107 protein-coding genes and 1 pseudogene (2 of these 108 cut by a window edge) are annotated in these 112,870 nt (G+C 68.0%); 55 read left to right on the forward strand and 53 right to left on the reverse strand.

Features of this window, described 5'->3' with window-relative positions; translation table 11 throughout:
- Positions 1-154, reverse strand: the beginning of a protein-coding gene (locus AB0J62_RS38280; protein WP_363882090.1) for a hypothetical protein. The gene continues 467 nt to the left of window position 1, outside the view; 154 of the gene's 621 nt are visible here — the first part of the coding sequence; it begins with the start codon at positions 152-154; its stop codon lies off the left edge, out of view.
- 27 nt (positions 155-181) lie between these two features.
- Entirely contained in the window at positions 182-1,075 is an 894-nt protein-coding gene (locus AB0J62_RS38285; protein WP_363882092.1) for a GIY-YIG nuclease family protein, read from the reverse strand.
- 224 nt (positions 1,076-1,299) lie between these two features.
- On the opposite strand from AB0J62_RS38285, the gene AB0J62_RS38290 reads away from it, so the two are divergent.
- Entirely contained in the window at positions 1,300-4,269 is a 2,970-nt protein-coding gene (locus AB0J62_RS38290) for a PQQ-dependent sugar dehydrogenase (protein WP_363882094.1), read from the forward strand.
- 42 nt (positions 4,270-4,311) lie between these two features.
- Positions 4,312-5,439 (forward strand): serine hydrolase domain-containing protein, encoded by a 1,128-nt coding sequence (locus AB0J62_RS38295; protein ID WP_363882096.1) that lies wholly within the window; start codon positions 4,312-4,314, stop codon positions 5,437-5,439.
- Here the strand turns inward: AB0J62_RS38295 and AB0J62_RS38300 are convergent.
- Positions 5,436-6,095, reverse strand: a complete 660-nt coding sequence (locus AB0J62_RS38300; protein WP_363882098.1) for an alpha/beta hydrolase family protein — start codon at positions 6,093-6,095, stop codon at positions 5,436-5,438. The genes AB0J62_RS38295 and AB0J62_RS38300 overlap by 4 nt on opposite strands.
- 119 nt (positions 6,096-6,214) lie before the next feature.
- Between AB0J62_RS38300 and AB0J62_RS38305 the strand changes: the two genes are divergently transcribed.
- The 3 genes from AB0J62_RS38305 to AB0J62_RS38315 all read left to right on the forward strand — a co-directional run bounded on the left by AB0J62_RS38305 (position 6,215) and on the right by AB0J62_RS38315 (position 8,983).
- The gene (locus tag AB0J62_RS38305; RefSeq protein ID WP_363882100.1) at positions 6,215-6,724 is read left to right on the forward strand and encodes a VOC family protein; all 510 of its coding nucleotides are present in this window, start codon (positions 6,215-6,217) and stop codon (positions 6,722-6,724) included.
- A 121-nt stretch (positions 6,725-6,845) separates the two neighbouring features.
- Positions 6,846-8,174, forward strand: coding sequence for an FAD-binding oxidoreductase (locus AB0J62_RS38310; RefSeq protein ID WP_363882102.1), 1,329 nt, complete (start codon positions 6,846-6,848; stop codon positions 8,172-8,174).
- Positions 8,171-8,983: an SDR family NAD(P)-dependent oxidoreductase gene (locus tag AB0J62_RS38315; RefSeq protein ID WP_363882104.1), complete on the forward strand. Its 813-nt coding sequence runs from the start codon at positions 8,171-8,173 to the stop codon at positions 8,981-8,983. The genes AB0J62_RS38310 and AB0J62_RS38315 overlap by 4 nt, the downstream gene beginning before the upstream one ends.
- On the opposite strand, the gene AB0J62_RS38320 is transcribed toward AB0J62_RS38315, so the two are convergent.
- From AB0J62_RS38320 to AB0J62_RS38330, 3 genes are all read right to left on the reverse strand, one after another.
- Positions 8,970-9,815, reverse strand: a complete 846-nt coding sequence (locus tag AB0J62_RS38320; protein WP_363882107.1) for an EamA family transporter — start codon at positions 9,813-9,815, stop codon at positions 8,970-8,972. The two genes, AB0J62_RS38315 and AB0J62_RS38320, sit on opposite strands and share 14 nt — an antisense overlap.
- Positions 9,816-10,052: 237 nt before the next feature.
- Positions 10,053-10,520 carry a GNAT family N-acetyltransferase gene (locus tag AB0J62_RS38325; protein WP_363882109.1) on the reverse strand — a complete coding sequence of 156 codons (468 nt, stop codon included), beginning with the start codon at positions 10,518-10,520 and terminating at the stop codon, positions 10,053-10,055.
- A complete protein-coding gene (locus tag AB0J62_RS38330; protein WP_363882111.1) occupies positions 10,510-11,889 on the reverse strand; it encodes an MFS transporter in 1,380 nt (459 codons plus the stop codon). The genes AB0J62_RS38325 and AB0J62_RS38330 overlap by 11 nt, the downstream gene beginning before the upstream one ends.
- A 113-nt stretch (positions 11,890-12,002) precedes the next feature.
- Between AB0J62_RS38330 and AB0J62_RS38335 the strand changes: the two genes are divergently transcribed.
- Positions 12,003-12,572 carry a TetR/AcrR family transcriptional regulator gene (locus tag AB0J62_RS38335; protein ID WP_363882113.1) on the forward strand — a complete coding sequence of 190 codons (570 nt, stop codon included), beginning with the start codon at positions 12,003-12,005 and terminating at the stop codon, positions 12,570-12,572.
- Here AB0J62_RS38335 and AB0J62_RS38340 read toward each other — a convergent pair whose 3' ends face one another.
- Positions 12,573-12,935 carry a cupin domain-containing protein gene (locus AB0J62_RS38340; protein WP_363882115.1) on the reverse strand — a complete coding sequence of 121 codons (363 nt, stop codon included), beginning with the start codon at positions 12,933-12,935 and terminating at the stop codon, positions 12,573-12,575.
- 68 nt (positions 12,936-13,003) lie between these two features.
- Complete coding sequence (locus AB0J62_RS38345) at positions 13,004-14,230, reverse strand: MFS transporter (protein WP_363882117.1); 1,227 nt, start codon at positions 14,228-14,230, stop codon at positions 13,004-13,006.
- A 12-nt stretch (positions 14,231-14,242) separates the two neighbouring features.
- On the opposite strand from AB0J62_RS38345, the gene AB0J62_RS38350 reads away from it, so the two are divergent.
- Together AB0J62_RS38350 and AB0J62_RS38355 are read left to right on the forward strand one after the other, a co-directional pair.
- Positions 14,243-14,767 (forward strand): gamma carbonic anhydrase family protein, encoded by a 525-nt coding sequence (locus tag AB0J62_RS38350; RefSeq protein WP_363882119.1) that lies wholly within the window; start codon positions 14,243-14,245, stop codon positions 14,765-14,767.
- The gene (locus tag AB0J62_RS38355) at positions 14,767-15,318 is read left to right on the forward strand and encodes a DinB family protein (RefSeq protein ID WP_363882121.1); all 552 of its coding nucleotides are present in this window, start codon (positions 14,767-14,769) and stop codon (positions 15,316-15,318) included. The genes AB0J62_RS38350 and AB0J62_RS38355 overlap by 1 nt, the downstream gene beginning before the upstream one ends.
- Here AB0J62_RS38355 and AB0J62_RS38360 read toward each other — a convergent pair.
- Positions 15,315-15,980 (reverse strand): response regulator, encoded by a 666-nt coding sequence (locus tag AB0J62_RS38360; protein WP_363882123.1) that lies wholly within the window; start codon positions 15,978-15,980, stop codon positions 15,315-15,317. The genes AB0J62_RS38355 and AB0J62_RS38360 overlap by 4 nt on opposite strands.
- Positions 15,977-17,629, reverse strand: a complete 1,653-nt coding sequence (locus AB0J62_RS38365) for an ATP-binding protein (protein ID WP_363882125.1) — start codon at positions 17,627-17,629, stop codon at positions 15,977-15,979. The genes AB0J62_RS38360 and AB0J62_RS38365 overlap by 4 nt, the downstream gene beginning before the upstream one ends.
- A gap of 180 nt (positions 17,630-17,809) precedes the next feature.
- Here AB0J62_RS38365 and AB0J62_RS38370 point away from each other — a divergent pair, with 180 nt between their 5' ends.
- From AB0J62_RS38370 to AB0J62_RS38385, 4 genes are read left to right on the forward strand one after another with little or no spacing between them, the layout of a single operon-like run.
- A complete protein-coding gene (locus AB0J62_RS38370; protein ID WP_363882127.1) occupies positions 17,810-18,808 on the forward strand; it encodes a tripartite tricarboxylate transporter substrate binding protein in 999 nt (332 codons plus the stop codon).
- Positions 18,805-19,308, forward strand: coding sequence for a tripartite tricarboxylate transporter TctB family protein (locus AB0J62_RS38375; protein ID WP_363882129.1), 504 nt, complete (start codon positions 18,805-18,807; stop codon positions 19,306-19,308). Before AB0J62_RS38370 ends, AB0J62_RS38375 begins: the two co-directional genes overlap by 4 nt.
- Positions 19,308-20,810 (forward strand): tripartite tricarboxylate transporter permease, encoded by a 1,503-nt coding sequence (locus tag AB0J62_RS38380; RefSeq protein ID WP_363882131.1) that lies wholly within the window; start codon positions 19,308-19,310, stop codon positions 20,808-20,810. The genes AB0J62_RS38375 and AB0J62_RS38380 overlap by 1 nt, the downstream gene beginning before the upstream one ends.
- A 4-nt stretch (positions 20,811-20,814) precedes the next feature.
- Positions 20,815-21,249: an EVE domain-containing protein gene (locus AB0J62_RS38385; RefSeq protein WP_363882133.1), complete on the forward strand. Its 435-nt coding sequence runs from the start codon at positions 20,815-20,817 to the stop codon at positions 21,247-21,249.
- On the opposite strand, the gene AB0J62_RS38390 is transcribed toward AB0J62_RS38385, so the two are convergent.
- Entirely contained in the window at positions 21,238-21,846 is a 609-nt protein-coding gene (locus tag AB0J62_RS38390; RefSeq protein ID WP_363882135.1) for a TetR/AcrR family transcriptional regulator, read from the reverse strand. The genes AB0J62_RS38385 and AB0J62_RS38390 overlap by 12 nt on opposite strands.
- Before the next feature lie 92 nt (positions 21,847-21,938).
- Between AB0J62_RS38390 and AB0J62_RS38395 the strand changes: the two genes are divergently transcribed.
- Positions 21,939-22,547: a VC0807 family protein gene (locus AB0J62_RS38395; protein ID WP_363882137.1), complete on the forward strand. Its 609-nt coding sequence runs from the start codon at positions 21,939-21,941 to the stop codon at positions 22,545-22,547.
- Here the strand turns inward: AB0J62_RS38395 and AB0J62_RS38400 are convergent.
- Positions 22,544-22,978, reverse strand: a complete 435-nt coding sequence (locus AB0J62_RS38400; RefSeq protein ID WP_363882139.1) for a hypothetical protein — start codon at positions 22,976-22,978, stop codon at positions 22,544-22,546. The genes AB0J62_RS38395 and AB0J62_RS38400 overlap by 4 nt on opposite strands.
- Positions 22,979-23,008: 30 nt before the next feature.
- On the opposite strand from AB0J62_RS38400, the gene AB0J62_RS38405 reads away from it, so the two are divergent.
- Complete coding sequence (locus AB0J62_RS38405) at positions 23,009-24,343, forward strand: crosslink repair DNA glycosylase YcaQ family protein (protein WP_363882141.1); 1,335 nt, start codon at positions 23,009-23,011, stop codon at positions 24,341-24,343.
- Here the strand turns inward: AB0J62_RS38405 and AB0J62_RS38410 are convergent.
- From AB0J62_RS38410 to AB0J62_RS38425, 4 genes are read right to left on the reverse strand one after another with little or no spacing between them, the layout of a single operon-like run.
- Complete coding sequence (locus AB0J62_RS38410) at positions 24,274-25,518, reverse strand: MFS transporter (RefSeq protein WP_363882143.1); 1,245 nt, start codon at positions 25,516-25,518, stop codon at positions 24,274-24,276. The two genes, AB0J62_RS38405 and AB0J62_RS38410, sit on opposite strands and share 70 nt — an antisense overlap.
- Complete coding sequence (locus AB0J62_RS38415; RefSeq protein WP_363882145.1) at positions 25,515-26,894, reverse strand: GH1 family beta-glucosidase; 1,380 nt, start codon at positions 26,892-26,894, stop codon at positions 25,515-25,517. Before AB0J62_RS38415 ends, AB0J62_RS38410 begins: the two co-directional genes overlap by 4 nt.
- Positions 26,884-27,495, reverse strand: a complete 612-nt coding sequence (locus AB0J62_RS38420) for a heavy metal-binding domain-containing protein (RefSeq protein WP_363882147.1) — start codon at positions 27,493-27,495, stop codon at positions 26,884-26,886. Before AB0J62_RS38420 ends, AB0J62_RS38415 begins: the two co-directional genes overlap by 11 nt.
- A gap of 27 nt (positions 27,496-27,522) precedes the next feature.
- Complete coding sequence (locus tag AB0J62_RS38425) at positions 27,523-30,675, reverse strand: penicillin acylase family protein (protein ID WP_363882149.1); 3,153 nt, start codon at positions 30,673-30,675, stop codon at positions 27,523-27,525.
- A 229-nt stretch (positions 30,676-30,904) separates the two neighbouring features.
- On the opposite strand from AB0J62_RS38425, the gene AB0J62_RS38430 reads away from it, so the two are divergent.
- A complete protein-coding gene (locus AB0J62_RS38430; RefSeq protein ID WP_363882413.1) occupies positions 30,905-31,963 on the forward strand; it encodes an aminotransferase class V-fold PLP-dependent enzyme in 1,059 nt (352 codons plus the stop codon).
- 69 nt (positions 31,964-32,032) lie between these two features.
- On the opposite strand, the gene AB0J62_RS38435 is transcribed toward AB0J62_RS38430, so the two are convergent.
- Positions 32,033-34,048 (reverse strand): DEAD/DEAH box helicase, encoded by a 2,016-nt coding sequence (locus AB0J62_RS38435; protein ID WP_363882151.1) that lies wholly within the window; start codon positions 34,046-34,048, stop codon positions 32,033-32,035.
- Between the two features lie 445 nt (positions 34,049-34,493).
- Between AB0J62_RS38435 and soxR the strand changes: the two genes are divergently transcribed.
- Positions 34,494-34,970 (forward strand): redox-sensitive transcriptional activator SoxR, encoded by a 477-nt coding sequence (soxR, locus tag AB0J62_RS38440; RefSeq protein ID WP_134105531.1) that lies wholly within the window; start codon positions 34,494-34,496, stop codon positions 34,968-34,970.
- A gap of 181 nt (positions 34,971-35,151) precedes the next feature.
- On the forward strand, positions 35,152-35,853 hold the full coding sequence (gene snpA, locus AB0J62_RS38445; protein ID WP_363882154.1) for a snapalysin: 702 nt from the start codon (positions 35,152-35,154) through the stop codon (positions 35,851-35,853).
- Between the two features lie 56 nt (positions 35,854-35,909).
- Here snpA and AB0J62_RS38450 read toward each other — a convergent pair whose 3' ends face one another.
- Complete coding sequence (locus AB0J62_RS38450) at positions 35,910-36,938, reverse strand: LacI family DNA-binding transcriptional regulator (RefSeq protein ID WP_363882156.1); 1,029 nt, start codon at positions 36,936-36,938, stop codon at positions 35,910-35,912.
- Positions 36,939-37,161: 223 nt separating this feature from the next.
- Between AB0J62_RS38450 and ugpC the strand changes: the two genes are divergently transcribed.
- On the forward strand, positions 37,162-38,241 hold the full coding sequence (gene ugpC / locus AB0J62_RS38455; RefSeq protein WP_363882158.1) for a sn-glycerol-3-phosphate ABC transporter ATP-binding protein UgpC: 1,080 nt from the start codon (positions 37,162-37,164) through the stop codon (positions 38,239-38,241).
- Positions 38,242-38,261: 20 nt separating this feature from the next.
- Here ugpC and AB0J62_RS38460 read toward each other — a convergent pair whose 3' ends face one another.
- The gene (locus AB0J62_RS38460; RefSeq protein ID WP_363882160.1) at positions 38,262-39,254 is read right to left on the reverse strand and encodes a glycosyltransferase family 2 protein; all 993 of its coding nucleotides are present in this window, start codon (positions 39,252-39,254) and stop codon (positions 38,262-38,264) included.
- A gap of 30 nt (positions 39,255-39,284) precedes the next feature.
- On the opposite strand from AB0J62_RS38460, the gene AB0J62_RS38465 reads away from it, so the two are divergent.
- Positions 39,285-41,795 (forward strand): YfhO family protein, encoded by a 2,511-nt coding sequence (locus tag AB0J62_RS38465; RefSeq protein ID WP_363882162.1) that lies wholly within the window; start codon positions 39,285-39,287, stop codon positions 41,793-41,795.
- On the opposite strand, the gene AB0J62_RS38470 is transcribed toward AB0J62_RS38465, so the two are convergent.
- The 3 genes from AB0J62_RS38470 to AB0J62_RS38480 form a co-directional block, all read right to left on the reverse strand.
- The gene (locus AB0J62_RS38470; RefSeq protein WP_363882164.1) at positions 41,788-42,777 is read right to left on the reverse strand and encodes an ABC transporter permease; all 990 of its coding nucleotides are present in this window, start codon (positions 42,775-42,777) and stop codon (positions 41,788-41,790) included. The genes AB0J62_RS38465 and AB0J62_RS38470 overlap by 8 nt on opposite strands.
- Positions 42,777-43,697 carry an ATP-binding cassette domain-containing protein gene (locus AB0J62_RS38475; RefSeq protein ID WP_363882166.1) on the reverse strand — a complete coding sequence of 307 codons (921 nt, stop codon included), beginning with the start codon at positions 43,695-43,697 and terminating at the stop codon, positions 42,777-42,779. The genes AB0J62_RS38470 and AB0J62_RS38475 overlap by 1 nt, the downstream gene beginning before the upstream one ends.
- A 968-nt stretch (positions 43,698-44,665) precedes the next feature.
- Positions 44,666-45,205 (reverse strand): ester cyclase, encoded by a 540-nt coding sequence (locus tag AB0J62_RS38480; RefSeq protein ID WP_363882168.1) that lies wholly within the window; start codon positions 45,203-45,205, stop codon positions 44,666-44,668.
- A 77-nt stretch (positions 45,206-45,282) separates the two neighbouring features.
- On the opposite strand from AB0J62_RS38480, the gene AB0J62_RS38485 reads away from it, so the two are divergent.
- On the forward strand, positions 45,283-45,933 hold the full coding sequence (locus AB0J62_RS38485) for a TetR family transcriptional regulator (RefSeq protein WP_363882170.1): 651 nt from the start codon (positions 45,283-45,285) through the stop codon (positions 45,931-45,933).
- A gap of 302 nt (positions 45,934-46,235) precedes the next feature.
- Positions 46,236-46,997, forward strand: a complete 762-nt coding sequence (locus tag AB0J62_RS38490) for a hypothetical protein (RefSeq protein ID WP_363882172.1) — start codon at positions 46,236-46,238, stop codon at positions 46,995-46,997.
- A 132-nt stretch (positions 46,998-47,129) separates the two neighbouring features.
- Here the strand turns inward: AB0J62_RS38490 and AB0J62_RS38495 are convergent, their stop codons facing one another.
- A complete protein-coding gene (locus AB0J62_RS38495; protein WP_137252566.1) occupies positions 47,130-47,600 on the reverse strand; it encodes a nuclear transport factor 2 family protein in 471 nt (156 codons plus the stop codon).
- A gap of 1,128 nt (positions 47,601-48,728) precedes the next feature.
- On the opposite strand from AB0J62_RS38495, the gene AB0J62_RS38500 reads away from it, so the two are divergent.
- The 4 genes from AB0J62_RS38500 to AB0J62_RS38515 all read left to right on the forward strand — a co-directional run bounded on the left by AB0J62_RS38500 (position 48,729) and on the right by AB0J62_RS38515 (position 52,701).
- On the forward strand, positions 48,729-49,025 hold the full coding sequence (locus AB0J62_RS38500) for a metal-sensitive transcriptional regulator (RefSeq protein ID WP_130446371.1): 297 nt from the start codon (positions 48,729-48,731) through the stop codon (positions 49,023-49,025).
- A 292-nt stretch (positions 49,026-49,317) separates the two neighbouring features.
- Positions 49,318-49,536: a heavy-metal-associated domain-containing protein gene (locus AB0J62_RS38505; RefSeq protein WP_363882175.1), complete on the forward strand. Its 219-nt coding sequence runs from the start codon at positions 49,318-49,320 to the stop codon at positions 49,534-49,536.
- A complete protein-coding gene (locus AB0J62_RS38510) occupies positions 49,533-50,504 on the forward strand; it encodes a hypothetical protein (protein ID WP_363882177.1) in 972 nt (323 codons plus the stop codon). The genes AB0J62_RS38505 and AB0J62_RS38510 overlap by 4 nt, the downstream gene beginning before the upstream one ends.
- Entirely contained in the window at positions 50,485-52,701 is a 2,217-nt protein-coding gene (locus AB0J62_RS38515) for a heavy metal translocating P-type ATPase (protein WP_363882179.1), read from the forward strand. The genes AB0J62_RS38510 and AB0J62_RS38515 overlap by 20 nt, the downstream gene beginning before the upstream one ends.
- Here AB0J62_RS38515 and AB0J62_RS38520 read toward each other — a convergent pair.
- From AB0J62_RS38520 to AB0J62_RS38540, 5 genes are all read right to left on the reverse strand, one after another.
- Positions 52,694-54,235: a glycoside hydrolase family 13 protein gene (locus AB0J62_RS38520; RefSeq protein WP_363882181.1), complete on the reverse strand. Its 1,542-nt coding sequence runs from the start codon at positions 54,233-54,235 to the stop codon at positions 52,694-52,696. The genes AB0J62_RS38515 and AB0J62_RS38520 overlap by 8 nt on opposite strands.
- Positions 54,236-54,741: 506 nt before the next feature.
- Positions 54,742-55,611, reverse strand: a complete 870-nt coding sequence (locus AB0J62_RS38525) for a carbohydrate ABC transporter permease (protein WP_134105551.1) — start codon at positions 55,609-55,611, stop codon at positions 54,742-54,744.
- The gene (locus AB0J62_RS38530; RefSeq protein ID WP_363882184.1) at positions 55,608-56,600 is read right to left on the reverse strand and encodes a sugar ABC transporter permease; all 993 of its coding nucleotides are present in this window, start codon (positions 56,598-56,600) and stop codon (positions 55,608-55,610) included. Before AB0J62_RS38530 ends, AB0J62_RS38525 begins: the two co-directional genes overlap by 4 nt.
- Complete coding sequence (locus AB0J62_RS38535; protein WP_363882186.1) at positions 56,600-57,970, reverse strand: extracellular solute-binding protein; 1,371 nt, start codon at positions 57,968-57,970, stop codon at positions 56,600-56,602. Before AB0J62_RS38535 ends, AB0J62_RS38530 begins: the two co-directional genes overlap by 1 nt.
- A gap of 174 nt (positions 57,971-58,144) precedes the next feature.
- Positions 58,145-59,137, reverse strand: coding sequence for a LacI family DNA-binding transcriptional regulator (locus tag AB0J62_RS38540; RefSeq protein WP_363882188.1), 993 nt, complete (start codon positions 59,135-59,137; stop codon positions 58,145-58,147).
- Positions 59,138-59,204: 67 nt separating this feature from the next.
- Here AB0J62_RS38540 and AB0J62_RS38545 point away from each other — a divergent pair, with 67 nt between their 5' ends.
- From AB0J62_RS38545 to dgoD, 5 genes and pseudogenes are all read left to right on the forward strand, one after another.
- Positions 59,205-60,452, forward strand: coding sequence for a DUF4032 domain-containing protein (locus tag AB0J62_RS38545; protein ID WP_350849865.1), 1,248 nt, complete (start codon positions 59,205-59,207; stop codon positions 60,450-60,452).
- A 51-nt stretch (positions 60,453-60,503) separates the two neighbouring features.
- Positions 60,504-60,662: pseudogene (locus AB0J62_RS38550) on the forward strand (SigE family RNA polymerase sigma factor); the annotation flags it as partial.
- A 74-nt stretch (positions 60,663-60,736) separates the two neighbouring features.
- Positions 60,737-60,997, forward strand: a complete 261-nt coding sequence (locus AB0J62_RS38555; RefSeq protein WP_363882416.1) for a sigma-70 family RNA polymerase sigma factor — start codon at positions 60,737-60,739, stop codon at positions 60,995-60,997.
- A complete protein-coding gene (locus tag AB0J62_RS38560; RefSeq protein WP_363882190.1) occupies positions 60,997-62,037 on the forward strand; it encodes a hypothetical protein in 1,041 nt (346 codons plus the stop codon). Before AB0J62_RS38555 ends, AB0J62_RS38560 begins: the two co-directional genes overlap by 1 nt.
- 53 nt (positions 62,038-62,090) lie before the next feature.
- Entirely contained in the window at positions 62,091-63,236 is a 1,146-nt protein-coding gene (gene dgoD, locus AB0J62_RS38565) for a galactonate dehydratase (protein ID WP_363882192.1), read from the forward strand.
- Positions 63,237-63,261: 25 nt separating this feature from the next.
- On the opposite strand, the gene AB0J62_RS38570 is transcribed toward dgoD, so the two are convergent.
- From AB0J62_RS38570 to AB0J62_RS38580, 3 genes are read right to left on the reverse strand one after another with little or no spacing between them, the layout of a single operon-like run.
- Complete coding sequence (locus tag AB0J62_RS38570; protein WP_363882194.1) at positions 63,262-63,723, reverse strand: NUDIX domain-containing protein; 462 nt, start codon at positions 63,721-63,723, stop codon at positions 63,262-63,264.
- Positions 63,720-64,487: an SDR family NAD(P)-dependent oxidoreductase gene (locus tag AB0J62_RS38575; RefSeq protein ID WP_363882196.1), complete on the reverse strand. Its 768-nt coding sequence runs from the start codon at positions 64,485-64,487 to the stop codon at positions 63,720-63,722. Before AB0J62_RS38575 ends, AB0J62_RS38570 begins: the two co-directional genes overlap by 4 nt.
- Complete coding sequence (locus tag AB0J62_RS38580; RefSeq protein ID WP_363882199.1) at positions 64,488-65,636, reverse strand: acyl-CoA dehydrogenase family protein; 1,149 nt, start codon at positions 65,634-65,636, stop codon at positions 64,488-64,490. It lies immediately after the preceding gene.
- Between the two features lie 86 nt (positions 65,637-65,722).
- On the opposite strand from AB0J62_RS38580, the gene AB0J62_RS38585 reads away from it, so the two are divergent.
- The 3 genes from AB0J62_RS38585 to AB0J62_RS38595 all read left to right on the forward strand — a co-directional run bounded on the left by AB0J62_RS38585 (position 65,723) and on the right by AB0J62_RS38595 (position 68,457).
- Positions 65,723-66,307 (forward strand): TetR/AcrR family transcriptional regulator, encoded by a 585-nt coding sequence (locus tag AB0J62_RS38585; RefSeq protein WP_363882201.1) that lies wholly within the window; start codon positions 65,723-65,725, stop codon positions 66,305-66,307.
- 250 nt (positions 66,308-66,557) lie between these two features.
- Positions 66,558-67,436: a S1 family peptidase gene (locus AB0J62_RS38590; protein ID WP_363882203.1), complete on the forward strand. Its 879-nt coding sequence runs from the start codon at positions 66,558-66,560 to the stop codon at positions 67,434-67,436.
- Positions 67,437-67,578: 142 nt separating this feature from the next.
- The gene (locus AB0J62_RS38595) at positions 67,579-68,457 is read left to right on the forward strand and encodes a S1 family peptidase (protein ID WP_363882418.1); all 879 of its coding nucleotides are present in this window, start codon (positions 67,579-67,581) and stop codon (positions 68,455-68,457) included.
- 47 nt (positions 68,458-68,504) lie between these two features.
- Here the strand turns inward: AB0J62_RS38595 and AB0J62_RS38600 are convergent, their stop codons facing one another.
- Genes AB0J62_RS38600 through cysS form a run of 4 tightly spaced genes read right to left on the reverse strand, consistent with a single transcriptional unit; the run spans position 68,505 to position 71,613 of the window.
- Entirely contained in the window at positions 68,505-68,909 is a 405-nt protein-coding gene (locus AB0J62_RS38600; protein WP_363882206.1) for a type II toxin-antitoxin system VapC family toxin, read from the reverse strand.
- A complete protein-coding gene (locus AB0J62_RS38605; RefSeq protein WP_363882208.1) occupies positions 68,906-69,187 on the reverse strand; it encodes a type II toxin-antitoxin system prevent-host-death family antitoxin in 282 nt (93 codons plus the stop codon). The genes AB0J62_RS38600 and AB0J62_RS38605 overlap by 4 nt, the downstream gene beginning before the upstream one ends.
- 31 nt (positions 69,188-69,218) lie before the next feature.
- Positions 69,219-70,184: a 23S rRNA (guanosine(2251)-2'-O)-methyltransferase RlmB gene (gene rlmB, locus AB0J62_RS38610; RefSeq protein ID WP_363882210.1), complete on the reverse strand. Its 966-nt coding sequence runs from the start codon at positions 70,182-70,184 to the stop codon at positions 69,219-69,221.
- A 1-nt stretch (position 70,185) separates the two neighbouring features.
- Positions 70,186-71,613, reverse strand: coding sequence for a cysteine--tRNA ligase (cysS, locus tag AB0J62_RS38615; RefSeq protein ID WP_363882212.1), 1,428 nt, complete (start codon positions 71,611-71,613; stop codon positions 70,186-70,188).
- A 133-nt stretch (positions 71,614-71,746) separates the two neighbouring features.
- Between cysS and AB0J62_RS38620 the strand changes: the two genes are divergently transcribed.
- From AB0J62_RS38620 to AB0J62_RS38630, 3 genes are all read left to right on the forward strand, one after another.
- Positions 71,747-72,604, forward strand: a complete 858-nt coding sequence (locus AB0J62_RS38620) for a lysozyme (protein ID WP_363882214.1) — start codon at positions 71,747-71,749, stop codon at positions 72,602-72,604.
- 31 nt (positions 72,605-72,635) lie between these two features.
- The gene (locus AB0J62_RS38625; RefSeq protein WP_363882216.1) at positions 72,636-73,193 is read left to right on the forward strand and encodes a GNAT family N-acetyltransferase; all 558 of its coding nucleotides are present in this window, start codon (positions 72,636-72,638) and stop codon (positions 73,191-73,193) included.
- A 61-nt stretch (positions 73,194-73,254) separates the two neighbouring features.
- Complete coding sequence (locus AB0J62_RS38630) at positions 73,255-74,547, forward strand: peptidase C39 family protein (protein WP_363882218.1); 1,293 nt, start codon at positions 73,255-73,257, stop codon at positions 74,545-74,547.
- Between the two features lie 80 nt (positions 74,548-74,627).
- Here AB0J62_RS38630 and AB0J62_RS38635 read toward each other — a convergent pair whose 3' ends face one another.
- Positions 74,628-76,322 carry a DUF2207 domain-containing protein gene (locus AB0J62_RS38635; protein ID WP_363882221.1) on the reverse strand — a complete coding sequence of 565 codons (1,695 nt, stop codon included), beginning with the start codon at positions 76,320-76,322 and terminating at the stop codon, positions 74,628-74,630.
- Positions 76,323-76,382: 60 nt separating this feature from the next.
- On the opposite strand from AB0J62_RS38635, the gene AB0J62_RS38640 reads away from it, so the two are divergent.
- From AB0J62_RS38640 to AB0J62_RS38650, 3 genes are all read left to right on the forward strand, one after another.
- Entirely contained in the window at positions 76,383-77,474 is a 1,092-nt protein-coding gene (locus tag AB0J62_RS38640; protein ID WP_363882223.1) for a neutral zinc metallopeptidase, read from the forward strand.
- A gap of 26 nt (positions 77,475-77,500) precedes the next feature.
- Positions 77,501-78,829 (forward strand): neutral zinc metallopeptidase, encoded by a 1,329-nt coding sequence (locus AB0J62_RS38645; RefSeq protein ID WP_363882225.1) that lies wholly within the window; start codon positions 77,501-77,503, stop codon positions 78,827-78,829.
- A 1,099-nt stretch (positions 78,830-79,928) separates the two neighbouring features.
- The gene (locus AB0J62_RS38650) at positions 79,929-81,245 is read left to right on the forward strand and encodes a neutral zinc metallopeptidase (RefSeq protein ID WP_363882227.1); all 1,317 of its coding nucleotides are present in this window, start codon (positions 79,929-79,931) and stop codon (positions 81,243-81,245) included.
- 25 nt (positions 81,246-81,270) lie between these two features.
- Here the strand turns inward: AB0J62_RS38650 and AB0J62_RS38655 are convergent, their stop codons facing one another.
- Complete coding sequence (locus tag AB0J62_RS38655) at positions 81,271-82,980, reverse strand: DUF2207 domain-containing protein (protein ID WP_363882229.1); 1,710 nt, start codon at positions 82,978-82,980, stop codon at positions 81,271-81,273.
- A gap of 66 nt (positions 82,981-83,046) precedes the next feature.
- Between AB0J62_RS38655 and AB0J62_RS38660 the strand changes: the two genes are divergently transcribed.
- A complete protein-coding gene (locus tag AB0J62_RS38660; RefSeq protein ID WP_363882231.1) occupies positions 83,047-84,162 on the forward strand; it encodes a neutral zinc metallopeptidase in 1,116 nt (371 codons plus the stop codon).
- Between the two features lie 6 nt (positions 84,163-84,168).
- Here the strand turns inward: AB0J62_RS38660 and AB0J62_RS38665 are convergent, their stop codons facing one another.
- Positions 84,169-85,098 carry an AraC family transcriptional regulator gene (locus tag AB0J62_RS38665; protein WP_363882234.1) on the reverse strand — a complete coding sequence of 310 codons (930 nt, stop codon included), beginning with the start codon at positions 85,096-85,098 and terminating at the stop codon, positions 84,169-84,171.
- A gap of 80 nt (positions 85,099-85,178) precedes the next feature.
- Here AB0J62_RS38665 and AB0J62_RS38670 point away from each other — a divergent pair, with 80 nt between their 5' ends.
- Genes AB0J62_RS38670 through AB0J62_RS38685 form a run of 4 tightly spaced genes read left to right on the forward strand, consistent with a single transcriptional unit; the run spans position 85,179 to position 91,940 of the window.
- Complete coding sequence (locus AB0J62_RS38670) at positions 85,179-85,988, forward strand: NAD(P)H-binding protein (protein ID WP_363882236.1); 810 nt, start codon at positions 85,179-85,181, stop codon at positions 85,986-85,988.
- 52 nt (positions 85,989-86,040) lie between these two features.
- Positions 86,041-89,973, forward strand: coding sequence for a Pls/PosA family non-ribosomal peptide synthetase (locus AB0J62_RS38675; RefSeq protein WP_363882238.1), 3,933 nt, complete (start codon positions 86,041-86,043; stop codon positions 89,971-89,973).
- Positions 89,973-91,271, forward strand: coding sequence for a M1 family metallopeptidase (locus AB0J62_RS38680; protein WP_363882240.1), 1,299 nt, complete (start codon positions 89,973-89,975; stop codon positions 91,269-91,271). The genes AB0J62_RS38675 and AB0J62_RS38680 overlap by 1 nt, the downstream gene beginning before the upstream one ends.
- A 3-nt stretch (positions 91,272-91,274) precedes the next feature.
- Entirely contained in the window at positions 91,275-91,940 is a 666-nt protein-coding gene (locus tag AB0J62_RS38685; RefSeq protein WP_363882242.1) for a hypothetical protein, read from the forward strand.
- A 25-nt stretch (positions 91,941-91,965) separates the two neighbouring features.
- Here the strand turns inward: AB0J62_RS38685 and AB0J62_RS38690 are convergent, their stop codons facing one another.
- On the reverse strand, positions 91,966-92,838 hold the full coding sequence (locus tag AB0J62_RS38690; RefSeq protein WP_363882244.1) for a LysR family transcriptional regulator: 873 nt from the start codon (positions 92,836-92,838) through the stop codon (positions 91,966-91,968).
- Positions 92,839-92,908: 70 nt separating this feature from the next.
- Here AB0J62_RS38690 and AB0J62_RS38695 point away from each other — a divergent pair, with 70 nt between their 5' ends.
- Positions 92,909-93,895 (forward strand): nitrilase family protein, encoded by a 987-nt coding sequence (locus AB0J62_RS38695; protein WP_363882246.1) that lies wholly within the window; start codon positions 92,909-92,911, stop codon positions 93,893-93,895.
- 24 nt (positions 93,896-93,919) lie between these two features.
- Here AB0J62_RS38695 and ispF read toward each other — a convergent pair whose 3' ends face one another.
- The 3 genes from ispF to AB0J62_RS38710 are packed head-to-tail and all read right to left on the reverse strand — an operon-like array spanning position 93,920 to position 95,603.
- Entirely contained in the window at positions 93,920-94,390 is a 471-nt protein-coding gene (gene ispF, locus AB0J62_RS38700; protein ID WP_363882248.1) for a 2-C-methyl-D-erythritol 2,4-cyclodiphosphate synthase, read from the reverse strand.
- On the reverse strand, positions 94,387-95,085 hold the full coding sequence (gene ispD, locus AB0J62_RS38705) for a 2-C-methyl-D-erythritol 4-phosphate cytidylyltransferase (RefSeq protein WP_363882250.1): 699 nt from the start codon (positions 95,083-95,085) through the stop codon (positions 94,387-94,389). The genes ispF and ispD overlap by 4 nt, the downstream gene beginning before the upstream one ends.
- Positions 95,086-95,117: 32 nt before the next feature.
- A complete protein-coding gene (locus AB0J62_RS38710; RefSeq protein WP_130446326.1) occupies positions 95,118-95,603 on the reverse strand; it encodes a CarD family transcriptional regulator in 486 nt (161 codons plus the stop codon).
- A gap of 275 nt (positions 95,604-95,878) precedes the next feature.
- On the opposite strand from AB0J62_RS38710, the gene AB0J62_RS38715 reads away from it, so the two are divergent.
- Positions 95,879-96,538: a hypothetical protein gene (locus tag AB0J62_RS38715; protein WP_363882252.1), complete on the forward strand. Its 660-nt coding sequence runs from the start codon at positions 95,879-95,881 to the stop codon at positions 96,536-96,538.
- 103 nt (positions 96,539-96,641) lie between these two features.
- Here the strand turns inward: AB0J62_RS38715 and AB0J62_RS38720 are convergent, their stop codons facing one another.
- The 3 genes from AB0J62_RS38720 to AB0J62_RS38730 all read right to left on the reverse strand — a co-directional run bounded on the left by AB0J62_RS38720 (position 96,642) and on the right by AB0J62_RS38730 (position 99,654).
- Positions 96,642-97,679 (reverse strand): iron-siderophore ABC transporter substrate-binding protein, encoded by a 1,038-nt coding sequence (locus AB0J62_RS38720; protein WP_363882254.1) that lies wholly within the window; start codon positions 97,677-97,679, stop codon positions 96,642-96,644.
- Between the two features lie 83 nt (positions 97,680-97,762).
- Positions 97,763-98,440, reverse strand: coding sequence for a response regulator transcription factor (locus AB0J62_RS38725; RefSeq protein WP_133787236.1), 678 nt, complete (start codon positions 98,438-98,440; stop codon positions 97,763-97,765).
- On the reverse strand, positions 98,437-99,654 hold the full coding sequence (locus tag AB0J62_RS38730) for an ATP-binding protein (RefSeq protein ID WP_363882256.1): 1,218 nt from the start codon (positions 99,652-99,654) through the stop codon (positions 98,437-98,439). Before AB0J62_RS38730 ends, AB0J62_RS38725 begins: the two co-directional genes overlap by 4 nt.
- A gap of 196 nt (positions 99,655-99,850) precedes the next feature.
- Between AB0J62_RS38730 and phoU the strand changes: the two genes are divergently transcribed.
- The 3 genes from phoU (at position 99,851) to AB0J62_RS38745 (ending at position 102,130) form a co-directional block, all read left to right on the forward strand.
- Positions 99,851-100,558: a phosphate signaling complex protein PhoU gene (gene phoU / locus AB0J62_RS38735; RefSeq protein WP_363882258.1), complete on the forward strand. Its 708-nt coding sequence runs from the start codon at positions 99,851-99,853 to the stop codon at positions 100,556-100,558.
- Between the two features lie 165 nt (positions 100,559-100,723).
- Positions 100,724-101,671 (forward strand): hypothetical protein, encoded by a 948-nt coding sequence (locus tag AB0J62_RS38740; protein ID WP_363882260.1) that lies wholly within the window; start codon positions 100,724-100,726, stop codon positions 101,669-101,671.
- Positions 101,672-101,902: 231 nt separating this feature from the next.
- The gene (locus AB0J62_RS38745; protein ID WP_363882262.1) at positions 101,903-102,130 is read left to right on the forward strand and encodes a hypothetical protein; all 228 of its coding nucleotides are present in this window, start codon (positions 101,903-101,905) and stop codon (positions 102,128-102,130) included.
- Positions 102,131-102,165: 35 nt separating this feature from the next.
- Here the strand turns inward: AB0J62_RS38745 and AB0J62_RS38750 are convergent, their stop codons facing one another.
- From AB0J62_RS38750 to AB0J62_RS38775, 6 genes are all read right to left on the reverse strand, one after another.
- Entirely contained in the window at positions 102,166-102,588 is a 423-nt protein-coding gene (locus AB0J62_RS38750; protein ID WP_363882264.1) for a hypothetical protein, read from the reverse strand.
- Entirely contained in the window at positions 102,585-103,220 is a 636-nt protein-coding gene (locus tag AB0J62_RS38755; RefSeq protein WP_363882266.1) for a nucleotidyltransferase domain-containing protein, read from the reverse strand. The genes AB0J62_RS38750 and AB0J62_RS38755 overlap by 4 nt, the downstream gene beginning before the upstream one ends.
- A 350-nt stretch (positions 103,221-103,570) precedes the next feature.
- Entirely contained in the window at positions 103,571-104,317 is a 747-nt protein-coding gene (locus AB0J62_RS38760; protein WP_134105588.1) for a phosphoglyceromutase, read from the reverse strand.
- A gap of 10 nt (positions 104,318-104,327) precedes the next feature.
- The gene (locus AB0J62_RS38765; RefSeq protein WP_363882269.1) at positions 104,328-104,813 is read right to left on the reverse strand and encodes a YbjN domain-containing protein; all 486 of its coding nucleotides are present in this window, start codon (positions 104,811-104,813) and stop codon (positions 104,328-104,330) included.
- Positions 104,810-106,060, reverse strand: a complete 1,251-nt coding sequence (gene mshA / locus AB0J62_RS38770; protein ID WP_363882421.1) for a D-inositol-3-phosphate glycosyltransferase — start codon at positions 106,058-106,060, stop codon at positions 104,810-104,812. Before mshA ends, AB0J62_RS38765 begins: the two co-directional genes overlap by 4 nt.
- Positions 106,061-106,115: 55 nt before the next feature.
- Positions 106,116-106,994, reverse strand: a complete 879-nt coding sequence (locus tag AB0J62_RS38775; RefSeq protein ID WP_363882271.1) for a helix-turn-helix transcriptional regulator — start codon at positions 106,992-106,994, stop codon at positions 106,116-106,118.
- A gap of 127 nt (positions 106,995-107,121) precedes the next feature.
- On the opposite strand from AB0J62_RS38775, the gene AB0J62_RS38780 reads away from it, so the two are divergent.
- Positions 107,122-107,865 carry an SDR family oxidoreductase gene (locus tag AB0J62_RS38780; protein ID WP_363882273.1) on the forward strand — a complete coding sequence of 248 codons (744 nt, stop codon included), beginning with the start codon at positions 107,122-107,124 and terminating at the stop codon, positions 107,863-107,865.
- Here the strand turns inward: AB0J62_RS38780 and AB0J62_RS38785 are convergent.
- Entirely contained in the window at positions 107,837-109,090 is a 1,254-nt protein-coding gene (locus tag AB0J62_RS38785) for an amidohydrolase family protein (RefSeq protein ID WP_363882276.1), read from the reverse strand. The genes AB0J62_RS38780 and AB0J62_RS38785 overlap by 29 nt on opposite strands.
- 93 nt (positions 109,091-109,183) lie before the next feature.
- Here AB0J62_RS38785 and AB0J62_RS38790 point away from each other — a divergent pair, with 93 nt between their 5' ends.
- The 5 genes from AB0J62_RS38790 (at position 109,184) to AB0J62_RS38810 (ending at position 112,593) form a co-directional block, all read left to right on the forward strand.
- The gene (locus AB0J62_RS38790) at positions 109,184-110,209 is read left to right on the forward strand and encodes a hypothetical protein (RefSeq protein ID WP_363882278.1); all 1,026 of its coding nucleotides are present in this window, start codon (positions 109,184-109,186) and stop codon (positions 110,207-110,209) included.
- A 91-nt stretch (positions 110,210-110,300) separates the two neighbouring features.
- A complete protein-coding gene (locus AB0J62_RS38795; protein WP_363882280.1) occupies positions 110,301-111,047 on the forward strand; it encodes an SDR family NAD(P)-dependent oxidoreductase in 747 nt (248 codons plus the stop codon).
- A gap of 81 nt (positions 111,048-111,128) precedes the next feature.
- On the forward strand, positions 111,129-111,569 hold the full coding sequence (locus tag AB0J62_RS38800; RefSeq protein ID WP_363882282.1) for a helix-turn-helix transcriptional regulator: 441 nt from the start codon (positions 111,129-111,131) through the stop codon (positions 111,567-111,569).
- Between the two features lie 34 nt (positions 111,570-111,603).
- Positions 111,604-112,125 (forward strand): hypothetical protein, encoded by a 522-nt coding sequence (locus tag AB0J62_RS38805; protein ID WP_363882285.1) that lies wholly within the window; start codon positions 111,604-111,606, stop codon positions 112,123-112,125.
- Positions 112,126-112,248: 123 nt separating this feature from the next.
- Complete coding sequence (locus tag AB0J62_RS38810) at positions 112,249-112,593, forward strand: DUF2516 family protein (protein ID WP_363882287.1); 345 nt, start codon at positions 112,249-112,251, stop codon at positions 112,591-112,593.
- A gap of 11 nt (positions 112,594-112,604) precedes the next feature.
- Here the strand turns inward: AB0J62_RS38810 and AB0J62_RS38815 are convergent, their stop codons facing one another.
- Positions 112,605-112,870, reverse strand: partial view of a L,D-transpeptidase family protein gene (locus AB0J62_RS38815; protein WP_363882289.1) — the 3' portion only. It continues 526 nt past the right edge of the window; the window shows 266 of its 792 coding nt (coding positions 527-792); its start codon lies off the right edge, out of view; its stop codon occupies positions 112,605-112,607.

Genomic DNA, 112,870 nt, shown 5'->3' on the forward strand with positions numbered 1-112,870 from the left:
CCCCGACCGCGATGATGACGCCGAGCAGCAGCACAAGACCGCTGACGAGCAAGACAAGTCCCCGGGACCGCTTCGGCGGCGGCTGCGAGGGGAAAAGCGGCGGCAGCCCCTGCGGGTACGGCGGTTCGTTCGGAGGGACCGGCGGCTGCGTCATGGGACACCATGCTACGTAGTCGGGAAGTCACGCTCTGAGCAGACGAGCCGCCAGCTCGGCGTTCCGCTGAGCAAACGTCCGCCACAGCTCAGGGGTCGAGGCAACCCGCTCGCGAGCCGTCGCTCGAGCCACCGCCCGCTGTGTCCACGTGCACATCCGGCCGGCCCGCAGTTCGAACCGCACGAGTACGCCGTCGGCCCAGCCGTACACGTCCGCGTCCCGCGGCTCGAGCCACGCGACCTTCTGCTCGGCGACGATCCAGTCGAGCGCCTCGATCTCCCCCTGCACCTTCGCCGCGAACTCGTACCGTTGTCCGGCCGAGGCGCGATCCCGGCGACGCACCAGCTCCTCCCGCAACGTCGCCACCGCGGCCGGATCCCTTTGCAGTACGGCGATCGCAGTACGCGCCAATGCCTCGCGATCCTCCGGCCCGATCCCGAACAACCGCCCGAACTCCTCGGCCGAACCGTCGCCGGAGACCGTGTACTGCAACGGCAGGACCCGGTGCAGCCCGGAGATCGCCTGCCGGATCCGCAACCCACCGAGGTACGGACCGAAATGCGGTAACGAACCGCTGACTGTGTGCGAGAAACTCAACCCTGGCCTGGTTCCGGTGGCGAGCCGGATGTAGCCCACGACCTCCGCGCCGCCCTCGACCCGGTTCCATCGCGGCTTCGCATGCTCGAGCAGATTCCGCTCCAGCCACGCCGCCTCGTGTTCGGAGTCGCACGAAACGCCTTCCACGCGGGCGATCCGCCGTACCATCCGAGCCAGGTGCGGACGGTCGCCGAGGTTCGCCCAGTACGACTGCACGCGCCGCCGCAGGTTGCGGGCGCGGCCGATGTACAGCACGCGACCGGCATCGTCGCGGAAACGGTACACGCCGGGCACTGTGGGCAACTCCCGCACGCTGCGGATCATCAGCCCAGTGTGCCCGATCGGATCGAACGAGTGATTGTCGGTTGAGTGTTTGAAACGAACGCCCTTCTGGGCTTGCGCGGCCGCGACCGGCAGGTCATTCTTGCGTGCGATCCGAGTGCTCGTCGGGGGCTGTGAGGACGAGCGCCGGACTTGGGAGGCTGGGGGGCTTCGTGAGGTTATCCGCCACATGGCTGCGTCATGCGCTGCCTGCGTTGTGTGTCCTGGTGTTGCTGCCGCTTGCCGTGATCGCGCCGGCACAGGCCGCGGTCGCGCCGACCGGATTCAGCGAACAGGTGGTGTTCACCGGGCTGACGAATCCGACGAACGTCGCGTTCTCACCGGACGGCCGGGTGTTCGTCGCCGAGAAGAGCGGCCTGATCAAGGTCTTCGACTCGCTCGACGATCCGACACCGAGCGTGTACGCCGATCTGCGCACCGAGGTCTACAACTACTGGGACCGCGGCCTGCTCGGCATGGCCTTGAACCCCAACTTTCCAACGGATCCACGGATCTATGTGCTGTACACCCACGACGGACTGATCGGCGGCCCGACGCCCAAGTGGGGTACGCCGGACACCAACGACGACCCTTGTCCTTCGCCGCCAGGCCCGACCGCCGACGGCTGCCAGGCCAGTGCCCGGCTCTCGGTCCTGAACGAGAACGGCGCCGAGCAGGTGCTGGTCGAGGACTGGTGCCAGGTGTTCCCGAGCCACTCGATCGGCTCGATCGAGTTCGGCCCGGACGGCATGCTGTACGCCGGCGGCGGTGACGGCGCGAGCTTCAACTACGTCGACTACGGGCAGGACAGCTACCCCTCGTCCGACGTCACCCCCGACAACCCTTGCGGTGATGGGCCTGCGGCCGTCGGCGCGACGCTGACCCCGCCGACCGCCGAAGGCGGAGCGCTCCGGGCGCAGGACGTACGGACGACCGGCGATCCGACCAGCCTCGACGGTTCGATCATCCGCATCGATCCCGACACCGGTCAGGCCGCGCCCGGCAACCCAGCGCTGAGCAGCGCGGATCTGAACACGCGCCGCATCGTCGCCAACGGTCTGCGCAACCCGATGCGGTTCACGTTCCGCCCAGGAACCAAGGAGATGTGGATCGGCGACGTCGGCTACTCGACCTGGGAGGAGATCGACCGGATCGTCGACCCGACCGCCCGGGTCACGAATTTCGGATGGCCTTGCTACGAAGGCGCGGGCCGCCAGCCGGGGTACGACGCGATCAACGTCAACCTCTGCGAGAACCTGTACGCCGCCGGCCCGTCCGCGGTCACAGCGCCGTACTACACGTACAAGCACAGCGACCACATCGTGACCGGCGAATCCTGCACCGTCGGCAGCTCGTCGATCTCCGGGATGCAGTTCTACGGCGGCGGGAACTACCCGGCGGAGTACGACGGCGCGCTGTTCTTCGCGGACTACAGCCGACGCTGCGTGTGGGCGATGATGCCCGGCTCGAACGGCTTGCCAGATCCCGCGAAGATCCAGACATTCGCCTCGGGGTACGGCGCGACGAAGCTGCAGACCGGTCCGGGCGGAGACATGTTCGCGGTCGACTACGACAACGGGCGGATCCTCCGGTACGTCTACGACGCGACGAACAATCCACCGACCGCGGTCATCCACGCGGACCCGTCGAGCGGGCCGACGCCGTTGACCGTGACGTTCGACGGGACGGCCTCCAACGACGCCGACGGCGATCCGCTCACGTACGCGTGGGACCTCGACGGCGACGGCGTGTACGACGACTCGACGGCGTCCGTTGTCCAGCACACGTATACGACGGCGGGAGAAGTCGTCGCGCGGTTGAAGGTGTCGGACGGTCATACGACCAGTACGACGTCCATGCAGATCAACGTGGCCAATACGGCGCCGACCGCGCTGATCACGTCACCTGGTCCGGCGACGACGTGGAAGGTCGGGGACACGATCAGCTTCTCGGGTTCGGCGACCGATCCGGAGCAGGGGACGTTGCCGGCGTCGGCGCTGACGTGGACGCTGATCATGCATCACTGTCCGAGCGACTGCCACACGCACACGATCACGTCGATGACGGGCGCGAGCGGTACGTTCACGGCGCCGGACCACGAGTATCCGTCGTACCTCGAACTCAAGCTGACCGCGACGGACGCGCAAGGACTGACCGACACGAAGAGCGTGCGGCTCGATCCCAAGACGGTCGGGCTGAGGCTCGCCTCTTCCCCTGCCGGGTTACCGGTCACCTCTCTGAACACGACAGCGAAGACCCCCTTCACCTCCACGGTGATCGTCGGGTCGAGCGTGTCGGTGTCCGCGGATCCGGTGCAGTCCTCGGCCAACCAGCTCTACCGGTTCGCGACCTGGTCGGACGGCGGTGCGCGCAACCACAACCTCTTCGCACCGGCGGCGGCCACGACGTACACGGCGTCGTACGGCGTGAAGCGGAACCTCGCCCGTGGCCGACCGGTGCTTGCCTCGAGCACCTATATCGCGGGGCGGGAGGCGTCGAAGGCCGTTGACGGGTCGATGACGACGGCCTGGTCGAGTGCGCGGACCGATCCGCAGTGGTTCCGGGTCGATCTGGGATCGGTGCAGCTGGTCAACCGGGTGCTGCTCAATTGGTTGTCGACGGCGTACGCGAAGTCGTACCAGATCCAGGTGTCCGGGAGCGGGCGGACGTGGAAGACCGTGTACTCGACGACGGCCGGCGACGGCGGCACTGACAACCTGCAGTTCAGTGCGAACTACGCCCGGTATGTGCGGATCAATGCGACGAAGCGCGCTGTTGCCGGCAGCTACTACTCGCTGTGGGAGTTCGGCGTCTTCCAGGACACCGGGCTCGCGACCGGGATCGGCGCCAAGTGCATCGACGTCTACCAGGCCGCGACCGCGGACGGTACGCCGACGACGCTCTACACCTGCAAGTCGTCGGCGAACCAGCTGTGGACGCCGTCGCTCGAGGACGGGACCGTCCGCACGATGGGCAAATGTCTGTCGGCTCGCACCACCACGCTCAACACGCCGGCGGTGTTGTGGAGCTGCGACGGTTCACCCGGCCAACGCTGGGTGCCACAGACCAACGGCACGTTGGTCAACGCGGCGTCGGGCCTGTGTCTCAATGCCGCTGGCGGTTTGAGCGCCAACGGCACCAAACTCATCCTCGCGGCCTGCACGACCGCGATCAGCCAGAAGTGGGTGCTGCCGTAATTCAGTCGATGTGACGATCGCGCCGGACCTATCGTCTGCCGTATGAGCAAGGGTTGGGTGGACGAGGGGTACGGCGCGGTCGCGGACACGTTCGCGGAGAACTTCTCGCTGTTCCCGGAACTGGGCGCGGCCGTCACGGTGTACGCCGGTGGGCGCAAGGTGGTCGAGCTCTGGGACGGCGATGCCGCGCCCGGGCGGCCGTGGTCGCAGAAGACCGTCGTACCGGTGTTCTCCTGCGCCAAGGGGCTGGTGAGCGTCGTCGTACACCTGCTCGCTCAGTCGGGGCAGTTGTCGCTGGACGAGCCGATCGGGTCCTACTGGCCTTCGTTTGTTGCTAATGGCAAGGAAGCCGTCACCTGCCGGATGGTGCTCGGGCACCGGGCCGGGATCCCGGTGCTGGATAGGACACTCTCGTTCGAGGAGATCGCGGCGTGGACGCCGGTGATCACCGCGATCGAGGAGCAGAAGCCGCTGTGGGAGCCGGGGACGACGTACGAGTATCACGGGCATGTGTTCGGGTTCGTGCTCGGCGAGGTGGTGCGACGGCTGACCAGACAGTTGCCGGGGGCATACTTCCGGACCGTCGTCGGTGAACCGCTCGGGTTGCGGGCCTGGATCGGCTTGCCTGCTTCGGAGTTGCCGAACCTGGCTCGGCTGGAGGAGGCGGAGGGTCGACCGCCGGCGTTGGATCCCGAACATCTGCTGATGCGCATCGTGTCGATGAACGGTGCTCTGGTGTTCCCCGGAATCGACGACCCGCACGGATGGAACGATCCCGCGTTGCTGGCGATGGAGCTGCCAGGCGCCGGTGCTGTGGCCTCCGCAACGGGCCTCGCCGCTGTGTACGCCGCGGCGATCACCGGGCTCGACGGCGCCGATCCGCTGTTGTCGCGCGCCACCGTCACCGATGCGGCGCGCGAGGTCTCCGCCGGCACCAGCTACCTGGGCTTCGACGCGGGTGCGCGCTGGGGATCCGGCTTCCTGCTGGACTCACCGTTCCGTCCCACGCTCGGTCCTCGCAGCCTCGCGAACGATGGCGCTGGTGGCCAGTTCGCATTCGGCGACGACGAGCACGGCATCGCGTTCGCCTATACCGCGAACAGGATGGTGGGCCACGGTGACGCCCGCTCCACCCGCCTGATCGACGCCGTTCGCGGCTGCTTGGTCTAGCTGAGCAGTAGGTCCGCGACGAACTGCGGGGCCTCGTTCATCACGTTGTGGCCGGTCGGGACGACGTGGACCTGCCAGTGGGGATCGGCGTCGAGCCGGGTGCGGAGCTCGGCGAATGGCGTCTGCTCCTCCCAGCCCGAGCAGTAGACGAAGTCCCGGCGCGCGATCCGGTCGACCTCGCCGGTGAGCCGGATCTCCTGCATGAACGAAGCAAGCGGATGAGGCCGCCGACGGGGATCGCCATTGCCCGGCGGGCGAACGGCGTACCCGCTGGTCGCGCTGCCCTCGATGATCAGCTTCCGGAAGTAGTCGTTCACCAAGGACCACCACAACTCGCCGTCGCGCGGTACGAAGGCGTCGAGATGGACCAGCCGCGAGACCCGACCTGCTGCGCGATCCGCGGCGGCGGTGATCACCATGCCGGCGTAGCTGTGGCCGACCAGGGTCACGTCGGTGAGGTCTGCGTGATCGAGCGCCCGCAGTACGTCGTCGACATGTACGTCGAGGTTGGCGGTCGCGACCGTCGCCGCGTCGTCGGACGGCCCCAGACCCGTCAATGTCAGCGCGTGGACAACATGCCCCACCAGCAACGGAACCACCGCCTCATAAGCCCACGAGCCTTTCCAGCCACCGGGAACCAGCATGAACGTCGTCATGAGGCAATCTCACCGGATCGGAGCATGGCTTGGTGTCGGCAGGAGGCCAAGCAATACCTGTTCGCCGCCAACCTCGGTAGAGGACGGAAGCTGTCCTCTACTGAGGCGAGGATGAAGGCATGACAAAGAACCCCGGTGGTAAGGCGACTGTGACTCCGTACGTGGCCGTTCGTGGTGCGGCGGCCTGGCTCGAGTTCGTACAGGAGGCGTTCGGCACCAAGCCGGCCTTCGCCGTCCACAACGAGGACGGCACGATCGGCCACGCCGAAATCACGATCGGCGACTCGGTCGTGATGGCCTTCGACGCCCGACCCGACTGGCCGGACACCCCCAGCTTCCTCAGCGTGTACGTCGACGACGCCGACGCCACCGTCACCCGCGCCGTCGCCGCCGGCGCGACCATCATCACCGAGCTCACGACGTCCCGCATCGTCGGCGACCGCGGCGCCCGCCTCAAGGACCCCGCCGGCAACATCTGGTGGATCCAAACCCACCTCTACGACGTAGACCCCGCCGACCTCCCCACCCTCTTCGCCGACCCCGAAGAAGCCGCAACCATGCACCGCCTCCAGGAATCCTTCGCCACCGAAATGCGCTCCCGCCTGACTCGGCCTTCTCGTCGGGATTGAAGCGGTTCGAGAGTGCAGACGAAATAGCGGGGGGAAGTGTGATGTGGGTTTGTTCACGTCACATGTGGTGGTTGCTCGGCGTCAGGTGATTGTTCGTTGGGGACAAGCGCAAAGGAACGTCATGAGTGTTGTGATCGAAGGATTTGGTGGGGAGATTGTCGGGCCGGACGACGCGGGGTATGACGCCGCGAGTCGGACCGTGCTGGTCGGGGGCAGCCCGGCGTACGTCCTCAGGCCGGCGAGTGTTGAGGATGTGCGGAAGGCCGTCATGTATGTGGCGGAGAGCGGGCTGCCGCTGGCGGTTCGTGGGGGCGGGCACGCGTTCGCGGGATTCGGGACGAACGACGGCGGGGTGGTGATCGAGCTCGGCAAGCTGGCCGGGATCGAGGTCGTCGACAAGGAGCGCCACGTCGTACGCGTCGGCGGCGGTGCCACCTGGGGGCAGGTCGCGGCCGCGCTGGCACCGCACGGGCTGGCGATCTCGTCGGGTGACACCAAGAGTGTGGGTGTCGGCGGGCTGACGTTGAGCGGCGGGATCGGGTGGAAGGTCCGCAAGTACGGTCTGGCGCTCGACAGTCTGGTCGCCGTCGAAATCGTGACCGCGGCCGGTGACGTCGTACGGGCGTCGGCGGACGAGAACCCCGAGCTGTTCTGGGCGGTCCGCGGTGGCGGCGGGAACTTCGGGATCGTAACCGCGTTCGAGTTCGCGGCGCACCCGACGACCGACATCTACTTCGGCAAGCTCGCCTTCCCGGCAAGCGAGATCGCCGAGGTGCTCCAGGGCTGGGCGGAGTATCAGCGCACCGCGCCGGCCGAGCTCACGTCGATCGCGTCGTTCGCCAACCCGTTCCTCGGCGGCCCGGACGCGCCGCTGGAGATCGAGGTCGCGTTCGACGGTGACGACGCGGAACTCGCCGCCCGGGCGATCGACCCGATCCGCAAGCTCGGCACGGTGCTCGCCGACGAGATCGGGCTCCGGCCGTACGCCGAGGTGCTGGTGGACGGGGTGGTCCCGCCTCCCGGCATCCAACTGGTCACCCGAAGTGCCTTTGTCGACAAGGATTCCGTCCCCGAGGTACTACGGATCCTCGCCGAGACCGGCGCCTCGCAGGGCTCCCCGATCATGTCGATCCGCACCGTCGGCGGGGCGGTGTCGCAGGTCGCCGCGGACGCCACGGCGTACGCGCATCGTGAGGCGGAGCTGATGTTCGCCACGACCACCATCGGCCCGCCGCCGGTCATCGAGGCGACGCGGCCGGCCCGCCAGGCGCTGTGGGACAAGCTCACACCGCAGGTCACCGGCGCCTACGCGAACTTCCTGTCCGATGCCGATGACGCCGACGTGGCTGCGGTCTACCCGGCGGCGACGTACGAGCGGCTCGCGGCGGTCAAGCGCGAGTACGACCCGGCCAACCTGTTCAGCGGCAACCACAACGTGAGGCCGGCATGAGCCCGGAAAGTAGCAAGGTGTGGTTCGTCACCGGCTCGTCCCGCGGCCTCGGCCGCCACTTCGTCGAGGCCGCTCTGTCCCGCGGGGACCGGGTGGCCGCGACGGCCCGGAAGAGCCTCACCGAGTTGGTCGACACGTACGGCGACGCAGTACTGCCGCTCGAGCTCGACGTCACCGACAAGGCCGCTGTCTTCGGGGCGGTCGAGCAGGCGAAGGAACACTTCGGCCGTCTCGACGTGATCGTGAACAACGCGGGCTACGGTCTCTCGGGCGCGGTCGAGGAATTCACCGAGCAGCAACTGCGGGACCAGTTCGAGACGAACTTCTTCGGCCCGGTCTGGGTCACCCAGGCGGTGCTGCCGTACCTGCGTGAGCAGGGCAGCGGTCACATCATCCAGATCTCGTCGGTCGCCGGGCTGACCGGATTCCTGCTCGGCAGCGGGTACTGCGCGTCGAAGTGGGCACTCGAGGGACTGAGCGAGGCGCTCGCCCAGGAGGTCGCGGGATTCGGGGTCAAGGTGACTGTGGTCGAGCCCGGCGGGTACGCGACCGAGGGTCTGACCGGAGGGGTGGCCGCGACCCCGAACCCGCTGTACGACGGGCAGCGTCAGGCGCTCATGGACTACGTGGCGTCGGTCGACTTCGACGACCCGGCCGCGGCCGGGCCCGCGATCCTCGAGCTCGCCGACTCCCCCAACCCGCCGCTGCACGTGTTCTTCGGGCAGGGCTACGAGCTGGTGAAGCAGGCCTACGAGGATCGGCTGAAGACCTGGGCGGACTGGCAGGAACTGTCGCTCAAGGCGATATAGCTTCGCGATGCAGCCCGACCGCGACGACGATGATCGCAACCGCTGCCAATTCGGCCGGCCGCGGGAACTGCCGCAGTACGACGGCACCGATCACCGTCGCCGTGGCGGGCAGCAACGCCAGCATCAACGCGAACGTGGACCGCTTCAACCGTGCCATCGCGAGCTGATCCGCGACGTACGGAATCACCGACGAGCACACGCCGACTCCTACCGCCGCAGCGAGAAGTGCGGGATCGGCGAACGCGGGGACGGCAGCGCGCAGCCCGACCGGTAGCGCGAGGACGGTTGCAACTCCCATCGCGAGGGCGAGACCGTCGATCCGGCGCAGTCCTTCGACTCGGGCCATGCGGTGGCCGAGGACGACGTACGCCGAGAAGAGGACCGCGTTGAGTGCGGTGAAGACCATCCCGATCCAGTCGTGGGACAGACGGATATCGGTCAGCACATAGACGCCGCCGACTGCGAGCACCAGCGCCAGCAGGTTGCGTAGCGAACGCACCGCGATCGCCGCCAGCACGATCACCGGGGCGAACTCGGCCGCGGCGACCGTGCCGAGAGGGATGCGATCGATCGCCAGATAGAAGCAACAGTTCATCACCGCGAGGACGGCACCCCACGCGATCACCAGCCGGCGCGTGCCCCAGGAGAGCAGACGCCAGGCGCGCCACGGCCGACGCCAGATCGAGAAGATCAGCCCGGCCGCAGCGATCCGCAACCAAGCCACGCCGAGCGGATCGATCCGCGCGAACAGCAGCACCGCGAACGCAGGGCCCAAGTAGTGGAAGACCGCGCTGACGATGAAGTATGCCTGTGGCGGTACCGTCCGTCGCATCACTTCACGGTAGGAACCAGAACCCGGTAGTGCCATGACGTTTCGGTAAGCTCCGGGGCCTGATCCTTTCCACATGTGATACTGCGGTGCCGCTCGCTGCCCTGGCCACTATGCGCGCAGCAACTGGGTCGATCAGCCGGCCTGGCTGGCCCACGCGCTTGAAGATGAACTACGTGTTCGCCGCCAACCAGGACTGGGATCCGCCGGAGCCGGGCAAGCCCCGTCGCCAGCGGCCAGCTATTCGTTGAGCTGACGCTCGTAGGACTCTACGGACCAGCTGGCCGCGGTTTTCGTGACCAGCTTGGCGCCCAGGCGTTCGTAGAAGCGATAGCCGGCTGTGTTCTCAAGGCGCAGACCCCAGCCGATCGGAAGGCGATCCGGGAGCGCATACCGGGCCAGGCCGAGCATCAACTGGCGACCGACGCCGGCGTCGCGGAACTGCTCGCGGACGTAGAGGTCGTCCAGCGCGAGCTGATCGCCACCGACCCACAGGTACGGGCGGCGCAGCGCGGACACGTAGCCCCCCGCAACCCCGTCTACCTCTGCCAGCAACACGATCACCTCGTCGCGTCCGAGGAACCCTTGCCAGTCCTGCAGGCTTGCGGTCATGTACTGCTGCTGATCCTGGTACGCCGCCAGCTCCCCCAGCATGGTCAATACCGTCTCTGCGTCCGCGACCACCGCGCGGCGAATCTCAGTGAACATGAACCCCTCCGGTTGAAGGCTTGAACGCCGGTACGACGAACAGCGCGAGGACGGCCGCGACCGCTGCGGTGATCGCGGCGAACGTGAACCCGCTGGAGAACCCGCTCGACACCGTGCCCGCGAGACTTGCTGCCGCGACACTCGACACGACCGCAACGCCGAGCGATGCGCCGAACTCGTGGAACGTGCTCAGGATGCCGGATGCGAGGCCCGCCTCCCGATGGTCGATCTGCGCGAACGTCGTCGTCGAGGCCGCCACGAACGCGGCGCCGAGTCCTACGGTCCCGACGGTCATCCCGATCACGATCTCGGTAGCACCCTCCCAGATCGCGGGGACAGCGACACCGATCGCGGTGATTGCGAATCCGATCACGGCGACCGGGCGTGCACCGACCCGTCCGACGAGTTGGCCGGCCAGGTGCGCGCCGACGATCGCGGCGATTGCCACCGGCAAGAACAGCAGGCCGGTGCGCAAAGCGCCGTACTGCTTGAAGTGTTGCAGGTAGAAGGATCCGAGGAAGAACATCGAGATCATCAAAGCGGTTGCGATCAGCAACACGAAGGTGCCTGCGGCAACAGGTCGGCGGGTGAGGATCCGGAGGTCCATCAGCGGCGAGCGGACGGAGCGCTGGACCCAGGCGAAGACGGCGTACAGGACGAGGGCGCCGGCGAGCGTGCCGAGGGTTGCGGCCGAGAGCCAGCCGCGGTCGCCCGCGTTGATGAGCGCGTAGATCGCCGTACCTGTTCCGGCTGTGACCAGAAGAGCGCCGGGGACGTCGAGGCGGCCCTGCTGCTCGCTCGGACGATCGGCGGGGAGCAGGCGGAGCAGGAGGACGAACACGATCAGGCCGATGGGCAGGTTGATGTAGAAGACCCACTGCCAGCCGGGACCGGCGGTGAGCAGGCCGCCCAGCAGTACGCCGATCGCGGAGCCGCCACCGCCCATCGCGGACCAGATGCCGAGCGCCTTGTTGCGCTCGTCGCCGTCGAACGTCTTGGTGACGACGGACAACGCGGCCGGCGAGAGCATCGCGGCGCCGATGCCTTGAGCGACGCGGCCGCCGAGGAGAAGCTCAGGTCCGTTGGCCAGGCCGGTGACGAGCGAGGCCAGGGTGAAGACGATCAGGCCGGTCAGTACGACGCGGCGCGAGCCGAACAGGTCGGCGGCGCGGCCGCCCAGCAGCATCAAGCCGCCGAACATCAGCGTGTATGCGCTGACCACCCAGGTGAGGGTCTCGCGGCTGAGCCCGAGATCGGTCTCGATGTTCGGGAGCGCGATCGCAACCACGGTCACGTCGAGGATCAGCATGAATTGCGCGACGGCGAGCAGCCCCAGCAGTCGCCACCGCCGGGGGTCGGGTTGATCCATGGGTCATCCTTAAGTCGAACAGGTGTGTACGGGTTAGGTCAGTACCGTAACTCGTACACTGGTGTTCGACAAGGGGAATTCGTACAGCGGTGTTCGAGATGAGGAGATGGTCGATGGCGGTGACCACCCGGCGGGCGGACGCGCAGCGCAACATCGCGGCGATCCTGACCGCGGCCGCGGAGTGCCTGGCGCGGGATCCGGCCGCGAGCACGTCGGAGATCGCGAAGGCGGCCGGGGTCGGACGGGTCACGCTGTACGGCCACTTCCCGTCGCGGGCCGAGCTGGTCGACGCGGTGTTCGTGCAGGCGATCGCGACCGGCGAGAAGACGCTCGGGCAGGTCGATCTCACCGGCGACCCGCGCGAAGCGCTGGCCCGGTTGACCGAGTCGAGCTGGCAGCTGGTCGACCAGTACCGCGCGCTGCTACTCGCGGCTCAGGACGCGCTGCCGCCGGGGCGGGTCCAAGAGCTGCACGCCGACCCGATGGCACGCGTGGAACGTCTACTGGAACGCGGCCGCGCCGAAGGCGTCTTCCGCACCGACCTACCAACCTCGTGGCTGGTCAGCGTCATGCACAACGTCATGCACGGCGCGGCAAGCGAACTTCAAGCCGGCCGCATCACGTCCGACCAAGCCGCGCCGTACATCACCGCGACCTTGCTGGGCGCGTTCGCTCCTGCCTGACTACTCCAGCCAGATGGTTTCGAACGTGGGGTTGGCGTGGATGTGGACTGCTTCGTAGCCGCCGGGACCGGTGCGGAACTTGTGCGGGGTGTCGGCGGGAACGACCAGGATCTGGCCCGCCCGGCCGACGATCTCCTCGATGCCGACCGTGAACGTCGCCGTACCGCGGCGGATGATGAACGTCTCGGCGTACGGATGCTTGTGCAGCCGCGGCCCGGCGCCCTCCTTCGTGGTCGACTCGAGAATCAACGAGACCCCAGCCCCACCTGGCAACTGGGTGTAGTTCTCGGTCCACTCCTCCCCGTCGTCCCGCCCGTCGGCCCGGTTGATCACCGCGGCCCCCGATTTCGCGATCTCCGTCATGCCACCCTCCTCGCTGGTCCTGTGTCGCTGACGGGACACCCATCACCGTAGCCTCGCCCAAGGTCCTTTCAAATCCCTTTTGCCGTACGTCGAAGGCCGGCTCCGGCGATGCGGCCGGCTACCGGAGCGAGGCCGGCGACGACGACCGCGAGTACGGCGACACCACCCAGCGCGGCCGGAAGCGACCAGTGCGAGGACACCGCGCCGACCGCCGCCGGGCCGATCAGGAATCCGAGATAGGCGATCGTGGTCACTACCGAGATCGCACCCGCGCGCCGCTCAGGACCGGCCCATGCGCCGGCCATCCCGATGATCGTCGGCGCACAGACCGACGTACCGAGACCCGCGACTCCGATACCGGCCAGGGCTGTCCAAGGATGGTTCGCGGTGGCCGCGGCCAGCGAGCCGACGGCGGCGACGAGGCCACCGACGACCAGGAGCTGGACCGGCCGGACCCGCTTCAGGACAGCATTGCCGGCGAATCGGCCCGTGGCGGCCGCCGCGGCAAAGACCGCGGGCGCGATGGACGCGAGGCCGGCCGGGGCGTTCAGCGAGGTATCCAGATGTACGGCGCTCCAACTCTGCCACGCGTTCTCGACGAGGTAGGCGATCGCACACAGCACACCGAACATGAGGAGCGCCGGCTCCAGCCCGCTCCTCGGAGTTTCGGCGGCAGCCGGCAGGTCCTGTGAGGTGCCCGAGGCGGCGGCCGGTGCGCTGCTCGAGGCGACGGCCGGTGCGCTCCTCGAGGTGCTGCCTGGAGCAAGAACGACGAGTGCTGTGATCACGATCAGCGCGCCCGCCCCGCCCAGCACGGGCAATGCGCCGAGCCCGGCGGCGCGGAGTCCCGCCGTACTGAGGCTTGCGACCACGACGGCGACCGAGAACATGCCGTGCGCGAGGTTCATCACCGGCCGCCCGGTCACCGCCTCCGCCTGGGATCCGGTCGCATTGATCGCCACGTCCATCGCACCAGAGGTTGCTCCCAGCAACAACAATGCCGCGCTCAGGGTGACGACCGAGCCCGCCAGCGCGGGCAGTACGCCGCAGATCGCGAACAATACGGTGACGACCGGCAGCACCACCCCGCCGTACCTATCGATCAGGTAGCCGGTGAACCGCATCGACACGAGCGCGCCGAGTCCGACCATCAGCAGCGCGACGCCGAGCTCACCGTCGTTCACCCCGGCGCCGGCCCGGACCGCGGGCAGGATCGCGCCCCACGCTCCCCAGAACAACCCGAACGCGGCGAACCCGGCGACTGTTTTCCGCACCCGCTCGAGGCTACGCGGCATAGGGTGCAGCGTATGCCGCTGTTTTCGTTCGAAGGTAAGCGTCCGAGTGTGCATCCGGACGCGTGGATCGCGCCGACCGCGACGCTGGTCGGGGATGTGGTCGTCGAGGCGGGGGTTTCGATCTGGTACGGCGTGGTGATCCGCGCCGATCTGGGGACGATCACGATCCGCGCGGGGGCGAACATCCAGGACAACACGGTGATCCACGTCGGCCACAACGGCTGCGAGATCGGGCCGAATGCGACGGTCGGACACCAATGCCTGGTCCACGACTGCACGATCGGTGAGCAGGCTCTGGTCGGCAACGGCGCGATCGTGCTCGACGGGGCGGTGGTCGGCGAGCGTTCGCTGGTGGCGGCCGGCTCCACGGTCACGCCGGGCGCCGTCATCCCGCCGGAATCGGTCGCGATGGGCAGCCCGGCGAAGAAGATCGTCCCGCTCGAAGGAACCGCGAAGCTCTTCGTCGACCACAACGCCGCCGTCTACCACGCCCTCGCCGAACGCCACGCCGCCACCGTCGAGTTGGTGGAGGAGTAATGATCGACGAGTTCGCCAAGGCCTACCTCCACGACGAGCTGCGATGGGTGCGGGAGTCGCTCCTGTCGACGCTCGACGGACTGCCGGAGTACGACGTACGCCGTCCGCTCACCCGGACCGGGACCAACCTCCTCGGCCTCGTCAAACACCTTGCACTGACCGAGGCCCGGTACTTCGGGGAGATCTTCGGCCGCCCGTATCCGGATCCGATCCCGACCTTCGACGATCCCGGCTACGCGAACCACGACCACATGTGGGTGCGCGAACACGAGTCGCGCGCCGATGTGATCGCGGCGTACCAGCGTGCTTGCGAGTACGCCGATACCACCATCGACGCCCTCCCGATCGACGCTCCCGGATTCGTCCCGTGGTGGCCGCGGCCCAACGTCAAACTCCTCAACATCCTGGTCCACGTCGTTGCCGAGACCAACCGCCACACGGGCCACGCCGACATTCTTCGCGAGCAGCTGGGCGCCCCCACCGGCGCATCAGAGGTCGACTGGGAAGCACACCGAGCCCGGATCGAGAGCGCCGCCCGCGCAGCGACCTAGCTTCGCCAGTGGTAGCGGCGTTCGGGGCGGCCGGTGGTGCCGTAGCGAAGGGTTACCTGGGCTTGGCCTTGGGTGCAGAGGAACTCCAGGTAGCGGCGGGCGCTGACGCGGGAGATGCCGACTTTCTCGGCGCACTCGGCAGCCGAAAGGTTGTCGGGGGTGGCGCGGAGGGCGGCGGTGACCAGGTCGGTGGTCTCCTGGCTGAGGCCCTTGGGGAGGCGGTTGACGGTTGGGCAGGCAGGCGCCAGGACGCGATCGACGTCCGCCTGGGACGTTACCTGGTCGGGGACGCTCGCCCGGCGACGCTCGTACTCCTGTAAGCGAGCCCGCAGATCCTCGAAACCGAAGGGTTTCAGCAGATAGTTGACGACCCCCTGGCGTACGGCGCCACGCACCGCGTCGGCCTCGCGGGCCGCGGTGATGACGAGGATGTCCACATCAGGCCGTACGGCGCGCAGCCGGGCGATCAGGTCGATGCCGAACACGTCAGGCAGGTAGAGGTCGAGCAGCACCAGATCAGGCCGTAGCTCGGACAACGCCGCGACGGCCTGATCGCCGGAGTTCGCCGTACCGACGACCTCGAAGCCGTCCACGCGGTCCACGAATCCGCGGTGGATGCGGGCGACCATGAAGTCGTCGTCGACGACGAGGACCGTGATCATCGGGCTCCCTCGGGCGTGCGCTGGGCGGACATGCGGGCGACGAAGGCCGCGCCGCCGTCGGAATTGTTCGTCACCGCGACCTCGCCGCCGCGCCGGCGGCAGATCAGCCGGGTCATCGCGAGACCGATCCCGCGCTCCCCCTCGGCCGCGGCCTTGGTGGTGAAGCCGTGCGCGAACACCTCCTGCGCCAGCTCGGGCGCCACCCCCGGACCGGAGTCGCGGACCACGATCTCAACACTCGTCGCGTCCTGCCGCAGTTCGACCTCGACCCACGCCGGTGACAGCGGCGTACCGGACTGGGCGGCCGCGTCGATCGCGTTGTCGACCAGGTTGCCGACCACGGTCGCCACGTCGGCCGACAGCGCGGGGTCGAGCCGGAGCAGCGTCGTACGTTCGGACACGCGGAGCTCGACGCGGCGTTCGGCCGCGAGCGAGGACTTCGCCATCAGCAGGGCGGCGACCGCGGTGTCGTGGACCCGCCGGGTCACGGTCAGGTCGAGCGACTCACGGTACCGGTTGAGCGCGCCGACGTACGTGACGACCTCGTCGTACTCGCCGATCTGGATCAGGCCGGAGATCGTGTGCAGCTGATTCGCGAACTCGTGCGTCTGCGCCCGCAGCAACTCGGCGGACGAACGGAACGACCCCAGCTCCCGCTCCAGCTGCGCCAACTCGGTCCGGTCACGCAGCGTGGTGACGGAGCCCAGCGACCGCCCGTCCTTCAGCACTTCCATCCGGTTCATCACGAGTACGCGCCCACGGCGTACGACGACCGCGTCGCGCGCCTCGTCCTCGCCGGCGAGTACTTCGCGGAGCCGGCCCTCGATCCCCAGATCGTCCAGGTTGCGGCCGACCGCGTTCGCCGGGAGGTCGAGCAGCCGGCGGCCGACGTCGTTCACCAGCGTGACCCGCAAATGGGGGTCCAAGGCAACGACTCCCTCGGCCAGCCCGTACAGCATCGCCTCCCGATGCTCGGCAAGTCCGGCGATCTCGCGCGGTTCGAGCCCGAGCGTCTGCCGCTTGATCCGGCGGGCCAGCAGCCACGAACCGAGCAGCCCGAGCACGCAGGCGATACCGAGATAGATCGCCAGGTACGACGATGCGCCGCGCAATCGTTGCCAGATCGACGGGGCCTGCTCGCCGACCATCACGGTGCCGATGTGATCGCCGAGCGTTCCGTCCGGCCGGCCGTTCGAATCCGTGCCCTGACTGAGCACCGGGACCTGCGAGACCAGCTCTTTCCCGTCCCCCAGGCGCAGCTCGCCGGACCAGCCGCGGCCTTGCGCCACCCAAGGATCACCGAGAGTCAGCGAGTTGCCGATCGTGGTGGGGTTCGTGGCCGCGATGATCCGGCCCTGCGCGTCGGCGACCGTGATCGAGGTGACGCCGGACTGCGTCAACGTTGTCTGGAGCAACGGTGCGAGAACCTCCGCCGGTGCGGGGTGGCGGATGCCGAAGCGCAGCGTCTGGCTCCCGGAGAGCTGCTCGGCCAGCGCGGTCACCCGGCGACCTTCGACCCGGTTGAACGTGGCGGCGGACTGGGCGAGCGAGACCGCGGCGACGGCGACGAGCACGACCACGACGATGGCCAGTTGCAGCACCAGCAGCTGCCCGGCCAACGTCGGACGTCTTCCGAGCCTGACGGCCATCTTCACCTCCCATAGGTCCTGCCGCATGATCACCGCTGCGGCGCTCGAGTGCCACACTTCACCCAGATTCCGCCTGTGACCACAATGAACTCAACCACCGCTGCGGCCACAACGCAGACGCCGTACCCGCTGGAGGTCCACGATCGTCGCCACCTGATCCCCATCGAAAAGGACACCGCCATGAGGCCGATGCTCTGGGTCACCACAGCAGTGCTCGCGCTGGTCGGCGCGAGCGCCTGCGGCGCGACCGCCGACAAATCCGACTCCAACGCCGACAGCGGCAAGCCCGCGACCGGGCTGCGGCTGATGGTGCCGAACGCGGCCGGCGGCGGCTACGACACCACCGCCCGGGTCGCGGCGAAGGTGATGGAGGACGCGAAGATCGCGACCGGCGTCCAGGTGTTCAACCTGCCGGGCGCCGGCGGCACGGTCGGCCTGCAGCGGACCGTGAACGAGAAGGGCAACGGCAAGCTCGCCATGCAGATGGGGCTCGGCGTGGTCGGCGCGACGTACACGTCGAAGTCGAAGGCGACGCTCACCCAGACCACCCCGATCGCCAAGCTGATCGAGGAGGCCGGCGCGATCGTCGTACCGAAGAACTCGCCGTACAAGACGATCGGCGACCTGGTCACCGCCTGGAAGGCGAACCCGAAGGGGATGGCCGTCGGCGGCGGTTCGTCGCCGGGCGGGCCTGACCACCTGCTCCCGATGCAGCTCGCGCAAGCCGTCGGCATCGAGCCGAAAGACGTCAACTTCGTCTCGTACGACGGCGGCGGCGAGCTGCTGCCCGCGCTGCTGGGGAGCAAGATCGCCTTCGGGGCCAGCGGATTCGGGGAGTTCCTCGACCAGGTCCAGAGCGGTCAGGTGCGGGTGCTCGCGGTGACGAGCGAGCAGCCGATCGAGGCGCTGAAGGACGTGCCGACGCTGAAGGGCTCCGGCATCGACCTGGTGTTCACGAACTGGCGAGGCATCGTCGCGCCGCCGGGTATCAGCGACGCGGACAAGAAGGTCTGGATCGACGCGCTGACGAAGATGCACGACTCCGCGGAGTGGAAGTCCGAGCTCGAGAAGCACGGCTGGACCGACGCGTTCGTGACCGGTGACGAGTTCGGCAAGTTCCTCACCGACCAGGACAAGGCCGTCGCCGACATCCTGACCAAGCTGGGACTGGCGGCGTGAACGAGGCCGCTGTCAGGCGGCCGGATCGTGCGCAGTACGGAGTGTGCGGGTTCCTGGCGGTGGTCGGCGTCCTGGTGATCGTCGACGCCGCCCGGCTCCAGCACATTGCCAACAGCAACGATCCGATCGGCCCGAAGCCGGTACCGATCGTCCTCGGCGTTCTGCTGCTCGTCGTCGCCGTCCTGTACGCCGTCGACGTGGCCCGCGGAGGGACCGGCGAAGCGGAGGAAGGCGAGGACGTCGACGTGACGTCCTCCGTCGACTGGCGCACGGTGCTCACGCTGATCGCCGCGTTCGTGGTCAACCTCGCGTTGATCGAGCCGCTGGGCTGGGTGATCAGCGGGATCCTGCTGTTCTGGGGATCGGCGTTCGCGCTCGGCAGCCGGCACCACATCCGCAACGTGTTCATCGCCGTCGCGCTGGCGCTGATCACGTTCTACGCGTTCGCGATCGGGCTGGGCGTCAACCTGCCGGCCGGCGTACTGCAAGGGATCTTGTGATGGACCTCCTTCAGGGATTTGCAGATGTCCTGACACCGATCAATCTGCTTCTTGCGTTGCTCGGCGTCACCGTCGGTACGGCGGTCGGCGTCCTGCCGGGGATCGGTCCGGCGATGACGGTCGCACTGCTGCTGCCGATCACCTACGGACTCGAGCCGGTGCAGGCGTTCATTATGTTCGCCGGGATCTTCTACGGCGGCATGTACGGCGGCTCGACGACGTCGATCCTGCTGAACACCCCAGGTGAGTCGTCATCGGTGGTGACGGCGATCGAGGGCAACAAGATGGCCAGGGCCGGACGGGCCGCGCAGGCGTTGGCGACCGCGGCGATCGGGTCGTTCGTGGCGGGGACGATCGGGACGCTGCTGCTCGTGCTGGTTGCGCCGCAGGTGGTGAAGTTCGCGATCAGCCTGGGGGCGCCGGACTACCTGGCGATCATGCTGCTCGCGTTCGCCGGTGCGACCTCGGTGCTCGGATCGTCCCGGATCCGCGGGTTCGCGGCCCTGCTGCTCGGATTGGTGATCGGGCTGGTCGGGATCGACAAGGTGACCGGCCAGCAGCGGCTCACGTTTGGCGTACCGCAGCTTGCCGACGGCATCGATGTCGTAGTGGTTGCTGTTGGCATCTTCGCGGTCGGCGAGGCGCTCTGGGTCGCGGCCCACCTGCGGCGGAACCCGGGCACGGTGATTCCGGTCGGCCGTCCGTGGATGGGCAAGTCGGACTGGCGTCGCTCGTGGAAGCCGTGGCTGCGCGGAACGGCGTACGGCTTCCCGATCGGTGCGCTGCCGGCCGGGGGTGCGGAGATCCCGACGTTCCTGTCGTATGCGACCGAGAAGAAGCTGTCCAAGCATCCGGAAGAGTTCGGGCACGGCGCGATCGAGGGCGTCGCCGGGCCGGAAGCCGCGAACAACGCGTCGGCAGCCGGAACGCTCGTGCCGATGCTCGCGCTCGGTCTGCCGACGAATGCGACCGCGGCGGTGATGCTGGCCGCGTTCACGTCGTACGGCATCCAGCCCGGGCCGCTGCTGTTCCAGCGCGAGCCGAGGCTGGTGTGGGCGCTGATCGCCAGCCTGTTCATCGGCAACCTGATGCTGCTGCTCCTCAACCTGCCGCTGGCGCCGGCATGGGCGAAGCTGCTGCAGATCCCGCGGCCGTATCTGTACGCCGGGATCATCTTCTTCGCCTCGATGGGTGCGTACGCCGTGAACGCGCAGCCGCTCGACCTGTTGCTGCTTCTGCTGCTCGGGCTGCTCGGTTTCGGGATGCGCCGGTTCGGGCTGCCGGTGCTGCCGCTGATCATCGGCGTGATCCTCGGCCCGATCGCCGAACGGCAGGCGCGGATGGCACTGCAACTGTCCAACGGTGACGTCTCCGGTCTGGTTGGTGGACCGGTCGCGTACGTCATCTACGTGGCGATCCTGCTGATGATCGCCTGGCCGCTGATCGCCAGCCTCCGCCGCAAAATCATGACGAAAGATGTCGTATATTCCGGCGGACAGTGAGGGCATGACGGATTTACAGCGCGCCTGGCTGGGTGTGGTCTCCGCGGACCACACCCAGCGCGCGGTCGAGGGCGGTTTCATCCAGCTCAACCACGGCAAGCGGTACGGCGTCGCGCGGCTGCGCGAGGGCGACGGCTTCGTGATCTACTCGCCGACCGAGCGGTACGGCGAGAAGCAGCCGCTCCGCGCGTTCACCGCGCTGGGCGTGGTCGTCGACGCAGCGCCGTACCAGGCCGAGGCGATGAACATGGGCTCCCACGGCATCGTCCAGCCATGGCGCCGGCGGATCGAGTTCCTGCCGGTGCAGCGCACCGGCGTACGCGAGGTGGACCTCGAACTCACCCGACAGCCGAACTGGGGCTACCAACTCCGCCGCGGCCTGGTCCCACTCGCCCCGGAAGACTTCCAGGCGTTGCGGTCCGCCATGTCAGTCTCGTGAGGTGTCGTCCGACGAGGCTGGTGGCCGCGTAGCGAGTGGGACGAAGACCTGGTCGACGATCTCGGTTAGTACTTCGGGTGAGACTGCGGTGGCGCCGTTGAGGGCGTACTCGTTGCGGAGCAGGTCGACGGCGACCGTGGCGACGCGGGGAGTGAGGGCTTGCTGGCCGACTTCGCCGCGGCTCGCGGCTCGGGCCAGGACGGTCAGCCAGTGCGAGACGCCGGCGCGGGCGACCTGGTCGCGGAGTTCGCGCATCCGCTCGGGGTCGGAATGGATGTCGGCGAGGAGCTGGCGCAGGATGCGACCGACCGGGGACGACATGCGGTCGTTGGCACGGGTGAGCAGCGCGAGCGCGTCACCGCGGAGCGAGCCGGTGTCGGGCGTCGAGTCCGGTCCACTCGGGAGCATGTGCCGGTACGCCGCGATGCACAGCGCTGCCCGGCTCGGCCAGCGGCGGTAGATCACGTTCTTCGCGGTGCCGGCGCGGGCGGCGACACCGTCCATCGTCAGCTCGCGGTACCCGACCTCGGTCAGCTCCTCAACCGCGGCCTGCAGGATCGCCTCCTCCAGCGCGGCACCCCGCCTACGCGTCGTCACGATACTCAGGGTATCCCATGACAATTGGCCTAATCCGGCTGGGCTGACCTCTCTTAAGCTACTAGCAGTATCTTAAGAGAAGGGTTCACCTCATGCGTAAGGTCCTCGCTGGTCTGCTCTGGGACATCGGTCTCCCGCTCGTCGTCTACTACGCCGCCCGCATCCTCGGGTACGACGTACTCTCCGCCCTCGCCGCCGGTACCGGCGCTGCACTGCTGCGGGTCGCCGCCATCGCCGTCGTCCAGCGGAAGTTGAACGGGCTCGCGGCCTTTGTGGGCGGGACGTTCGCCCTGCTGCTGGTCATCTCGCTGCTGACCGGGGATCCGCGGATCCTGCTCGCAAAGGAGTCGGTGCTGTCGGGCGCGGCCGGGCTGTTGCTGCTGGGGTCATGTCTGCTCAGCCGTCCGCTCGTCTACGCGATCGCCCGAAAAGCCAACGCCACCAAGCCGGAACTCCTCGCAGAGTGGGACGACCGCTGGAACACCCAGCCGACGTTCCGCAAACACTTCACCACCTTGACCGCGGTCTTCGGCGGCGTACTCCTCGCGGACGCGATCATCCGACTGGTCCTCGTCTATACCCTCCCCGTCAACACAATGGCCAACCTGTCCCCATTCATGCACGTCGCCGCCCTAGGAATCCTGATCGGCTGGTCTCTCTGGTACCGCAACCACCGCCAGCGCGCGATGCAGCCGAGCTAGTCGGTCAACCTGTGCGCATCACGAGCAATCGCCTCGAATTCCTCCGGTGAGAGAATCAGGGAGGTCTCGAGCGTCCAGAAACGCTGGCCGCCGTGATGGAGTTTGATGTGGACGATCAGGTGGTCCGGTCCTCGCGCCGGTCGAGGGCCACGGATGACCTCGAGCTGGAGTGGGTTGCCCCGTCCCCACGCCATCGACCAGTTGTCCATGTCGTGCCAGTGCGCGGCGACCTGGTCGAGGAACTGCACCAGGCCGCCGTACTCATCGAATAAGTCGAGCCTGACCTTGGCGGTCATGTCGCGGCCACGGAGTTCGGCGTCCAGATAGCGGCGTCTCTTCCTGGGCACGAAGTCCGGGGCGCTGTCCGGTGGCTGGCGTACGGCGGTCAGGCGGAGGTACTCAGGTGGCTTTCCGATCGTGATGAACTGCATGAGCCCAGTGTCACGCTATAGGTTCGATTCATGGCGGCCGTAGGTGATGAGATCTCGGTGGAGGTTGCTCGGCGGATTGCCCTGGGTGCGCAGGGGTTTGGGGACCGGCGGCCGAAGCGGGGTGATCTGCGGGCGGTGCGGAAGGCGATCGGGTGGGCCGGCGTACTGCAGCTGGATTCGGTGAATGTGCTGACCCGGTCGCATTACCTGCCGGTGTTCGCGCGGGTGGGGAACTATCCGCGGGCGACCCTCGACAAGCTGGCGTGGGGCAAGGACCGCGAGCTGTTCGAGTATTTCTGGGGCCACAAGGCGGCGCTCATCCCGCTCACGGCGTACCCGTTGATGCGGTGGCGGATGCGGGCGGCCGAGCGACAGGTGTGGAACGAAGAGCTGAGCCCGGACGTGACCGCGCCGTGGTCGGTCGTGGCGGGGATGCGGCGGCTGACCGCGGAGCGACCCGGGTACGTCGACCAGGTGCTGCGGATGATCACTGAGAAGGGCCCGTTGACCGCGGGCGAGGCAAGCCCGGACGGCGTACGTCGGAAGCGCTCAGACCCGGATCCGGACCCGGGCACCGGGCGGATGTGGAACTGGCAGGACGCGAAAATCGCGATCGAGTACCTGTTCTGCACGGGCCAGGTGACGATCGCAGGGCGCCGGCATTTCGAGCGTATCTACGACCTGACCGAACGCGTCCTACCCGCCGACGTACTCGCAGCCCCCGAGCCCACGGCCGACGAGGCCCGCCGCGAGCTCGTCCGGATCGCGGCCCGCGGCCTCGGGATCGCCACCGCCAAAGAGCTCTGCGGCAACTCCGGCCAGGCCCACTTCCCGTTGCCCACGGCAACCGCCCGCGAGGTGATCGGCGAACTGACCGACGCCGGCGAACTGATCCCGGTCCGCGTCGAAGGCGTCACCCGACAGAGCTACCGCTGGCACGAGGCCAACGACCGTCCCATCGACGCCCAAGCCCTCCTCTCCCCCTTCGACCCCCTGATCTGGAACCGCGACCGCACCCACCACCTGTTCGACTTCTTCTACCGCATCAGCATCTACACCCCAGCCCCCCAACGGATCCACGGGTACTACGTCCTGCCGTTCCTCCTGGGCGACCGACTGGTGGCCCGTGTCGACCTCAAGGCCGACCGCCAGACGTCCACCCTCGTCGTCCCCACCCTGACCGCCGAGCCCGACGCGCCCGACTTCATCGAACCCTTGGCGGACGAGCTCCACCTGATGGCCGACTGGCTGTCGCTCGACCACATCCACGTCCCGGCCGACGGACGGCTCGCTGCTCAGTTGACCGATCGGATCCGCGTGACGAGTACGCCGGCCAGGACTGTGACCGCGGACGCCAAAAGGTAAAGCACCGGGTAGCCGCCCAGGTGTTTCACGATCGGAGCGGCGATCGCGGGTGCTAGGACCTGTGGGAGCGAGTTCGCGATGTTGATGACGCCGAGGTCCTTCGCCCGGTCCTGTGCGCTCGGCAGCACCTGAGTGAGCAAGGCGAAGTCGACGGCAAGATAGACGCCGAACCCCATCCCGAGGATGATCGCGCCGAGGATCGCGCCCGCCCAGGTAGGCCAGAACGCGAGGACGATGCCCGCGACGGCCATCACCCAGCCGGAGGCGGTGACGAAGATCTTCCTGCGTTCGGAGCGGTCCGACCAGCGGCCGCAGGTGATGGCGGTCGTCAGCACGCACACGCTGTAGATGGCGGTCAGGATGAGTACGGCGGTGTCGGGATCGTCGACGCCGACCTCGTCCTGCAGGTAGTAGAAGAGATACAACGTGCCGAGCGCATTGCCCACGTTGAACAGGAATCGGGTCAGCCAGGCCCAGCCGAAGTCCGGGTACCGTCGGGGGCTGATCCAGAACCCACGAAGGAAATCGCGCAGTACGAACGTCGGCCGCTCGACCAGCTGCACGTCATGACTGCGCAACACATAGGGCACGACCGACAACAACAGGAACGCTGCACAGGCGGCATACCCGAGCGCGTAGCTGTCAAAAGCTGCGGCAAGCGCAGTACCTACCAGTGCACCCAAGACCTGCGAGATTGCCACCCAGCCGCCTACGCCGCCGCGCTGGAGGACCGGGACGCGATCCGGTACGACGGCCGTTGCCGCGGCGAGCAGCGCGTTGCCGAACAGTTGCATCAAGCACCAACCGAGCAGCATCAACACGATCAGGTGCGCGCCGGCCAGGATCCCCAGACCGACCGCACCGCCGACCGCGCCGGCCACCACCCACGGCACCCGCCGGCCGAAGCGTGAGGTGGTCCGGTCGGAGATCGCGCCGAACGCCGGGTTCGCGAACACCGACACCGCCGCGCCGACCCCGGTCACCAGCCCGAACACGAACTCCTTGTTGCCCGGAGCAACCGACTCCGACTGCTTCGCGAGCAGCACCTGGATCGGACCGAGCCAGGCCGCGAACACCCCGACGTTCGCGAGGACGACGGCCGCCGTCCACCCCGGCCGCACCCGGACGGTCGGCTCCGCCAGCGCGGACGGCACCACCCCAGGCTCGGGAATCATGACCGGCCGGGTGCCTGACGGCTCTGGGCGATCAGCTCCCGCAGCCAGTGGTACGACGCTTTCGGCGTACGCTCCTGTGTCTCGAAGTCCACATGCACCAGGCCGAACCGCTGCGAATACCCGGCGGCCCACTCGAAGTTGTCCATCAGCGACCACTGGAAGTACCCGCGGACGTCGATGCCGTCGTCCATCGCCGCACGGAGCGATCGCAGATACCCGTCCAGGTAGGAGATCCGCCGCTGATCGTCCACAATCCCGTCGACGGGCTCGTCGTTGATCGCGCAGCCGTTCTCGGTGATGTAGATCGGCGGCAGCCGGTCGCCGTACCGCTCCTTGAAGATCCGCAGGATCTCGCCGAACGCGTCCGGTACGACCGGCCAGCCGAAGTCCGTGGTCGGGTAACCGCTCAGTGTCCGCGGCTCGAACGGCAGACCCGGCGGCAACAGCACCCCATCCGTCGCCGCGGTGTCGGCCTGACCGGTGGCAGCGCCGACCGAGACCGGCGCGTAGTGGTTGATGCCGAAGAAGTCGAGCGGCGTCGAGATGATCGCCAAGTCGTCGGCGACCGGGCCGGGCATCGCGTCACCCATGCCGTTCGGGTACTCGCCGAGCAGGATCGGGTCGGCGAACAGCCAGTTGATCAGGTTGTCGTACAGCGCGGCCGCTTCCTTGTCCTCGGCACTGTCACTCGCAGGCCAGGTCGGCGCGTGGTTGCTGGCGATGCCGATCTGAGTAGCACCAGCGGCCCGAAGCGCCTGCACCGCGCGGCCGTGGGCGAGCAGCTGATGATGCGCGACCGGGAGAGCGTCGAACAACAGCTCCTTCCCGGGCGCATGCGCGCCGAGTGAGTACCCCATCAGCGTGAGGACCATCGGCTCGTTGATCGTGATCCACATCGGCACCCGATCCGCGAACCGTGCGCCCAGAATCCCGGCGTACTCCGCGAAGCGGTCGGTGATGTCGCGGGACAACCAGCCGCCGGCGTCCTCGAGCGCCTGCGGGGTGTCCCAGTGGTACAGCGTCGGCGCCGGCTGGATCCCGGCGCCGAGCAACGTGTCGATCAGCCGGTCGTAGAAATCCATTCCGGCCGCCATAGCGGGCCCGCGACCCGACGGCTGGATGCGCGGCCAGGAGAACGAGAACCGGTAGGTGTCCACCCCGAGCTCCCGCATCAGGGCGACGTCCTCGGCGTACCGGTGATAGTGGTCGCACGCGACCGCGCCGGTGTCACCGTTGAGGATCTTGCCGGGCTCGGCGCAGAACGTGTCCCAGGTGGAGGGACCGCGGCCGCCCTCGGCCACGGCACCCTCGATTTGGTACGCCGACGTCGACACCCCCCAGCTGAACCCTGGCGGAAACTTCAGATCAGCCGTCATTCGCATCATCCTCATCAGGGGTGGTGTCCTGCGGCCGCGGCGGCTCGACCTTGTGCACGATCACCGCCGTGCCGTACGCCGCGACCTCGCTCATCGTCTGGGCGATCTCGTTGCAGTCGAACCGCATCGCGAGGATCGCGTTCGCGCCCATCTGCTGCGCCATCTGGCACATCCGCATCACCGCGACGTGCCGCGACTCGGCCAGCATCTGGGTGTACTCCGGCACCTCGCCACCGCCCAGCGACCGGAAACTCGCGGTGAAGTTCGACCCGAAGTCGCGGCTGCGCACAGTCAGCCCGAACACCTCACCGAACACCTTGTCCGCGGTGTACCCGGGCAGGTCGTTCATCGTCGAGACCAGCACCGGGTACGGCGAACCCTGCGGCGCGACATGCGGCGCGCTCTGCTGGGCCGGCTGGTAGTTGCCCGGCGCCTGGCCGTACCCGGGCTGCTGGCCGTAGCCCTGCGGCGGCGGCCCCTGCTGGTAGCCCGGAGGCGGTCCCTGGTACCCGGGAGGCGGTCCCTGGTACCCCGGCGGCGGGCCCTGCTGGTAGCCCTGCTGCGGCGGGAACGGCTGGTTCGGAGGAAAGTTCTGGTTCATGCCCTCATCCTGACAGGCCTCGGGGCATCACCATCTGAACACTTGGAACTCGTACAGCGAATACCCGTAAGAGGTCGCGCGCTGCGTCCCGGTGACACGGACATACCTCGCCTGGGCCGGCGCAAAACGCACCACGTCCTCGCCGCCGTCACCGGTCGTCGTCGCATATACCTGCTGCCAGGTCGACCCGTCCCGCGACACCTCCACCTTGTAGGACTTGCCGTACGCCGCCTCCCAGTCGAGCACCACCCGGCGTACCGTCTGCTCGTTGCCGAGGTCAACCTTCAGCCATTGCGGATCCGACCAGTCGCTCGCCCACCGGGTGTCCGACTTGCCGTCGACGGCCTGCGCCGGCGGCAAGTTGTACCAACCGCTCTCGTAACTGCTCGCCGTCGCGGTCTTCCCGACCGCCAGGTTGGTGACGTCGTCACCGCGCCGGGCCGGGAACTCGACGACCTGCTGGTACGTCGGTCGGTTGACCCACGCGATCCGGTCCTGCGTGATGCCACCCATCGGCTGATGCACGATCTGATCCGCGCAGAACTGGTCACCCGCGGCACAGTCCGCTGTTGCCGGGTACGTCGTCGCGGCCGGCACCTTGGTTGCCGCGAGCAATGTTTCCGTGAGAGTCGCGCGGCAGGCGGCCAGCGATCCGCTGCCGCAGTACGTCACTGGTTGGGCTGCCTTGACCGGGTCGCCGAGGACCTTGCGGATGTCCCGCTGGACGAAGCCCCACCAGCCGCTCTGGAACGACGAACCCTGTGCGCTGGGCCGTTCATCGATCTTGAGATTCGCGACCAGCGCGCCATACAGCTCTGGTCCGAGATCCTTGAACTCGGCGGGGACGAGCAGCGGCCACCAGGCATCGAGGATGCGGATGGCGTCGGCGTTGTCGTAGGTCTTCGACGACGCATTGGGGGTCTTGCGGTGAGCGCCGGCCTGTTGCCAGGCGGTCAGTTTGGCGACGGCATCGGCGACCGCCGGGTCGGTGATCGGTGCGGACTTCAGGACTCTGAGCAGACAGGGCAGGACCTGGTCGCCGCGCAGGTCGACCGTGGCCGCGTCCTCCATCGCCTCGACCAGCTTGCCGCGGGTGAACTTCTGTCCGCTGTCGATGACCGCCTTGATCCGGTCGTCGAGCGGCTGGCTGCGGTAGACCGCGTTGTAACCCCATTGCCCGTCCGAAGCGGAGTACCCGGGCGCTTGTTTGTTGTTCCAGCTGGTCAGGTAATCCTGGTTCACCACCTGCGGATGCTGCGCCGCCGGCGTGTACGTCGCGCGATTCGTGTCCGGGTTCCAGCCCTGCCACTCGTACGAGCTCCAGGTCGGGAGGTTCGGGTCGGCGCCTGCCGCGCGAACCGGGTTGTCGCCGGAGTTGAAGTACGCGATCGAATCCTTGTCGGTGTAGAACCAGTTGAACGTGTACCCGATGTTCGCGGCGGCCTGCTGGAAGTCGGCGGCCGAACGGATCCGGTCCGGGTCGTTGAACTGCATGAACCCGAGCGCCGACCCGGCCTCATTGCCGTACGTCGACCTGTTCTTCGTGAACAGCACCGGCGTGCCGCCGACGGTGCCACGGTGCGTGACGATGCCGTACTTGGTGCGCAGGGCAACCAATGTGTACGACCCCGCGGGTTCGGACGACCCGAGGCTGGCGTACCACGCGTTGTGCCGCTCGAGCCGCTCGATCGGAACGCATTGCCCGCGGAGCTCGTAGTACTGCGAGTTCTTCGTCGGCGTCGCGCCGTTCGGCTCACACAGCGGTACGGCGAACGTGTCGGTGATGTCCTGCCCCGCGGACGTTGCGCTCCACGAGTAGTCGGGGCCGCGGCCGATGAGCGTGTAGAAGTTGAGGCCGGCGAACGCGATGCCACGCGAGCTGACGCCCGGGCCTTGCAGCTCTTGGCGCATCAGCAGTTGCGGCGCGAAGTACCCGGTCTGCGGCCCGTAGACAGCGATCGGGTTGCCGCTCTGCGTGTGTGCGCCGGAGACCATCAGCGCGTTCGACATCCCCTTCTTGCCGAAGCCCTCCGGGAACAGGCCGGCGTCGAAGATCCCCTTCAACGAGTCCGAGCCCTTCGGCGCAGGTTTCGCGGCCGCCGTCTTGTTGGCGGTCTGGTCGATGACCTCGGGCTCTGCGGTGACCGAGCCGCGGTCGGGCATCGCGCGGCCGGCCGGGTTCGGGCCGGTCGTGCCATACGGGAAGGAGGTGCCGTTGTGCACCGTCGTGCTGGCTTCAGGATCGTTCTGGGAGCGGAAGGACTCCCACACTTTGGTGCCCTGGGCAACGCCGTACTTCGCCTGTGCTTCAAGCAATGCGAGCGCGGAAGTGACCTCCGCGCCACCGCCCGTGCCGAAGATGCCCGCGACAACTGCGGCAGTGGCGACGACATCCGTCACCTTCCAGTGCGGGGTCGGCCACTGCAGACCGAGAGCGACGTACTCACCGGGGTACGCGATGCCGACGGTGTCGATGTAGTGGTTGACGCCATCGACCCAGGCCTGGATGTCCTGCTGCATCTTCACGCCGTCGGCGCCGTACAGGTCGTCGGCGTCGTCGAACTGCCGCTGGAGATCAGCCTCGGTGTACGGCGCGGTGCGCCAGAACTCCTGCTCGAACTCGCGGTTCGCCGCCGCACCGCCCGCGAACGGTGTCAGCTGACCGCGACCGAGGTGACGAAACACGTCCATCACGAACAGCCGGTCCTGCGCCCCGGCGTAGCCGGCGCCGAACATCGTGCCGAGCCGTGTGGTGCCGGTGATGTGCGGGATGCCGCGCGACTTGTCCCGCACGATCGTGACGTCGCTGCGCGGATGGATCGTGCTCGCGACGTCGTCGGGTTTCACGCCGAACGACGAGTCGTCGTAGTACGGCGCGAGGCCGTCGTCGGTGATGCCTTGCGAGTTCCAGACTAGGTCCTGGTAGGGCTTGACCGTGTCGCTGAAGTGCGCGGGCCTGACGCCCAATGCCTTGAAAGCAAGGAGATCCGTGAAGGTCGCGTTGCCGTTCTGACCCGGCGGAAGGATGTCGCGACATTGCTCGAGGCAATAATCTCCGGGGGTCGCGGCAACGGCTTGTGGCGTTGCCTGGGTCGGCGCCGGCAGGGCCGCGAGGACGGCGGTGACGGCAGCGGCGGCGATCGTGATGCGAAGGCGGGTTCGGAGTGCGGGGCGGGGCACAGTTCCCTCCTCAGGTGGGGTAAAAGTGAGAATGACTCACCAGTAGTATTCGGGTCAAGAACTCACGTCCAGACTCTCGCCAATTGCTGTCCGTGACCACTACTGTCAGCTAGACCATGACAATCTCTCCATCAACGAGCGGAGCGAGTTGATGCAAAGGGACAGGGCGCATAACGCTCAGGGCAGGCTGGAGCGAAGCGGAAGCCTGTTTGAGCGTTATCGCTTGAGTGTGGTGATCAACGCCAAGGGGACGTTCACCCCGCTCGGGGTGTCCCGGAGTTCCGACGGGGTGGCGGAGGCTGTCGCACAGGCACTGCCCGAATTCTTCGTGATGGACGAGCTCGGCGACCGCGCCAGCGAGGCCATCGCACAGGTGACCGGCGCTCAGGCCGGCGCGGTCGTGCACTGCACCGCGGCCGGCATCACCCTCGCGGTCGCGGCCACGATGACCGGCGGCGACCCCCGGCGTACGGCGGCGTTGCCGGATGCAACGGACATGCACAACCGCGTCGTACTGCCGGCCTGTCACGTGGTCGACTACGGACACACCAACCTCCAGGGGATCCGGCTGGCCGGGGCGCAGGTCGATCTGGCCGGCGACGACGACGGTTGCACGATCGCCGAGCTGGAGGACGAGCTCGACGGGCCGGACGTGGCGTGCCTGATGCTGGTGTCATCGAGGCTGACCCGCGGCGAACCGATCGACCTCGTCGCCGCCGTCCGTGCCGCGCACCGTCGCGGCGTACCGGCGATCGTCGATGCGGCCGCGCAGTTCCCGCGGATCGCGGACCTGCTGGCGACCGGCGCGGATCTGGTGCTGGTCAGCGGGCAGAAGTACCTCGGCTCGCCGACCGCGGGGCTCGTCGCGGGGAGTTGGCCGCTGGTGCAGGCGCTGCGGGCCCAGGAGAAGGGCATCGGGCGGGTGATGAAGCCGACGAAGGAAGCGATCATCGGCGTACTCGCGGCCCTCGAGGAGTGGCAGGCGTTCGACCGGGTGAAGTGGGAGGCCGACGAGCTCGCGAAGGTCGACGCGTTCGTCGCCGCGGCGTCCCGGATCCCCGATGTCACCGCCGAGGTGGTCAAGGACCCGACCGGGTTGCAGGTCTCCCGGGTCCTGCTCAAGGTCGCCGACGCGAAGCGCGTCGCGACCGAGCTCGAGGCCGGTACGCCGTCGATCTACGTGATGACCGACCGGATGTCCGAAGGCGAACTCATGCTGGAGCTGGTTCCCCTCACCGCCGAGGAGATCGACGCGATCCTCGCCCGGTTGTGGGCCGTGCTGACCTGAGGCTGACACAACGAACGGTGGGCCGGCACAGGTTGTTTCCTGTGCCGGCCCACCGTTCGTGTGTCAGCGTCAGTGCTGGTACGACTTGCGCGGGCCGCTGCGGCGGGGGCCGCCGTTGCCGCCCTGACCGCGACCCGGACGGCTGCTGCCGCCGAACCGCTTGCCGCCCTTGGCGAAGCGCTGCGGCTTCGGAGCCGGCAGCTTCACCGGGTAGCCGGACGGCTTGGTGCCGCCGGTCAGCTCGGTGACCAGCTCGTCACCCGGACGGGCCCGAACCGGCTCGGCCTTGACGCCGGCGGTCTCGGCCATCCGGATCATCCCGCGCCGCTGGTGCGGCAGGACGAGCGTGACGACGGCGCCCTTGCCGCCGGCCCGCGCCGTCCGACCGGCACGGTGCAGGTAGTCCTTGTGCTCGGCCGGCGGGTCAGCCTGGACCACCAGGCCGACGTCGTCGACGTGGATGCCACGGGCCGCGACATCCGTTGCCACGAGCACCGGCACCGAACCGTCCTTGAACTGGTCCAGCGTGCGGTTCCGGACACCCTGGGTCAGGCCGCCGTGCAGCGCCGCGGCCATCACGCCACGGTCACGGAGCTGGGTGGCGATCCGGTCGGCTCCCAGCTTGGTCCGGACGAACACGATGGTCCGGCCGTCACGGCTGGCGAGCTCAGCGGTCAGCGACTGCTTGTGACCCGGCTCGATCACGAGGAGGTGGTGCTCCATCGTGCTCACCGAGGCCTGACCGGACTCGGTCGAGTGCTGCACCGGGTCCTTCAGGTAGGTCTTCACGATCTTGTCGACGTCGTTGTCCAGCGTCGCCGAGAACAGCAGGCGCTGACCTTCCGGCGGCGTCATGTCGAGCAGCGTGGTGACCGCCGGCATGAAGCCCATGTCGCACATGTGGTCGGCCTCGTCGAGGACCGCGACCTCCACAGCGCCCAGGTCGGCCGCACCCTGCTCGCACAGGTCGATCAGGCGGCCCGGCGTGGCGATCAGCAGGTCGACGCCACGACGGAGCGCGTCGATCTGCTTCGGGTACGGAAGACCGCCGGCGATCAGCTTGAGCGACACGTTCATCACGTGCGCGAGCGGCTCGAGGGCGTCGTGCACCTGCATCGCGAGCTCACGGGTCGGGACCAGGATCATCCCGCGCGGGCGGCGCGACTCGGTGTGGCCGCCGGCCAGGCGCATCAGCGTCGGGAGCCCGAAGCCGAGGGTCTTGCCGGAACCGGTCTGACCGCGGCCGAGCACGTCCTTGCCGGCCAGCGCGTCCGGAATGGTCGCGGCCTGGATCGGGAACGGCGCGGTGATGCCGTCGCGGGCCAGCCGCTGCACGAGCCGCGGCGCGAGACCGAGCGCGGCGAACTGGTTGTCATCGGCAACAGTGCCGAGGTCGACGACCGGCTCCTCGCGGGGGGCCTGCTCCTCGCGGCGCGCCTCCTGCGACGCACGCCGGACGAACGGCTTGTCGTCGCGGCGGTAGGACGAACGGTCGTCACGCTGGTACGACGGACGCTCGCTGCGCTCGAACCGGGGACGCTCGTCGCGGTCGAACCGCGGCTTGTCGTCACGCCGGTACTGCGGCCGGTCGCCACGGTCGTCGCGGCGGTCGGTGCGCTCGGGCCGGTTGTACTGCGGCTTGTCGCCACGGCTGTACTGCGGCCGGTCGTCCCGGTTGTAGCGCGGACGCTCGTCCCGGTTGTCCCGGTTGTCCCGGCTGTACTGCGGGCGGTCGTCACGACGCGGCGCCGGACGGTCGTTCCGGTTGTCGCGGTTGTACTGCGGACGGTCGTCGCGGTTGTACTGCGGACGGTCGTCGCGGTTGCGGTTCTCGTAGCGCGGGCGCTCGTCGCGGCTGCGGTCGTCGCGGCCACGCTCGTCGGCGCGGTCATAGCTGCGCTGGCCGCGGTCCGGGCGGGGCTCCTCGGAGCGGTAGCCCTTCACCGGCTTGCGGTCCTCGCGCGGTGCGTCGTACGAGGCGTTCGCGGCGAGGCGCTCGCCGTACGACTGGTTCTGGTACTTCTTGTGTCGGGGCTTCTTGGCCCGCCCGTCGGCGGACTCGTCCTGCTGGTGGTGCTGGGTCACGCAAACTCTCTCTCAGTTTCACGGACGAATGGCGCCGGATCGCAGCCGCAACGAAGGTCCGGTCACGAAAACGGGACCGGACAACGTGCTCAGCAGGAGACGGGCATCGACCTGCGGGTGCTATCGCGTTGCACCCATGTCGCCGGACTCTCAGCGGATGCTGAAACCGACGGGTCGGAGCGCCTGGGAACATCTCTGGTGACGCGACGCGCGCACCGACACCAGAAAAGTATAACCGATCGTGACCGTTGCCCTGACCAGCCACTCGACCGGAAGACCACCGACACGACTGGTCTTGCGGACCTCCGGCACTGACCAAGCCGGCCGCCGGTCACGTGCCCCCGCTCAGCCGCCGCCGGATCCGGCAGTTGATCAGTGCTGGAGATCCGCCCGGCCACACTTCAAGGGCGCTTGAGTTCTTGGAACGCCGTCCTAGGGTGTCGATATGGCGGAGGAGAACGTCCCCAGCAAGGAGCACTGGCTCTCGATCGGGGAGATCGCACATCGGTCCGGGGTGGCGGCGTCGGCGTTACGGTTCTACGAGGACCAAGGCCTGATCGCGTCCCGGCGTACGGCCGGCAACCAGCGTCAGTACCAGCGGAGCACGCTGCGGCGGATCGCGTTCGTGCAGGCGGCCCAGCGGGTCGGACTCGCGCTCGCGGAGATCAAGAACGCACTGGACTCGCTCCCGGAGGACCGGACGCCGACCCGCGCCGACTGGAGCAAGCTGTCGAAGACGTGGCGCAACCGTCTCGACGAACGTATCGCCGAGCTCGAGCGGCTCCGCGACGACCTCGACAGCTGTATCGGCTGCGGCTGCCTCAGCCTCCAGCGCTGCAACCTCTACAACAAGGAGGACCGCCTGGCCACCCGAGGCCCCGGCGCCCGCCTCCTCAACGTCGGCATCCCCGGCGAGGCCTGACCACCGCTGAACCCATAACCCGGCCGTTATGGGCGGCATAGAACGGCGGGCGTGGTGCGCGGGTTATCCCGTGGGTTTTCTGCGATGTGATGCGGAATTCCTGGGCGCTTGGGAGCATCCGATGGTGGCGATCGGTAATCCGCCCGTCGCTATCCGCCACCGATTCGGAGTGAGGCCCTCCATGTCGCATCGCCGTATCCTGACCAGTCTCGCGGGGCTTGCCGCCGCCGCGCTGGCCGTGCCCGCGTTGGCAGCGTCCCCCTCGACTGCCGCGCCGGCCCCTGACAGCTCGCACGTCTCGACTGCCGCCACCCGCGCGGCGTACGTCGGCTCGCCGCAGGACGAAGCCGCCACCAAGGCGTTCTACGACGCCGTGATGAAGTCCGCCCGCGCCAAGATGGCCAAGCAGGCACAGCGTGGTCCAGGTTCGGCCGGCCAGAAGGTCACCGCGGTCACGGTCACGTACGCCGTCGACGCGCCGACCTTCGCGTCCCAGATCGCGTCCAGCTCGTCGATCTGGAACTCGAGCGTCAGCAACGTGAAGCTCGTCGAGGGCAGCAACTACGACTTCTACTACACCGAGGGCAACGACCCGCGCGGTTCGTACGCCTCCACGGACGGCCACGGCAGCGGCTACGTCTTCATCGACTATGCCCAGTCCCAGCAGTACGACAGGACCCGCATCGTCGCCCACGAGACCGGCCACGTCCTCGGTCTGCCCGACCACTACTCGGGCCCGTGCTCCGAACTGATGTCCGGCGGCGGCCCCGGCCCGTCCTGCACCAACCCGTACCCGAACGCCACCGAGCGCTCCAAGGTCAACGCCCTCTGGGCCAACGGCTTCGCCAACGCAGGCAAGGCCGCCTTCCACACCTCCAAGTAACCCCAAACCTCCGGCCCGGAACCGCCCGGCAGGGGACGGTTTCCGGGCCGGAGCCCTCAGGTGTCCCTTCTGACCGGGCCTGTTGAGCCGCGGACGACGAGTTCGGGGCGGAACAGGAACTCGGTGTGGGGGGTGGCGTGACCGCGGACCTCTTCGAGCAAGGACTGCACCGCGGCAAGCCCCATCGCCTGCACCGGTTGGCGGATCGTGGTCATCGGGGGGTCGGTGAATTCCATCATCGGGGCGTCGTCGTAGCCGACCACCGAGATGTCGCCTGGTACGGCGAGGCCGCGCTGGCGGGCGGCACGAATCACGCCCAGAGCCATCATGTCGGAGCCGCAGACGACCGCTGTGACCTGCGCGTCGAGCAACTGCCGGCCCGCGGCCTCGCCGCCCTCGACGCCGAACATGCTCAGCGCGACCATCGGATCGATGTCCTCGTCCGACACTCCCAGTTGCGCCTTCATCGAGGTCCGGTACCCGGTGAGTTTGCGTTGGACGACGATGAACCGCTCCGGCCCGGAGGCGAACCCGATCCGGCGGTGGCCGAGGGCAACGAGATGCGCGACCGCCAGTTCCATCGCGGCGTACTCGTCCGACGACACGAACGGCGCCTCGACCGACGGCAGCCAGCCGTTCACGAACACCACCGGCAGTCGCCGGTCCACCAGCGCCTGGTACCGGGCGTGGTCCGCGCCGGTGTCGGCGTGCAGGCCGGAGACGAAGATGATTCCGGAGACACCGCGCTCGAGCAGCATCTCGACGTACTCCTCCTCCGTCGCTCCGGAGGGTGACTGCGTACAGAGCACCGGGGTGAAGCCGCGCTGGGACAGCGCGGACTCGATCACCTGGGCGAACGCCGGGAAGATCGGGTTGATCAGCTCCGGCATCACCAGCCCGATCAGGCCCGCCGACCGCCGCCGCAACCGGGTCGGCCGTTCGAACCCGAGTACGTCGAGCGCGGTCAGGACGGACTGTTTGGTCTCGTCCGCCACCCCCGGCTTGCCGTTCAGTACCCGCGAGACCGTCGCCTCGCTGACCCCCGCCTTGGCCGCGATATCCGCCAGCCGTGCTCTGCTGCTCACGCCCGGCACTGTACCCAGCTCACACCTGACATTTCAGCAAGATCCTGCAAGAACTTGCAGACTGCGCGTGGATGTCCACAACGTGAACAGAATGGACACGTCACACGCCGCATACCTTGTCAGGACGAGCGGGCCAGGCGAGGATAGGCGGACTCCCCCGCCTCGGGGGTGCCTTTACTCGGATCGTCCGGCACGTTCCTGCCGGTGAAGGGAAGAAATCGTCATGGCTACTGTTTCGTTCAAGGCGGCGACCCGGATCTACCCCGGTTCTGACACGCCCGCCGTCGACAAGCTCAACCTCGAGATCGAGGACGGCGAGTTCATGGTGCTCGTCGGCCCGTCGGGTTGTGGTAAGTCCACCTCGCTCCGGATGCTCGCCGGCCTCGAAGAGGTCAACGAGGGTTCGATCTACATCGGCGACCGCGACGTCACGCACCGTCCGCCGAAGGAGCGGGACATCGCGATGGTGTTCCAGAACTACGCGCTGTACCCGCACATGTCGGTCGCCGACAACATGGGCTTCGCGCTGAAGATGCAGGGCGTGTCCAAGGAGGACCGCGCCAAGCGCGTGATGGAGGCCGCCAAGCTGCTCGGCCTGGAGGAGTACCTGGAGCGCAAGCCGAAGGCCCTCTCCGGTGGTCAGCGTCAGCGTGTCGCCATGGGTCGCGCGATCGTGCGTAACCCGCAGGTCTTCCTGATGGACGAGCCGCTGTCGAACCTCGACGCCAAGCTGCGGGTGCAGACCCGTACGCAGATCGCCGAGCTGCAGCAGCGTCTCGGTGTCACGACCGTGTACGTCACGCACGACCAGGTCGAGGCCATGACGATGGGCGACCGGGTGGCCGTCCTCAAGGACGGTCTGCTCCAGCAGGTCGACACCCCGCTGAACCTGTACGACAACCCGAAGAACAAGTTCGTCGCGGGCTTCATCGGTTCGCCGGCGATGAACCTGCTGACCGCCGACATCACCGACGGCGGCGCGAAGCTCGGCGACTACACCATCCCGATCGACCGCTCGGTGCTGGCCAAGGCCGGTAGCGACAAGACCCTGACCGTTGGCGTTCGCCCGGAGGCGTTCAAGGTCGCCGACGAGGGTCTGCCGGTGAAGGTCGCCGTGGTCGAGGAGCTCGGCGCCGACGCGTACCTGTACGGCACCGCGGAGCACTCCGGCGAGCACCAGCAGATCGTTGCTCGCATCGACGCCCGGATGCCGGTCGAGAAGGGTTCGACCATTCGCCTGGCGGCGGTACCGGAGAAGCTGCACCTGTTCTCCACCTCCACCGAGGAGCGGCTCAGCGCCTGATCTGCTCGCGGTTGCGGGTTCTACCGGCCCCTGGTGGTTTCTCCACCGGGGGCCGGCCGCTTTTCGAGTCGGTCGACCGGGTTCATGTTGGTCTGCTTGAGCAGGTAGTGCGGGCGTTTCTTCGCCTCGTAGTAGATCCGGCCGATGTACTCGCCGATCACGCCGAGCATCACCATCTGCAGGCCGCCGAGCCCGGTGATCGCCGCGATCAGCGTCACGTACCCCGGCATGTCGACCCCGTGCAGGAGCGCGGCCACGAGCACCCAGATCGCGTATCCGGCGGCGACCGCGGTCAGCAGCAGGCCGACGTAGATCGCCATCCGCAGCGGCTTGTTGTTGAACGACAGCAGCCCGTCGAGCCCGTACTCGAGCAGTCGCCGGAACGTCCAGCGGCTCTTCCGGTCCGGCGCCGCCTTCACGTTGTCGTACTCGAACAGGATCGACTCGAAGCCGATCCAGGCGAACAGCCCTTTCGAGAAACGGTTGTACTCGTTCAGCTCGAGCAGCCCGTCGACCGCGCGCCGCGACAGCAGCCGAAAGTCGCCGACCCCGTCGGTCAGCTCCACATCGGCCCATTTGTTGATCAACCAGTAGTAGGCCCGAGCCAAGAACGTCCGGGTGGCGGGGTCGCCGGTGCGGTTCCGCCGGGCGATGACCTGGTCGAAACCGCGTTCGTACTCCTCCAGCATCCGGCCGATCAGTTCCGGCGGGTGCTGCAGGTCGGCGTCCATGATCACGACCGCGTCGCCGGTGGCGTACCGCAGGCCGGCCAGCATCGCGGACTCCTTGCCGAAGTTGCGGCTGAAGGACAGATAACGGACCGACTCGTCGGCGGCTGCCAACCCGACGAGGGCCTCGAGCGTCCCATCACTGCTGCCGTCGTCGACGTACACGATCTCGTACGGCCGGCCGGAGGCAGACAGTTCGCGGCTGAGCGCCTCGTGGAACCGGTTGACCACCTCGACCTCGTTGTAACACGGCACCACTAGGCTCAGGCGCGTTGTCGGGCTCATGCGCAACTTCCAGAAAGGGCAGGGGGATCGGTGGCCTCAGCGGACGGCGAATCACCAAAGGCAGTGCGGCGACGTTCGGCGTTGCTGCCCGCCGTCGTCGCCTTCGTCGTCGTGGCGGCGGTGTTCGCCACCTCCGGCATCATCCGCGGTACCTATCCCTTCGGTTCGCTGTCGCGCAGTACCAACGATCTTGGCACGCAGTACGTCCCCTTCTTCGCCCACCTGTGGGACATCCTGCACGGCCGGGCCCAGGGTGACCTGCTGTTCAACTGGCAGAGCGCGTTCGGGGTCGGCTTCCTGGCCGACCTCGGGGTCGATCTCGGCAGCCCATTGTCCCTGCTCGTGGGGCTGTTCCCCCGCCACCAGATCGACCTGGCCGTCTACGTCATCACCACCCTGAAGCTGAGCCTGGCCGCGGCCGCGATGGCGGCCCTGCTGATGAAGCTGCGTCCAGGTCCCCGCTGGGTTGCCGCGATGCTGGGCGTTTCGTACGGCGTCTGCGGCTGGGCGCTCGACGACGGATCGTACGTGCCGATGTGGCTGGACGGCCTGATCGCGCTGCCGATGTTCTTCATGGTCGCGGAGTGGTCACTGCGCCGGACCAACCGGCTGCTCAGTGTGCTGGTGGTCGGCCTGTTCTGGCTGTCCAACTTCTACACCGCCTACATGGCAACGATCGCGGGTGGGATCTACCTGCTCGCCCGGCTGCTCACCAGCGATATCGGCTGGTCGCTGCGGCTGCGGGCGATCCTGCGGCACGGCATCTCGTTCGTGCTCGGCATGGCCTTGGTCGCGCCCATCCTGCTACCGATCATCATGACGAACCGCGCCGCAACGCCGTCACCGTCCGGGATCTTCCACCCGTCCGCGCTGGACATCTTCCTGTCCCGCCTGTTGCCGTTGTCCGAGGGCGTCGGCCGGACGGCGAGCCTGTACGTCGGAACCGTCGCGCTGCTGCTCGCGCTGACGATGCCGTTCAACAAGTTCGTGCCGTGGCTGACCAAGCTCGTCTGGGTGATCACGACCGTCCTGATCGCGTTGTCGTTCAGGTGGCCGCCCACACAGGAGTTCTGGCACGCGTTCGACACCCCGAACGGCAGCCAGTACCGCGAGGCGTTCGTGCTCTGCGGCGTGATCGTGGTGCTCGCGTGGATCTCTGTCTCGCACAAGTTGCCAGGCCCGATCGCGCTGCTCGGCGGCGGTGCGTTGCTCGCGCTGATCGCCGTACTGTCCGACGACAGCCCGTTGCTGACCAGGCATTGGTTGCTCGTGCTGATCGGGTCCGGAGTCGCGACTTTGGTTGTCTTCGGCACCATTTGGACGCTGCGCCGGTTCACGAGCACCCGGCGGGTCAAATGGCCGGTGGCGGCGGCATTCGGCGTACTGCTGGTGGTTGTGGCGGTGGAGACCACGTGGACCGCGGTGGTCACCGACGAGCGGCGCGCGCGGGTGCTCGGCGCGTCGGCCGCGGCGTGGGACGACAAGCAGACAGCGCGGTACGACGCGCTCCGGGCGTTGGGCGCGTGGCCGAAGTACCGGACCGAGCCGGGTACGTCGATCACACCGAACGACCCGATCCTGCTCGGCGGGCAGGGCGCCGGCCTGTACAGCAGCCTGTTGCCGGAGTCGGTGAACGAGACGCTGACCAGTCTCGGTTTCGGCTGGTCCGGGTACGGCCGCGCGTCGCGCACTCTCGACAACCCGGTCACCGACGCGATCTTCTCGGTCGGCGCCCGGATGCGGCTCGTCGGCACCGGGCAACCGAGCATCACCCGGTCCGATGCACCGCCGCTCGTGACGGTACGGCGACGGCTCGGCGCGACGGCCGACGTCGACACCAATGCGCCGAACGCGTATGCGATCCAGGAGCGGCTGCTCGGGAGCACGGTGTACGAAGTCCCGAAGTACAAGGGGACGCGGTTCGAGACCGGTGACGTCAAGCTGGTCGGGGCGTGCACTCCCGGTACGTCGGTGTACCTGTTCATGCCGCGGGTCGGCGGGCGGGCTCGACTGGCTGACGGGAAGTGGCACGAGCTGAGCGCGACACGGCGGCCGGGGATCAACACGAGCAGCGCGATGGTCGAGCTCGGCTCCGTGCCGAAGACCGGGGTGGTGCTGATCGAGCTCAACTTCGGCGACGACCCGCAGGGTATCCCGCCGTCCAGCGCGATCGGATGCCTCAACGAGCAGGAGCTCGCGAAGGCGATCCGGCGGCTGCGGGCGAGCGGAGCGACCGATGTGGAGGCCGGCGGTCATTCCCTGCACGCGACACTGCGGCCCGGCAGCACGGGGTACGCCGTGGTCGCCGTACCGAAGATCGACGGGTGGAAGTGTTCGGTCGGCGGCGGAAAGGCTCAGGTGCCGCGGGATTACGGCGGGCTGATTGCTGTTCCGTTGACGGGTAGCGCGGACCGCGTCGACTGCACTTTTGTACCGCCCGGGCTACGTCGTGGACTGGCGATCGGCGGGGCCGCCGCCGTACTCACGCTCGGGATCGTGCTCCTCGGAGCGCTACGACGGCGGCGGCGCGTCGCTAGTTGACGTCGCGGCGGTGGAAAACCCATCCGCCGAGCACGATGGCGAGGACGGCGAGGATAGCCAGGTACCAGGCGCCGTGCTCGAACGACAGCGTCTTCGGGACGTAGTCGCAGACGTAGCTGCCGTCGCTGCCGGTCTTGCATTCGGTGACGTAGTACTGCGCGTCGTGGCGGACGAAGGCGTCGAAGTTGACCTTCACGAGCCATGGCTGCGCCTTCTGCAGGAAGGCGGCGAACACGCCCTCGGCAAGGACCAGGTACGCCATCACCAGGCCGATCGCGGCCGCCGTGTGCCGGAGTAGCAGGCCGACGATGGAACCGAGAGCGGCCGCCAGCGCGGTCGTCAGAACGGCCCGACCGCCGATCGCGCTGAGATCTCCCCAGGTCTTTCGTGTTGTCCCGGCAGTGTCACCGAGGTGGTCGACGATCAGGAACGTGCCGAGCAGCACGATCGCGAGCACCACCGCGGCGATCGGCACGAAGCCGGTCGCGGCCGCGAGCAGCTTGCTGCCGTAGACCCGGAGCCGGCGCGGTTCGAACGTCAACCAGTTGCCGATGGCACCGGAACTGAACTCGGCGCCGACGAAGCTGGCCCCGATCAGGAACGCAGCGAAGGCCAGGAAGTACGACGATCCTTGCAGCAGACCGGGCATGACCTGGGCGAACACCGTCGGCGGTTTGCCGAAGTCCTCGAGCTTGGGCTCCGGGTAAGAGCACATGTCGTCGACCGTCGGCTTCGGGTCGGGCTGGGTCTTCCAGTCCTCCTCGCATTGCGCGCGGTTCTCGGCCGCGTTGTCGACCCAGTCCTGGTGAGCCAGCTGGAAGTGGCGCTCGGCCTGCTGCTGTTCGGCCGCGGAGAGCGGCCGCGCGTCGAACCAGGTCGCTACCAGCAGTAGCGCGGTAATCAGGAGAAGTCCGGCGATACCGATCAGTGTGAGCCGGCGGGCGGTCAGGCGGCGGAGTTCGACCTTGGTCAGTCGGATCATCACAAACCCTCGCCTTCGGTCAGCTCGAGGAAGACGGACTCCAGATCGGCACGGACCGGGACGAGCTCCGACACGTACAACTCCTGGTGCGCGAGACGGCGGGTCACGTCGGCCGGGTCGGCCGCACCTTCGACGAGCAGGTAGTTGCCATCGGCCCGCACGGTCATGCCGGCCGCGGTCAGGATGCGGGTCGCGGCCTCGTGGTTGCCTATAGCAACCTTCACTGTCGGCGCCGTACTGCCGCCGATGACCTCGGCAACGGTTCCTGAGGCGAGAAGCCGGCCGTGGCCGATGATCGACACGGTGTCAGCGACCTGCTCGACCTCGGCCAGGATGTGGCTGCTGACGAGGACCGTCTTGCCCTGGTCGCCGAGGCCGCGCATGGTCTCGCGGATCTCCCTGATGCCGGCCGGGTCGAGGCCGTTGGTCGGCTCGTCGAAGATCAGCAGGTCGGGCTGTTTCAGCAACGTGGCAGCGATCGCGAGGCGCTGCTTCATACCAAGCGAGTACGAGCGGAAACGGTCGTTGCCGCGTTCCCCCAATGAGGTCTGCTCGAGCACTTCGCCGACGCGCGTCCTCGGAGCACCGATCGCCTCGGCAAGCAGCTCAAGATTCTTCCGGCCAGTGAATGCCGGGAAGAACTTCGGCGACTCCACGATCGCGCCAACCCGGCCGACCACCTCGGGCAGCTGCGCCGGCACCGTCTTGCCGAACACCGTCATCGTGCCCGCATCCGAACGGACGAGCCCCAGGAGCATCCGGATCGAGGTCGTCTTCCCCGAACCATTCGGCCCCAGAAACCCGTGCACACCACCGATCGGTACGTCGAGATCCAGCCCCTGCACCGCGACCACCTTGCGCCCCCGCCGGGTCCGATACGTCTTACGCAACCCACGCGTACTGATGGCCACGTCGGACATCCACACCCCTTTCGTCAGACAGCAGACGCACAGCCTGACACCTTTGTTCGTGATCAGGTGAGTTCCCCACGCGCGCTACGCAGGCGCTCTCCTCGTCGCGACGCTCCTCGGCGCGCCCGCTCCGCGCGCTCCCGCCCACCCTCCGGCTACCGCCGGCGTTCCTTCCGGCTCATCGCCGGGGTGGCTCGCTGCCGCTCGCACTGACTGCTAAGCGGACCTGGTCCGTCGCGGTTGGGGCGTGCTGAGTGGTGGAGCTGGCGTGCCCCACGCGTGCTATGCAGGCGCTTGCCTCGTCGCGATGCTCCTCACCGCACCCGCTTCGCCCGCTCCCACCCGCCCGTCGGCTGCCGCCGACATTTGCCGGCTTACCGCCGGAGTGGCGAGCTACCGCTCGCACTGACTGCTAAGCGGACCTGGTCCGGCGCGGTTGGGGCGTGCTGGGTGGTGGAGCTGGTCCACCCCACGCGCGCTACGCAGCCGCTTGCCTCGTCGCGATGCTCCTCGGCGCACCCGCTTCGCCCGCTCCCACCCGCCCGTCGGCTGCCGCCGACATTTGCCGGCTTACCGCCGGAGTGGCGAGCTACCGCTCGCGGTGACTGCTTAGTGGACCTGCTTCGTCGGCGTCGGACGTGGCCGCCGATCGAGGTGTCCGGCCCGGCGTGCTACGCGTCGCGCCTCCTTGCAGCGCTGCTCACCGTGTCCGCGGTACGCGTCTCAGCTCTGAACCTGTGGCATGCAGCATTGGCTCACCCACTCAACGCCGAAGACGCGAACTTGATCCATAGGCGGTCAACTCCGCAGTACATCGCGTCGCTTGATGTCCTCCGTCGACAGGTGGGCGACACACGTCCGCAAGGTAATCTGCGACAGCCGAAAACGCGGATCGCGGCAGATAAGGACGTTCGTCGTGCCGGCCTGCCGATGGTGTCTGGCAGGCCGGTTCGCCGGACGTCATGGATCGGCTGGTGTCAGGTTGGGCGCTTCTGGGCACGCCTCTTGGCGAGTGCCGCGCGCAGCAGGAAGGTCGGTGAGGGCGGCACCCACCCGGCTTGTCTGGCCATGGCGAGGTCGTCGCGGTTTGCCCAGTGCTCGGTGATCAGCCCGTCCCGGGTACGGAACCAGTGGGTCTGGGTGATGGCGAAGGGCTTGCCGGTGGGCGGCATGACGGAGTCAACGACGGTGGAGCCCGGCTGGTAGTTGACGAAGTCACCGATGTGGTGGCCCGACATCGTCACGTGCAGGACCACGAGGTCATCCTGCTCGGCTGTTTCGTGGATCTCGAAGTGCAGGCCACCGAAGGCTCCGCGTAGCCACTCGGCGGTGGCGTAGAACCCGGCTGGACCAGGCTCTCGGGTGGGTGGCGGCTCGACGGTCGCCTCGCGATTGACCGCTTCCGGATGGTAGATGCGCTCGAAATCGTCGCGGCTACCAGTGGCCATGGCGTCCAAGCTGTGAGCACACAGCGCGGTCGCTCCACTGTCGATACTGCGGTCGACGCTGCCGGTCATGACGGTTCCCCCCTCGGCTCGCCCATCTGATAGGGTCGAACCCTACTCAACTCTGATAGGCCCTGACCCTAATGAATATGAGCGACCCCGTCAACCCCCAGAAGCGCCCCTACCACGCACCGCAACGGGCGGCCGCTGCCGCGCGCACCCGCGAGGCGATCGCCGCCGCCGCGATGGACGTCTTCGAGCGCCTCGGCTGGTCAGGCGCCACGATGCGCGGTATCGCGGAGCAGGCCGGCGTGTCTCTCAAGACCGTCGAGGCACTCCACCGCACCAAGGCCGAGCTGCTCAAGGAAGTGGTCGACTACGCCATCGCCGGAGACCTGCGGCCAGTCCCGATCTTGGGTCGCGATTCCGTAGCAGCCATGCAGGCCGCACCTGACGCGCCCACGATGCTCGACCTCCATGCTCGCCACGCCCATGCCATCAGCGAGCGCGCCGCATCGATCTTCTGGGTCGCCGAGCAGGCCGCACCCGCCCACGAGGATGTCGCCACGCTCTGGGGGCATATGTGCGACAACCGCCGCGCCGGCGTCCACTGGGCCGCTGCCACGCTGCTGGCCAAACCAGGCATGCCGGCCCACGTCGGCCAGCGCTACGCCGAAGAGGTCTTCTGGATCGCCACAGACCCCGCCACCTACCGGAGCCTCACCCTCGGGCGGGGCCTTGACCCGGCCGGCTTCGAAGCCTGGATCAGGAACTTCTACGACAAGATGCTCCTGCACTAGACCAAGCACGTAGCACGTGCTTTGCGGCGCGAACCCCAGGCCAACATGAACGCTCGACCATCGGCAGCTCCGCACGCTCCGACACGCGGACCGACTTCTAGCCTGTCGCACATCAGGTGGCGGACATGTGTCGCACATCTGTGTCGGATCACAATCGGTCGCTTGATGTCCTCCGTCGACTGGGGTGCGACACTCGTCCGCCAGGTGATCTGCAACGGTGCGACGGCAGGGATCGCGGCTAGATCGGCGCGTTGTATTACGCCGCGGGCACCTGTGAGCTCGAATTCCGCCAGGATGGCGGCATGGATGTGCGGAATTCCGAGCCTGAGAGTTGGCTGGAGCGATACAGGGCCGGCGATCGCGCGATTGTCTGGCACGAGATTCGCCAACTGGGTGCGCGGCTCGACGAAGCGCAACGTGAAGGCGCCCAGCTTGTCTGCGATGAGATGGCCCGGCGGGCTCGTCGAAACGTCGAGGTTCTCGTCGAGCAGCTGACCGCTGAGGGCTACCGCTTCCACTCCAACGACGACCGAGAGGAGCCAGAAGTCCCGTTCTTTCCAGCGAGCGGGAACGCTGAGGGACAGGCGCGGTGGCTGGTCGAGCACTTCGGTTCGGTGCCGATGACTCTGCTCTCTTGGTTGAGGATCGTCGCCGACGTGTGGCTCGTGGGAACGCACCCCGAATGGCCCGAGGCAACAGGGGCCGATCCGCTGGTCATCGACCTTGAAGGCATGCGGTACCCGACCGACCCCCTTCGCGAATACTTCGCAAGCGACTACGACTTCTGGCTCGAGGCACAAGCACAATCAGACGACGACCGCGACTTGTTCTGTCTGCCGATGTCGCCAGACAGACTCACGAAGGACAACACCAGCGGCGGCCCGCCGTACGGAGTGGTGGTTCCGGACGGTTGCGTCGACGGCCTGTGGGTGGGCGAGACGACGATGCCGTTCGTCGCCTATCTCAACAATGCCTTCGCACATGGCGGATTCCCCGGACAGGTCGATTCATATGACGCATGGCAGCACAGGAGCCGCCTTGCGGCGCCACTTCTGCCGCTATAGAGCCGCGACATACGCCGTACGAAACTGCACTCTTCTCGGCCGATCCGTACGTTGGCCGGCGCGCCGGGTGATTTCTGCCAGTTGCGCATCAGTTGGCGGACATCTGTCGGCGGATCACATAGGCGACGTTGATTAGAGGCCCAGTTCGGTGAGGCCCGGGTGGTCGTCCGGGCGTGGGCCTGGCGCGTCCCAGTGGAACAGCCGGTCGGACTCGGCGATCACCTGGTCGTTGATGCTGGCGCGCCGGACGCGCATCAAGCCGTTCTCGTCGAACTCCCAGTTCTCGTTGCCGTGCGAGCGGTACCACTGGCCGGCTGCGTCGTGCGACTCGTAGACGAAGCGGACCGCGATCCGGTCGTCGGTGAACGCCCAGAGCTCCTTGATCAGGCGATAGTCCAGCTCACGAGCCCACTTCTGCGTCAAGAACTCGACGACCTCGGCCCGTCCGTTCACGAAGACATCCCGGTTCCGCCAGTAGGTGTCCGGCGTATAAGCAAGCGACACCGCCTCCGGATCCTGCTTGTTCCACGCATTCTCCGCGGCGCGAACCTTCTGGATGGCGGTCTCCCGGGTGAAAGGCGGGAGTGGCGGACGCGCGTTCACAAGCAGCTCCTTCAGTTGGCCAGCAAGTCCGTTCAATCTTGGATCAAATTGCCCGCCCGCGCTACGCATTCGCTGCAAGCGGCGGACGTGTCGGGTGAAGCTGCAGGCGGTGAACGGATGCCGTTGCGAGGGCGGACGTGTAGTCCGAGGCCATCCCTCCCGAGGCACCCCGGGCAAGCACTCAGCCCGCGCCGGTCCTCGCGGCGAGGAGACGCGCTTGCGTAGCGCGCGGCAAACCAGCTCCGCCACAAACGAGCTCTGCCGCGACGAACCAGGTTCACCTAGCGGTCGACGCGAGCGGCAGCTGGCCACCCCGGCGATAAACCGGAAGAACCGCCGGCGGCAGCCAGAGGGCGGGCGGGAGCGCGCGAAGCGGGCGCGCCGAGGAGCGCAGCGCCGAGGAAAGCACCTGCGCAGCACGCGTGGGATCAACCACGTCGACCGCCAACCAGCCCGCCGCAACGAACCAGCTCGACTCAGCAGTCGACGCGAGCGGCAGCTCGCCACCCCGGCGATAAGCCCGAAGACACGCCGGCGGCAGCCGGAGGGTGGGCGGGAGCGCGCGAAGCGGGCGCGCCGAGGAGCGTAGCGAGGAGAGGCGACCGCGCAGCACGCGTGGGAGAAACCACCTCCACCGCCCAGCAGCCCGCCGCGACGAACCAGCTCGACTAAGCAGTCGCCGCGAGCGGCAGCTCGCCACTCCGGCGATAAGCCCGAAGAAATGCCGGCGGCAGCCGGAGGGCGGGCGGGAGCGCGCGAAGCGGGCGCGCCGAGGAGCGCAGCGCCGAGGAAAGCGTACGCGGAGCACGCGTGGGATCAACCACCTCCACCGCCAACCAGCCCGCCGCAACCAACCAGCTCGACTAAGCAGTCGCCGCGAGCGGCAGCTCGCCACCCCGGCGATAAGCCGGAATACACACCGGCGGCAGCCGGAGGGCGGGTGGGAGCGCGTGGAGCGGGTGCGGTGAGGAGCGTCGCGACGAGGCAAGCGCCCGCGTAGCGCGCGTGGGGCAGACCACCTCCCCATAAATACCCCCTACAGGTATTGATCAGGACTTGCATTCGATACCCATAGGGGGTACTTTTTGGTGATCGACATACCCCCGAGGGGTAGCTGAGGAGTTTGAGATGAGCGACGAGCACGTACACGGTTACACCGCTGAGAAGACCAGTCACCTGAAGCGGCTGCGGCGGATCGAGGGGCAGATTCGCGGTCTGCAGCGGATGGTCGAGGAGGACAAGTACTGCATCGACATCCTGACTCAGGTGTCGGCGGCCACGAAGGCGTTGCAGTCGTTCTCGCTCGAACTGCTCGACGAGCACCTCTCGCACTGCGTGGTCGAGGCCGCGCAGAAGGGTGGTCCGGAGGCCGAGGAGAAGGTCCGCGAGGCCTCCGACGCGATCGCCCGCCTGGTTCGTAGCTAGTCCCTCGACGCGATAGCCCGCCTGATTCCTACCTAATCACTCGGAGCCATCGCCTGATTCGTAGCAATCACTCGAAGCGATGGGCCCCTGGTCCGTAGCTGAGCACTCGGAGCCATCGCCCACCTGCCTCGTACCAATCACTCGACGCGATAGGCCCCGGGTCCGTAGCTAAGCACTCGGAGCCCACCTGACTCGTAGCAATCACTCGACGCGATCGTCCGACTGGTCGTGGCTAGTCGCTCGACGTGATCGCCCGCTTGGTTCGTAGCTAATTACTCAAGGAGCAGCTGATATGACCACCACCACTTACTCCGTGTCCGGTATGACCTGCGCGCACTGCACGTCCGCGGTCACCGAGGAGCTGAGCAAACTCGTGGGTGTGCAGGACGTGACGATTGATCTCGTCGCGGGTGGCACCTCCGCGGTGCATGTGACGAGTGAGTCCGCGCTCGACGAGGCCGCCGTACGCGAGGCCGTCGACGAGGCGGGTTACGAACTGGCGGCGTCGTGAGCCGGGCCGCTGCGCTCCGGCTCGGCGCGTTCGCCGGTGCCCTGGCGCTCGCCTTTGGGGCGGCGTACGGCATCGGCACCGCGGTCGATCCGATCGCGGCGGCCGACGCACCTTCGCAATCGCAGGAGATGGGGATGAGCGACATGGGCGGACACGACGCCGGCGGGCAACTGCCGGGGCTCGCGGTGTCCGACGCCGGGTACACGCTCGCCCCGGCGTCGACGTTCTTCACCGCCGGGACGAAGACCGCACTGCGTTTCACCATCAAAGGGCCGGACGGCAAGCCGGTCACGCAGTACACGAAGACGCATGAGAAGGACCTGCACCTGATCGTCGTACGGCGCGATCTGTCCGGTTTCCACCACGTGCACCCGACCTTGGCGGCGGACGGGACGTGGAGCATCCCGTTCACGTTCACCGCCGGCGGGACGTGGCGGCTGTACGCCGACTTCCAGCCGGCCGGCCTCGACAAGAACATCACGCTCGGCACGGACGTCAACGTCACCGGGCTATATGTCCCGGTCCCCCTGAACGAGCCGGCCGCCGTCACCAGCATCCACGGGTACGACGTCACGCTCGCCGGCACGCCGGTTGCGGGCAAGGAATCGCAACTGACGTTCAAGATCAGCAAGAACGGCAAGCCGATCACCGACCTGCAACCGTACTTGGGCGCTTTCGGGCACCTGGTCTCGCTGCGCAGCGGCGACCTGGCCTACCTGCACAACCACCCGGCGCAGCACGCCGAGCCGGGGATGAAGGGCGGCCCGTCGATCGACTTCATGACGACGTTCCCGACCGCGGGCACGTACAGCCTGTTCCTGGACTTCCAGCATGCCGGCGCCGTACACACCGCGGAGTTCACGGTGCACGTCGACTCGACCGGCACCACGATCACCCCGCCGACCGCCGTACCGGCATCCACCGCGCATGAAGAGGAGGCACACGAACATGAGCAACCAGTCCGTTGAGCTCATCATCGGCGGGATGACGTGCGCCTCCTGCGCCGCCCGCGTCGAGAAGAAGCTGAACCGGATGGACGGCGTCACAGCGACCGTCAACTACGCCACCGAGAAGGCGAAGGTGACGTACCCCGACGGCGTCTCGACCGACGATCTGGTCGCCACCGTCGAGAAGACCGGCTACACCGCGGCCTTGCCGACGCCGGCCGTCTCGACCGAGGCCGAGGAGCCGGATGAGCTGAAACCCCTGCGGGAGCGGCTGATCGCGAGCATTGTGCTCACGGTGCCGGTGGTCGCGTTCGGGATGATCCCGGCGCTGCAGTTCGACTCGTGGCAGTGGGCGTCGCTGACGCTGGCGTTCCCGGTGGTCACGTGGGCGGCCTGGCCGTTCCACAAGGCCGCCTGGACGAACCTGCGGCACGCCGCGACGACGATGGACACGCTGATCTCGCTGGGCGTCGTGAGCTCGTTCCTCTGGTCGCTGTACGCGTTGTTCCTCGGCTCGGCGGGCGAACCCGGCATGAAGATGCCCTTCACGCTGATCCCGTCGCGCGGCAGCGGTGCCGAGGAGATCTACCTCGAGGTGGCGACCGCGGTCACCGTGTTCATTCTGTCCGGGCGGTACTTCGAGGCGCGGGCCAAGCGTCGCTCCGGTGCCGCGTTGCGCGCCCTGCTGGAGCTCGGGGCGAAGGACGTCGCCGTACTGCGCAACGGTACGGAGACCCGAATCCCCGCCGACCAACTGGTCGTGGGTGACGAGTTCGTGGTCCGGCCAGGCGAGAAGATCGCGACCGACGGCGTGATCGTGACCGGCAGCAGTGCGGTCGACGCATCGATGCTGACCGGCGAATCCGTGCCGGTCGAGGTCGGCGCGGGTGACGCGGTCGTTGGTGCGACCGTCAATGCCGGCGGTCGGCTCGTCGTACGGGCTGTGCGAGTCGGCGCGGATACTCAGCTGGCGCAGATGGCGCGGTTGGTGGAGGACGCGCAGAACGGGAAGGCCGCCGTACAACGCCTTGCCGACAAGGTGTCCGGGATCTTCGTGCCGATCGTGATCGGGCTTGCGCTGGCGACGCTCGGCTTCTGGCTGGGCAACGGTTCGCCGGTCGAGGTCGCGTTCACGGCGGCAGTCGCCGTACTGATCATCGCCTGCCCGTGTGCGTTGGGGCTGGCCACGCCGACCGCCTTGATGGTCGGTACCGGTCGGGGCGCGCAGTTGGGCATCCTGATCAAGGGCCCGGAGGTGCTGGAGTCCACGCGGCGCGTCGACACCGTCGTACTGGACAAGACGGGCACGGTGACCACGGGCCGGATGGAGCTGGTCGACGTACTACTGGCTCCCGGTCAGGACCGGGCCGAGGTACTGCGGTTGGCCGGCGCGCTGGAGCACTCGTCGGAGCACCCGATCGCGCAGGCCGTCGCCCGGGCTGCATCAGCCGCCGGAAAGCTGCCGGAGGTCGAGGACTTCGGGAACGTCGAAGGTCTCGGGGTGCAAGGGATCGTCGACGGGCATGCCGTGCTCGTCGGGCGGACGCGGTTGTTGGAGGAGTGGAGCCAGCACCTGCCTGACGACCTCGCGCACGCGAAAGAGCACGCGGAAGCGGAAGGCAGTACGGCGGTTGCGGTCGGGTGGGACGGGGTTGCGCGGGCCGTGCTGGTTGTTGCGGACACTGTGAAACCCACATCGGTGCAGGCGATCTCTCAGTTGCGCGAGCTCGGCCTGCGGCCGGTGCTGCTGACTGGCGACAACGAAGCAGTTGCGTTGAAGGTTGCCGGTGAGGTCGGGATCGACGACGTGATCGCCGAAGTACTGCCGGCCGGCAAGGTCGACGCGGTGAAGAAGCTGCAGGACGAGGGTCGCGTGGTCGCGATGATCGGTGACGGCGTCAACGACGCGGCCGCCCTCGCCCAGGCCGACCTCGGCCTGAGCATGGGCACCGGCACCGACGTGGCGATCGAAGCAAGCGATCTGACACTGGTGCGCGGCGATTTGCGGGCGGCTGTGGATGCCATTCGGCTGTCCCGCAGTACGTTGCGCACGATCAAGGGCAACTTGTTCTGGGCCTTCGCCTACAACGTGCTGGCGCTGCCGCTCGCCGCCGCCGGCCTGTTGAACCCCATGCTGGCCGGGGCCGCGATGGCCTTCAGCTCGGTGTTCGTCGTGTCCAACAGCCTGCGGTTGCGTCGGTTCCGTTCGCTCACCTGACCCAGGCGGTCGCGTCGGCCGGAAGCTTGCCGTCGTCGAGGGGGATGCTGCTCAGCAGCACCTCCTCGTGCGGCGGCAGGTCGATCGGGTCGGCGCTGAGGTTGGTCACGCAGGTCAGGTTCTCCCGCCGGAACGCCAGTACGTCGGCGGCAGATTCGACCCAGGACAAGGTGCCGTCGCCCAGCAGTTCGCGTCGGATCCGTAGTCCGGTGCGGTACAGGGCCAGCATCGAGTTCTGGTCATCGTGCTGGGACTCGACCGTCAGGTTCTTCCAGTCCGCCGGCTGCGGAAGCCACGGCGTACCGGCTCCGAAGCCGAACGGCGGTTCCTTCCCGGACCAAGGTAGGGGCACTCGGCAACCATCCCGGCCGCGGTCGGCGCCTCCCGAGCGCGCGAAGATCGGATCCTGCAGGAGCTCGTCCGGCAGATCCTCCACCTCGGCTAACCCCAGCTCTTCGCCCTGATAGACGTAGAGGCTCCCGGGAAGCGCCATGGCGAGGAGGGCGGCCGCGCGGGCACGGCGCTCGCCCAGCACCAGATCGGTCGGCATTCCATGCTTGCGATCCTGGTGCGAGAACGAGGTGTCCGGTCGTCCGTACTTCGTCACCGGGCGCGTCACGTCGTGGTTCGACAGCACCCAGGTCGGGGGTGCCCCGATCGGTACGTGCGTCGACAGCGTCAGGTCGATGGAGGCGCGTAGCTCGTCGGCCTCCCACGGGCGCGACAGAAAGTCGAAGTTGAACGCGGTCTGCATCTCGTCCGGCCGCAGGTACAGCGCGAACCGTTCCTGGTCGGGCATCCACATCTCCCCGACGAGGAAGCGCCCGTCGTACTGATCGGTGAGGTGCCGCCAGCCGCGATAGATCTCATGTACTTCGTCGTGGTCGGTGTACGACTCCTCGACGCTGTCCAGGTCCTTGAACAGTACGGCGGCGCTGTCGATCCGGATCCCGTCGACGCCACGATCCAGCCAGAACCGGAGGATGTCGTGAAATTCCTCGACAACCTCCGGGTTCCGCCAGTTGAAGTCGGGCTGCTCGGGCGCAAACAGGTGCAAGTACCACTCACCGTCCTCGACCTGTGTCCACGCCGGCCCGTTGAAGATCGACTGCCAGTCGTTGGGCGGACCATCGTTGCGGCCGGGGCGGAACAGAAACCTCTCACGCTCCGGCGACCCCGGGCCGGCACGGAGGGCCTCGACGAACCAGTCCTGCTGGTCGGAGCCGTGGTTCGGCACGATGTCGATGATCGTCCGGATGTTCAGCGCGTGAGCCTCCGCGATATACGCCTCGGCCTCCTCCAGCGTGCCGAACGCCGGGTCGATCGCCCGGTAGTCGGCAACGTCGTACCCACCGTCGGCCATCGGCGACGGGTACCACGGGTTCAACCAGATCGCATCCACACCAAGCTCAGCCAGATACGCCAACTTCGCCCGCAGCCCAGCCAGATCCCCAACCCCGTCCCCGTTACCATCCGCAAAACTCCGCAAATAGACCTGATAAATCGCAGCCCCACGCCACCACTCGTCACCCACAAGATCTCCTCTCAACCGCCCCTCGCTCCGCTCGGGCCGGTGATGTCTATTCATGCCCAACCCGACCCACATTGCCGGCTCCTCTCCCACCACCCCGAGCTGAGCCGAGTCCAACCCGACCCCAGGGGCCAACCCCTCGCCCCCGCCCGACCCGGCGGGGGATCCAACCCGACCCCGCAGGGTCGGCTTCTCTCCCACCAGCCCGACCTGCGCCGGGTCCAACCTGACCCCGCAGTGCCGGTTCCTCTCCCACCCCCCCGACCTGAGCCGGGTCCAACCGACCCCCAGGGGCCAGCTCCGCTCCCACCACCCCGACCCCGGGGCCCGGTCCAACCCGACCCCAGGGGCCAACCCCTCGCCCCCGCCCGACCCGGCGGGGGATCCACCCCGACGCCGCAGGGCCGGCTCCTCTCCCTCCAGTCCGACCTGGGTCGGGTCCAACCCGACCCGTGCCGGGGCCGGCTCCTCTCTTTCCCCGCCCCGAGCGGAGCGAGGGCGGGGTTCTTTCATCCTTTGAGGCTTCCGGCTGTTAGGCCTGCCATGATGCTTCGCTGGAAGATGAAGAACACGATGATCGTGGGCAGGCTGGCGATGACCAGTGAGGCTATGAGGACGTTCTGGGGCATCTGGGCCGAGAGGGACGCGATGCCTACGCTGATGGACATCTTGTCGGTTTCCGGGAGGACCAGGAGCGGCCAGACGAAGTCCTTCCAGACCGTGACCACGGACAGGATCGACACGACTCCGATGATCGGGCGGGAGACCGGCAGCACGATCGACCACAGGATCCTCGCGGGTGAAGCACCGTCGATCTCGGCGGCCTCCAGCAGCTCCCGCGGGATCGAGTCGAAGAACCGCTTCAGCAGGAACACGAAGAACCCGTTCGCTGCCGCCGGCAACCAAATCGCCCACGGGGTGTTCAGCAGGTCGGCGTGGAAGATCGGCAGGTCCTTCGCCACCAGGTACGTCGGAAGCAGCAGAACCATCGGCGGGATCATCAGCGTCGCCAGCATCGCGCCGAGCACCAGCTTCCCGAAGATCGGTCGCAGCTTCGACAACGCGTACGCCGCGCTGACGTCGACCGCGAGCGTGAACAGCCATGCGCCGCCGGCGTACAGCACGGTGTTCTTCAGGAAGACACCGAGCTGGAGCTGCTCCCACGCGTCGACGTACACGTGCAGGTCGAAGTGTTTCGGGAAGAAGCTGGGCGGGATCTGCGCGAGCTCGTCAGGTGACTTGAGCGCGCCCGTCACCATCCAGTAGAGCGGGAACACGAACGCGCCGGTGAACCCGACAACCGTCACCGTGAGGATCGTCCAGTAGATCACCCGGCCGCGCGGCGTGCGGAGTGCGAGCGGTGAGACCAAGGTCCTCATCGGGCGTCCTCCTCGCGCGACACACGCAGGTAGATCGTGGAGAAGATCAGCAGCACGATCATCAGCATCAGGCCGAGCGCGGAGCCGCCGCCGAAGTCGCCGAAGTTGAACGCGTACTGGTACATCAGGTAGGCGACCGTCACAGTCGCGTTCTCCGGGCCGCCGCCGGTCAGCAGGTACGGCTCGATGAAGACCTGCATCGTCGCGACGATCTGCAGGAGCAGCATCACCAGCAGGATCAGCTTGGTCTGCGGGATCGTCACATGCCAGACCCGCCGGAACAGCCCGGCGCCGTCGAGCTCGGCGGACTCGTAGAGCTCGCCGGGGATGCTCTGCAGCGCAGCAAGGTAGATGAGCGTTCCGGTGCCGAGGTTCATCCAGGTCGACACGATCACCAGGCTGATGAGCGCCGTACTCGTCGAGTCCAGCCAGCTCAGCGGCGGGATGTGGACGACGCCGAGCGCCTGGTTGAAGAGGCCGGCGCCCGGGTCGTAGAACCACTTGAACAGCAGTACGGCGACCGCCGGCGGGAGCATCACCGGCAGGTACACAACGAACCGCAGGTACGCCTTGGCGTGCTTCAGCTCATTGAGCACCACGGCGAGCACGAACGGGACGGCGTATCCGATCACCAACGCCAATCCGCTGAAAGCCGCCGTGTTCAACCACGCAGACCGGAACGCCGGGTCCGCAATCACCGTACGAAAGTTGTCGAACCCGACCCAGACCCCCGGATCCACGAAGTTGTTCTGCTGAAAACTCAGCACAACTTCCCGAATCATCGGATACCAGGAGAAGAGCGCAAAACAGATCAGCGCACCACACAGGAATCCGTACGCCGTGAGGTTCCGCCCGAACGCTCGCCGCAGGGCGCCTGCCGTGTCGCGCTCCGCGCCGTTCGCCCCGCCTCCGGAGCCGCTCGCTCCCCCACCGCGCGCCGTCCCCGCGAATCGGGGACGGCGCGCGGGAGTTCGGGTGGCAGTCGCCATCACGTGTTCTTCGCGAGGATCTTGTTGGCTTTGCTCTCCGCGTCACTCAGGAGCTTGTTGATGTCGGCGTCCTTGCGCGTGAGGACGGCGGACATCGCGACGTCGAGGACGGCATAGAGCTCCTGCGCCTTGGGCGGCTCGAGCTTGTTGGTGATGTTGCCCTGGGCAGCGACGTACGGCGCGAAGTTGTCGACCGGGACCGTTGCGTACTGCTTGCGCAACGCGGTGATCTCGTTGCCGGGGGCACTGGTTCCGTAGAGGTCCGGGATCGGCAGACCGACCGGGCGACCCTGCTGCTTCGACCGCGCGTAGTCGAACTGGCCCTTGCCCGGCGTCAACTCGTGGAACTCGAGCCACTGCAGACCGGCCTTGATCTTCTCCGGCGACGCCTTCGGGTTGAACATGTACCCGTCGCCACCGCTCAGCGACGACTTCCCGTCCGACTCCGGTACGGCGGTGACGCCGTAGTCCTCGAACTTGCCCTTGAAGTCGTTGTTGACCGACTGCACGACATCCGGCGCGCCGACCATCATGCCGAGCTTGCCGCCGCCCATCATCCGCATCAGGTCCTCCCACTGGAGCAGCTGCTTCGTGCCCATGGAGTTGTCGTCCCAACGCATCTTCTTCAGGTTCTCGAGAACCGCCTTACCCTCGTCGCTGTTGAACGCGGCGGTCTTCCCGTCGTCGCTCACCATCGACCCGCCGCGCGCGTACAGCTCGGCCGCGAAGTGCCACCCGCCCGTGTTGCCGGCGGAGTACTCGCCGTACCCGACGTAGCCCGGGCCGAGCGCCGCGATCTTCTTCGCCGCGTCGCGGACCTCCTCCCACGTCTTCGGGGGGTTGGCCGGGTCCAGACCGGCCTGGGTGAACAGCTTCCGGTTGTAGACCAGGCCCATGTTGTAGTTGTTGCGCGGCAGCCCGTACGTCTTGTCGCCGTCCTTGAACACGCCCATCACGTCCGGACGCAGATCCTTGACCGCGCCGACGCTGCCGACGTACTGGCTGATGTCGGCGGCCTGCTTCTTCTCGATGATCTTCCGGACGTCGGTGTAGTAGACGTAGAAGAGATCCTCCTGCGTGCCGCCGGCCAGCTTCGCCTGGAACGTGTCGGGGTTGATGCAGGGGAACGCGTCCTTGCCCTGGACGGTGATGTTCGGGTGCGCTTTCTGGAACGTGGCGACGTCCGCCTCCCAGGCCTCGCGCTCCTTCGGATTGCTCTTCGGCGGCTCGCAGCCGACCGTGATCGTCACCGGTCCGTCCGACGCTCCCCCAGCGGCCGGCTTGTTTCCGTCGTCCGACCCGCAGGACGCGGCCACCAGCCCGAGTCCCGCAACCAGCAGCAGGCTGAGCCCGCGGCGCGTTGTCGTCATTTCCACCCTCTCCCTCGGATCGTGTGGACACCGTAGGGAACTGGACGCATGATCGCAATACTTCGATCTGAGATTGCAAAAACGTGACTTCTCGTGGGAGATTACCCAGCAGAGGGCAAACGACAGCAGCCGCCGACCAGAGCGGTCAGCGGCTGCCGGGGTACTGCGTGACGTCTAGATCCGGGCCCGTGCGGTGGATGCGCGGACGACGAGCTCGGGCTCGAAGAGCAGTTCGTCGGCGGGTACGACGGCGCGCTCGATCAGGGCGACCAGCATGTCGACCGCGGCGCGGCCCATCGCGTCGATCGGCTGGCGGACGGTGGTGAGCGGCGGGTCGGTGCAGTTCATCATCGCGGAGTCGTCGTACCCGATCACCGAAACCTCGCCCGGGACACTCAGGCCGGCTCGCCGGACGGCGCGGATCGCGCCGAGCGCGAGGATGTCGCTGGCGCAGACGATGCCGGTGACGCCGGCGTTCACCAGCCGGGTCGCGGCCGCGTGCCCGCCCTCGAGCGAGAACATCGTGTGCTCGACGAGCTTCGGATCGGCCTCGTCCGCGGCGAGGTACGCCTCGAGCTTCCGCCGTGAGGGGATGTGGTCGCGCGGGCCGAGAACCATCCCGATCCGCAGGTGGCCGAGCGCCCGCAGGTGCCCGATCGCCATCTCCGCGGCGACGTAGTCGTCCGACGAGACCTGCGGGAACCCAAGGTGGTCGACGGCAGCGTTGACCAGCACGGTCGGCAGCTTGCGCTCCTGGATCAGCTCGTAGTGCTGGTGCGGCGCGTCCGCCTGCGCGTAGAAACCGCCGGCGAACACCACCCCGGACACCTGCTGCTGGAGGAGCAGATCCACGTAGTCGGCCTCGGACACGCCACCGACCGTCCGGGTGCAGAGCAAGGAGGTGAAACCTTGCTGCGCGAGCGCGCCGCCGACGACCTCGGCGAACGCGGGGAAGATCGGGTTCTGCAACTCCGGCAGGACCAGACCGACCAGCCGGGCACGATCACCGCGAAGCTGTGTGGGACGCTCGTACCCCAGGACATCGAGTGCGGTGAGCACCGCTTCACGGGTCGCCTCGGACACGCCCGGCTTCCCGTTCAGGACGCGGCTCACGGTGGCTTCGCTGACGCCGACCTTCTTGGCCACCTCTGCAAGTCGTCGTGTCATGGCGCAAACTCTACGCCTAATCACGCAAGAATTTGCAAGCACTTGCGTACCTCGCTGAACCCTCAGGATTCCTGACAGACTGGGAGCTGTGCCCCGATTCGTCGCCACCCGCCCGGATACCGGCCTGCTGTCGCTCCCCTGGGACGTCCCGCTCGAGGACTGGCCGGAGGACCAGCTCGTCGCGCTGCCGCGCGGTATCTCGCGGCACGTCGTCCGCTTCGTCCGGGTCAACGGCACGGTGTACGCGATCAAGGAGGTCCTCGAGCATCTGGCGATGCACGAGTACCGGCTGCTCCGCGACCTCGAACGCCTCGAGGCACCGTCGGTAGAGCCCGTCGGCGTGATCACCGACCGGGTCGACCGCGACGGCGAGCCGATCGACTCGATCCTGATCACCCGGCACCTTCAGTTCTCGCTGCCGTACCGCGCACTGTTCTCCAGCACGCTCCGGCCGGACACGGTCAACCGGCTGATCGACGCGCTGGTCGCGTTGATCGTCCGGCTGCACCTGCTCGGGTTCTTCTGGGGTGACTGCTCGCTGTCCAACACCCTGTTCCGACGTGACGCCGGCGCCTTTGCGGCGTACCTGGTGGATGCCGAGACCGGTGAGCTGCACCAGGACATCTCCGACGGGCAGCGGGCACACGATCTGTACACCGCGGAGATCAACCTGTTCGGTGAGCTGCTCGACCTGCAGGAGGGCGGTCTGCTCGACGAGTCGATCGACCCGCAGGAAACGGTCGAGTCGATCCAGAAGCGGTACGAGGCGCTCTGGGCCGAGCTGACCGCCCCGGAGGAGTTCGCCACCGACGAGATGCACCGGCTGGACTCGCGGATCCGGCGGCTGAACGAGCTCGGCTTCGACGTCGCCGAGATCGACATCATCACCGACTGGGACGGCAGCCAGGTCCGGATCCAGCCGAAGGTCGTCGACGCCGGCCACCACTCCCGCCGCCTGCTCCGCCTCACCGGACTGGACGTCGAGGAGAACCAGGCGCGCCGGCTGCTCAACGACCTGGACGCGTTCGCCGCCGCGACCGACCAGCAGAACGAGGACGAGGAGATCGTCGCCCACCAGTGGCTGACCGATGTCTTCGAGCCCGTCGTCCGCTCGGTCCCCCGCAACCTGAACCGCAAGCTCGAACCCGCCGAGGTCTTCCACGAGGTCCTCGAACATCGCTGGTTCCTGTCCGAACAGGCCGGCCACGAGGTCGACACGATGGAAGCGGCCCGCTCGTACGTGAACGACGTACTGGCCGCCAAGCCGGACGAGAAGCTCGCGCTGCCGACACCGTCTCTCCCCGAGCCCGACTGAGGTTTGCAACGTTCCGGGCCTCCGTGACGTGATCAGGGTGGGAGGTGCCGGATGGAGACACCCGACTTCGACGACTGGGTCACTCAGCGCGGCGGTGCGCTGCTGCGGTTCGCGTACCTGGTCACGCGCGACCACAACCGCGCGGAGGAAGCGGTCCAGGACGCCCTGATCGCGGCGTACTCACGCTGGTCGAAGATCTGCCGCGCCCAAGATCCGGAAGCCTACGTACGCCGCTGCATCGTCAACGCCGACATCTCCCGCTGGCGCCGCTTCTTCCGCCGCGAATCCCCGACCGAGAACCCGGTACGTCGGCCGCAGCGCCGGATCACGCCGTCAACCAGGCCGAACACGACGCGGTCTGGGCGTTGTGCGCGACGCTGCCCGCGAAACAACGAGCAGCCGTCGTACTGCGCTACTACGAGGATCTCCCGGACGCGGAGATAGCTGTGATCCTGGACTGTTCCCCCAGCACCGTCCGCTCGCAGATCCATCGTGCGCTGGCAAGCCTCCGCACCACCATCGAAACCGAGGAGGTCCAGCGCTGATGGACCGCTCCGAGCAACTCATCGCCGACAGCCTGTCGAAGCACGCCGCGGACGCTCCCACCGACGACAACCTCCTGGCCGGCGTACACGCCCGCCTGCGCCGTCGCCGCACCAGCCGCGCGGTCGGCGCTGTCGTTGTAGCGGCCGCTGCGGTCGCTACTGCGATCGTCGCGACACACACCCTGACCTCGGGGCTGCGGACCGACCCGCAGGTCAGCCGGCCGGGCCCGCCCGCTGCCGGATGGCGCTGGGAGTCGTACAAGACGGTGCAGGTGCAGGTGCCGACGAGGTGGACGCAGTACATCTCCGGGCCGGCACCCTGTACGACGTTCGCAAACTCGGCCGTCCCCTCGATCGGACGGTTGAGCGGCTGGCTCAGCAAGAGCTGGTACACCTGCGAGTACGCCGTACTGCCACTGAACAAACGGCAGCCGTATCTCTGGTTCGACGACGTGCAGGCGCCCGGAATCAAGCACTACGACGGGGGGTGGACCGAAGAGACCCGGCTCGTCGGCGGGACGAAGATCAGCGTGCTGACGAACGACGACACGCTCCGCCGCCGCATCGTCGACTCCGCCCGCCCGATCACTGGCACCGACTACTACGGCTGCACGCCGACCCTCCCCGACCCGCACGGCACCGGGCTGAAGGCGAACGAGCGGTTCACCTCGGCCGGCGTGTGCGAGTACTGGCGAGGCACGCTGATCGCGGGAACCGACCTCGCCGCCGGACCGGCCTCAGCCTTCGCACGACGAGTGAACGATTCGCCCGAAGGGCCGCCGCCGGCTCGCGCCAAGGGGTGCGGCAACATCAACCAACGCACCTTCGTCGTCACCTTGCACACCGGCGCCACGTCGTACCCGGTCTGGATCACCTCCGACTACTGCTCGGTCGACGGAACCTTCGCGACCGACGACGGAAGAACCCAGCGGCGTGCCGACGCGATCACGCTCGACCTCGTCCAGCAAGGCGTCCACAAACCGCACCAACCAAGCGACATGTTCGACCCGCCGCGCGCCATCACCCCACCGGCCCGCTGAAGTCTCAGCCGGTCCGGCGGTTTTCCACAGCAGATGTTGACTAGGGTTGAAACGTGAAAATTGTGGGCTACGAGACGTTCCTGGTCGCGCCGCGGTGGCAGTTCCTGCGGATCGATACCGATGAGGGGATCAGCGGTTGGGGTGAACCGATCGTCGAGGGGCGGGCCGAGGCGGTGCAGGGAGCCGTTGCGGCCTGTATGGAGTACCTGGTCGGCACGGATCCGTTGCGGATCGAGGAGCACTGGCAGGTGCTGGCCAAGGGCGGGTTCTATCGCGGCGGTGCAGTGCTGTCGAGTGCACTGGCGGGCATCGACCAAGCCTTGTGGGACATCAAGGGGCGGCATCACGGCGTACCGGTGCATGAACTGCTTGGCGGGCCGGTGCGTGACCGGGTCCGGATGTACACGTGGGCGCACGGGGTCGACAACGCTGCTCTTGTCGACGATGCGCAGGCCAAGGTCGCGAGCGGGTTCGCCGCGGTGAAGATCAACGTGTCCGAGGCGCTGCCGCCGATTCCGGGTGCCGCCGAGGTGCGGCGGATGGCCGCGCGGGTCGAGGCGCTGCGGACTGCGCTCGGCGATGGCGTCGACATCGCGCTCGACTTCCACGGGCGGCTGAGTACGGCGGCCACTCGGCAGCTGCTGCCGTTGCTCGAGCCCTTGCTTCCGTTGTTCGTCGAGGAGCCGGTGACGCCGGAGTACTCGCGCGATCTGCGCCGGATCACGGAGTCGACCAGTATTCCGATCGCCACTGGCGAGCGGTTGTTCTCCCGCTGGGACTTCCGGGATGTATTGACGACCGGGATCGCGGTCGCGCAGCCGGACATCTCGCATGCCGGCGGCGTCTCCGAAGTACGGCGGATCGCCGCGATGGCCGAGGCGTACGACGTGAATGTCGCGCCGCACTGCCCGCTCGGGCCGATCACGCTGGCGGCGAGCCTGCAGATCGACTTCGCGACACCGAACTTCCTGATCCAGGAACAGAGCCTGGGCATCGAGTACGGCGGCGGGAACGAGCTGCTCGACTACCTGGTGGATCCTGGCGTGTTCACCTTCACGGACGGGCATGTGGAGCGCCCGACTGGACCCGGGCTGGGGATCGAGGTCAATGAAGAGGTAGTCCGCGAGGCCGCCGCGAATCCGCACCGCTGGCGCTCACCGATCCTCCGCCACGAAGACGGTTCATTCGCCGAGTGGTGACCCGGCACGGTGTGAGGCGGCAACTTCAGCTCGCGCGAGCCAGCGCTCTCAGCAGCCACTGGGAGAGCGGCGCGTCACCGAGCTCGTCGAGATCCGTCAGCCAGCGGGCCTCGGCGAGCTCTGGTGAGAGGGCGAAGGCTTCAGACGTCGCGGACGCCGTGAGGATCGTGAGGGTGTCGTGTTTGCCTTCCAACGTGGTGACGGTGGTGTCCAGGACCGTGAAGGATTCCGGGGCGAGCACAAGGCCCAGCTCCTCGTGGAGCTCGCGCGCAGCCGCCTCCGCGGGCGTTTCGCGCGCGGGCTTGTAGCCGCCGCCGGGTAACGCCCAGCGGCGGGTGTCGCCGTAGGAGTGGCGGACGACGAGGAAGCGGCCGTCCGCCTGCCGTACAAGGGCTTTCACGCCGAACGTGGTCGGTCGCCGGATCCGCCACCACAGTTGGACGAACGGCGATCCCGCACGCAGCAGGATCGCGGGAACGCGGATCAACGCGGCGGCATCCGCAGTGCGCCGTCGAGGCGGATGACCTCGCCGTTCAGCAGCTGGTTGTCGAGGATATGCCGCACCAGCGCGGCGTACTCCGACGGCTTGCCGAGCCGCGACGGGTGCGGGACTTGCTGCTCGAGCACCGCCCGCGTCTCCTCCGGAAGTCCGGCGAGCATCGGCGTCTCCATCGTGCCGGGCGCGATCGTCACGACCCGGATCCCCTTGTCCGCAAGGTCTCTCGCCGCCGTCAACGTGAGCGCGACGATGCCGCCCTTGCTCGACGCGTACGCCGCCTGCCCGATCTGGCCGTCGTACGCCGCGATCGACGCGGTCATCACGACGACGCCACGGTCACCGTCCTCACCGGGCTCCAACGCGATCATCCGCTCGGCCGCCAGCCGGAGTACGTTGAACGTGCCGATCAGGTTCACCTCGATCACCTGCCGGAACATTGCCAGCGGCAACGGACCCTTGCGGCCGACGACGCGACCGGGCGTCGCGATGCCGGCACAGTTCACGACCACCCGCAGGTCACCCAGGCCGGCCGCCGCGTCGAGCGCTGCCGTCACCCCGGCCTCGTCGGTGACGTCGGTCGGCGCGAACACCACCCGGTCGCCGAGCTCGTCCGCCACCGCCTTGCCCGCGGACGACGGCAGGTCGACGATCACCACGCCCAGTCCGTCGGCGGCAAGCCGTCGTACCGTCGCCTCTCCGAGCCCCGAACCACCACCGGTCACCAGGGCGACGTCGGACGGACCGAACTTCATCTACACACTCCTGAGGATTTCGCGGCTGATGACCAGTCGCTGGATCTGGTTGGTGCCTTCGAAGATCTGGGTCACCTTGGCCTCACGCATGTACCGCTCGGCCGGGAACTCCCGGGTGTAACCGTACCCACCGAGCACCTGCACCGCGTCGGTGGTGACCTTCATCGCCGCGTCCGTGCAGACCAGCTTGGCGATCGCCGCTTCGCGGGTGAACGTCCGGCCGAGATCCCGCCGGCGCGCGGCGTGCAGGTACGTCGCCCGCGCGGACTCGACCGCGGCCGCCATGTCGGCGAGCAGGAACTGCATCCCCTGGAAATCCGCGATCGCGTGCCCGAACTGCCGGCGCTCCTTCGCGTACGACGCGGCGACGTCCAGCGCCGCCTGCGCCAACCCGACCGCACACGCCGCGATCCCGAGTCGCCCGGAGTCCAGCGCGGACAACGCGATCCGCATGCCGTCACCCTCCGCACCGATCAGATTCGCGGCCGGGATCCGGACGTTGTCGTAGTTGACCAGCGTCGTGGTCGAGCCGGTCAGGCCCATCTTCCGCTCGGGCGCACCGAAGCTCAGCCCCTCGGCCGAACCGGGCACGTGGAACGCCGAGATGCCGCGCTTCGGGTCCTCCGAGGTCCGGGCGAACGTCGTGTAGAAGTCCGCGTGAGAGCCGTGGCTGATCCACGACTTCGTACCGTTCAGGACGTACGAGTCGCCGTCCCGGACGGCCCGGGTCGTGAGCGAGCTGATGTCGGAACCGGCCTGCGGCTCGGACAGCGCATAGGCCCCCAGCAGCTCGCCGCCGACCATGTCCGGCAGCAGCCGGTCCTTCTGTTCCTGGGTCCCGAACGTCGCGAGGGCGTAGCTCGTCATCGTGTGCACCGAGACGCCGACACCGACGGACATCCAGGCGGACGCGATCTCCTCGAGCATCTGCAGGTACACCTCGTACGGCTGCTCCGCGCCGCCGAACTGCTCCGGGTACGGCAGGCCGAGCAGGCCGGCCTTGCCGAGGGTGCGGAACGCGTCCCTCGGGAAAGTCTCGTTCTCCTCCGCACGAGCGGCGTGCGGGGCGAGCTCGTGCTCGCACAGGTCCCGGACCAGGGCGAGTAGGTCAACGGATTCGTCAGAAGGCAGGAGTCGGTCGACAGCCATCAGGAACCCCCTCTCCACAGCTGACGAAATGATACTACCGACGATACTGGCGAACATAGTTCCGTATCGTTCTATGCTGTCTCGATATGACAACAGTCGTTCCGGGGCGGCGGACCCGCCGTCAGTCCGAGCTCCTCGACCGGCTCCTGTCCCTGTTCCTCGAGCAGGGGTTCAGCCGCTTCACCCTGGACGACCTGGCCGCCGAGCTGCGTTGCAGCAAGACGACCCTTTACGCGCTGGCGCCGAGCAAGGAACAGCTCGCCGTCGAGGTGGTCAAGCACTACTTCAAGAACGCGACCGCGCAGGTGGAGTCCGCGGTCGTCCGCCAGACCCGCCACGACCGCCGGATCGCGGCGTACCTGAACGCCGTCGCGGACGCGCTGCGGCCGGCCAGCCGGACCTTCCTGGACGACGTGGCGACGTTCGCGCCGGCCCGGTCCGTGTACGAGCGGAACACCCGGATCGCCGCGGAGCGGGTCCGGCAGCTGATCGAGGACGGGATCAACCACAAGACGTTCCGGCAGGTCGACATCGCGTTCGCGGCCGAGATGATCGCGCACACCATGCAGGCGATCCAGCGCGGCGACATCGCCCGGCGTACCGGCCTGAACGACGCCGAGGCGTACCGCGAACTCGCCTCGTTCGTCCTGCACTCCCTGCGCCTGGACTGAACCACTGGGTGCGCCTCCCGACCCCACGCCGTAGCGAGCAGGTGCTCGGCGGAGTGCCTCGGCGTGCTGGAGCGGAGGGGTCGATGCGGTGTTCATCGTTCCCTTCGCTCCAGCACGCCGAGGTGCCCGCCGAGTGCCGCGCAGTAGGCGTGGGGTCGGGAGGCGCACCCTTGCACCTCTAAGGTTGGGGACTCGTCCTCTTGCTGCCATCTTGCGCATCAGAGCCGTACGCCCCGGAAGGCTGATGATTATGAAAACCCTGCGACGAACCGCGGCCGTGGTGGCGGCCGCCGCGCTCGCCCTGGCCGCCGCCGTACCGGCCAAGGCGGACCCGGTGAAGCCGCCGCGACTGTCCGCCAAGGCAATCACCGCGACGCTGAACGACCAGATCAACACCCCCGGTACGGCGTGGATGACCAAGCCGGACGGGACCGTCGTGGTGTCGTACGACTCCACGGTCACCGGCACGAAGCTGACCAAGCTGACCGGCCTGACCAAGCAGCTCGCCTCCAACATCACGATGGAGAAGCTGCCCGGCAAGCTGCAGAAGTACATCAGCGGCGGCATGGCGACGTTCGGGGGCCAGTACAAGTGCTCCGTCGGCTTCAACGTGCAGCGACGCGGTAAGTACTACTTCCTCACTGCCGGTCACTGCGGCGTCGCTGCGGCCCGCTGGTACCAGGACCAGAACCACGCTGTGTACACCGGCGCCGTGGTCAGCGCCAGCTACCCGTGGAACGACTACTCGCTCGTCGTCTACCGCACCGACATCAAGATGAAGCCGCCGGGCGGCAGCGTCTACCTGTACAACGGGCACTCGCAGGACATCACCACCGCGATGAACCCGGGCCTCAACCAGCTGGTGTACCGCGCCGGTGCCACCAGCGGCCTGCACAGCGGCCGGGTGACCGGGCTGAACGCGACCGTGAACTACGGCGACGGACGCGTGGCAGGCCTCATTCGCACCAGTGTGTGTGCCGAGCCGGGTGACTCGGGCGGTCCGCTGTTCTACCGCCAGTGGGCGTTCGGTCTGACCTCCGGTGGCTCGGGCGACTGCAAGACCGGTGGAGTGACCTACTTCCAGCCGGTGGTCGAGGCCCTCAACGTGTACGGCGTCTCGATCTACTGAGACAGGTCGGGGTGCAGGTTTCCCCTACTCTCCGGAACCTCTTGAATACTCAGGGACATCCGGGGTAGGACTGGAGACGGTTGAAGTCAAGGACGCCCCGCCCCGAAGGCGTCCTCATCGTGAGGAGGCTGAAACCGTGAACATGTCCCCATTCCGCCGTACCACCGCTCTCCTGGCCGCGGCCGGGCTTGCTGCCGCCGGACTTCTGGCGTCGCAGGCCTCGGCCGCGCCGGTCAATCCCGCCGCCCTGTCCGCATCCGCGATCACGTCGACGTTGAGCAAGGACGCGACGATCCCGGGTACGGCGTGGCAGACCGACCCGAACGGCCGGATCATCGTGTCGTACGACGACACGGTCACCGGTGCGAAGCTGTCGAAGCTGACCAGTGTGACCAAGCAGTTCGGCGACCGGGTCACGCTGGAGAAGATGTCCGGCAAGCTGACGAAGTACATCGCCGGCGGCGACGCCATCTACGGCGGGCAGTACCGCTGCTCGCTCGGCTTCAACGTGCGCAGCGGCAGCACGTACTACTTCCTGACCGCGGGTCACTGCGGCAACATCGCGTCGAGCTGGTACTCGAACTCCAGCAAGACCACCCTGCTCGGCACGACGTACGGATCGAGCTTCCCGGGTAACGACTACGCGATCGTCAAGTACAGCACGTCGTACACGAACCACCCCGGCACGGTGGACCTGTACAACGGCACCTCGCAGGACATCACGTCCGCCGGCAACGCAACTGTCGGCCAGGCGGTCAAGCGCAGCGGTAGCACCACCGGTGTGCACAGCGGCACGGTCCAGGCAGTGAACGCCACGGTGAACTACGCCGAGGGCACCGTCACCGGCCTGATCCGCACCAACGTCTGCGCAGAGGGCGGCGACTCCGGCGGCGCGCTGTTCGCCGGCACGGTAGCCCTCGGCCTCACCTCCGGTGGCTCCGGCAACTGCTCCTCCGGCGGCACCACCTACTTCCAGCCCGTCACCGAAGCCCTCTCCCGCTACGGCGTGAGCGTCTACTGATCCAAACATGACTGTGGGCCCGGAGCGACTCCGGGCCCACAGTGCTGTCAGGCTGGCGAGAGGACCGGGAAACCCAACTCCTCGGCCGCGCTGGTCAGCTCCTTGTCGTAGGTGACGAACTCAGTCAGCTCCGACCGGAAGGGCTCGGCGCTCGCCAGATGGATCGCATCAAGCGAACCCAGCTTGGCCGTCCGGTACGCCATCGCCCGACCGAGGACGGTCGACGTCAGATCGACCAGATAGACCCCACGAACCGCCTGCCCGGCGAAGTACGGCACCTGCTGGTGATCAACTCCGGCCCGGAGCAGTGTGCGAGTGATCTCGAGGCTCGCCAGCTCGCTGGTGACCAACTCCGTGTCCGCAGACAGCCCCTCACGCCAAGCGCGCAGCGCGGGGGACTCCGCCTCCGGCTTGATGAACTTGAGCAGAGCGCAGGAATCCAGGTAGATCACCTGCGCCGCTCCTCGTCCCGATCGGCGATGAGCAGATCGGAGAGGCTGTCGACCCCGGGCGCAAGCTCGAGCATCAGGTCCGGCATTCCGAGTTCGGCCGGCGGTGTCACCTCGCCCGAGTCGATCATGTGCTGCAGGACCCCGGGCTGCTCGACCTCCGGCACGAGACGAAGGACCGGACGACCTCGATCGGTCACCACAATCGTCTCGCCGGCCCGGACCCGAGCCACCGCCTTCGACGGGTTCTGGTTCAGCTCCCGCAATCCGATCGTTCTCATAGCACCAATGTAACTACATCATGTAGTTACATCAAGAGGCGCGGCGGCGGGAGATTTCGTAGAGGGTTACGCCGGCGGCTATGCCGGCGTTCAGGGACTCGGCGGCGCTGGTCATCGGGATCGAGACGATGAGGTCGCAGTTCTCGCGGACCAGGCGGGCCAGGCCCTTGCCTTCGGAGCCGATGACCAGGACCACGGGCTCGGTGGCGGCCTCGAACTCCGGGAGCTCGACGGCGCCGTCCATGTCCAGGCCGATGATCAGCAGGCCGGCGTCCTTGTAGGACTTGAGGGCCCGGTTGAGGTTGCCGGCCCGGGCGACGGGGATGCGGGCCGCGGCGCCGGCGGAGGTCTTCCAGGCCGACGCGGACATCGACGCCGTACGACGCTCCGGTACGACGACACCGTGGGCGCCGAACGCGGCCGCCGAACGGGTGATCGCGCCGAGGTTGCGCGGATCCGTCACGCCGTCGAGCGCGACGATCAGCGGCACCTCGCCCAAGTCGTGCGCCCGAGCGACCAGGTCGTCCGGGTGCGCATACTCGTACGGCGGGATCTGCAGCGCGACGCCTTGGTGCGAGCCGCCCGCGGTGACCCGGTCGAGCTCGGTCCGCGGCACCTCGAGCACCGAGACACCGGTCTCGACCGCGACCAGCAGCGCCTCGCGCAGCCGTGCGTCCCGCTCCGTGCCCTCGGCGACATGCAGAGCCGACGCCGGCACGCCGGCCCGCAACGCCTCGACGACCGGGTTGCGTCCGTACACCCACTCGACGGTTGCGTCGCCGTCCTTGCGCGCCTGCCGCCGGGGCGCGCGCTCCCGCTCCTTGGCGCGCTCGGCCGCCTTCGCCCGCTTGTGCGCGGGGTGCTTGACCCGGTCCACCGCCTTCGGCGTCGGGCCCTTGCCCTCGAGACCGCGGCGAACCCGCCCGCCGGACCCAGCCGTCGGGTTGCCCCGCGGCTTCTTCCGGATGGCTCCCTTGCGCTGACTACTGCCTGGCACTTCAGCTTCCTTCGTCTGTTGATGCGAGGGACCAGCGTGGTCCCTGCGGGGTGTCCTCGACGACGACGCCGAGCGCCTTCAGCCGGTCGCGGACGGCGTCCGCGGCGGCAAAGTCCTTGCGTTCCCGAGCGGCCTGTCGCTGCTCCAGCAGCGCCTTCACCAGCCCGTCGACGACCTCGGTGAGCTCGTCGCTGCCACCGGTGCGCGACACCCACGGCTCGGCCAGCGGGTCCAGCCCGAGCACTCCAAGCATCCCGCGCACCGATGCGAGGGTCTCCCGCAGCAGCACCGAGTCCCCGTCGGCGACCAGCTTGTTGCCGTCCCGGACAGTGTTGTGCAGCACGGCGACGGCGGCCGGCGTGCCGAGGTCGTCGTCCATCGCGGTCTCGAACTCCGCGGGCAGCTCGGCCGCCGGCTCGACCCCACCGGTCACCTCGACGGCCCGGGTGATGAAACCGTCGATCCGCTGGAAGCTCTTCGCGGCCTCCTCGAGCGCCTCGAACGAGAACTCGACCACCGACCGGTAGTGCGACTGCACGAGGTAGTAGCGCAGCTCGATCGGGCGGACCCGCTCGACCACGTTCCGCACAATGGCGCTGTTGCCCATCGACTTCGACATCTTCTCGCCGGCCGTGGTGACGAGCGCGTTGTGCATCCAGAACCGGGCGAACTTCTGCCCGGCCGCGGTCGACTGGGCCAGCTCGTTCTCGTGGTGCGGGAAGCGCAGGTCGAGCCCGCCGCCGTGGATGTCGAACTCCTCGCCGAGGTACTTGCCTGCCATCGCCGAGCACTCGATGTGCCAGCCCGGGCGGCCGCGTCCCCACGGCGCCGGCCAGGAGGCGGTCCGCGGCGTGGCCTCGGTCCAGCCCTTCCACAGCGCGAAGTCGCGCGGGTCCCGCTTGCCGCGCGGATCGGCGTCCTCGGCGGCTTCCATGTCGTCGATCTTCTGGTGCGACAGGGCGCCGTACGCCGGCCAGGCCTTCACGTCGAAGTAGACGTCACCGGATCCGTCCGGAGCGACGTACGCATACCCGTCCGCGATCAGCTGCTCGATCAGCTCGATCATCTCCGGGATGTGCCCGGTGGCGCGCGGCTCGTACGTCGGCGGGCGGCAGCCGAGGACGTCGTACGCCCAGTGCAGTTCGCGCTCGAACTCGTAGGCGTGCGCCCACCACGGGACGCCGCGGTCGGCCGACTTGGCGAGGATCTTGTCCTCGATGTCGGTCACGTTCGCGATCACGGTGACCTCGTAGCCGGAGCGCTCGAGCCAGCGGCGCAGTACGTCGAAGACGACTTCCTTGTAGATGTGCCCGACGTGCGGGGCACCCTGCACCGTCAGCCCACAGTGGTAGATGCCGACCTTGCCCGGGTGGACCGGCTCGAAATCTCGCACTGCTGCCGTCGCGGTGTCGTACAAACGAAGTGTCACCGGTCAAGGGTAACGGGAGGTTACGTAGGTAAATAATCACCTGCACCACAGCTTCAAAGGTTGATTCTTTCCGAAGCCGGGGAAGAATGAGTCCCGAGCGCTCTGTCCGCCCCTCATCGCTCTGGAGGAAACCGTGAAGTCCGCCCTTTTCACGGGTGCCGCCGTGACTCTTGGCCTGTTGCTGGCCTCGATCGGCTCCGCCCAAGCAAGCACCATCGCCACCGATGGCAGCACCTCGTCCCACCAGCCCACCGCCCAAGCCCGTCAGCACGGCATCGAGAAGGCCGGCGACGCCTACATGGGCTGGGTGCAGAACACCACCACGACCGCCGCCGCGGCGGCCACCGCGGCTCCCGCGGTGATGGCGCCCGACGCCACGGTCGAAGGCATCGACGTGTCCAGCCACCAGGGCAATGTCGACTGGACCGCGCAGTGGAACGCCGGCAAGCGGTTCGCCTACACGAAGGCGACCGAAGGCAACTACTACACGAACCCGTACTTCGCCCAGCAGTACAACGGTTCCTACAACGTCGGGATGATCCGCGGCGCGTACCACTTCGCCACACCGAACGACTCCAGCGGCGCCAACCAGGCCACGTACTTCCTGGCCCACGGCGGCGGCTGGTCCAGGGACGGCAAGACGCTGCCGGGTGCACTCGACATCGAGTACAACCCGTACGGCGCCACCTGCTACGGGCTGAGCGCGGCCTCCATGGTCGCGTGGATCCGGGATTTCGCGAACACCTACAAGGCTCGCACCGGCCGGGACGTGCCGATCTACACGAACCTGGACTGGTGGACGCGCTGCACCGGCAACAGCACCGCGTTCAACACCACCAACCCGCTGTGGGTCGCGAAGTACGCCTCCTCGCCGGGGACGCTGCCCGGTGGCTGGCCCTTCCACACCATCTGGCAGTACAGCTCGACGCCGATCGACCAGGACCGCTTCAACGGCGACATGTCCCGGTTGCAGGCACTCGCCAACGGCTAAACAGGTTGCGGTGGTCGCATAGTCTCGATCGGTGAGCTACCCGCTGCCGATCGAGACCGACCGCCTGACACTGCGTCGCTATGTCGAGACCGATTACGACGACCTGCTGAAACTGCAGTCGAACCCGGACGTCACCCGTTACCTGCTGTACGACGTACGGACGCCCGAGCAGGTCAAGGAGGCTCTCGCCGGCCGGATGGCCGACGTTGCGATGGACCGCGACGGTCAAGCGCTCACCGCCGCGGTCATCCTCCGGGACACCGGCCGGCACCTCGGTGAGGTCGTGCTGTTCCTGAACAGCGTCGAGCAGCGCACCGGGGAGATCGGGTACGTCTTCCACCCGGAGTCGGCCGGTCACGGGTACGCCAGCGAAGCCGCTGTCGAGCTGCTCCGCATCGGGTTCGACGAGCTCGGTATGCACCGGATCATCGCCCGGCTGGACGCCCGCAACGACGGTTCGGTCAATCTGCTCAAGCGCCTCGGCCTGCGCCAGGAGGCGCATTTCGTGCAGAACGAGTACCTCAAGGGCGAATGGACCGACGAACTGGTCTTCGCGATGCTGAAATCGGAATGGAACAAGCGTTCGTAAGTTTTTGGCTTCGGCGCGCTGTCACATGGCAGTCAGTGCCATCCAGGTCTACCGTCAAACTATGACTTCCGCCCGTTCCGTCACCGCCCTCATCATCGGGGCGGTTGTGCTCAGCGCCGGCACTCTGCCGAGCGAAGCCGTCAAGGTTGCCCCGGCCCGGGAGATCGCCTATCGCACCTGGACGTCGACCACCGACTTCCTGGCCGGCGACCAGTTCGGCACCACCGTCACCGACGGCGCCCTCACCTTCGGTACGTCGACCGGCACCACGTCGTACGTCGATCCGTTCGGCGACGGCACCGCCAAGAACTACGACCAGACCAGCTGGATCTCACCCCACGTCAGCACCGGCTTCGGGCTGACCGAGCTGGTCGCCTCATGGAACGCCACCACTCCGCCCGGCACGTGGATCGAAGTCTCGATGGCCGGCGTCACGGACACCGGCGCCACGACCAAGTGGTACGTGATGGGTCGCTGGAACAGCGGCGACGACACTGCGGCCGGTGACATCCACCGGACGTCGGTACCGAGCCAGGGTGATGCGAACGGATCTGTTGCCGTCGACACCTTCCAGGCAGCCACCGGTCACTGGCTGGATCGCTGGCAGCTGAAGGTCACGCTTTACCGGCTCAGTGGTACGACGCAGTCGCCGGTCGTTCGGTCCGTCGGCGCGATGGCCTCCCGGCTGCCGTCCGACAAGAAGGTTGCCGTGAGCCCCCTCGGCGGCGCGGAAGGCATGGTGCTCGACGTGCCGACGTACTCGCAGGAGACGCACATCGGCCACTACCCGCAGTGGGACGGCGGTGGCGAGGCCTGGTGCTCGGCGACGTCGACAGCGATGGTCCTGGACTACTGGGGCGCCGGTCCGACCGCGGCCGAGACCGCCTGGGTCGATCCGTCCGATCCGGATCCGCAGGTGGACCACTCGGCCCGGTCCGTCTTCGACTACTCCTACGACGGTGCGGGCAACTGGCCGTTCAACACGGCGTACGCCGGGAGTCGCGGCATGGACGCCTTCATCACCCGGCTGCGGTCGCTGACCGAGGCGGAACAGTTCATCAAGGCGGGGATCCCGCTGGTGGCCTCGCTGTCGTTCAAGAAGGGCGATCTGCCCGGCGCCGGGTACGGCACCAACGGGCACCTGATGGTGATCGTCGGGTTCGATGCCGCCGGCAACGTGGTGGTGAATGATCCTGCGTCGCATCTGATCGCGAGCGACGACCAGGTGCGGACGACGTACGACCGGACGGCCTTCGAGAACGCCTGGGTTCCGCACTCGGGCGGACTCGTCTACGTGATCCACCCGGAGGGCGTGCCGCTTCCGGCCATCTCTGGTCCGCAGCACAACTGGTAGACCCAGAAACGACAGAGCCCGCCACGCCGGGGCGGCGTGGCGGGCTCTGTTCCTTATGGATCTTTATGGATCCTTACGGACTAGCGGGCGAACAGTGCGCCCGTCAGGTTCGTGGTGAGGTTGCGGAGCGAGTCCGGCAGGTACTGCAGGTGCCAGCCGCGCGGACCGCGGTACCAGGTGAAGCCTTCGTCCTCTTCGTCCGGCGTGGTGTCGGTGGCAACCAGTGCGTCGATCCAGCGCTCCGATCCGCCCAGTACGACGGCGTACGGCAGAGCGCGTGAGCAGAGCTCGGCGTGCTGGTCGGTCGGCAGTTCGCTGACGTCCATCTCCAGCAACTCGCCGCGGATCGCGGCGACCTGACCGAGGACGCGGCCTGCCGCCGGAGCCTTGGCCGGCATGTAGCGACCGACCACGAGCAGTCCGATGCCGACCAGTGTGATCGCGATGCCGAGCAGACCCCAGGTCGACAGCAGTGCCAGCAGAACGGTCGCGACGACGCCGATCACAGTGGTGGCGATGCCGATCGTTGCCCACAGCGACCGGGTCCGGTCCGGGCGCTCGGTGAACCAGCCGCGCTTGACCACGCCGTCATACAGCGCGTCCTGCACCTGCTCGAGGTTCGCGCGGACCTGGCGGCCGAGCTCGGAGACCAGCACCGAGTCGGCGTCGCCGAAGATCGCGCGGATCAGCACGTTCTCGTAGCGCTGCAACTCTTCCGACGGCGCGTTCGAGACCCGGCGCAGCTCCCAGTCCGGACGCGAGAACTCCGTGTTGTGCTCCTGCTCGATGATCGTGATGTGCCCGCGGACGGCCAGGTCGATGATCGTCGCGGTCACATCGACCGGATCGATCCGCTCGTCGATCAGCGTGCCGACCTCACCGGGCCGCAGGTCCGACGGCGGCGAGAAGTTGATCCGCGCATCGGTCCCGAGGCTGAACAGCGATGCCGGTACGACGCGGCGCGGGTCGACCTGGTCACGGCCACGCAGCCGGTACAGGACGAACAGCGCGATCGCACCGAGCAGCAGCACGGCCAGCGCTGTGATCAACTGCGCCGCGTCGGTGGAGAAAGCGCGCTTGAAGGTGTGGCGGTACTCGACGATCGAGTTGGCCGCGATCTGGCCCTTTGGGAAGCCGACCGCCATCCGGACCGTGTTGCCCGGCGGCAGGTTGGCCTGCTGGAAGGTCGGACCGGACGTCTCGCCGATCTGCGCCAGCGTGCACGGGATGTTGCTGTCGATCGGCCCCGCGAAACACGAGACGTGCGAAACCTCAGGGACGCTGTAGACCACGTTCGCCTGCTGGATCGGGATGCTGATACCGGTCAGCGGCGCGAACCGCACCTCGGTGCCGTCCAGGACCGTCGCCACCGCGCCCTTGACCGTGTACGAGAAGTCGAGCTCCGTCGTACCGCTGTCGATGCCGGGGACGGCGATCGACGTGACGTCACCGTCGGTCTTGACGTCCGCCTTCTTCTCCTGGCCGCCGGCCTTGACCTGCAGGTCGTCGATCTCCTGGACGTGGTCGATGTCGTTGGGCAGGTGGTCCCGCGTGACGATGAACCGGGTGAAGGTCCCGTTCACGTTGCTGAGCTTCCAGGTCTCCGCAACCCGGAGCAGGCCGTCACGTTCGACCCGGACCTGGCTGTCGTAGTTGGTCACCACCGGGTCGGCGGCAGCGCCGGTCCCGGAGGTTCCGGTCGCGCCTGCCGGGACAGTGGACAGGCCGAGCAGGCCGAGGGCACACAGGGAGAGCCCGAGGAGACGTAGACGCATCGCCCAATCACACCGTAGAAAGAGGGTCAGGTTGATACCGGGCACGATAGCGTCTGCGGAGTGTCAGGCAACCAATGGGGACCGGCTCCCGGGCAATTCGTCCCGCCACCGCAGGGTTACCCGGCTCCTCCCCGGCCGCCGCAGTACTACGCCACGCCGCCACCGCCTGGGCCGCAGTTCGGATGGGGGCCGTTGCCGCCGCAACCGCCGCGGAAGAAGTCAGCCGGCGCGGCGCTACTGATTGTTGCCCTGGTCGCCGTAGTTGCCGCCGGTGGCGTGTTCCTGTTCGTCAAACGCGCGCAGAGCAGCGGTGACGAGCCGACTGTCGCCGCACCACCCACTGTCACTACGTCGGTGCGCCCAACGGCAGCGGTGTCGACACGGCCGACTACCGCGCCCACTAAGCAGACGACCACCGCCGCACCGCCGAAGCCGGTGCAGGTCAACCCGGCGACGTACAACGCGACCCATCGGCTCTACAAGACCGGTGCGATGCGGACAGTGAACTGCAAGCAGGCGAAGACCGGTCCGGGTAATGGTGCGCAGGCATTGGCGTACTTCAAGACGATCAAGGCCTGTCTGGACCGCGCGTGGCCGCGACAGGTCGCTGCGGCCGGTGGGCGGTTCCGTTCGCCCGGTCTGGTCGTTTGGGGTGGCACGGTGAACACACCGTGCGGCAGCGGGCCGGGGCGGTCGTTCTACTGCCCGACGACCCACACCATCTATATGGAGTCGCCGTCGGTCGTCTCGTTCTACAAGCAGAACCCGACATTCGGCCGGATGGTCGGCAGCTTCACGGTGGCGCACGAGTACGCGCACTCGGTCCAGTGGATGACAGGGCTCGGCGAGGCCTACGAGAAGCTTCGCTACGACGCAACCGCCGACGGGCAGCTGCTGCTGAGCAGACGGCTGGAGCTACAGGCCTCCTGTCTTGGCAACGTGTTCCTCGGCTCCAATCGGGCCAGCTACGGCATCACCGGGTACGCGTACCAGATGTGGCTGTACGACGTGAACAACAGCGGCGACCGGCCGCCGTACCCGAGGGACCACGGGAGCACCACCAGCCATGGCGCCTGGAGCCGCGCGGCCTTTGCGAGCCGTAACCCGTCGAGTTGCAACACCTGGTCGGCCTCGCCCGCCCGGGTAAGTTGAGCCTGGGCTCCGGTAGCGTCACCGCTGTGTCAGGCAACCAATGGGGTCCACCGCCCGGGCAGCAGTACCCGCCACAGCAGCCACCGCCGTGGCAGCCGGGACCGGGTCAGCAAGCGCCCGGGTACGGCGGACAGCCTGGCCGTCCGCCGCAAGGACCGCAAGGACCACAAGGACCGCCGCCGGGACCGCCGTACCAAGGTCCGCCTGGTCCGCCGTATCAGGGGCAACCGTTCCCAGGGCAGCCGTATCAAGGCCGGCCGTTCCAGGGGCAGCCGTTCCACGGTCAGCCGCAGTTCGGCTGGGGTGCGGGTGCGCCGCCCGGTGGACCGCGTCCGCCGAAGAAGGGCCGTGGCGGAGTGATCGCGCTGTTCGTGGTCCTGGGCGTGGTGGTTGTCGGAGTGATCGGGCTGAAGATCGCCTCGTCGATCCTGAAACCCCACGGCGACCCGTCGTACGCCGAGCCGACCACCACGTCGTCGTACAGCCCCACGACCGAACCGTCGACCGAGCCGTCCGGCCAGCCGACCACCAGGCCCACGGTGAGGCCGACCACCCGGCCGACCACGCAGGCGCCGCTGCCGACCACGTCCCGCTCGACGGCGAGCAGCACGCCGACGACCAACCCCGGGCCGAGCGACACCGACCTGGTGGTGCGGAACAAGCTGTACAAGGTCGGCGCGATGAGGTCCGTGAACTGCAAGGAGTCCAAGTCCCGGCAGAGCACCGCGGCTGGCGCCCGGGCCAACTACAAGAACCTGCTGGCCTGCCTGAACAAGGCGTGGGCGCCGATGATCACCAAGGCCGGCGGGCGCTTCCGGTCCCCGAACGTGATCACGTTCAGCGGCACCGTGCAGTCGCCGTGCGGAGCCCACAGCGACACCGGGCCGCCGTTCTTCTGCGGCACCAACGACACGATCTACATGAACCTGACCGAGGACGTCGGGAACTACAACAGGTACACCCAGTCGTACAGCAAGGTCTGGGCGCGGATGTGGATGCTGCACCAGTTCGCCCACGAGTACGGGCACCACGTGCAGAACCAGACGGGGATCCTGCAGGCGTACGCGCGGATCCGGTACGAGCGGGCGACGTACACACAGGAGTTGCAGGACAGCCGGCGGCTGGAGTTGCAGGCGTCGTGCTTCTCGGACATCTTCATCGGCTCGAACCGGCGCAGCTACCCGATCACCGGGCAGTCGCTGGTCCAGTGGCGATGGCTGATCGCCAACACGATCGACAACGGGAACGACCACGGCGCCCCGCCGATCCACAACTACTGGGCACTGCGCGGGTGGAACGGCCGCAACCCGAACGCGTGCAACACCTGGGCCGCATCGGCGGCGCAGGTGAAGTAGGTGAGAACCAGTTCGTGACGACTGGCCGGGGTAGCTAGCCTGGTGCGTCCGGATCGCGCAAAGTATGTCCGGGGGAATCGGCATCCGGCACCCCCACCGAGCAAGGTCGTGAGGAGTATCGATGTCGGACAACTGGAACCAGCCCCCGGGGAGCGACCCGGCTGACGATCAGCCGAACCGCCCACCGGAGCACGGTCCCGGGCAGAACCCCCACCACCCCGGCGCAGACGAGCAAGGTCCCGGACAGGGCCAGGGCGCTTCCGGGGAGAGCCGGCGCGGCCCCGCCACGAGCGGTCCTCGGCAGGGGCCGGGCGGTCCTGGGGACAGCCGACGTGGGCAGTCGTGGTGGATCGGTGACACCGACGCCAAGCGCGAGTTCCAGAACCCGTCACAGGCCGAGCCTCCCGCCAACAACTGGTTCGCCGGCGGCTGGAACCCCACCCGCCGCGAACACCCCGACCAGCCCGCCCCGAACCAACCAGTCCAGGGCCCGAGCCAGGGTTCGGGCCCGGGCCAGCGCCGTCCGCAACAATCCGGCCCACAGCAGTCGGGCCCACAGCCGTCGGGCCCGCAACAGTCCAGCTCACAGCAATCGGGCCGGCAGCAGCCCCGTCCGCAGCAGTCCGGTCCTGCTCGCCCGGGCCCGAGCCAGTCGGGTGCCAACCAGCCCGGCCGTCAGCAGCCCGGACCACAACAGCCCGGTCCGAGCCAGTCCGGTCCGAGCCAGTCGGGTCCAAACCAGTCCGGTCCCAACGAGCCCGGCTCACGCCGGTCTGGGCCCAACCAGGCCGGGCCGAACCAGTCGGGCAAACAGCCCGGCCCGAGGCAGTCGGGTCCCAATCAGCCTGGACCGAACCAAGGGGGTTCTGGCCGGCCTGGGGCCAGCCAGTCGAGTCCGTGGCAGGCCGGGCCGCCGCAGGTCGACCCCTGGCAGACCAACCCGACGTCGTCCACTCCGCAGTCGGACTCGTTCTGGTCGCAGTCCGCCCCGACCCACCAGAGCCCCAAGCAGTCCGGCCCCGACAAGCCGTCCCAGTCCAGCTCACCGCAGTCCGGAGCGTCACAAGCCGGGGCTTCCTGGTCCGCACAGTCGTGGACGTTGCGCGACGACTCTGCAGGCGGCAGCGAGTCGCAGGACGAGTCCTCCCAAGCCGGTGCCGGTCAGTCCGGGACCGGGCAGGGATGGTCAGCGACAGGGCAGTCCGGTTCGAGTGCGTGGCAGGCCGCGCCGTCGCAGCCGCCGCAGCGGGATCAGAGCGGTCCGCGCTCCGAAGACTCCTACTTGTGGGGCCCGGCCAACCAGACTCAGCAGCCAACGTCCCCGTGGAGCAACGCGCTCTCACCACAGCAGCAGTCCGCTCCCCGCCACGCCGCACCCCAAGGTGGTCCGGGCCAGATCGGGCCGATGGGTCAGCCTGTCCAGCAGGCACCGAACTGGCAGTACCCGCCGATCCCGATCCCGCAGCCACCGGGCGGCCGCCGTCGTCGTAAGAAGAAGGTCTCGCGCAATCTGCTGATCCTCCTGGTCGCGCTGGCTGTACTCGTGGTCGGCTCCGGCATCACCCTGCTCGTCCGCAGCGTCGGTGGCGGTGACGACCCGCAGGCCAAGGACAGCCCGACGGCGCCCGTGTCCGAGTCGTCCTCGTCCCCGTCCGAGAGCCCGTCGACCTCACCGAGCCCGTCCACGCCCCGCGGCCCGACAGCCGACGAGGTCGTGAAGGGCAGCGCGCTCTACAAGGTCGGCCCGGTCGCCGCGTCCAAGTGCGCGGAGCCGCCGTTCGCACCGGTCACGGTCCCCGCAGCGCAGCAGTACTACAACCGCCTGCTGCCCTGCCTCAACCGGACCTGGTGGCTGGCGATGAAGAAGGCCAACCTGCCGTTCCGCAACCCGAAGGCAGTCGTGTACGTCGGCAAGACGCCGTCACCGTGCGGGATCCAGCGCAGTGTGCGGGCGGCGTACTGCGCCGCGAACGAGACGATCTACCTGCCGTTCAGCGTGGACAACGGGTACTACCGGACCAACCCGGTCTACGCGCGTGCGGTCATGCTGAACACGTTCGCCCACGAGTACGGGCACCACGTGCAGAAGCTGAGCGGGATCCTCGCCTCGTCGATGTCCCGGCAGCAGTCGATGACGCCGAACCAGAAGCTCCTCGAGAGCCGTCGGCGCGAACTGCAGGCAACCTGCCTCGGCGCCGTGTACCTCGGCGCCAACGCGGCGTTCACGCCGATGAACGGCCCGCTGCTCGCCAACTGGAAGTTCCTGATCTCCCACTCCGGTGACGACTACGCCCGGCCGCGCGTGCACGATCACGGCAACCGGGTGAGCAACTATCAGTGGTCGATCAGCGGTTTCAACAGCAAGAAGCCGGACGCCTGCAACACGTTCACCGCAGCAGACGTCCGGGTGAACTAGCTCGCAACAGCGCAGCCGCCGCCCGTCAGCCGAACAGCCGGCGGGCGGTGGTCAGCGAGCCGCCGAACGCGGTCACGAAGTTGCTGAGCGACTCCCCGATGTCCGACAGGTGCCAGTTCTCCGGTCCGGAGTACCAGCCGATGCCGGCGTCGGGGTCGTCGTCGTCATCGGTCGCTGCGATCTCCAGCGCCCACTTCTCGGTCAGCCCGAGCACCGCGGCGTACGGCAGGCAGCGGGACGCGAACTCGAGCCGGTGGCTCTGCGGCAGCGTCGACGACGACTCGTTGGCCAGGTAGTGCTGCAGACCGGCTACGCGGCCCAGTACGGCGGCACCGCGCGCGGTCCGGGCCGGTGCGGCCTGACCGACCAGTGCGAGCACCAGACCGGCCGCCATGACCGCGAAGCCGACCAGACCGAACTTGGTGACGATCGCGAGCACGATCGTCAGTACGACGCCTGCACCGAGCAGCACGACGCCCGCGGTGGTCCACCGGTTCCGTACGGCGTCCGGGCGGTTGTTGAACCAGCCCTGCGTCACGACGTCGGCGTACAACTGCTCGCGGACGAGGTTGAGCCGTGGCCGCAGCGACGGGCCGAGTGCGGACACCAGCACGGTGTCGCCGTCCGCGAACACCGCGTCCAGCAAGGCCTTCTCGTACGGCAGGAGCTCCGGTCCGCCCGGGTGCAGCCGCTGCAACTCCCAGTCCAGCCTGCCGAAGTGCGACTCGCGTGGCTGCTCGACGATCGTCAGGTAGTTGCGCACGGCAAGGTCCAGCAGCGTGGCGGTGATGTCGACGACGTCGGCCGTCTCGTCCACCACCGTGCCGACCTGACCGGGCCGGATGCCGTCCGGCGCAGCGAACTGCGGGCCGTCGGCACCGTCGAGCACCGGACGCTCCGGCGCGCCCTCACCGACCTTCGCGGCGTCGCGGCCGCGGAAGAACCACAGGCCGACCGCACCGAGCAGTCCGATACCGAACACGATCACAGCCAGGCCGATCGTGCTCGAGTCCACGGTGAACGCCCGTCCGAGCGACCAGCGGGTCGAGTACTGCGCGTTCGCCTGCACTGTCGCCTGATCACTCAGCCCGGTCAGGAAGGTCACCCGACCACCCGCCGGTACGCCGTTCTGCTGGATCTGCAGGTCGGCGGACTCGCCCAGCTGGGACGACGTACAAGGCATGCTTGAGCCGGTGCGGCCGGCGAAACAGGTCACCCAGGTCGCGAACGGCACGCTGACGCTCAGGTTGGCCGTCGGGACCGGGACGGCGAAGCCCTGCACGATCGGCCAGCTCACCTCGCGGCCCTCGGTCGAATCGGCGACCACGTTGTCCACGGTGTAGCTGTAGACGATCTTCGACTGACCGGACACGTTCACCGTGAGCTTGCGGCCGTTGTCGGTGCTCTGGTTCTGGAAGCCCTGTGCAGGCTGGCCGTTCACCGTCGCCGACACGTCCTTCAGGTCGTACGTGCGATCGCGCTCGGAGTCTGACCGGACCCGGGTCGTCAGCGTCCGGCTGAACGTCGTACCGCCGGCGGTCAGGTCGACGGTCTCCTTCACCTGTAGCCGGCCGTCCTTGGCGAGCGTCGCATCCGCGGTGTACGCCGTGATCTGGTCGTCGGCCCGACCGGCTGCCTGGGCAGACACCGGGCTCAGGGCAACGAATAGGCCCGCTACCGGCGCGGTCAGACAGATCAGCAGGGCAGCCGGAAGGAGGCGGCGCTTCGGTGACATGGGTCGAGAGTAGTCTCGTGCCGGTTCGTGCAGCGAACTCGACCGACCAGCCTGGAGGCCACAGTAGTGAGCAGCCCGTACGGGTACGGCGGCCCGCCGCAGGGCCGGCCTCCCGGCCCGCCGCCCGGCATCCTGCCACCGCCGCAGGCAGCCCCGTGGCCTCCGCAGCAGGGCCAGTACGCACCTGGCCCCATGCAAGGCGGGCCGACCCAGCAGTACCCCGGTCAGTGGGCGCAGCAGCCGTACTACGGACCCCCAGGCCACTTCAACGGGTTCCAGCCACCGCGGAAGCGCGGCGGTCCACTCCGGCTGATCCTCTTCGGCTTCGTCCTGCTGATCTTCCTCGGCGTCTCGTTCGCGATCGCGTCCGCCCTGCTGGGTAACGGCACCGACAACACCGCGGACCCCGGGGTGACCGGCCCGTCGATCGTCCCGACACCGACGACGAACCCGCAGAAGGGGTCCGCCGAGGACTACCTGCTGAACGCCGATGTCTACCGCACCGGTCCGCTCCCGGAGCAGAACTGTCCGGCAGCGAATCTCGGCAGCGGCAGCCTGGCCGCACAGAAGGTCTACTACCAGCGTCTCTTCAAGTGCCTGAACGACGCGTGGCGTCCGGTCTTCCACGAGCTCGGGCAGGACAAGCCGGACCCTGGCCTGGTCGTGTTCGACCAGCCGGTCCAGACCGCCTGCGGCAACTTCCAGCCGCTGTCCGGACGCGTGCTGGCGTTCTACTGCTACGGCAACCAGGTCATGTACGTCGACGTGCAGCAGATGAACAAGGCGTTCGGACCGCAGGAGGACCTCGCGTATCTGATGACGATCGCGCACGAGTACGGGCACCACGTCCAAGGCGTCACCGGACTGTTCTACGCGCGTGCCGTCTACCTGCAGGACCACCCGGACCAGAAGCTCGAGAGCTCGCGCCGGAACGAGTTGCAGGCCTCCTGTTTCGGCGGTGTGTTCAGCAAGGCCGTGGAGAAGTCCTACCCGTTGACGAACCGGCTGGACGAGTTCAAGGAGCAGTCCAGCAACAGCTTCGGTGAGTCCCCGGACACGCCGGAGGACGAGCGGACGCACGGTCTGGCCACCAGCCAGGGCTTCTGGATCCAGAACGGCTTCAACATCGGCGCCAACAAGGCGTGCGACACCTTTGCGGTATCCGCAGACCTGGTGAAGTGAACGCCGTCAATCTGCCGCTCTGCGCCAGGTTGTCGGTGACTCGTTGTACGTGCGTTTGAAGGCGACGCTGAAGGCGAAGGGATCCTCGTAGCCGACCTGGTGGGCCACAGTCGCGATGGTGGCGGTCGTGGTGCGGAGGAGGTCGGCTGCCAGCGTCATGCGCCAGGCAGTGAGGTACGTGAGCGGCGGCTGGCCGACGAGCTTGGTGAAGCGAGCGGCGAAGGTGGCGCGGGACAGCCCGACCTTGGACGCCAACTCCGCGACCGACCAGCGGTGCGCGGGGTCCTCATGGAGGTGGCGCAGCGCATCGCCAACGCCAGGTGCGGTGAGGGCCTGGTACCAGGACGGGAGCCTCGCCTCGGCGCACCATGCGCGTAGAGCGAGCACCAGCACGAAGTCGAGCAGCCTCCGGAGTACGGCGTCCTGTCCTGGCTCCTCACGAGCGATCTCAGTGGTGAGGAGGTCCAGCGCTGGCCCTGTCTGCGGCGTAGCGGACACCACCGCGAGCGGAGGCAGTAGATCGAGCACCCACCGGCCGACGTCACCGCGCAGGTCGTACGCACCACGCACCATCGTCGTCGCGCCGGGTAGCCCATCGCCGTACGTGCGCGGCGCCAGGTACTCGCCACGCCACTCCACCGGATCGCCGTCGATCGTGTACTTCTGCCCGCCGCGGATCACGTAGTACGCGGGTGTCGCCGGATCGTCCGCGATCGTGTAGCTGCCGACTCCCGTGATCAGTGCGATGTCGCCGGCCGCCAGCATCGTCGGTACGCCGTCGTCCAGCCGCAGCCACGCGCTACCGCCGAGCGTCGCGACAACCGACAGCGACGGCACGTCGGCGTACGTCACCGACCACGGCCCGCGCGCGATGATCTGCCGGACCAGCGCATCGGTCGCCTGGGCGCGTTGCAGCAGGTCGCTGAGGACATCCACCAGTCCAAGCTAGACGATCACAAATGGATCGGCGACGCTCTCCCATGGATCGTCTGCGCCGACTCCCGTTGGCTTGCCCTATGAACAAGTTCCTCGTCCTCGGCGGCACGGGCACCACCGGCCGCCGAATCGCAGACCGCCTTCGCTCCACCGGCCACGAGGTCCGTACGGCGTCGCGCACAGGAAGCGACGTACGACTCGACCTCGACGACCCGTCCACGTGGGCGCCGGCGCTCGACGGCATCACCGCCGCGTATCTCATGGAACCTACGGTCCGCCCGGGAGACCGCCTGGCCCGGTTCGCGGAGGCGGCGCTCGCTTCCGGCGTACGACGGCTTGTCCTGTTGTCGGCATCCCGCGCATCCGACCCCAGCCATCCCCTGCACGCCGTCGAGCAGACCGTCCGCGGTTCCGATGCCGAGTGGACGATCCTGCACCCCAACTGGTTCGCGCAGAACTTCACCGAAGGCCCGTGGAAGCACGCGGTCCGTTCCGGCACCCTCGCCCTGCCGGCCGGTGACGGCCGTACGCCGTTCATCGACGCCAACGACATCGCGGACGTAGCCACCGCCGCTCTGACGACGGCCGATCACAACGGCCGCACCTACGAATTGACCGGCCCGGAAGCCATTACGTTCACCGAAGCCGCCAAGCATCTGACCGAGGCGGGCCGTCCCGTCGAGTACGTCGCTCTGTCTCCGGCCGAGTACATCGAACAGCAAGTAGCCCAAGGCGTTCCGCGGGCCGGCGCCGAACTGCTCACCGGCATCCTGGCCTCCATCGCCGACGGGCACGGCGGCGAACCGACGACCGATGTGGAGCGAGCGCTTGGTCGCAAAGCCCGTACTTTCAAGGCATTCGCACACGATCGGGATACAACAAGCGATTGAGGTGTTTGCTTCGGGTTATCCAGCTGATAACCATGCGGCGTATTATCCGGCCGTGACGTTGCGACGCGGGGAGTTGGCGACGGCCGCGCGGACGCTTGTGGATGTGCTTGAGGAGACGGCCAACAGGTATGCCGACGAGCCGGCGCTCGACGACGGCAGCGTCAGCCTCAGTTATCGCGAACTGCTGGAGCAGACGACCAAGTTCGCGAACCGCCTGACGACCGCGGGGATCGGTCCGGGCGACCGCGTCGGCATCCGGATCTCGTCCGGCCACAACGACCTGTACGTCGCGATTCTCGGCACGCTCCAAGCCGGCGCGGCGTACGTTCCCGTCGACGCGGACGACCCCGAGGAGCGCGCCGAGCTGGTGTTCGGTGAAGCAGCGGTCGCCGCCACCGTCGGCGACGAGCTCGAGCTGACGGTGACCCGTCCCCAGCAGCAACCGATCGTCGACAACGAAGCAGCCAACGGCGCCTTCGACTACCCGTACTCCGCGCGCATGGACGCCCCGACGGTGACCGATGTCCCGCGCCGCGGGGAGGGCCCGGAGACCACCGACGACGCATGGATCATCTTCACCTCGGGCTCGACCGGCGTACCGAAGGGTGTCGCCGTCACGCACCGCTCGGCCGCCGCGTTCGTCGACGCCGAGGCCCGCCTCTTCCTGCAGAACGAGCCGATCGGACCGGACGACCGCGTCCTGGCCGGCCTCTCGGTCGCGTTCGACGCGTCCTGCGAAGAGATGTGGCTGGCCTGGCGGCACGGCGCCTGTCTCGTGCCGGCGCCGCGGTCGCTGGTGCGGACCGGTATGGACCTCGGCCCGTGGTTGATTGCCCAAGGCATCACTATTGTCTCCACCGTGCCGACCCTCGCGGCGCTCTGGCCGCCGGACGCGCTGGACCAGGTGCGGCTGCTGATCTTCGGCGGCGAGGCCTGCCCGCCCGAGCTCGCCGAGCGGCTCGCGGTCGACGGCCGCGAGGTCTGGAACACCTACGGCCCGACCGAGGCGACCGTGGTGGCCTGCGCCGCCCAGCTCACGGGCGTCGGCCCGGTCCGGATCGGTCTCCCCTTGGACGGTTGGGATCTCGCCGTAGTAGATGCCGCAGGCAACGAAGTTGCCGACGGTGAGATCGGCGAGCTGATCATCGGCGGTGTCGGCCTGGCCAGGTACCTCGACCCGGTCAAGGACGCGGAGAAGTTCGCCCCGATGCCGACGCTCGGCTGGGAGCGCGCGTACCGCAGCGGCGACCTGGTCAGGTCCGATCCGCTGGGCCTGCTGTTCCAGGGGCGCGCCGACGAACAGGTCAAGCTCGGCGGACGCCGCATCGAGCTCGGCGAGGTCGATGCCGCCCTGCAGGCCCTCCCCGGCATCACCGGCGCCGCGGCCGCCGTCCGCAACAGCGCGGCCGGCAATCAGCTCCTCGTCGGGTACGTCGTACCGGACGACCCGACCTCGTTCGACAACGCCAAAGCTACAGCGCGGCTGCGTGAAGAACTTCCCGCCGCGCTCGTGCCGTTGCTCGCCGTCGTCGACACGCTGCCGACCAGGACGTCGGGCAAGGTCGACCGCAACGCGCTCCCGTGGCCGCTGCCGGGGATGGACAGCGACGGCCCGCCTGCCGAGCTGTCCGGCACTGCGGGCTGGCTCGCCGAACGCTGGACCAAGGTCCTCGGCGCCAAGGTGACCAGTGCCGACAACGACTTCTTCCTGCACGGCGGCGGCAGTCTCGCCGCTGCGCAGCTGGTCTCGGCCCTCCGGGAGAAGTTCCCGGACGTCACCGTCGGCGACATCTACGAGTACCCGCGCCTTGGCGCGCTGGCCGAGCGGCTCGACGAGTTCCAGCCGGCCGCGCTCGAGCCGGTCGAGCTGCGTGACATCCGGCCGACGCCGAAGGGCACCCAACTCCTGCAGACGGCGTTGACCCTGATCCTCCAGACCGTCGTCGGCGTCCGCTGGCTGGTGTACCTCTTCACGCTGAACAACCTGCTCGCCGAGCTGATCGAGCCGCTGCCGTGGGTACGGACCGTGTCGTGGTGGTGGATCCTGGCAGGCTGGCTGATCCTCATCAGCCCGGCCGGCCGGATGGGCATCGCAGTCGTCGGTGCCCGGATCCTCCTGCGCGGCCTCAAGCCCGGCACATACCCACGCGGCGGCAACGTCCACGTCCGCCTCTGGGCCGCCGAGAACCTGTCCGACGCAGCCGGCGCGGCCAACCTCGCAGGTGCGCCGTGGATCGCGTACTACGCCCGCGCGCTCGGCGCCAAGGTCGGCCGCGGCGTCGACCTGCACACGCTTCCGCCGGTGACCGGCATGCTGACGATGGGTCGCGGCGCGTCCGTCGAGCCCGAGGTCGACCTGGCCGGCTACTGGATCGACGGCGACCAACTGCACGTCGGCCCGGTGCACGTCGGTGCCGAGGCCGTGGTCGGTTCCCGCAGCACACTGCTTCCGGGCGCGGAGATCGGCCGGAACGCCGAGATCATGGCCGGCTCAGCCGTCTCCGGCAAGGTGCCCGCGAACGAGCGCTGGTCCGGCTCGCCGGCGGCCCGGATCGGTCGTGCCCGGCACCCGTGGCCGGACCATCGGCCCGCTCGCGCCCCCTGGTGGGTCGCGGCGTACGGCGTCCAGTCCGCGATCATGTCCTTGATCCCTGTCGCGGCCGCAGCGGCGGCGTTCGTCGTACTCGGACAGTATGTGAAGGGCACGCAGACCCTCGGCGACGCAGCGCTCAAGGCGCTGGAAGCGATCCCGTTGATGACGCTGGTCGGCTTCGTGACGATGGCGGTCCTCACACTGATCGGCGTACGGCTGCTCGGTATCGGGATCAAGCCCGGTCACTTCCCGGTCCGCAGCCGGATCGGGTGGCAGGTCTGGGCGACCGAGCGGCTGCTCGACTCGGCTCGCACCCTGCTCTTCCCGATGTACGCGAGCCTGCTGACGCCGTGGTGGCTGAGGGCGCTCGGCGCGAAGATCGGCCGCGATGTCGAGGCCTCGACCGTGCTGTTGCTCCCGAAGATGACCACCGTCGGCGAAGGGGCGTTCCTCGCCGACGACACGATGATCGCGTCGTACGAGCTCGGTGGCGGCTGGCTGCACGTGGCCGGCGCGAAGGTCGGCAAACGCGCGTTCCTCGGCAACTCGGGCATGACCGCACCCGGCCGCAGCGTGCCGAAGAACGGCCTGGTCGCCGTACTGTCCGCCGCCCCGAAGAAGTCGAAGGCCGGTACGTCGTGGCTCGGGTCGCCGCCGGTGAAGCTCCGCCGTCAGGCCGTCACGGGCGATCAGAGCCGGACGTTCAACCCGCCGTACAAGCTCAAGGTCGCGCGGGCGCTGGTCGAGCTGTGCCGCTTCGTCCCGATGATGTGCACGGTGCTGATCGCGCTCGGCGTGCTGTTCGCGCTGCAGGCGCTCGACATCTGGCTCGGTCCGCTGGCTGCACTGCTGCTCTCCGGCGCGGTGATCCTGGCCGCCGGCGCGGTCGCTGGAGGGATGGCGACGGTCGCGAAGTGGCTGATCGTGGGCCGGACGCGCGCGGTCGAGTATCCGCTGTGGAGCTCGTTCGTCTGGCGCAACGAGGTGGTCGACAGCTTCGTCGAGCTGGTCGCGGCGCCGTGGTTCGCGAACGCGGCGGCCGGTACGCCGGTACTCAACCTGTGGCTCAGGTCACTCGGAGCCAAGATCGGCAAGGGTGTCTGGTGCGAGACGTACTGGTTGCCCGAGGCAGATCTGATCACCCTGGGCGACGGCGCCACGGTGAATCGCGGCTGCGTGCTGCAGACGCACCTTTTTCATGATCGAGTTCTCTCCATGAGCACAGTCACCTTCGGGCCGGGAGCAACCCTCGGGCCCCACGGCATCGTCCTCCCGGCCGCCTCGGTAGGAGCAGGAGCTACCATCGGGCCGGTGTCTCTCGTGATGCGTGGTGAAGGTGTCCCGGCGGGTACCCGCTGGGCGGGGAACCCGATCGGGCCCTGGCAGGGCTGATGGTTGACGCTTATGTGCCCACCCATGGAAACGCCGGCTACAAGGTCGAGTCCTACGACCTCGAGCTCGACTATCGGGTCAACAGCAACAGACTGAGCGGCAAGGCAACGATCACGGCGTTGGCCACCCAGGCGTTGTCCCGGTTCAGCTTCGACCTATCCGGACTGCGCGCGTCCAAGGTCCTGGTCAACGGCCGCCGACCGCAGCGCTTCACCCAGCGTGCGGGCAAGCTCTACATCACCGCGAACCTGCCCGACGGCGCCGAGTTCACCGTCGACATCCAGTACGGCGGCAACCCCAAGCCCGAGGACAGCCCATGGGGCGAGCTCGGGTGGGAGGAGCTCACCGAGGGCGTGATCGTCGCGAGCCAGCCGAGCGGCGCGGCCACCTGGTTCCCGTGCAACGACCATCCAGGCGACAAGGCTCACTACCGGATCTCGATCACCACGGACTCGCCGTACCAGGTCGTCGCCAACGGACGGCTGGTGTCGCGCCGGGTGAAGGCGAGTCGTACGACGTGGGTGTTCGACCAGGCAGCGCCGATGGCGACGTACCTCGCGACCGTGCAGATCGGGTCGTACGACGAGGTGGGGCTGGCCACCACACCGGTGACGACCAAGGGTGCGGTGCCAGGTCGGTTGACCCGTGAGTTCCGGCACGACTTCGGGCGGCAGCAGGACATGATGAAGCTGTTCTGCCGGCAGTTCGGGCCGTATCCGTTCGGCGGATACACGGTCGTGGTGACCGACGATCCGCTGGAGATCCCGCTCGAGGCGCAGGGCATCTCGGTGTTCGGCAGCAACCATGTCGACGGCCGGCGTGGGTCGGAGCGGCTGGTCGCGCACGAGCTGGCGCACCAGTGGTTCGGCAACAGCCTGACCCCGGCGAGCTGGCAGCACATCTGGCTGAACGAAGGCTTCGCCTGCTACGCCGAGTGGCTGTGGTCGGAAGAGTCACGCGGCCTCACTGCCGACCAGCAGGTCTCGAAGGCGCACTCGCGGTTGAAGGGGCTGCCGCAGGACCTGATGCTGTCGGACCCCGGGCCGGAGCTGATGTTCGACGACCGCCTCTACAAGCGCGGCGCGATCACCCTGCACGTGCTGCGGAAGCACCTCGGCGACGACGCGTTCTTCGAACTCCTGCAGACCTGGACCAAGGTCCATCGGCACGGCTCCGTCACCACCGCCGAGTTCATCGCTCTGGCGACCACGTTCAGCCCGGACGAGGAAGCCCTCCGCCACCTGTTCGCCGCCTGGCTGGACTCCTACGAGCTGCCCCCGCTGCCGCGGAAGCGCTAGTCGATGCGGATCGGGATCGAGTTCTTCGGTGGGATGGCGGCCATCATCGCGATCGTGATCGTCGCCGGGCGTCACCTCCGGCGGCCGGGCTCGCCGAAGGGGCCGACCTGGCATCACATCGTCCTGGGCTGGGTGCTGCTGGTCGCGGCCGGCGCGCTGTACACGTTCCCGCCGCACGACATCGTGCTCTCGGTGCTTGTGCTGGTGCTGGGTGTCGGCTTCCTGGTGATGGGCGTCGCGACCCTGGGCGGCGGCAACTTCGGGTACTTCGGTGCGTTGGCCGGCGGACTTGCGGCGGTGCCGTTCGTGATGACGCCGACGCCAGTCGCGCTCTCCCAGGTCGGTACAACGATCACCTGCCACGTCCGCGGGTATCACGGCGACCCGGTGTACGAGTTCACCGCCGACTGCCCGAACGGCCACAGCTACGACTTCACCAAACACGGCTCGCACGACTTCCCCGGCGGCAACGTGCCGGTGATCGTCGACAAGCACGGCGTACTGCAGCCCGAGTTCGTCGGCGAGGAGAACGTGACCGCCGACCTCGTCGGCGGCGTCCTCTGCCTGCTCGTTGCCGCCGGCATCATCGCGGCCGCGGCCGTCCACAACCGCCGCCTGCACGGCGATGTCCGGCATGTCGTGAAGCCAGGCTTCAGCTCCGGCCCCTAGGCAGCGTCAGCCGGAACACGCACGGTCACGTCGCGCCCTGCCGCGCCACCTCGGCGGCGGCCTTCACAAAACGCTCGGTAAGTGGCGTCCTCGTCGCCCAGGCGGTCCCGATCCACCAGGTCGCCGCACGTCCCGGCAGCGGCACCAGCCGGACCTCCGGCGGCGCGATCCGCTCGGCAGACTGCGGTACGACGGAAGGCCCCGCGCCGGCCGCGGTCAGGGCGAGCACGGTCTGTAGATCACCGGCTTCCTGAAGTACTTGCGGATGGCAACCAAGCTCGGCGTACAGGCTGTTGATCTGCGCCGCCAGCCCAGGACCCCGCGAGGGTGTCAGCCGGATCAGTGGGCGGGAGTCGATCCAGTGGACCAGGTCGCGGGGAAGGTCCTGCTCCGCCTGGACCGCGAGCGTGAGCCGATCCCGTCGTAACCGAAGGTGTTCGAGACCGGGCGGCACCGGCAACCGCACGAACCCGATCTGCAAGCTCCCCGCCAGTAGCCGCTCGCACTGCACCGACGACGGCATGTCCTCCAGCGAGATCGTCACTCCCGGCCACCGACTCCGGAACAGCGCGACGGCCTTCGGAGCCAGCTCGATGCCGGACAGCCCGAACCCGATCGCCAGCGATCCCTCAGCCCCGGACGCGACCTGGGCAGCCCGTCGTTCGAAGGCCTCGGACCGGTCGAGCAACTCCAGAGCGTCAGGAAGCAGCAGCTCCCCGGCCGGGGTCAGCCGGGCGCCGTACCGACCCCGGCTGAACAGCACCGAACCGACCCGACGCTCCAGCACCTGGATCTGCTTGGTCAGCGCCGGCTGACTCGTCGACAGCTCCTCGGCCGCGGCGCCGAAGTTCCGCAGCCTGGCTACCGTGACGAACGCCCGGAGCAGACGGAGATCCATAACTCCAGGATATGGAATCGTGCCGAACGGCTATTGGACGTCATGAACCGATCGGCGTTTCGATGGTCGTATGACGTCCTTCCGCGCCGCCGTCGTCCAGTTCGAGCCCACTCCCGACCAGCCCGCGACCAACCTCGCCACCGTCGAGCGACTGGCCCGTGCGGCGGTCGCCGACGGCGCCCGGCTCGTCGTACTTCCCGAGATGTGTCTGCTCGGCTACTGGCATCTGCGCCGTCATACCCCCGAGCGACTCCACGAGCTGGCCGAGCCGGCCGACGGGCCGTTGATCAGCCGCGTCGTTGCCCTGGCCAAGGAGCTGGACGCCGGTATCGGGGTCGGGTTCCTGGAAGATGCCGACGGCTCGCTCTTCAACGCGTACGCCGTGTGCCTGCCGGACGGCACCGTCCACGTGCACCGGAAGCTGCATGCGTTCGAGCACGAGCAAATCGCGAGCGGATCGTCGTACACGGTGTTCGACACGCCGTGGGGCTTCCGGGCCGGCGTGCTGATCTGCTGGGACAACAACCTGGTCGAGAACGTACGGATCACGGCGTTGCTCGGCGCAACGGTCCTGATCGCCCCACACCAGACCGGCGGGACGAACTCGCGCAGCCCGTACGGCATGAAGCCGATCCCGCTCGAGGTCTGGGAGAGCGGCGACCGCGGGCGGATCGAGGCGGCGTTCAACGGGCCGAGCGGGCGGGGCTGGCTGATGCGGTGGCTGCCGGCGCGGGCGCACGACAACGGGCTGTTCGTCCTGTTCAGCAACGGCGTCGGCCGGGACGACGACGAGCTGCGCACCGGGAACGCGATGATCCTGGACCCATACGGTCGCATCGTCGCGGAGACGCCCGTCCCCGCCGAGGCCGTGGTGGTCGCCGACCTCGACCTGGATCTGGTGCCCCTGGCAACCGGCCGCCGCTGGCTCCGCGGCCGGCGCCCCGAGCTCTACGGCCTACTCACCGAGCGCCAAGGCAACGAACTCGATCCCCGCGCGGCCCGCTTCTCCCCGGATCCGGTCGACTTTGGGCATCCACCAACCACGGACAGCGCCTGAAAACGGTTGGTGGGTGCTCAAGGATCAGTAGATGAGCGCGGTGGCGATCGCGACGATGCCTTCGGCGCGGCCGGGGAAGCCGAGGCCGTCGGTCGTTGCCGCGCTCACCGAAACCTCGGCGTCGCAGGCAGCTGACAGCACCTTCTCGGCCTCTTCGCGGCGTGTGCCGATGCGTGGGCGGTTGCAGACGATCTGCACCGTGACGTTGCCGATCTCGAACCCGGCCGCCCGCACCCGGCGCGCGGCCTCCGCCACCAGCGCGACGCCGGCCGCACCGGCCCACTCCGGCTCGGCGGTGCCGAAGTTCGATCCCAGGTCGCCCAGCTTCGCGGCCGCGAGCAGCGCAGTACAGATGGCATGGGCGGCTGCATCGCCGTCGGAATGACCTGACAGCCCAGCCGGCTCGTCCGGCCAGTGCAGACCGGCCAGCCACATCGGGCGACCGTCCTCCAATGGATGTACGTCGACACCGTTGCCGACCCGCGGGATCTTCACCCGGACCGCCTCTCCGCCAGCAAGGCCTCGGCCAGCAGCAGGTCCTGCGGGCGGGTCACCTTGAACGCGTCCGGCGATCCTTCGACCGTCTGCACGGTCACGCCGAGCCGCTCGCACATCATCGCGTCGTCCGTCACGCCCGCATCAGCGCCCGCGGCGTGCGCGCGACGCAGCACCTCAGGGGCGAACCCCTGCGGCGTCTGGACGGCAACCAGCGTCGAACGGTCGGGCGTGTCGACGACTTCGCCACTGGGCCCGATCCGCTTGATCGTGTCCGTCACCGGCACCACCGGTACGACGGCTTCGGCGCCGGCTCGCACCGCCGCGACCACCCGCTCGATCGCATCGGCCGGGACGAACGCCCGGGCCGCGTCATGCACCAGGATGCAGTCGATCCCGTCGACCGGGACCACGTCCAGCGCAGCCCGGACCGAATCGGTTCGCTCGGCGCCACCGGCGACGACAAGCAGCGTCGCGTCCCCGACGTACGGCTCGAGTTCCTTGGAGACAGCCTCCTCCGCACCCGGTGGGACGGCGACCACGAAACAGCTGAGGTCGGCGGCGGTCGCTGCCTTCAGCCCACGCACCGCGTGGACCAGCAACGAATCGCCACCGACCTCTCGAAATGCCTTCGGTGTCTCTCCACCGAGCCGCAGCCCTAAACCGGCCGCGGGAATCACGACCGCGCTAGTCATTCAGAACTGCAGCTCAGACTGGGTCAACAGTCTTAGGAGGCGAGGACCTCGTCGAGGATGGCCTCGGCCTTGTCCTCGTTGGTGTGCTCGGCCAGCGCCAGCTCGGAGACGAGGATCTGGCGAGCCTTCGCCAGCATCCGCTTCTCACCGGCGGACAGACCGCGGTCACGCTCACGGCGCCACAGGTCGCGGACGACCTCTGCCACCTTCAGCACGTCACCGGAGTGCAGCTTCTCCAGGTTCGCCTTGTAACGACGCGACCAGTTGGTCGGCTCCTCCGTGTGCGGTGCACGCAGCACGTCGAAGACGCGCTCCAGGCCGGCCTGATCCACGACGTCACGCACGCCGACAAGATCGAGGTTGCACGCGGGGACCCGGACGACCAGGTCGTTCTGAGCGACGATCCTCAAGACCAGATAGGTCTTGTCCTCACCTTTGATCTGACGGGTCTCGATGTCCTCGATGACGGCCGCTCCGTGATTGGGGTATACAACCGTCTCGCCGACTGTGAAAGTCATGTGTGAAATGCCCCTTTCCAAGATCTATCCTACCACGCGGCCGGTGGTCCGGTTCTGGCGTTTGCGCTGGTCAGGGGCCATTTCTCGCCTTGACAAACGTTCTCTTGCGTGCCTCGTACGCGCGCGGGCCGTTGCCTACCGCCCCCTCCAGGGGCATCCCGCCGTCGGCCCCGGGGAGCCCGAGGGCTACGCTTTGGGGCGCCGGAGGCGGCCGCCTGACGGCGTCACGAACTGTCCTAGACAGTGTCGAATCAGCTTGCACGAGAGGGATTCCAGTGCCGATCACGTTGTCCTCGCGGTTCGCCCGGCGTACTGCGCTGGCGAGTGCCGCCGCCACTCTCAGTATCGCGCTGGCGGCGTGCAGCGCGAGCTTCAATGCGCCGACCCTGCAGCCGTACCAGGCCGCCGAGGGCACGAACTTCGAGTCCGGCCAGCTCAAGATCCGCAACATGCTGGTGCTGGCCGATGCCGAGGGCAAGGGCGAACTGCACAGCGTGATCGTCAACACCGGTGACGAGGCGGACACGCTGGTCGGCATCGCGCAGGCGGCACCCGGCACGCAGGACGGCCAGGCAGGCGCCGACCAGCCGACCGACGTCAAGTTCGAGGGCCTGACCCAGCCGATCGACCTGGCACCGCACACCGCGCTCCGCCTGCCGGGCACCGAGTCCCCGCCGATCGCAGAAGCCGGGGCCACGCCGAGCGCCACCCCGTCCGAGACCCCCTCCGAGACCCCGTCCGCGGCACCGACCGACACCCCGTCGGCCCCGACCCCAGGCGCGGAGGACGCCGGTCCGGCGATCATCGTGACCGGTGCGAAGCCGGGTCAGATGGTCAACGTGACCGTCACGTTCGGCAACGCCGCGCCGGTCTCGGCGTACGTCCCGGTCCTCACCGACGACCACTACTCCCCGTCCCCGGCCGGGAACGAGTAGCCCACCAGCACGACAGAACGGGCCGCCCCGGCGCGGGACGGCCCGTTCTTCATTCGTACGGCGGGCCGGTGACCGAGGCTCGCCGTACAAGCTCCTACTGGCCTCAGTTCTTGCCGGCCGAGGCTGCCTTCGACAGGCCCGGCAGCATCTTGTCCAGCACCCACGGGACGCTGAGCACGCTGACCGCGCTCATCCCGGAGATCACCTGCTGGTCCTGCAGCGCGTACGCCCCGCCGCTCTTGACCGCCTGCAGCGACGAGTAGACCGGGTCGGACAGGAACTTCTGCGTCCCGATCCCGTCGACGTACGCGATCAGCACGTCGGCATCGACGTCGGCGACCTTCTCCTTGCTGATCGCGAGCGAGAACTCGTTCTTGGTGTTGGTCTTCTGCAGCGCCTCCACGCCCGGCGCGTTCTTGAAGCCCATCTCGTTCAGGATCTGCACCCGCGGGTCGCCCGGCATGTAGACGTAGTTGTCCGCGCCGAACGAGCCCACCGTGATCGTCTTGTCCTTGAACTCCGGGTGCGCGGCGGCGACCTGCTTGATCTTGTCCTCGATGCCGGAGATCAGCTTCTCCGCGTCGGCCTTCCTGCCGAGCGCCTCACCCACCAGCAGCGTCTGGTCCTGCCAGGTGGTCTGCCACGGCGCCCCCGGGTACGCGACGGTCGGCGCGATCCCGCTGAGGGTCTTGTACGTCGCCTCGTCGAAGCCCTCGTACGGCGCCAGGATGACGTCGGGCTTGAGCGCCGCGATCTTCTCGAACGGGTACTTGTCCCCGGTGTCGAGCAACGTCGTCCTGGACTTGTCGAACTTGTCCGCGTCCCACGCGGTGACGCCGTCGGCGGTCGGGCCGTAGGTGACCTTCGGCATCCCGACCGGGGTCTCGCCCAGCGCGTAGACGACATCCTGGGCGTTCCAGCCGAGCGTGACAATCCGCTCCGGCTTCTCGGTGATCGTCGTATCACCGAACGTGTTCTTCAGCGTGACCGGGAACCCGGACTGTGACGAGTCGGCCGAACCGGCCGCTGTGCCGGTCTGCTTGTCGCCGTCGCTGCCGCAAGCGGCCAGCGTGGTCGTGGCGAGCAGCACGGTGGTGACCGCGCTGACGACTCGGCCGACCTTGGTACGGGACCAGGACATGGTGGCTCTCCTTAGACCAATTGCCTCAACTAAGGAGAGCCTAAGCTAACCCCCTCGGCCGTTGCGACCTGCGGGGGTGTGACTCAGGACTCGAACTTGTAGCCCAGGCCACGCACGGTGACCAGGTGTTGCGGGTTCGACGGGTCCTTCTCGAGCTTCGAGCGCAGCCGCTTCACGTGGACGTCGAGGGTCTTGGTGTCGCCCACGTAGTCGGCGCCCCAGATCCGGTCGATCAGCTGACCGCGGGTGAGCACCCGGCCGGTGTTCCGCAGCAGCATCTCGAGCAGCTCGAACTCCTTCAGCGGCAGCCGGATCTCGGTCCCGGACACCGTCACCACGTGCCGCTCGACGTCCATCCGGACCGGGCCCGCCTCGAGGGTGTCCGGCAACAGCTCGACGTCCTGCCCACGACGCAGTACGGCGCGCACCCGGGCGAGCAGCTCGCGCGGGCTGTAGGGCTTGGTCACGTAGTCGTCCGCGCCCAGCTCGAGCCCGACGACCTTGTCGACCTCGGTGTCCTTGGCGCTCACGATGATCACCGGGACGTTGCCCCGGCTGCGCAGCGCCCGGCAGACCTCCGTGCCGGACAGACCCGGCAGCATCAGGTCGAGCAGGACGATGTCCGCACCGGCGCGGTCGTACTCGTCCAGCGCATCCGGGCCGGTCTCCGCGACGGCGACCTCGAACCCTTCCTTGCGCAGTACGTACGACAGCGCGTCGCTGTAGCTCTCTTCGTCTTCGACGACCAGCACTCGGGTCACGAAGCTGTCTCCTTTGCGATCTGACCTGACGGGGTAGGCGTCAGGGGAACGGCCTGCTCTTCCTGGCTGGAGGAGCCGGTCTGGCCCGGCGCGGGTTCGAGCCGCAGCGGGAGTCTCACGGTGAAGGTGGAGCCCTGGCCCTCGACGCTCCACACCCGGACGTCGCCGCCGTGGATGGAGGCGATGTGCTTGACGATCGACAGGCCGAGCCCGGTGCCGCCGGTCTCGCGGCTGCGGGCCCGGTCGACCCGGTAGAACCGCTCGAAGACCCGCTCCAGGTCACTGCTCGGGATGCCGACGCCCTGGTCGGACACGGTCAGCTCGACCAGGTCGCCGATCGGGTGCGCGGCGACCGCGACCCGGGTGCCGTCCGGGCTGTAGTTGATGGCGTTCTCGACCAGGTTGCCGATCGCCATCGCGAGCTGGTCCTCGCTGCCCATCACCTCGAGGTCGGGCTCGGTCTTCACCACGATCTTGATGTCGCGGTCGTCGGCGTCGATCCGGCACCGGTCCACCGCGGTCTCGATGATCGCGTTGACGTCGACCGGGCCGGGGTTCTCCAGCGGGTCGTCGCCCTGCAACCGGGACAGCTCGATGATCTCCTTGACCAGGCGGCTCAGCCGGGAGGCCTCGATCCGCATCCGGTCCGAGAACCGCTGCACCGCGTCCGGGTCGTCGGAGGCCTCCGAGACCGCGTCGGCGAGCAGGATCAGCGCGCCGACCGGGGTCTTCAGCTCGTGGCTGACATTGACGGTGAAGTCCCGCCGGATCGCGTCCAGCCGGCGCTCCCGGGTCCGGTCCTCGACCAGCACCAGGACCAGCTGGCTGCCCAGCGGCGCGACGCGGGCACTGACGTATTGCGTGGCGCCGAGCCGGCCGCGGACGATCTCGAGATCCTGCTGGCGGATCTCGCCGTCGCGGCGGACCTGGCGGACCATCGTCAGGATGTCGTCGACCACCAGCCGCTCACCGCGGACGATGCCGAGCACGTGCGCCGGGGCGCTGGCCTGCAGGACCTGGTCCTCAGGGCCCATCACGACCGCCGACGAACGCAGTACCGACAGAACCGTGGCGACGCCCGCGGGGACGATCGGGTCCGAGGTCTCGGGAATCTTGCGCTGGGCCCGCTCGGAAAGCATCATCGCGCCGAGTGAAAGCAGAGCCAGGGCCGCGCCGATGACGCCGCCCAGCACCGCAGCCAGCGTGGGGTCCACGGCAACGATGCTACGCGGGCAACCAGCAGGGAAAGACCGAATGAGCACCGGATGACCGGGACACGACCTAACTGTTCATCGGTCGTTCACCACTCGTCGCCGTCCGGCAACCTCGACGGCATACGGTCACCGGTGGACGGGTACCGTGCGGGTGCCCTGCCGTGGCACCGGACACCACAGATCGGATTCGAACACCATGCGTGACACCTACCACGAGCAGCTCGACGACATCCTCGCCGAGCTGGAACGGATGACGCGGACGGTGTCGACCGCCGTACGCCGATCGACCGCCGCGCTGCTGGAGGCCGACATCCGCAAGGCCGAAGAGGTCATCGCGGCCGACATCCAGCTCGATGCCGCCGGCGAAGGCGTGGAGGAGAAGGTCTTCGAGCTGATGGCCCGGCAGTCGCCGGTCGCCAACGAGCTGCGGATGCTCGTCGCCGCGCTGCGGATGGTCGCCGACCTGGAGCGGATGGGCGACCTGGCCGCCCACGTCTCGAAGATCGCCCGGATGCGCTACCCCGCTCCCGCGATCCCGACCGAGCTGCACGACGTGATCGAGTCGATGGGCTCGGTCGCGGGCAGGATGGTCGACGCGGCCGGCGACGTGATCGCGACCCGCGACGTCGAGGCCGCCGGCAAGCTCGAGGCCAGCGACGACGAGATGGACAAGCTCCGCTCCAACCAGTTCCGCCTGATGATGGACGACGCCTGGCCGCACGGCGTCGAGGTCGCCGTCGACATGGCCCTCCTCAGCCGCTACTACGAGCGCATCTCCGACCACGCGGTCGCCATGGCCCGCCGAGTCGTCTACTTGGTCACCGGCGAGCTCCCGGTAGCCATCGGCGGCACCGCAGCCGGCTCCGGCGCCGGCGCGTCCGCCCCCAACCCGAACGGCAACTGACCCACCGATTTCTGTAGCCCCCGGCAACCATTTTGGTTGCCGGGGGCTGTTTTTTGAAGGATGTCTCGATCTGGTCACGTCCAGTCGTCGATGTAACGCCGCGTGTTCGCGGCGCGATGGGACGGGAAGTGACCTGAAAGACTTCTCCTGAAAGAGGATCCGCCCATGAGACTGCAACGACTCGCCCTCGCGATGGCAGGGATGGGCCTGCTCGCTGCGTCCGTCGTGTCTACGCCGGCCACCGCCGCGAAGACCGACCCGAAGCCCTGGTCCGACCTGACCAAGCAGTCGAACTCCGCGAAGGCCGCCGCCGAGGCCTGCGGGCTCACGACCGGCTACCCGACCGCGGCCGGCACCATGGAGGCCGCCGACGTGACCGCCGGCCGTCCGCCGCAGGGCACGCCGTACGAGTCCTTCAAGTTCGTCGGCACCCGGGCGAACGCGACCTGGTACATGGCCGCCAACGCGGCGGCGACCCAGTTCTACTACTACGGCCTGCTGCTGCAGGGCGGGAATCTGTACCGGCACACGACCTACGTGTACGACGGAATCCGGCCCCCGGTCGCGACGTTCAAGAAGGTTGGCGGCGGCTGGACGAGCTTCAAGACCATCGCCACCTCGAACGACAGCATCGACGGCCCGAGCCACGCGTACCTGTACGGCCTGAACAGCAACGGCAGCCTGTACCGCTACTCGATCGTCGGCGCCGGCATCAAATCCCTCGGCTCGTTCCCGGGCTTCAAGGGCTTCAAGACGATGACGGTGCTCAGCGAGACCATGACGTACGACACCCTGCTGATGACCACGACCGCCGGCGCGCTCTGGACCGTACGGATCCCGGTCGCCGCCTCCACCAAGCCGGTCCTCAAGCGGATCCGCACCGGCGGCTGGCAGAACTTCGAGTCCCTGGTCGTCGAGAACTGCGGCCTCCGCGGCGGCGTACTGATCGTCGGCGTAGACAACAACACCCAGACCGGCACCCTCTACGCCATGAGCAAGGCCAACGGCGCAGCCACCGCCCTGACCGGCTACGGCAAGATCCCCGGCGTCGTCTACAACGGCATCAACGCCGTCCGCCTCACCTCCCACTACGACCCGATGCGCGGCGAGTAACTCCCAAACAAGCAGCCCTCGGCAACCAACTGGTTGCCGAGGGCTGCTCCTTTGATGGACACGCCTCCGGCGCGACTGTTCTATTGCCGGGAGCACGTTGCGCCACCAGGCCGGGGTTCCGCCGCACCAACCCCACCCGCCTGGTAAACGACACCTGCCGTGCGACTACCCCCGGAGCGCTTGGATGGTTGCCGGGCTACTCGTTTCTTCGGCGCCGGATATCGTCACCGCATGACAAACGCCTCCGAGACCGACCGCCTGGTCAACACCGACGTCTCCACGCTTACCCCCACCGAACTGAAGGCCCACCTGGCGGAAGTCGATCAGCGGATCAAGCACCTCCTGCGCACCGAACGCGACCTCCTCGAAGCGAACGCGGAGGCGCTGGCCAACGACCCGACTCTTCAAGCCCGCCTGACCGATCTCCGAACCAGACCACTCGACGACCCGAGTTCTTGAGCATCTTGTACGGCGGACACGCGCTGACCGTCACATCAGCTTTGGTCGGTCAAGAGCTTCGAGGCGCCGGCTACAAGGATCCTGGCCTGCCGTACAGCCTTCTTCACCTGCTCAGGGCTGACGAACACCATTCCGTAATGCGCGTTGTCCTTGAGGTCGAGCAACTGGCTCAGCGCTCGAGACATTGCTTTGCGGTCGGAACCGGCCTGGGCGACCAGCACCATGGCCTGGCGATGATCCTGGCCGCGCGACCGGTTCCCGAGCGCCGCGCAGCAAGCAGCATCCGCTGCGGCAATTCCGGCGAGAACGGCCAGCGCAGCGGAGACGTGCTCGGTGGAGAGGTCGTTCTCCTCGCTCTCGACCAACTCGGCGACATCGAGGAACGCGCGTGCCTGGTTCAGTCGAACGTGCGCCTGGGCTCGATTGCAGTCTTCGGTTCTTCCCTTGGCTGCTCTCATCGACCCATCACGTCCTTGGCGATCTCAGTGTGGATGCGGCGGAAGTCGGGGCCGTAAACGGTGATGCAATCGCGGAGCCACTCGTTCACCATCGGCTCGTCAGCTCGGAGATGGTTGGCCAGCTCGTCGGTGCTGATCGCGTAGGTCTGCAGGAAATTCCCCGTCCATTCGTGAACCTGCTCGCCCAGCAAGGCGATCTGATCCGCCAAGGCGGTCGACGACTCCCCCTCGGCATGCACCACGAGAAGGTCGATATCGCTGTCGAGGTCGCCTTCACCCCGGGCCACAGATCCGAAGAGGCTCGCGTGAACAGGCAATTCTTCCCACTGCTGGATGACTTCGGCGAGGCGGCGGATCAGCTTGCCGCGCAGCGAGACGAGGTCGAGAACGGCATCGGCGGCCAGATGGTTGCGATTCAGCGCGTACAGCATGCTCTGCCCGGCGACTGTGGTTGTGACCAGCCCAGTGTCCGCGAGTCTGGTCAGCACCTTGCGTACGCCGGACTCGCTACCAGCCTCCGCAAGCTGATGAATCCGGCGCCCCGTGAGTGGTTGAGTCGTACGAGCGAGCGCCGCCAGGACAGCAGCATCCAGAGTCGGCACCACTGTGCTGATCGGCTGGGCCAGATCCATCTCGGCTCCCTGTGTACCTGAAGGATCCCCACTATAGTACGGATACCCCCACTATAGTCGGGATATCCGTACTATAGTGTGACGCCATCTCAGGCAGCCATCGAAGCAGACAGGCTTCTAGCGCATGCCAGGTTGCGGCTGGCGTGCACGGGCCGAAGCTCCGTCCGGCGCCTGACCGCACCAGACGAAGCCGGTAACAAGACAGCCGCGCCGAAGGCGTGTCCTTTCCCCGCGAACCGCAGCTGCTCGGGACACGTGCTGGTGGAACGATCCCGCACCCCGGCGAAGCCGGCAACAGAACAGCCGCGCCGAAGGCGTGTCCCTTGGATCCGGCGCGGCTGAGGGGCTGGTTAGCGGCCCTGGTTCTTGACGGCTTCGATGGAGGCTTTGGCGGCTTCGGGGTCGAGGTATTCGCCGCCGGGGGTGAGCGGGTTGAAGTCGTCGTCGAGTTCGTAGTACAGCGGAATGCCGGTCGGGATGTTGAGGCCGACGACGGTCTTCTCGTCGAGGTTGTCGAGGTGTTTGACCAGGGCGCGGAGGCTGTTGCCGTGGGCGGCGACCAGGACGGTCTTGCCGGCGCGGAGGTCGGGGACGATGGCGTCGTACCAGTAGGGCAGCATCCGCTCGACGACGTCCTTGAGGCACTCGGTCGCGGGCAGCAGCTCGGACGGGAGTCCGGCGTACCGCGGGTCACCGGCCTGGTCGTACTCCGAGCCGCGCTCGATCGCCGGCGGCGGGGTGTCGTAGGAACGGCGGAACAGCATGAACTGCTCCTCGCCGAGCTCCTCCAGGGTCTGCTTCTTGTCCTTGCCCTGCAGGCCGCCGTAGTGCCGCTCGTTCAGCCGCCAGGAGCGCCGTACGTCGATCCACTGGCGATCGGCGACCTCGAGCGCGATGTTCGCGGTCCGGATCGCCCGGGTCAGCACCGAGGTGTGCAGTACGTCGGGGAGCAGATCGCGGTCGCGGAGCAGCTCGCCGCCGCGCTGCGCCTCCTCGACACCCTGCGCGTTCAGGTCGACATCGACCCAGCCGGTAAAGAGGTTCTTGGCGTTCCAGTCGCTGTGGCCGTGGCGGAGCAGGATCAGGCGATAGGTCATGGCCGTGAGTCTATCGAGGCTCCAACCAGCCCTTGAAAGCGTCCAGGTTTCGAGTCGATTCACCGCGCGCGACCCGCCACTCGTACTCGCGCCGGATCGACGTCGCGAACCCGAGTTCGAGGATCGTGTTGAACGACGTATCGGCATATTCCAGTACGGCGCCGAGCAGCCGATCCACCTCGGTCGGCGTGATCGCGTGCAGCGGGACGCGCCCGTCCAGGTGGATGTCGCCGAGATGATCGACCGTGAACGCGACGCCGTACATCTTCAGGTTCCGCTCGAGCAGCCAGCGATACACGGCCTCGTGGTTCTCGTCCGGGTGCCGGGCCACGAACGCGTGCACCTGGACGGCCTGCGGACCGACCGTCAGCGTCACGGTCGTCTTCAGCTTGCGCTCCCCCGGCAGATCCGCGGTGAACGCCCCGTCCTTCTCGGTGAACTCGATCTCGTTCTCGGTCAGCACCTGGCGGATCACGTCCGCCGCTGCAACTCTCACCCGGCCACCTCCGCGGCGATCTCGGCCGCCATCGTGTCCGCTGCGGTCCGGTACGCCGCCAGCGTCTTGCGGGCGGTCACCTCCCAGCCGAAGCCCTGGGCGTGCTTGACCGCCGCGGTGCTCATGCTCTCGCGAGTGGCCGGATCCGTCGCGATCCGGGCCAGCGCGTCGGCGAAGTCGTCGACCCGGTGCCCGCGCACGAGGTACCCGGTCCGCCCGTCCACCACCGCAGTACTCAGACCACCCACAGCGGCCGCGACAACCGGCGTACCGCAGGCCTGAGCCTCCAACGCCACCAGCCCGAAGGACTCCGAGTACGACGGGACGCAGACGACCGAGGCCGCGCGGTACCACTCGGCCAACCGCGTGCGCTCCATCGGCTTCACGAACTGTGTCACATCGTCGATTCCGAGCGCCCGCGCCAACTCGGCGTGCGACTCGGGATGCTCCATCCCGTTCCCCGACGGCCCGCCGATGATCGCGACCACGAGCCGTGAGCGCAGGGAAGGATCCCGCTCCAGCATCCGCGCCGCCGCCCGGATCAGCAGGTCAGGCGCCTTCAACGGCTGAATCCGCCCCACGAACGCCAGTACGACGGCATCCGCCGGCAGACCGACCGCGCTCCGAGCGGCGGTCTGATCGCCTGGGCTGAACAGCTCGAGGTCCACGCCAGGGTTGACGACGCCCACCTTCGCGGGCTGCGCCCCATAGAGGTCGATCAGCTCCCGCGCCTCGTCGGACGTGTTGGCCAGCAACCGATCCGCGGACTCGACCACCTGTTCCTCGCCGAGCAGCCGCGCCGGCGGTTCCGGTACGTCGTCCTCTGCCAGGCTGGCGTTCTTGACCTTCGCCATCGTGTGCATCGTGTGTACCAGCGGGACCGCCCACCGGTCGCGGGCGAGCAGCCCGACCTGGCCGGAGAGCCAGTAGTGCGAGTGGATCACGTCGTACCAGCCGGGCTCATGGATCGCCTCGGCGCGCAGTACGGCTCGGGCGAACGTGCACAGCTGGGAGGGGAGCTCGTTCTTCGTGAGGCCTTCGTACGGTCCGGCGGCCACGTTGCGGACCACTACGCCGGGCATCAGCTCGACCCGGGCCGGGAGCACCGACGCGGTCGCTCGGGTGAACACGTCGACCTCGATCCCGAGGCCGGCGAGCTGCTTCGACAGCTCGACCACGTAGACGTTCATCCCACCGGCGTCCCCGGTCCCGGGCTGGTCGAGCGGCGACGTGTGCAGGCTGATCATCGCGACCCGCCGGAGGGGTTTGTTGACGAAGTCCCGGAGGGGTTTGTTCACGGAGTCAGGGTAACTCCGGGCTTTCCGCCGGGAATCGGGAATCCTCCCTATCCACTGCCGTCCAGCTGGCGAGCAGCCGGAGATTCTGTTCGGACGTCGATCCCGGCTCCACGGTGTACGTGACGAGCAGCTGGTCCGGTTCGCCCGGCGGCTGCAGCGTCTCGTACTGCACAGTGATGTCGCCCACGATCGGATGGTGCTGCGTCTTGGTCCCGAAGGTCTTGTCCTTCACGTCGTGCCGGGCCCAGTGCTCGCGGAACTCCGGGCTGCGGATGGACAGTTCGCCGACCAGCTCGGCAAGCTCCGGGTCGTCCGGGTAGCGACCGGCGTACATCCGCAGGTAGCCGACGGTCTCGTCCGCGACCGCCTCCCACTGCGGGTAGAAGTCGCGCGACGCCGGGTCGAGGAACACCATCCGCGGGATGTTGCGCTCCTTGAGGTCGAGGCTGTCGAAGTCGGCGATCAGGGCCGCGGCCAGCCGGTTCCACCCGATGACGTCCATCCGGCGGCCGAGGACGAACGCCGGTACGTCGGTCATCGAGTCGAGCAGCCGTTGCAGGCCGGGGCGCATGCGTTCCGCCGTACGGCGTCGCGCCCGGCGCCGGACCGGTTTCGCCAACAGGGCAAGGTGTTTGCGCTCGTCTTCGGTGAGACGCAGTACGTCGGCGACCGCGTCGAGGATCTCCTGCGAGACGTTGTCCGCCCGGCCCTGCTCGAACCGGACGTAGTAGTCGGCGCTGACCCCGGCCGCCTGCGCGAGCTCCTCGCGGCGTAGTCCGGGGACGCGGCGGCGGCCGTTGAACACCTTCAGCCCCAGGTCCTCGGGCTGCACCCGGGCCCTGCGTGACTTGAGGAACTCGGTCAGCTCCGCTCGACGATCCATGCCTCCAGTATCCAGGCCGGTCCCGATCTCAACCTGGTTCTGCCAGGACCAGGCTCAACAGACACCTGGGTAAGCCTCGGCGACCGCTCCAGGATCGGTGACATCAACCGAAACCTGGAGGAACACCATGACTGATCTCACCGACCGCATCGCTGTCGTCACCGGCGCTGCCAGCGGAATCGGAGCTGCGATCGCGACCCAATTGGCCGATGCGGGTGCGTCGCTCGCACTGGTAGCGCGGCGGCAGGACCGGCTCGACGACCTGGCCGGCAAGCTCGGGCCTCGGACGATCGGCGTCAGCCTCGACGTCACGTCGCAGACCTCGGTCGATGCCGGCGTCCAGCAGATCCACGAGCGGCTGGGTCGCCCGGACCTCGTCGTGAATGCAGCCGGGGTGATGCTGGCCGCGCCGATCGAGGACGGCCGGCTCGACGACTGGACGCGGATGATCGACACCAACGTCACCGGCGTCCTGCGGCTCGTCCAGGCCTTCACGCCCGATCTGATCTCGGCCGCAGGCGAACGGCGGACGGCCGACCTGGTCAACATCTCGTCGATCGGCGCGCATGTCGTCTTTCCCGGGTACGCCGTGTACGGGGCGACCAAGGCCGCACTGACGCAGCTGTCGACGTCGCTCCGCGCGGACTTCGCGCCGTACGACGTCCGCGTCACGAACGTCGAGCCCGGGCTGACCGACACGGAACTCGCGACCCACCTGGACAGTTCCGGGCAGGACTTGATCGCTTCGATGAACGAGCAGATCGGGCCGCTGGCCGCGGAGGACATCGCAGACGTGGTGACGTTCGCGGTGAGCCGCCGGCGAGAGGTCAACCTGCGTCAGATCATCGCGCTACCGACGCGCCAGGCGTGACGTCCTCCCCGGCGAGATAGACAGCCGTTGGAGTGGCCAACGTAGTGATGTCTTCGGTGGGATTACCTGGTACGACGAGGAGATCGGCGTCCGCACCGGACCGGATGCGTCCTTTCCGGACGCGAAGTGCGTCGGCGGCGGTCGACGTACCGGCTGTGAGCGCCGCGATGGGTGGGATGCCGGCCTCGACGTACTCGGCGAGCGTGGCGGGGAGGAGACCGTGCGGTTTCGCCGGGCCGATCCCGCCGTCGGAACCGGCGACCAGCCGGACTCCTGCGGCGTACAGCCGGCGGACGGCCTCCTGCAGGACGGCCTCCCCGATCCCGGCCTTTGCGACCACCTCCAAGACTGCGGGCGGTACGACGATCGAGCGGTCCGAGCCGAGAGTGCCACAGATGGCGATCCCGGATGCGGCGAGCGCACGGCCGAGTTCGTCGTCGACGGCAGCACCTGCTGGAGTGAGGCAGGTGCAGTGCTCGATGCCGTCCACATCGGCCTGGAGAGCCTGACGCACCGCGGTCAGCGCGTGCGCGTGCGCGGTGATCGGCAGGCCGTGCTCGTGAGCCGCATCGACGGCTGCCTTGAGTTCTTCGAGGGTGAACTGCGGGCTCATCGTGTCGGTGCCGGGCGTGAGTACGCCGCCGCTCGCCATGATCTTGATGACGTCCGCACCGCGGTCGGCGCGGAGATGAACGGCGGCACGCATCTCGTCGGGCCCGGACACCTCGCCGCCGAAAGCCCAGCAATGTCCGCGAACGCTCGTCAGCGGAGCGCCCGACGCAACCACGCGAGGCACGCCCGAACCAGCACCCGAGCCGACCGCGGTCCGAGCCCTCGGGGCGGGGGTTGCGGCGCTTCGCCAGCGGAGTACGGCGTCGTGGGGGTCGCCGAGGTCGCGGACGGTGGTGACGCCGGCGGCGAGGTGGATCCGGAGCGACTGCTCGATCGTGGCGCCGATCGCGTCGGCGTACTCGGTCGTCGCTGCCTCGGCGGGCGATACGCCCAGCCGGTCCAGCGCACCGGCGCGTCCGTCGGCCGTCAGGTGGACATGCGCATCGATCAGCCCGGGCAGGATCGTCCCACCAGGCACCTCGCGAGCAGCCCAATCCGACGGAACCTCCCGCCCGACGCCGACCACCTTTCCGTCGTCCACCAGCACGACGTTCTCGTCGAGAACCCGCTCACCGTCGAAGATCTGCTCGGCCCGCAACGCAAACCTGGTCATACCCGGAGTCTCTCTCAGGGTGGGCTTATCCCTACCTGTGTTGGCGGATTCGCCCCACTGTGCTCGGGTCTTCGCGCCGAAAGCATTGACCTCATGCGTACAGTCCTCGAGCAAGCCAAGTCCTGGCACCGTCCTCTGATGCTGATGGTGCTCGCCATGATGGGTCTCGTCGTCGCGTCGGGGATCGGCCTGGCGGTCGACAACCGGGAGATCCTCAACGAGTCCGTGTGGCTCAAGCCGTTCAAGTTCGGCATCTCGTTCGTCCTGTACGGCGCGACGCTGGCCTGGCTGCTGTCGAAGCTTCGGAAGGCGAGGCGCTTCGGCTGGTGGACCGGCACGGTGTTCGCGGTCACCGGGATCGTCGATGTCGGGTTCATCGCCGTACAGGCAGCCCGCGGCACGTTCAGCCACTTCAACGCCAACGCCGACACGTTCAACCAGGTCGGGCAGAAGGTCTTCATGTCGGGCGTACTCGGCCTGTTCGGCGCCAGCCTGGTGGTCGCGATCATGCTGCTGTTCCAGCGCGTCGGTGACGCCCCGATGAACCGCGCCATCCGGATCGGTCTCGGGCTCGCGGTCGCGGGGATGGGCATTGCGTTCTACCTGGTCGGCTCGAACACCGACCGCGCGCAGGTCACGGACGCCTACGGCCATCCCGTCACCCTCGCCGGCAGCCATGGCATCGGCGTCGAGCCGGGCGGTCCCGGGATGCCGCTCACCCACTGGAGCACCGTCGGCGGCGACCTGCGCATCCCACACTTCGTCGGCCTGCACGCGATCCACTTCCTCCTCATCACCCTGCTCGTCCTCCACCTCCTCGCCGGTCGCATCGCCTGGCTCCGCCCCGAGCGCGTCCGCGCCCGCCTTATCGGCGTCACCGCCTTCGCGTACGCCGGCCTGATGGCAACCGTCACCGTCCAGGCTTTCCGCGGACAGTCCCTGATCCACCCGGACGTAAAGACGCTGGGCATGCTGGCCGGCGTCGCCGTGGTCAGCCTCGTGGCCCTCACCGGCGTCCTCACCACCGCCCGCCGCACGGCGGCGCTCGCGCCGACCGAGCCGACCGAGCCGACCTCGCCCACCTCGCCCACCTCGCCGACTCCCGCCGCCCGCGTCTGAGCGCCGAGGCATACCAAACCGTATGGTACGGAGACGACGGCGGGCTGAGACGGCCCGCTGTCACGATCGGTGGGTTTGAGAGACTCGGGCTATGACTTCCGAGCGTCCTCTTGCCGTGGTGACCGGAGCTAGTAGCGGGATCGGTGCCGCGTCGGCGCGATATCTCGCCCGGGCAGGGTTCGAGGTCATCTGCGCCGCGCGGCGGCTCGATCGGATCGAGACGCTGGCGAAGGAGATCGACGGCCGCGCAGTGCAGTGCGACGTGACCTCGGCCGAGGACGTCGCCGCGCTAACCACGGCCGTCGGGGACGAACTGCAAGTGCTGGTGAATAACGCCGGCGGCGCGTTCGGATTCGAGCCGGTCGCCGAGGCCGATCTCGACGCGTGGCGGCGGATGTACGAGGTGAACGTGATCGCGGTCGCGGCCGTCACGAAGTCGTTGCTCCCGGCCCTTATCGCGGGCCGCGGCACGATCATCGTGATGGGTTCGACCGCCGGCCAGGTCGCGTACGAAGGCGGCGGCGGCTACGTCGCCGCCAAGCACGGCGCGAAGGCCGTCGTCGACACCCTGCGCCTCGAGCTCTGGGACCAGCCGGTCCGCGTCACCGAGATCGCCCCGGGCATGGTCCAGAGCGAAGGCTTCGCCCTGACCCGCTTCGGCGGCGACCAGGCCAAGGCCGACGCCGTGTACGCCGGCGTCCGCGAACCCCTCACCGCCGACGACATCGCCGACATCGTCACGTACGTCGCAACCCGCCCGGCCCACGTGAACCTCGACCGCATCACGGTCCGCCCCCGCGCCCAGGCCGCGCAGCACAAGGTCTTCCGCGAGCAGTAGCTCCCGGGTAAATCCCTCACGTGAGCCGCCTCACGGCAGGTCTGCTTGCAATTGCAAGCACGTTGCTAGCACACTGGACGCATGGCCAGGTTGAGTGATCGAGCGGCTGGGGCGGTGGGCTCCCTCGGGGAGTACCTCGCCGAGCAGCGGCGGCACGCGCAGTTGTCGTTGCGGCAGTTGTCGGACCTGGCCGGTGTGTCGAACCCGTACTTGAGCCAGATCGAGCGCGGCCTGCGGAAACCGTCGGCCGAGGTGCTGCAGCAGCTCGCGAAGGCGTTGCGGATCTCCGCGGAGACGCTGTACGTACGGGCCGGCATCCTCGATCCGGACGAGAACGAGGAGGGCCGACAGGCCTCTGGCGTGGTCGACGCCGTCCTGCTCGACCCCGCGCTGAACGAGCGGCAGAAGCGCGTCCTGCTGGACGTGTACACGTCGTTCGTCCGGGAGAACGCCGTCCCGGAAGAGGCTCCGGCGAAGAAGACCTCCGCCCGCAAGCGCAGTACCGAACCCGGTACCGACTGAAAAACCTGCTGACGACAATCCGAGGAGAAGCCTGATGGCTACCCGTACGCCTGTTACCCCGTTCTACGCGATCGCCGGCGCCGGCGACCTCGCGGTCGAGAAGTTCCGCGCGATCAGCGAGGACGTCACCGCCCGCTTCGCCAAGCTGGACCAGAAGACCCTGCAGACCGAGCTCACCAAGGCCCAGACCGAGCTGAACAAGCGCTTCGAGGCGATCGTCGCCGACGCGCGGACCGCTCCGGCGAAGCTGCGTGAGCTGCCGAAGACCGCCCAGGCCGGCTTCACCACCGTCCTCGGCCAGGCCGAGGAGACCTACGAGGACCTGGCCGGCCGCGGCAAGGACCTGGTCGAGCGGATCCGCCACCAGCAGGCCACCGCGGACCTGGAGACCCAGGTCAAGTCCACGGTCAGCAAGGCCAAGGCGACCCGGACCACGGTGAAGAAGAGCGCCGAGACCGCGACCCGCACGGTGAAGGCGACCGCGACCAGCGCCCGCAAGACCGCGAAGGCGGCCGGCAAGGCGGCCGGGTCCGCCGCCGACAAGATCGGCGACTGACGCACCACCGACGCAACACTGACGGTGACAATTCACCGATCATCGCGTGAATCCTCGCCCGGGCGGTCCACAGCTGCGACTCAGCAGAGGTGGACCGCCCGGTCTGTCGGTTAGGCTCGTAGCATGATCACCTTCCAGAACCTGATCCCCGGGTTCGGCGATCCACTGTCGGTCATCTGGTGGGTGCTGCTTGTCCTCAAGCTGGTCGCGCTGCTCGACGCGGCGTTCCGGCCGCGGGCAGTGTTCATCGCCGCCGACAAGCTGACGAAGCCGGGCTGGGTGCTGATCCTGGTCGTGTTCACGCTGAGTCAGTTCTTCCAGGGCTGGCTGAGCTTCTTCGGCCTGATCGGCATCGTCGCGTCCGCCGTCTACCTGGTCGACGCCCGGCCTGCACTCCGCGCCGCCGCCGGCCGTGGCCGAGGCGGCTGGGGCGCCCTGCGCCGCCGCCGCGGACCCCGCCCGCTCTGACCCGCAGCGTTTTACGAGCGGTAGACGATGACCTTGTCGCCGACCTTGACCTCGTCGAAGAGGACCTTGATCTTGGCCAGGTCACGCACGTTCACGCAGCCGTGTGACGCGCCGTTGTAACCACGCGCCGCGAAGTCCGACGAGTAGTGCACCGCCTGGCCGCCACTGAAGAACATCGCGTACGGCATCTTCGAGTCGTACAGCTTCGAAACGTGGTTCCGGCTCTTCCAGCCGACCGTGAAGCTGCCCTCTCGGGTCGCGGTCTTCACCGCGCCGA

Source organism: Kribbella sp. NPDC049584, assembly GCF_040675555.1.
Classification (GTDB): Bacteria; Actinomycetota; Actinomycetes; order Propionibacteriales; family Kribbellaceae; genus Kribbella.

Excerpts from the sequence above, each read along its gene's own strand:
- AB0J62_RS38285 (WP_363882092.1), bottom strand. The coding sequence starts at position 1,075 with ATGATCCGCAGCGTGCGGGAGTTGCCCACAGTGCCCGGCGTGTACCGT.
- AB0J62_RS38295 (WP_363882096.1), top strand. The coding sequence starts at position 4,312 with ATGAGCAAGGGTTGGGTGGACGAGGGGTACGGCGCGGTCGCGGACACG.
- AB0J62_RS38300 (WP_363882098.1), bottom strand. The coding sequence starts at position 6,095 with ATGACGACGTTCATGCTGGTTCCCGGTGGCTGGAAAGGCTCGTGGGCT.
- AB0J62_RS38305 (WP_363882100.1), top strand. The coding sequence starts at position 6,215 with ATGACAAAGAACCCCGGTGGTAAGGCGACTGTGACTCCGTACGTGGCC.
- AB0J62_RS38310 (WP_363882102.1), top strand. The coding sequence starts at position 6,846 with ATGAGTGTTGTGATCGAAGGATTTGGTGGGGAGATTGTCGGGCCGGAC.
- AB0J62_RS38315 (WP_363882104.1), top strand. The coding sequence starts at position 8,171 with ATGAGCCCGGAAAGTAGCAAGGTGTGGTTCGTCACCGGCTCGTCCCGC.
- AB0J62_RS38320 (WP_363882107.1), bottom strand. The coding sequence starts at position 9,815 with ATGCGACGGACGGTACCGCCACAGGCATACTTCATCGTCAGCGCGGTC.
- AB0J62_RS38325 (WP_363882109.1), bottom strand. The coding sequence starts at position 10,520 with ATGTTCACTGAGATTCGCCGCGCGGTGGTCGCGGACGCAGAGACGGTA.
- AB0J62_RS38330 (WP_363882111.1), bottom strand. The coding sequence starts at position 11,889 with ATGGATCAACCCGACCCCCGGCGGTGGCGACTGCTGGGGCTGCTCGCC.
- AB0J62_RS38335 (WP_363882113.1), top strand. The coding sequence starts at position 12,003 with ATGGCGGTGACCACCCGGCGGGCGGACGCGCAGCGCAACATCGCGGCG.
- AB0J62_RS38340 (WP_363882115.1), bottom strand. The coding sequence starts at position 12,935 with ATGACGGAGATCGCGAAATCGGGGGCCGCGGTGATCAACCGGGCCGAC.
- AB0J62_RS38345 (WP_363882117.1), bottom strand. The coding sequence starts at position 14,230 with ATGCCGCGTAGCCTCGAGCGGGTGCGGAAAACAGTCGCCGGGTTCGCC.
- AB0J62_RS38350 (WP_363882119.1), top strand. The coding sequence starts at position 14,243 with ATGCCGCTGTTTTCGTTCGAAGGTAAGCGTCCGAGTGTGCATCCGGAC.
- AB0J62_RS38355 (WP_363882121.1), top strand. The coding sequence starts at position 14,767 with ATGATCGACGAGTTCGCCAAGGCCTACCTCCACGACGAGCTGCGATGG.
- AB0J62_RS38360 (WP_363882123.1), bottom strand. The coding sequence starts at position 15,980 with ATGATCACGGTCCTCGTCGTCGACGACGACTTCATGGTCGCCCGCATC.
- AB0J62_RS38365 (WP_363882125.1), bottom strand. The coding sequence starts at position 17,629 with ATGGCCGTCAGGCTCGGAAGACGTCCGACGTTGGCCGGGCAGCTGCTG.
- AB0J62_RS38370 (WP_363882127.1), top strand. The coding sequence starts at position 17,810 with ATGAGGCCGATGCTCTGGGTCACCACAGCAGTGCTCGCGCTGGTCGGC.
- AB0J62_RS38380 (WP_363882131.1), top strand. The coding sequence starts at position 19,308 with ATGGACCTCCTTCAGGGATTTGCAGATGTCCTGACACCGATCAATCTG.
- AB0J62_RS38385 (WP_363882133.1), top strand. The coding sequence starts at position 20,815 with ATGACGGATTTACAGCGCGCCTGGCTGGGTGTGGTCTCCGCGGACCAC.
- AB0J62_RS38395 (WP_363882137.1), top strand. The coding sequence starts at position 21,939 with ATGCGTAAGGTCCTCGCTGGTCTGCTCTGGGACATCGGTCTCCCGCTC.
- AB0J62_RS38400 (WP_363882139.1), bottom strand. The coding sequence starts at position 22,978 with ATGCAGTTCATCACGATCGGAAAGCCACCTGAGTACCTCCGCCTGACC.
- AB0J62_RS38405 (WP_363882141.1), top strand. The coding sequence starts at position 23,009 with ATGGCGGCCGTAGGTGATGAGATCTCGGTGGAGGTTGCTCGGCGGATT.
- AB0J62_RS38410 (WP_363882143.1), bottom strand. The coding sequence starts at position 25,518 with ATGATTCCCGAGCCTGGGGTGGTGCCGTCCGCGCTGGCGGAGCCGACC.
- AB0J62_RS38415 (WP_363882145.1), bottom strand. The coding sequence starts at position 26,894 with ATGACGGCTGATCTGAAGTTTCCGCCAGGGTTCAGCTGGGGGGTGTCG.
- AB0J62_RS38420 (WP_363882147.1), bottom strand. The coding sequence starts at position 27,495 with ATGAACCAGAACTTTCCTCCGAACCAGCCGTTCCCGCCGCAGCAGGGC.
- soxR (WP_134105531.1), top strand. The coding sequence starts at position 34,494 with ATGGCGGAGGAGAACGTCCCCAGCAAGGAGCACTGGCTCTCGATCGGG.
- snpA (WP_363882154.1), top strand. The coding sequence starts at position 35,152 with ATGTCGCATCGCCGTATCCTGACCAGTCTCGCGGGGCTTGCCGCCGCC.
- ugpC (WP_363882158.1), top strand. The coding sequence starts at position 37,162 with ATGGCTACTGTTTCGTTCAAGGCGGCGACCCGGATCTACCCCGGTTCT.
- AB0J62_RS38460 (WP_363882160.1), bottom strand. The coding sequence starts at position 39,254 with ATGAGCCCGACAACGCGCCTGAGCCTAGTGGTGCCGTGTTACAACGAG.
- AB0J62_RS38470 (WP_363882164.1), bottom strand. The coding sequence starts at position 42,777 with ATGATCCGACTGACCAAGGTCGAACTCCGCCGCCTGACCGCCCGCCGG.
- AB0J62_RS38475 (WP_363882166.1), bottom strand. The coding sequence starts at position 43,697 with ATGTCCGACGTGGCCATCAGTACGCGTGGGTTGCGTAAGACGTATCGG.
- AB0J62_RS38480 (WP_363882168.1), bottom strand. The coding sequence starts at position 45,205 with ATGACCGGCAGCGTCGACCGCAGTATCGACAGTGGAGCGACCGCGCTG.
- AB0J62_RS38485 (WP_363882170.1), top strand. The coding sequence starts at position 45,283 with ATGAGCGACCCCGTCAACCCCCAGAAGCGCCCCTACCACGCACCGCAA.
- AB0J62_RS38490 (WP_363882172.1), top strand. The coding sequence starts at position 46,236 with ATGGATGTGCGGAATTCCGAGCCTGAGAGTTGGCTGGAGCGATACAGG.
- AB0J62_RS38500 (WP_130446371.1), top strand. The coding sequence starts at position 48,729 with ATGAGCGACGAGCACGTACACGGTTACACCGCTGAGAAGACCAGTCAC.
- AB0J62_RS38505 (WP_363882175.1), top strand. The coding sequence starts at position 49,318 with ATGACCACCACCACTTACTCCGTGTCCGGTATGACCTGCGCGCACTGC.
- AB0J62_RS38515 (WP_363882179.1), top strand. The coding sequence starts at position 50,485 with ATGAGCAACCAGTCCGTTGAGCTCATCATCGGCGGGATGACGTGCGCC.
- AB0J62_RS38525 (WP_134105551.1), bottom strand. The coding sequence starts at position 55,611 with ATGAGGACCTTGGTCTCACCGCTCGCACTCCGCACGCCGCGCGGCCGG.
- AB0J62_RS38530 (WP_363882184.1), bottom strand. The coding sequence starts at position 56,600 with ATGGCGACTGCCACCCGAACTCCCGCGCGCCGTCCCCGATTCGCGGGG.
- AB0J62_RS38535 (WP_363882186.1), bottom strand. The coding sequence starts at position 57,970 with ATGACGACAACGCGCCGCGGGCTCAGCCTGCTGCTGGTTGCGGGACTC.
- AB0J62_RS38540 (WP_363882188.1), bottom strand. The coding sequence starts at position 59,137 with ATGACACGACGACTTGCAGAGGTGGCCAAGAAGGTCGGCGTCAGCGAA.
- AB0J62_RS38560 (WP_363882190.1), top strand. The coding sequence starts at position 60,997 with ATGGACCGCTCCGAGCAACTCATCGCCGACAGCCTGTCGAAGCACGCC.
- AB0J62_RS38575 (WP_363882196.1), bottom strand. The coding sequence starts at position 64,487 with ATGAAGTTCGGTCCGTCCGACGTCGCCCTGGTGACCGGTGGTGGTTCG.
- AB0J62_RS38580 (WP_363882199.1), bottom strand. The coding sequence starts at position 65,636 with ATGGCTGTCGACCGACTCCTGCCTTCTGACGAATCCGTTGACCTACTC.
- AB0J62_RS38585 (WP_363882201.1), top strand. The coding sequence starts at position 65,723 with ATGACAACAGTCGTTCCGGGGCGGCGGACCCGCCGTCAGTCCGAGCTC.
- AB0J62_RS38590 (WP_363882203.1), top strand. The coding sequence starts at position 66,558 with ATGAAAACCCTGCGACGAACCGCGGCCGTGGTGGCGGCCGCCGCGCTC.
- AB0J62_RS38595 (WP_363882418.1), top strand. The coding sequence starts at position 67,579 with ATGTCCCCATTCCGCCGTACCACCGCTCTCCTGGCCGCGGCCGGGCTT.
- AB0J62_RS38605 (WP_363882208.1), bottom strand. The coding sequence starts at position 69,187 with ATGAGAACGATCGGATTGCGGGAGCTGAACCAGAACCCGTCGAAGGCG.
- AB0J62_RS38630 (WP_363882218.1), top strand. The coding sequence starts at position 73,255 with ATGACTTCCGCCCGTTCCGTCACCGCCCTCATCATCGGGGCGGTTGTG.
- AB0J62_RS38635 (WP_363882221.1), bottom strand. The coding sequence starts at position 76,322 with ATGCGTCTACGTCTCCTCGGGCTCTCCCTGTGTGCCCTCGGCCTGCTC.
- AB0J62_RS38655 (WP_363882229.1), bottom strand. The coding sequence starts at position 82,980 with ATGTCACCGAAGCGCCGCCTCCTTCCGGCTGCCCTGCTGATCTGTCTG.
- AB0J62_RS38670 (WP_363882236.1), top strand. The coding sequence starts at position 85,179 with ATGAACAAGTTCCTCGTCCTCGGCGGCACGGGCACCACCGGCCGCCGA.
- AB0J62_RS38680 (WP_363882240.1), top strand. The coding sequence starts at position 89,973 with ATGGTTGACGCTTATGTGCCCACCCATGGAAACGCCGGCTACAAGGTC.
- AB0J62_RS38685 (WP_363882242.1), top strand. The coding sequence starts at position 91,275 with ATGCGGATCGGGATCGAGTTCTTCGGTGGGATGGCGGCCATCATCGCG.
- AB0J62_RS38690 (WP_363882244.1), bottom strand. The coding sequence starts at position 92,838 with ATGGATCTCCGTCTGCTCCGGGCGTTCGTCACGGTAGCCAGGCTGCGG.
- AB0J62_RS38695 (WP_363882246.1), top strand. The coding sequence starts at position 92,909 with ATGACGTCCTTCCGCGCCGCCGTCGTCCAGTTCGAGCCCACTCCCGAC.
- ispD (WP_363882250.1), bottom strand. The coding sequence starts at position 95,085 with ATGACTAGCGCGGTCGTGATTCCCGCGGCCGGTTTAGGGCTGCGGCTC.
- AB0J62_RS38710 (WP_130446326.1), bottom strand. The coding sequence starts at position 95,603 with ATGACTTTCACAGTCGGCGAGACGGTTGTATACCCCAATCACGGAGCG.
- AB0J62_RS38720 (WP_363882254.1), bottom strand. The coding sequence starts at position 97,679 with ATGTCCTGGTCCCGTACCAAGGTCGGCCGAGTCGTCAGCGCGGTCACC.
- phoU (WP_363882258.1), top strand. The coding sequence starts at position 99,851 with ATGCGTGACACCTACCACGAGCAGCTCGACGACATCCTCGCCGAGCTG.
- AB0J62_RS38740 (WP_363882260.1), top strand. The coding sequence starts at position 100,724 with ATGAGACTGCAACGACTCGCCCTCGCGATGGCAGGGATGGGCCTGCTC.
- AB0J62_RS38745 (WP_363882262.1), top strand. The coding sequence starts at position 101,903 with ATGACAAACGCCTCCGAGACCGACCGCCTGGTCAACACCGACGTCTCC.
- AB0J62_RS38750 (WP_363882264.1), bottom strand. The coding sequence starts at position 102,588 with ATGAGAGCAGCCAAGGGAAGAACCGAAGACTGCAATCGAGCCCAGGCG.
- AB0J62_RS38755 (WP_363882266.1), bottom strand. The coding sequence starts at position 103,220 with ATGGATCTGGCCCAGCCGATCAGCACAGTGGTGCCGACTCTGGATGCT.
- AB0J62_RS38760 (WP_134105588.1), bottom strand. The coding sequence starts at position 104,317 with ATGACCTATCGCCTGATCCTGCTCCGCCACGGCCACAGCGACTGGAAC.
- mshA (WP_363882421.1), bottom strand. The coding sequence starts at position 106,060 with ATGATCAGCCTGCACACGTCGCCGCTCGACCAGCCCGGGACCGGGGAC.
- AB0J62_RS38775 (WP_363882271.1), bottom strand. The coding sequence starts at position 106,994 with ATGGATCGTCGAGCGGAGCTGACCGAGTTCCTCAAGTCACGCAGGGCC.
- AB0J62_RS38780 (WP_363882273.1), top strand. The coding sequence starts at position 107,122 with ATGACTGATCTCACCGACCGCATCGCTGTCGTCACCGGCGCTGCCAGC.
- AB0J62_RS38785 (WP_363882276.1), bottom strand. The coding sequence starts at position 109,090 with ATGACCAGGTTTGCGTTGCGGGCCGAGCAGATCTTCGACGGTGAGCGG.
- AB0J62_RS38790 (WP_363882278.1), top strand. The coding sequence starts at position 109,184 with ATGCGTACAGTCCTCGAGCAAGCCAAGTCCTGGCACCGTCCTCTGATG.
- AB0J62_RS38795 (WP_363882280.1), top strand. The coding sequence starts at position 110,301 with ATGACTTCCGAGCGTCCTCTTGCCGTGGTGACCGGAGCTAGTAGCGGG.
- AB0J62_RS38800 (WP_363882282.1), top strand. The coding sequence starts at position 111,129 with ATGGCCAGGTTGAGTGATCGAGCGGCTGGGGCGGTGGGCTCCCTCGGG.
- AB0J62_RS38805 (WP_363882285.1), top strand. The coding sequence starts at position 111,604 with ATGGCTACCCGTACGCCTGTTACCCCGTTCTACGCGATCGCCGGCGCC.
- AB0J62_RS38810 (WP_363882287.1), top strand. The coding sequence starts at position 112,249 with ATGATCACCTTCCAGAACCTGATCCCCGGGTTCGGCGATCCACTGTCG.